This is a genomic window from Bacillus sp. EB106-04-02-XG92, from assembly GCF_058791995.1.
Genome location: NZ_JBYTEA010000003.1, coordinates 55,482 through 170,824 on the forward strand (window position 1 = coordinate 55,482; position 115,343 = coordinate 170,824).

General features: G+C 35.7%; 112 protein-coding genes, 11 pseudogenes and 1 riboswitch (1 of these 124 only partly in view). Of the genes and pseudogenes, 89 read left to right on the forward strand and 34 right to left on the reverse strand.

Annotated elements, in window-relative coordinates; translation table 11 throughout:
- Window positions 1–25: 25 nt before the first annotated feature.
- From AC3WVA_RS09165 to AC3WVA_RS09180, 4 genes and pseudogenes are all read right to left on the reverse strand, one after another.
- Window positions 26–331, reverse strand: coding sequence for a hypothetical protein (locus AC3WVA_RS09165; protein WP_098346297.1), 306 nt, complete (start codon window positions 329–331; stop codon window positions 26–28).
- Between the two features lie 284 nt (window positions 332–615).
- Window positions 616–1,746, reverse strand: a complete 1,131-nt coding sequence (locus AC3WVA_RS09170) for an RNA-guided endonuclease InsQ/TnpB family protein (RefSeq protein ID WP_098270374.1) — start codon at window positions 1,744–1,746, stop codon at window positions 616–618.
- A gap of 638 nt (window positions 1,747–2,384) precedes the next feature.
- Window positions 2,385–3,356 (reverse strand): zinc-dependent alcohol dehydrogenase family protein, encoded by a 972-nt coding sequence (locus AC3WVA_RS09175; protein WP_142341976.1) that lies wholly within the window; start codon window positions 3,354–3,356, stop codon window positions 2,385–2,387.
- Window positions 3,357–3,683: 327 nt separating this feature from the next.
- Window positions 3,684–3,868, reverse strand: a pseudogene (locus AC3WVA_RS09180) (hypothetical protein).
- Window positions 3,869–3,971: 103 nt separating this feature from the next.
- On the opposite strand from AC3WVA_RS09180, the gene AC3WVA_RS09185 reads away from it, so the two are divergent.
- The 4 genes from AC3WVA_RS09185 to AC3WVA_RS09200 all read left to right on the forward strand — a co-directional run bounded on the left by AC3WVA_RS09185 (window position 3,972) and on the right by AC3WVA_RS09200 (window position 6,923).
- Window positions 3,972–5,189 carry a sensor histidine kinase gene (locus tag AC3WVA_RS09185; RefSeq protein WP_098880688.1) on the forward strand — a complete coding sequence of 406 codons (1,218 nt, stop codon included), beginning with the start codon at window positions 3,972–3,974 and terminating at the stop codon, window positions 5,187–5,189.
- The gene (locus tag AC3WVA_RS09190; protein ID WP_000876838.1) at window positions 5,179–5,823 is read left to right on the forward strand and encodes a response regulator; all 645 of its coding nucleotides are present in this window, start codon (window positions 5,179–5,181) and stop codon (window positions 5,821–5,823) included. The genes AC3WVA_RS09185 and AC3WVA_RS09190 overlap by 11 nt, the downstream gene beginning before the upstream one ends.
- 159 nt (window positions 5,824–5,982) lie before the next feature.
- A complete protein-coding gene (locus tag AC3WVA_RS09195) occupies window positions 5,983–6,417 on the forward strand; it encodes a hypothetical protein (RefSeq protein ID WP_071758375.1) in 435 nt (144 codons plus the stop codon).
- A gap of 107 nt (window positions 6,418–6,524) precedes the next feature.
- The gene (locus AC3WVA_RS09200) at window positions 6,525–6,923 is read left to right on the forward strand and encodes a hypothetical protein (RefSeq protein WP_048526528.1); all 399 of its coding nucleotides are present in this window, start codon (window positions 6,525–6,527) and stop codon (window positions 6,921–6,923) included.
- Between the two features lie 65 nt (window positions 6,924–6,988).
- Here the strand turns inward: AC3WVA_RS09200 and AC3WVA_RS09205 are convergent, their stop codons facing one another.
- On the reverse strand, window positions 6,989–7,129 hold the full coding sequence (locus AC3WVA_RS09205; protein ID WP_000273536.1) for a YflJ family protein: 141 nt from the start codon (window positions 7,127–7,129) through the stop codon (window positions 6,989–6,991).
- 154 nt (window positions 7,130–7,283) lie between these two features.
- Here AC3WVA_RS09205 and AC3WVA_RS09210 point away from each other — a divergent pair, with 154 nt between their 5' ends.
- Window positions 7,284–7,646: a hypothetical protein gene (locus AC3WVA_RS09210; protein ID WP_000582777.1), complete on the forward strand. Its 363-nt coding sequence runs from the start codon at window positions 7,284–7,286 to the stop codon at window positions 7,644–7,646.
- 26 nt (window positions 7,647–7,672) lie between these two features.
- On the opposite strand, the gene AC3WVA_RS09215 is transcribed toward AC3WVA_RS09210, so the two are convergent.
- Complete coding sequence (locus tag AC3WVA_RS09215; RefSeq protein WP_001970593.1) at window positions 7,673–7,858, reverse strand: YhzD family protein; 186 nt, start codon at window positions 7,856–7,858, stop codon at window positions 7,673–7,675.
- A gap of 168 nt (window positions 7,859–8,026) precedes the next feature.
- On the opposite strand from AC3WVA_RS09215, the gene AC3WVA_RS09220 reads away from it, so the two are divergent.
- The 7 genes and pseudogenes from AC3WVA_RS09220 (at window position 8,027) to AC3WVA_RS09250 (ending at window position 15,096) form a co-directional block, all read left to right on the forward strand.
- The gene (locus tag AC3WVA_RS09220; RefSeq protein WP_429604497.1) at window positions 8,027–9,268 is read left to right on the forward strand and encodes a metallophosphoesterase family protein; all 1,242 of its coding nucleotides are present in this window, start codon (window positions 8,027–8,029) and stop codon (window positions 9,266–9,268) included.
- Entirely contained in the window at window positions 9,265–12,189 is a 2,925-nt protein-coding gene (locus tag AC3WVA_RS09225) for an ATP-binding protein (protein ID WP_098880686.1), read from the forward strand. The genes AC3WVA_RS09220 and AC3WVA_RS09225 overlap by 4 nt, the downstream gene beginning before the upstream one ends.
- A gap of 41 nt (window positions 12,190–12,230) precedes the next feature.
- Window positions 12,231–13,175 carry a 3'-5' exoribonuclease YhaM gene (gene yhaM, locus AC3WVA_RS09230; RefSeq protein WP_000726642.1) on the forward strand — a complete coding sequence of 315 codons (945 nt, stop codon included), beginning with the start codon at window positions 12,231–12,233 and terminating at the stop codon, window positions 13,173–13,175.
- Window positions 13,176–13,409: 234 nt separating this feature from the next.
- Window positions 13,410–13,718, forward strand: coding sequence for a hypothetical protein (locus AC3WVA_RS09235; RefSeq protein ID WP_000534161.1), 309 nt, complete (start codon window positions 13,410–13,412; stop codon window positions 13,716–13,718).
- 235 nt (window positions 13,719–13,953) lie between these two features.
- A pseudogene (locus tag AC3WVA_RS09240) lies at window positions 13,954–14,210 on the forward strand (hypothetical protein).
- 189 nt (window positions 14,211–14,399) lie between these two features.
- On the forward strand, window positions 14,400–14,783 hold the full coding sequence (locus AC3WVA_RS09245; RefSeq protein WP_098299287.1) for a UCP019853 family protein: 384 nt from the start codon (window positions 14,400–14,402) through the stop codon (window positions 14,781–14,783).
- 55 nt (window positions 14,784–14,838) lie between these two features.
- A complete protein-coding gene (locus AC3WVA_RS09250; RefSeq protein WP_087985658.1) occupies window positions 14,839–15,096 on the forward strand; it encodes a hypothetical protein in 258 nt (85 codons plus the stop codon).
- 44 nt (window positions 15,097–15,140) lie between these two features.
- Here the strand turns inward: AC3WVA_RS09250 and AC3WVA_RS09255 are convergent.
- A pseudogene (locus tag AC3WVA_RS09255) lies at window positions 15,141–15,257 on the reverse strand (N-acetylmuramoyl-L-alanine amidase C-terminal domain-containing protein); the annotation flags it as partial.
- A gap of 368 nt (window positions 15,258–15,625) precedes the next feature.
- Here AC3WVA_RS09255 and AC3WVA_RS09260 point away from each other — a divergent pair.
- From AC3WVA_RS09260 to glpD, 14 genes are all read left to right on the forward strand, one after another.
- Window positions 15,626–16,570, forward strand: a complete 945-nt coding sequence (locus AC3WVA_RS09260; RefSeq protein WP_097852846.1) for a ring-cleaving dioxygenase — start codon at window positions 15,626–15,628, stop codon at window positions 16,568–16,570.
- A 44-nt stretch (window positions 16,571–16,614) separates the two neighbouring features.
- Complete coding sequence (locus tag AC3WVA_RS09265) at window positions 16,615–17,592, forward strand: ring-cleaving dioxygenase (RefSeq protein ID WP_492321869.1); 978 nt, start codon at window positions 16,615–16,617, stop codon at window positions 17,590–17,592.
- Between the two features lie 256 nt (window positions 17,593–17,848).
- The gene (locus AC3WVA_RS09270; RefSeq protein WP_492321870.1) at window positions 17,849–18,937 is read left to right on the forward strand and encodes a response regulator aspartate phosphatase; all 1,089 of its coding nucleotides are present in this window, start codon (window positions 17,849–17,851) and stop codon (window positions 18,935–18,937) included.
- Window positions 18,937–19,170 (forward strand): hypothetical protein, encoded by a 234-nt coding sequence (locus tag AC3WVA_RS09275; RefSeq protein ID WP_195756805.1) that lies wholly within the window; start codon window positions 18,937–18,939, stop codon window positions 19,168–19,170. The genes AC3WVA_RS09270 and AC3WVA_RS09275 overlap by 1 nt, the downstream gene beginning before the upstream one ends.
- Window positions 19,171–19,409: 239 nt before the next feature.
- On the forward strand, window positions 19,410–20,282 hold the full coding sequence (locus AC3WVA_RS09280; protein ID WP_492321871.1) for an alpha/beta fold hydrolase: 873 nt from the start codon (window positions 19,410–19,412) through the stop codon (window positions 20,280–20,282).
- 228 nt (window positions 20,283–20,510) lie between these two features.
- The gene (locus tag AC3WVA_RS09285) at window positions 20,511–20,711 is read left to right on the forward strand and encodes a sporulation YhaL family protein (protein WP_000449227.1); all 201 of its coding nucleotides are present in this window, start codon (window positions 20,511–20,513) and stop codon (window positions 20,709–20,711) included.
- A gap of 173 nt (window positions 20,712–20,884) precedes the next feature.
- Complete coding sequence (locus AC3WVA_RS09290) at window positions 20,885–21,736, forward strand: DUF2935 domain-containing protein (RefSeq protein WP_000554487.1); 852 nt, start codon at window positions 20,885–20,887, stop codon at window positions 21,734–21,736.
- Window positions 21,737–22,028: 292 nt separating this feature from the next.
- Window positions 22,029–22,685: a DUF7018 domain-containing (lipo)protein gene (locus AC3WVA_RS09295; protein WP_341013780.1), complete on the forward strand. Its 657-nt coding sequence runs from the start codon at window positions 22,029–22,031 to the stop codon at window positions 22,683–22,685.
- 28 nt (window positions 22,686–22,713) lie between these two features.
- Complete coding sequence (locus AC3WVA_RS09300) at window positions 22,714–23,775, forward strand: DUF3994 domain-containing protein (RefSeq protein WP_098347352.1); 1,062 nt, start codon at window positions 22,714–22,716, stop codon at window positions 23,773–23,775.
- A gap of 455 nt (window positions 23,776–24,230) precedes the next feature.
- Window positions 24,231–24,680, forward strand: coding sequence for a helix-turn-helix domain-containing protein (locus AC3WVA_RS09305; protein WP_098347353.1), 450 nt, complete (start codon window positions 24,231–24,233; stop codon window positions 24,678–24,680).
- An 88-nt stretch (window positions 24,681–24,768) separates the two neighbouring features.
- Window positions 24,769–25,329 carry a glycerol uptake operon antiterminator GlpP gene (gene glpP / locus AC3WVA_RS09310; RefSeq protein WP_001970619.1) on the forward strand — a complete coding sequence of 187 codons (561 nt, stop codon included), beginning with the start codon at window positions 24,769–24,771 and terminating at the stop codon, window positions 25,327–25,329.
- 228 nt (window positions 25,330–25,557) lie between these two features.
- The gene (gene glpF, locus AC3WVA_RS09315) at window positions 25,558–26,379 is read left to right on the forward strand and encodes a glycerol uptake facilitator protein GlpF (protein ID WP_098347354.1); all 822 of its coding nucleotides are present in this window, start codon (window positions 25,558–25,560) and stop codon (window positions 26,377–26,379) included.
- A gap of 12 nt (window positions 26,380–26,391) precedes the next feature.
- Window positions 26,392–27,882 (forward strand): glycerol kinase GlpK, encoded by a 1,491-nt coding sequence (glpK, locus tag AC3WVA_RS09320; protein ID WP_098347355.1) that lies wholly within the window; start codon window positions 26,392–26,394, stop codon window positions 27,880–27,882.
- 133 nt (window positions 27,883–28,015) lie between these two features.
- Complete coding sequence (gene glpD, locus AC3WVA_RS09325) at window positions 28,016–29,698, forward strand: aerobic glycerol-3-phosphate dehydrogenase (protein ID WP_492321872.1); 1,683 nt, start codon at window positions 28,016–28,018, stop codon at window positions 29,696–29,698.
- Window positions 29,699–29,896: 198 nt separating this feature from the next.
- On the opposite strand, the gene AC3WVA_RS09330 is transcribed toward glpD, so the two are convergent.
- Window positions 29,897–30,061: a hypothetical protein gene (locus AC3WVA_RS09330; protein ID WP_000561154.1), complete on the reverse strand. Its 165-nt coding sequence runs from the start codon at window positions 30,059–30,061 to the stop codon at window positions 29,897–29,899.
- A gap of 476 nt (window positions 30,062–30,537) precedes the next feature.
- Window positions 30,538–30,984 (reverse strand): aminoacyl-tRNA deacylase, encoded by a 447-nt coding sequence (locus AC3WVA_RS09335; protein ID WP_046945949.1) that lies wholly within the window; start codon window positions 30,982–30,984, stop codon window positions 30,538–30,540.
- A 399-nt stretch (window positions 30,985–31,383) separates the two neighbouring features.
- Here AC3WVA_RS09335 and AC3WVA_RS09340 point away from each other — a divergent pair, with 399 nt between their 5' ends.
- From AC3WVA_RS09340 to AC3WVA_RS09350, 3 genes are read left to right on the forward strand one after another with little or no spacing between them, the layout of a single operon-like run.
- Window positions 31,384–31,917: a sigma-70 family RNA polymerase sigma factor gene (locus tag AC3WVA_RS09340; protein ID WP_492321873.1), complete on the forward strand. Its 534-nt coding sequence runs from the start codon at window positions 31,384–31,386 to the stop codon at window positions 31,915–31,917.
- Between the two features lie 4 nt (window positions 31,918–31,921).
- Complete coding sequence (locus AC3WVA_RS09345; RefSeq protein WP_492321874.1) at window positions 31,922–32,329, forward strand: PadR family transcriptional regulator; 408 nt, start codon at window positions 31,922–31,924, stop codon at window positions 32,327–32,329.
- Window positions 32,330–32,336: 7 nt separating this feature from the next.
- Window positions 32,337–33,602 (forward strand): FtsW/RodA/SpoVE family cell cycle protein, encoded by a 1,266-nt coding sequence (locus AC3WVA_RS09350; RefSeq protein WP_098520055.1) that lies wholly within the window; start codon window positions 32,337–32,339, stop codon window positions 33,600–33,602.
- A gap of 101 nt (window positions 33,603–33,703) precedes the next feature.
- Here AC3WVA_RS09350 and AC3WVA_RS09355 read toward each other — a convergent pair.
- Window positions 33,704–33,907, reverse strand: a pseudogene (locus AC3WVA_RS09355) (hypothetical protein); the annotation flags it as partial.
- Between the two features lie 90 nt (window positions 33,908–33,997).
- Here AC3WVA_RS09355 and AC3WVA_RS09360 point away from each other — a divergent pair.
- Window positions 33,998–34,880 (forward strand): annotated as a pseudogene (locus AC3WVA_RS09360) (Rpn family recombination-promoting nuclease/putative transposase).
- 97 nt (window positions 34,881–34,977) lie between these two features.
- Here the strand turns inward: AC3WVA_RS09360 and helD are convergent.
- Window positions 34,978–37,314, reverse strand: a complete 2,337-nt coding sequence (gene helD / locus AC3WVA_RS09365; RefSeq protein WP_492321875.1) for an RNA polymerase recycling motor HelD — start codon at window positions 37,312–37,314, stop codon at window positions 34,978–34,980.
- Window positions 37,315–37,758: 444 nt separating this feature from the next.
- Window positions 37,759–38,622, reverse strand: coding sequence for a peptidylprolyl isomerase PrsA (prsA, locus tag AC3WVA_RS09370; RefSeq protein WP_098347361.1), 864 nt, complete (start codon window positions 38,620–38,622; stop codon window positions 37,759–37,761).
- A 279-nt stretch (window positions 38,623–38,901) separates the two neighbouring features.
- Between prsA and AC3WVA_RS09375 the strand changes: the two genes are divergently transcribed.
- Window positions 38,902–39,015 (forward strand): hypothetical protein, encoded by a 114-nt coding sequence (locus AC3WVA_RS09375; RefSeq protein ID WP_002007073.1) that lies wholly within the window; start codon window positions 38,902–38,904, stop codon window positions 39,013–39,015.
- 30 nt (window positions 39,016–39,045) lie between these two features.
- Here AC3WVA_RS09375 and AC3WVA_RS09380 read toward each other — a convergent pair whose 3' ends face one another.
- Entirely contained in the window at window positions 39,046–39,240 is a 195-nt protein-coding gene (locus tag AC3WVA_RS09380) for a hypothetical protein (RefSeq protein WP_098880677.1), read from the reverse strand.
- A gap of 118 nt (window positions 39,241–39,358) precedes the next feature.
- On the opposite strand from AC3WVA_RS09380, the gene AC3WVA_RS09385 reads away from it, so the two are divergent.
- Window positions 39,359–39,694 carry a DUF1878 family protein gene (locus AC3WVA_RS09385; protein WP_000383646.1) on the forward strand — a complete coding sequence of 112 codons (336 nt, stop codon included), beginning with the start codon at window positions 39,359–39,361 and terminating at the stop codon, window positions 39,692–39,694.
- 5 nt (window positions 39,695–39,699) lie between these two features.
- Here the strand turns inward: AC3WVA_RS09385 and AC3WVA_RS09390 are convergent, their stop codons facing one another.
- The 3 genes from AC3WVA_RS09390 to AC3WVA_RS09400 all read right to left on the reverse strand — a co-directional run bounded on the left by AC3WVA_RS09390 (window position 39,700) and on the right by AC3WVA_RS09400 (window position 41,538).
- Entirely contained in the window at window positions 39,700–40,257 is a 558-nt protein-coding gene (locus AC3WVA_RS09390; RefSeq protein ID WP_000834918.1) for an HTH-type transcriptional regulator Hpr, read from the reverse strand.
- Window positions 40,258–40,555: 298 nt separating this feature from the next.
- A complete protein-coding gene (locus AC3WVA_RS09395; RefSeq protein ID WP_048526549.1) occupies window positions 40,556–40,918 on the reverse strand; it encodes a YtxH domain-containing protein in 363 nt (120 codons plus the stop codon).
- A gap of 185 nt (window positions 40,919–41,103) precedes the next feature.
- Window positions 41,104–41,538, reverse strand: coding sequence for an HIT family protein (locus AC3WVA_RS09400; RefSeq protein WP_001016840.1), 435 nt, complete (start codon window positions 41,536–41,538; stop codon window positions 41,104–41,106).
- 559 nt (window positions 41,539–42,097) lie between these two features.
- Here AC3WVA_RS09400 and ecsA point away from each other — a divergent pair.
- From ecsA to ecsC, 3 genes are read left to right on the forward strand one after another with little or no spacing between them, the layout of a single operon-like run.
- Window positions 42,098–42,841, forward strand: a complete 744-nt coding sequence (gene ecsA, locus AC3WVA_RS09405; RefSeq protein ID WP_001292603.1) for an ABC transporter ATP-binding protein EcsA — start codon at window positions 42,098–42,100, stop codon at window positions 42,839–42,841.
- Window positions 42,834–44,045: an ABC transporter permease EcsB gene (gene ecsB / locus AC3WVA_RS09410; protein WP_048526550.1), complete on the forward strand. Its 1,212-nt coding sequence runs from the start codon at window positions 42,834–42,836 to the stop codon at window positions 44,043–44,045. Before ecsA ends, ecsB begins: the two co-directional genes overlap by 8 nt.
- A 13-nt stretch (window positions 44,046–44,058) precedes the next feature.
- On the forward strand, window positions 44,059–44,763 hold the full coding sequence (ecsC, locus tag AC3WVA_RS09415) for an ecs operon protein EcsC (protein ID WP_098880676.1): 705 nt from the start codon (window positions 44,059–44,061) through the stop codon (window positions 44,761–44,763).
- A gap of 49 nt (window positions 44,764–44,812) precedes the next feature.
- On the opposite strand, the gene AC3WVA_RS09420 is transcribed toward ecsC, so the two are convergent.
- Complete coding sequence (locus AC3WVA_RS09420; protein WP_083588306.1) at window positions 44,813–44,956, reverse strand: YjcZ family sporulation protein; 144 nt, start codon at window positions 44,954–44,956, stop codon at window positions 44,813–44,815.
- Between the two features lie 151 nt (window positions 44,957–45,107).
- On the opposite strand from AC3WVA_RS09420, the gene AC3WVA_RS09425 reads away from it, so the two are divergent.
- The 5 genes and pseudogenes from AC3WVA_RS09425 to AC3WVA_RS09445 all read left to right on the forward strand — a co-directional run.
- The gene (locus AC3WVA_RS09425) at window positions 45,108–45,689 is read left to right on the forward strand and encodes a TetR/AcrR family transcriptional regulator (RefSeq protein WP_071758352.1); all 582 of its coding nucleotides are present in this window, start codon (window positions 45,108–45,110) and stop codon (window positions 45,687–45,689) included.
- A 2-nt stretch (window positions 45,690–45,691) separates the two neighbouring features.
- The gene (locus AC3WVA_RS09430; RefSeq protein ID WP_180235626.1) at window positions 45,692–45,862 is read left to right on the forward strand and encodes a hypothetical protein; all 171 of its coding nucleotides are present in this window, start codon (window positions 45,692–45,694) and stop codon (window positions 45,860–45,862) included.
- Window positions 45,863–45,945: 83 nt separating this feature from the next.
- Complete coding sequence (locus AC3WVA_RS09435) at window positions 45,946–46,422, forward strand: PH domain-containing protein (protein ID WP_063546728.1); 477 nt, start codon at window positions 45,946–45,948, stop codon at window positions 46,420–46,422.
- Window positions 46,415–47,854 carry a PH domain-containing protein gene (locus AC3WVA_RS09440; RefSeq protein ID WP_098347363.1) on the forward strand — a complete coding sequence of 480 codons (1,440 nt, stop codon included), beginning with the start codon at window positions 46,415–46,417 and terminating at the stop codon, window positions 47,852–47,854. Before AC3WVA_RS09435 ends, AC3WVA_RS09440 begins: the two co-directional genes overlap by 8 nt.
- Before the next feature lie 24 nt (window positions 47,855–47,878).
- Window positions 47,879–47,995, forward strand: a pseudogene (locus tag AC3WVA_RS09445) (CPCC family cysteine-rich protein); the annotation flags it as partial.
- A gap of 71 nt (window positions 47,996–48,066) precedes the next feature.
- Here the strand turns inward: AC3WVA_RS09445 and AC3WVA_RS09450 are convergent.
- On the reverse strand, window positions 48,067–48,450 hold the full coding sequence (locus tag AC3WVA_RS09450; protein WP_098520052.1) for a hypothetical protein: 384 nt from the start codon (window positions 48,448–48,450) through the stop codon (window positions 48,067–48,069).
- A gap of 331 nt (window positions 48,451–48,781) precedes the next feature.
- Here AC3WVA_RS09450 and AC3WVA_RS09455 point away from each other — a divergent pair, with 331 nt between their 5' ends.
- The 6 genes from AC3WVA_RS09455 to AC3WVA_RS09480 all read left to right on the forward strand — a co-directional run bounded on the left by AC3WVA_RS09455 (window position 48,782) and on the right by AC3WVA_RS09480 (window position 60,096).
- Window positions 48,782–49,318, forward strand: coding sequence for a TetR/AcrR family transcriptional regulator (locus tag AC3WVA_RS09455; protein ID WP_088314730.1), 537 nt, complete (start codon window positions 48,782–48,784; stop codon window positions 49,316–49,318).
- Between the two features lie 170 nt (window positions 49,319–49,488).
- Window positions 49,489–49,581, forward strand: a riboswitch (cyclic di-GMP riboswitch).
- A 59-nt stretch (window positions 49,582–49,640) separates the two neighbouring features.
- Window positions 49,641–55,814 carry a SpaA isopeptide-forming pilin-related protein gene (locus AC3WVA_RS09460; RefSeq protein WP_492321876.1) on the forward strand — a complete coding sequence of 2,058 codons (6,174 nt, stop codon included), beginning with the start codon at window positions 49,641–49,643 and terminating at the stop codon, window positions 55,812–55,814.
- A gap of 758 nt (window positions 55,815–56,572) precedes the next feature.
- Window positions 56,573–57,586 carry a hypothetical protein gene (locus AC3WVA_RS09465; RefSeq protein WP_492321877.1) on the forward strand — a complete coding sequence of 338 codons (1,014 nt, stop codon included), beginning with the start codon at window positions 56,573–56,575 and terminating at the stop codon, window positions 57,584–57,586.
- Between the two features lie 251 nt (window positions 57,587–57,837).
- Window positions 57,838–58,134, forward strand: a complete 297-nt coding sequence (locus AC3WVA_RS09470; protein WP_060489221.1) for a hypothetical protein — start codon at window positions 57,838–57,840, stop codon at window positions 58,132–58,134.
- A 74-nt stretch (window positions 58,135–58,208) separates the two neighbouring features.
- Window positions 58,209–58,685: a PH domain-containing protein gene (locus AC3WVA_RS09475; protein ID WP_144613376.1), complete on the forward strand. Its 477-nt coding sequence runs from the start codon at window positions 58,209–58,211 to the stop codon at window positions 58,683–58,685.
- Window positions 58,678–60,096, forward strand: a complete 1,419-nt coding sequence (locus AC3WVA_RS09480) for a PH domain-containing protein (RefSeq protein ID WP_492321878.1) — start codon at window positions 58,678–58,680, stop codon at window positions 60,094–60,096. Before AC3WVA_RS09475 ends, AC3WVA_RS09480 begins: the two co-directional genes overlap by 8 nt.
- A 222-nt stretch (window positions 60,097–60,318) precedes the next feature.
- On the opposite strand, the gene hmoB is transcribed toward AC3WVA_RS09480, so the two are convergent.
- Window positions 60,319–60,816 carry a heme-degrading monooxygenase HmoB gene (gene hmoB / locus AC3WVA_RS09485; RefSeq protein WP_098344801.1) on the reverse strand — a complete coding sequence of 166 codons (498 nt, stop codon included), beginning with the start codon at window positions 60,814–60,816 and terminating at the stop codon, window positions 60,319–60,321.
- A 128-nt stretch (window positions 60,817–60,944) separates the two neighbouring features.
- Here hmoB and AC3WVA_RS09490 point away from each other — a divergent pair, with 128 nt between their 5' ends.
- The 4 genes from AC3WVA_RS09490 to hemY all read left to right on the forward strand — a co-directional run bounded on the left by AC3WVA_RS09490 (window position 60,945) and on the right by hemY (window position 66,677).
- Window positions 60,945–63,062: a transglycosylase domain-containing protein gene (locus AC3WVA_RS09490; protein ID WP_098344800.1), complete on the forward strand. Its 2,118-nt coding sequence runs from the start codon at window positions 60,945–60,947 to the stop codon at window positions 63,060–63,062.
- Between the two features lie 177 nt (window positions 63,063–63,239).
- Window positions 63,240–64,286, forward strand: a complete 1,047-nt coding sequence (hemE, locus tag AC3WVA_RS09495; protein WP_000252614.1) for a uroporphyrinogen decarboxylase — start codon at window positions 63,240–63,242, stop codon at window positions 64,284–64,286.
- A 14-nt stretch (window positions 64,287–64,300) separates the two neighbouring features.
- Window positions 64,301–65,236: a ferrochelatase gene (hemH, locus tag AC3WVA_RS09500; protein ID WP_098344799.1), complete on the forward strand. Its 936-nt coding sequence runs from the start codon at window positions 64,301–64,303 to the stop codon at window positions 65,234–65,236.
- A 19-nt stretch (window positions 65,237–65,255) separates the two neighbouring features.
- Window positions 65,256–66,677: a protoporphyrinogen oxidase gene (gene hemY, locus AC3WVA_RS09505; protein ID WP_098880673.1), complete on the forward strand. Its 1,422-nt coding sequence runs from the start codon at window positions 65,256–65,258 to the stop codon at window positions 66,675–66,677.
- 39 nt (window positions 66,678–66,716) lie between these two features.
- On the opposite strand, the gene AC3WVA_RS09510 is transcribed toward hemY, so the two are convergent.
- Window positions 66,717–68,069: a DUF4026 domain-containing protein gene (locus AC3WVA_RS09510; protein WP_098521048.1), complete on the reverse strand. Its 1,353-nt coding sequence runs from the start codon at window positions 68,067–68,069 to the stop codon at window positions 66,717–66,719.
- A 239-nt stretch (window positions 68,070–68,308) separates the two neighbouring features.
- Between AC3WVA_RS09510 and AC3WVA_RS09515 the strand changes: the two genes are divergently transcribed.
- The 3 genes from AC3WVA_RS09515 (at window position 68,309) to AC3WVA_RS09525 (ending at window position 71,519) form a co-directional block, all read left to right on the forward strand.
- Window positions 68,309–70,675, forward strand: a complete 2,367-nt coding sequence (locus AC3WVA_RS09515; RefSeq protein ID WP_098344796.1) for a DUF6359 domain-containing protein — start codon at window positions 68,309–68,311, stop codon at window positions 70,673–70,675.
- Between the two features lie 113 nt (window positions 70,676–70,788).
- A complete protein-coding gene (locus AC3WVA_RS09520; RefSeq protein WP_429603876.1) occupies window positions 70,789–71,091 on the forward strand; it encodes a hypothetical protein in 303 nt (100 codons plus the stop codon).
- 128 nt (window positions 71,092–71,219) lie between these two features.
- Window positions 71,220–71,519, forward strand: a complete 300-nt coding sequence (locus AC3WVA_RS09525) for a hypothetical protein (protein WP_429603877.1) — start codon at window positions 71,220–71,222, stop codon at window positions 71,517–71,519.
- A gap of 87 nt (window positions 71,520–71,606) precedes the next feature.
- Here the strand turns inward: AC3WVA_RS09525 and AC3WVA_RS09530 are convergent, their stop codons facing one another.
- The gene (locus tag AC3WVA_RS09530; protein ID WP_098344794.1) at window positions 71,607–72,461 is read right to left on the reverse strand and encodes a hypothetical protein; all 855 of its coding nucleotides are present in this window, start codon (window positions 72,459–72,461) and stop codon (window positions 71,607–71,609) included.
- Between the two features lie 328 nt (window positions 72,462–72,789).
- Here AC3WVA_RS09530 and AC3WVA_RS09535 point away from each other — a divergent pair, with 328 nt between their 5' ends.
- From AC3WVA_RS09535 to AC3WVA_RS09555, 5 genes and pseudogenes are all read left to right on the forward strand, one after another.
- A complete protein-coding gene (locus AC3WVA_RS09535; protein WP_000963378.1) occupies window positions 72,790–73,362 on the forward strand; it encodes a TetR/AcrR family transcriptional regulator in 573 nt (190 codons plus the stop codon).
- Window positions 73,363–73,575: 213 nt separating this feature from the next.
- Window positions 73,576–76,389: a YhgE/Pip domain-containing protein gene (locus AC3WVA_RS09540; RefSeq protein ID WP_195756378.1), complete on the forward strand. Its 2,814-nt coding sequence runs from the start codon at window positions 73,576–73,578 to the stop codon at window positions 76,387–76,389.
- Window positions 76,390–76,490: 101 nt separating this feature from the next.
- Window positions 76,491–76,703, forward strand: a complete 213-nt coding sequence (locus tag AC3WVA_RS09545; protein WP_098344792.1) for a hypothetical protein — start codon at window positions 76,491–76,493, stop codon at window positions 76,701–76,703.
- Window positions 76,704–76,740: 37 nt separating this feature from the next.
- Window positions 76,741–77,046, forward strand: a pseudogene (locus AC3WVA_RS09550) (DUF2087 domain-containing protein).
- Between the two features lie 71 nt (window positions 77,047–77,117).
- Entirely contained in the window at window positions 77,118–77,627 is a 510-nt protein-coding gene (locus AC3WVA_RS09555; RefSeq protein ID WP_098344790.1) for a GNAT family N-acetyltransferase, read from the forward strand.
- 113 nt (window positions 77,628–77,740) lie between these two features.
- Here the strand turns inward: AC3WVA_RS09555 and AC3WVA_RS09560 are convergent, their stop codons facing one another.
- On the reverse strand, window positions 77,741–78,241 hold the full coding sequence (locus AC3WVA_RS09560; RefSeq protein WP_098344789.1) for a DinB family protein: 501 nt from the start codon (window positions 78,239–78,241) through the stop codon (window positions 77,741–77,743).
- A 92-nt stretch (window positions 78,242–78,333) separates the two neighbouring features.
- On the reverse strand, window positions 78,334–79,275 hold the full coding sequence (locus AC3WVA_RS09565) for a helix-turn-helix transcriptional regulator (RefSeq protein WP_001082272.1): 942 nt from the start codon (window positions 79,273–79,275) through the stop codon (window positions 78,334–78,336).
- Between the two features lie 197 nt (window positions 79,276–79,472).
- Between AC3WVA_RS09565 and AC3WVA_RS09570 the strand changes: the two genes are divergently transcribed.
- Entirely contained in the window at window positions 79,473–80,486 is a 1,014-nt protein-coding gene (locus AC3WVA_RS09570) for a LacI family DNA-binding transcriptional regulator (RefSeq protein ID WP_000103726.1), read from the forward strand.
- A gap of 39 nt (window positions 80,487–80,525) precedes the next feature.
- Here the strand turns inward: AC3WVA_RS09570 and yhfH are convergent, their stop codons facing one another.
- Window positions 80,526–80,654 (reverse strand): protein YhfH, encoded by a 129-nt coding sequence (gene yhfH, locus AC3WVA_RS09575; protein WP_000567010.1) that lies wholly within the window; start codon window positions 80,652–80,654, stop codon window positions 80,526–80,528.
- Window positions 80,655–80,834: 180 nt separating this feature from the next.
- Here yhfH and AC3WVA_RS09580 point away from each other — a divergent pair, with 180 nt between their 5' ends.
- The 6 genes from AC3WVA_RS09580 to AC3WVA_RS09605 all read left to right on the forward strand — a co-directional run bounded on the left by AC3WVA_RS09580 (window position 80,835) and on the right by AC3WVA_RS09605 (window position 85,574).
- Window positions 80,835–81,569 (forward strand): MBL fold metallo-hydrolase, encoded by a 735-nt coding sequence (locus AC3WVA_RS09580; protein WP_429603879.1) that lies wholly within the window; start codon window positions 80,835–80,837, stop codon window positions 81,567–81,569.
- 9 nt (window positions 81,570–81,578) lie between these two features.
- Window positions 81,579–82,568: a lipoate--protein ligase gene (gene lplA / locus AC3WVA_RS09585; protein WP_098521052.1), complete on the forward strand. Its 990-nt coding sequence runs from the start codon at window positions 81,579–81,581 to the stop codon at window positions 82,566–82,568.
- A gap of 252 nt (window positions 82,569–82,820) precedes the next feature.
- Window positions 82,821–83,249 (forward strand): hypothetical protein, encoded by a 429-nt coding sequence (locus AC3WVA_RS09590; protein ID WP_429603881.1) that lies wholly within the window; start codon window positions 82,821–82,823, stop codon window positions 83,247–83,249.
- A 161-nt stretch (window positions 83,250–83,410) separates the two neighbouring features.
- Window positions 83,411–84,943 carry a fatty acid--CoA ligase family protein gene (locus tag AC3WVA_RS09595; protein WP_429603883.1) on the forward strand — a complete coding sequence of 511 codons (1,533 nt, stop codon included), beginning with the start codon at window positions 83,411–83,413 and terminating at the stop codon, window positions 84,941–84,943.
- Window positions 84,944–85,055: 112 nt separating this feature from the next.
- Window positions 85,056–85,307, forward strand: a complete 252-nt coding sequence (locus AC3WVA_RS09600) for a hypothetical protein (protein WP_048526595.1) — start codon at window positions 85,056–85,058, stop codon at window positions 85,305–85,307.
- A 6-nt stretch (window positions 85,308–85,313) separates the two neighbouring features.
- Window positions 85,314–85,574 carry a hypothetical protein gene (locus AC3WVA_RS09605; RefSeq protein ID WP_098521055.1) on the forward strand — a complete coding sequence of 87 codons (261 nt, stop codon included), beginning with the start codon at window positions 85,314–85,316 and terminating at the stop codon, window positions 85,572–85,574.
- 153 nt (window positions 85,575–85,727) lie between these two features.
- Here the strand turns inward: AC3WVA_RS09605 and cytK2 are convergent, their stop codons facing one another.
- Window positions 85,728–86,738 (reverse strand): beta-channel forming cytolysin CytK2, encoded by a 1,011-nt coding sequence (cytK2, locus tag AC3WVA_RS09610; protein ID WP_195756375.1) that lies wholly within the window; start codon window positions 86,736–86,738, stop codon window positions 85,728–85,730.
- Between the two features lie 158 nt (window positions 86,739–86,896).
- On the reverse strand, window positions 86,897–87,442 hold the full coding sequence (locus AC3WVA_RS09615) for a TetR/AcrR family transcriptional regulator (protein ID WP_098521057.1): 546 nt from the start codon (window positions 87,440–87,442) through the stop codon (window positions 86,897–86,899).
- Window positions 87,443–87,610: 168 nt separating this feature from the next.
- Between AC3WVA_RS09615 and AC3WVA_RS09620 the strand changes: the two genes are divergently transcribed.
- On the forward strand, window positions 87,611–88,528 hold the full coding sequence (locus tag AC3WVA_RS09620) for an alpha/beta hydrolase (protein WP_098521058.1): 918 nt from the start codon (window positions 87,611–87,613) through the stop codon (window positions 88,526–88,528).
- Window positions 88,529–88,674: 146 nt separating this feature from the next.
- Window positions 88,675–89,781 (forward strand): metallophosphoesterase, encoded by a 1,107-nt coding sequence (locus tag AC3WVA_RS09625; RefSeq protein WP_492321879.1) that lies wholly within the window; start codon window positions 88,675–88,677, stop codon window positions 89,779–89,781.
- Window positions 89,782–89,814: 33 nt separating this feature from the next.
- Here the strand turns inward: AC3WVA_RS09625 and AC3WVA_RS09630 are convergent, their stop codons facing one another.
- Complete coding sequence (locus AC3WVA_RS09630) at window positions 89,815–90,183, reverse strand: DUF5412 family protein (RefSeq protein WP_098344780.1); 369 nt, start codon at window positions 90,181–90,183, stop codon at window positions 89,815–89,817.
- A 313-nt stretch (window positions 90,184–90,496) separates the two neighbouring features.
- Here AC3WVA_RS09630 and AC3WVA_RS09635 point away from each other — a divergent pair, with 313 nt between their 5' ends.
- Complete coding sequence (locus AC3WVA_RS09635; RefSeq protein ID WP_098521060.1) at window positions 90,497–91,474, forward strand: HD domain-containing protein; 978 nt, start codon at window positions 90,497–90,499, stop codon at window positions 91,472–91,474.
- A gap of 34 nt (window positions 91,475–91,508) precedes the next feature.
- Here the strand turns inward: AC3WVA_RS09635 and AC3WVA_RS09640 are convergent, their stop codons facing one another.
- A complete protein-coding gene (locus tag AC3WVA_RS09640; RefSeq protein WP_098521061.1) occupies window positions 91,509–92,627 on the reverse strand; it encodes an anti-sigma factor in 1,119 nt (372 codons plus the stop codon).
- A 5-nt stretch (window positions 92,628–92,632) separates the two neighbouring features.
- Entirely contained in the window at window positions 92,633–93,118 is a 486-nt protein-coding gene (locus AC3WVA_RS09645) for an RNA polymerase sigma factor (RefSeq protein ID WP_098521062.1), read from the reverse strand.
- A 137-nt stretch (window positions 93,119–93,255) separates the two neighbouring features.
- On the opposite strand from AC3WVA_RS09645, the gene AC3WVA_RS09650 reads away from it, so the two are divergent.
- The 3 genes from AC3WVA_RS09650 to AC3WVA_RS09660 all read left to right on the forward strand — a co-directional run bounded on the left by AC3WVA_RS09650 (window position 93,256) and on the right by AC3WVA_RS09660 (window position 94,916).
- Window positions 93,256–94,158, forward strand: a complete 903-nt coding sequence (locus tag AC3WVA_RS09650; protein ID WP_098521063.1) for an AraC family transcriptional regulator — start codon at window positions 93,256–93,258, stop codon at window positions 94,156–94,158.
- Between the two features lie 58 nt (window positions 94,159–94,216).
- Window positions 94,217–94,582 (forward strand): VOC family protein, encoded by a 366-nt coding sequence (locus tag AC3WVA_RS09655; RefSeq protein WP_098344777.1) that lies wholly within the window; start codon window positions 94,217–94,219, stop codon window positions 94,580–94,582.
- A 181-nt stretch (window positions 94,583–94,763) separates the two neighbouring features.
- The gene (locus tag AC3WVA_RS09660) at window positions 94,764–94,916 is read left to right on the forward strand and encodes a hypothetical protein (protein ID WP_000394952.1); all 153 of its coding nucleotides are present in this window, start codon (window positions 94,764–94,766) and stop codon (window positions 94,914–94,916) included.
- A 383-nt stretch (window positions 94,917–95,299) separates the two neighbouring features.
- Here the strand turns inward: AC3WVA_RS09660 and AC3WVA_RS09665 are convergent, their stop codons facing one another.
- Entirely contained in the window at window positions 95,300–97,042 is a 1,743-nt protein-coding gene (locus tag AC3WVA_RS09665) for a sensor histidine kinase (protein WP_098344776.1), read from the reverse strand.
- A gap of 9 nt (window positions 97,043–97,051) precedes the next feature.
- A complete protein-coding gene (locus AC3WVA_RS09670; protein WP_097908052.1) occupies window positions 97,052–97,756 on the reverse strand; it encodes a response regulator transcription factor in 705 nt (234 codons plus the stop codon).
- Window positions 97,757–97,890: 134 nt separating this feature from the next.
- On the opposite strand from AC3WVA_RS09670, the gene AC3WVA_RS09675 reads away from it, so the two are divergent.
- The 11 genes and pseudogenes from AC3WVA_RS09675 to aceA all read left to right on the forward strand — a co-directional run bounded on the left by AC3WVA_RS09675 (window position 97,891) and on the right by aceA (window position 109,064).
- Window positions 97,891–98,745, forward strand: coding sequence for a CPBP family intramembrane glutamic endopeptidase (locus AC3WVA_RS09675; RefSeq protein ID WP_098344775.1), 855 nt, complete (start codon window positions 97,891–97,893; stop codon window positions 98,743–98,745).
- 1 nt (window position 98,746) lies between these two features.
- Window positions 98,747–99,125 (forward strand): annotated as a pseudogene (locus AC3WVA_RS09680) (hypothetical protein).
- 147 nt (window positions 99,126–99,272) lie between these two features.
- Window positions 99,273–99,572 carry a hypothetical protein gene (locus AC3WVA_RS09685; RefSeq protein ID WP_001006046.1) on the forward strand — a complete coding sequence of 100 codons (300 nt, stop codon included), beginning with the start codon at window positions 99,273–99,275 and terminating at the stop codon, window positions 99,570–99,572.
- A gap of 249 nt (window positions 99,573–99,821) precedes the next feature.
- Window positions 99,822–101,090 (forward strand): M48 family metallopeptidase, encoded by a 1,269-nt coding sequence (locus AC3WVA_RS09690; RefSeq protein WP_142320934.1) that lies wholly within the window; start codon window positions 99,822–99,824, stop codon window positions 101,088–101,090.
- A 136-nt stretch (window positions 101,091–101,226) separates the two neighbouring features.
- Window positions 101,227–102,006: pseudogene (locus AC3WVA_RS09695) on the forward strand (MCP four helix bundle domain-containing protein); the annotation flags it as partial.
- A 156-nt stretch (window positions 102,007–102,162) separates the two neighbouring features.
- On the forward strand, window positions 102,163–102,954 hold the full coding sequence (locus AC3WVA_RS09700; protein WP_413229223.1) for a methyl-accepting chemotaxis protein: 792 nt from the start codon (window positions 102,163–102,165) through the stop codon (window positions 102,952–102,954).
- 213 nt (window positions 102,955–103,167) lie between these two features.
- Window positions 103,168–104,070, forward strand: coding sequence for a DMT family transporter (locus AC3WVA_RS09705; RefSeq protein WP_098344773.1), 903 nt, complete (start codon window positions 103,168–103,170; stop codon window positions 104,068–104,070).
- Between the two features lie 359 nt (window positions 104,071–104,429).
- Window positions 104,430–105,086, forward strand: coding sequence for an S-layer homology domain-containing protein (locus AC3WVA_RS09710; RefSeq protein WP_048526630.1), 657 nt, complete (start codon window positions 104,430–104,432; stop codon window positions 105,084–105,086).
- A gap of 126 nt (window positions 105,087–105,212) precedes the next feature.
- Window positions 105,213–105,981, forward strand: a pseudogene (locus AC3WVA_RS09715) (S-layer homology domain-containing protein).
- 192 nt (window positions 105,982–106,173) lie between these two features.
- Window positions 106,174–107,763 carry a malate synthase A gene (gene aceB, locus AC3WVA_RS09720; RefSeq protein ID WP_098880661.1) on the forward strand — a complete coding sequence of 530 codons (1,590 nt, stop codon included), beginning with the start codon at window positions 106,174–106,176 and terminating at the stop codon, window positions 107,761–107,763.
- Window positions 107,764–107,786: 23 nt separating this feature from the next.
- A complete protein-coding gene (gene aceA / locus AC3WVA_RS09725) occupies window positions 107,787–109,064 on the forward strand; it encodes an isocitrate lyase (RefSeq protein WP_064476845.1) in 1,278 nt (425 codons plus the stop codon).
- Window positions 109,065–109,156: 92 nt separating this feature from the next.
- On the opposite strand, the gene AC3WVA_RS09730 is transcribed toward aceA, so the two are convergent.
- Window positions 109,157–109,948 (reverse strand): phosphotransferase, encoded by a 792-nt coding sequence (locus AC3WVA_RS09730; RefSeq protein WP_098521067.1) that lies wholly within the window; start codon window positions 109,946–109,948, stop codon window positions 109,157–109,159.
- A gap of 365 nt (window positions 109,949–110,313) precedes the next feature.
- Between AC3WVA_RS09730 and cspA the strand changes: the two genes are divergently transcribed.
- On the forward strand, window positions 110,314–110,517 hold the full coding sequence (cspA, locus tag AC3WVA_RS09735) for an RNA chaperone/antiterminator CspA (protein ID WP_000301518.1): 204 nt from the start codon (window positions 110,314–110,316) through the stop codon (window positions 110,515–110,517).
- A gap of 116 nt (window positions 110,518–110,633) precedes the next feature.
- Window positions 110,634–110,801, forward strand: a pseudogene (locus AC3WVA_RS09740) (IS5/IS1182 family transposase); the annotation flags it as partial.
- A 128-nt stretch (window positions 110,802–110,929) separates the two neighbouring features.
- Here AC3WVA_RS09740 and AC3WVA_RS09745 read toward each other — a convergent pair.
- The gene (locus AC3WVA_RS09745; RefSeq protein WP_098344769.1) at window positions 110,930–111,130 is read right to left on the reverse strand and encodes a hypothetical protein; all 201 of its coding nucleotides are present in this window, start codon (window positions 111,128–111,130) and stop codon (window positions 110,930–110,932) included.
- Window positions 111,131–111,366: 236 nt separating this feature from the next.
- Window positions 111,367–111,552 (reverse strand): hypothetical protein, encoded by a 186-nt coding sequence (locus AC3WVA_RS09750; protein ID WP_098344768.1) that lies wholly within the window; start codon window positions 111,550–111,552, stop codon window positions 111,367–111,369.
- A gap of 284 nt (window positions 111,553–111,836) precedes the next feature.
- Here AC3WVA_RS09750 and AC3WVA_RS09755 point away from each other — a divergent pair, with 284 nt between their 5' ends.
- The 5 genes from AC3WVA_RS09755 to addB all read left to right on the forward strand — a co-directional run.
- Complete coding sequence (locus tag AC3WVA_RS09755) at window positions 111,837–112,418, forward strand: competence protein ComK (RefSeq protein ID WP_048526644.1); 582 nt, start codon at window positions 111,837–111,839, stop codon at window positions 112,416–112,418.
- 224 nt (window positions 112,419–112,642) lie between these two features.
- Complete coding sequence (locus tag AC3WVA_RS09760; protein ID WP_098344767.1) at window positions 112,643–113,239, forward strand: DUF4306 domain-containing protein; 597 nt, start codon at window positions 112,643–112,645, stop codon at window positions 113,237–113,239.
- Between the two features lie 278 nt (window positions 113,240–113,517).
- Entirely contained in the window at window positions 113,518–114,111 is a 594-nt protein-coding gene (locus tag AC3WVA_RS09765; protein WP_048526648.1) for a TVP38/TMEM64 family protein, read from the forward strand.
- 56 nt (window positions 114,112–114,167) lie between these two features.
- Window positions 114,168–114,731, forward strand: coding sequence for a signal peptidase I (gene lepB / locus AC3WVA_RS09770; protein WP_048526650.1), 564 nt, complete (start codon window positions 114,168–114,170; stop codon window positions 114,729–114,731).
- Between the two features lie 116 nt (window positions 114,732–114,847).
- A protein-coding gene (gene addB, locus AC3WVA_RS09775; protein WP_429603900.1) for a helicase-exonuclease AddAB subunit AddB crosses the window boundary here: on the forward strand, window positions 114,848–115,343 show its 5' end (the start). The gene runs 3,020 nt beyond the window's last position; 496 of the gene's 3,516 nt are visible here — the first part of the coding sequence; the start codon lies at window positions 114,848–114,850; its stop codon lies beyond the right edge, outside the window.

Below are 115,343 nucleotides of genomic sequence, written 5' to 3' on the forward strand. Positions count from 1 at the left end.
TACTGTCCCGTTTATTCTTTTTGGATTATGAGAAGTTGTTTCCTGTCTTACTATAAATTTCATAGGCGAAAAACCCCAATAAATAGCCGATTCCGGATCCTAAACTCACTGCAAGAAGTGAATAATCCGGGAAAAACATGCCGGAAATTAAACCGATTATACAGCCAATCAACATTCCTATAGGTATGAAACTGTCTAATAACAGTTGAGCTTTTTGAGATTTTTTCTTACCTAGTCTTCCTTCGTTATATTTATGTTTAAGTCTTTTAATTACAAAGACTACAATTCCTCCAACTATTACAATGGGTGCAAGTGCCGAAATGAACCACATGTTAGAAGCTCCTTTCACCTTTCGATACAATTCCACCAAATAATTACAATTTCAGACTACTAAACGTACTATCGAGTCTATTTAAAAGGTCAATCAAAAAGACTTCTTCCTTTGCATTTAATAACTCGTCAAAAACACTTTCCGATACGATAAACTTAACTAAATCTATACAATTCAATCAAATTTACACAAGTTAGTGCTTCATCGTGTTCTCGCAACCCCGAAGGGACGAGGGGTATAACACTCCACACGAGGCAGTATCGTTACCTCCTATTATCAAGCATTTATTTTACCCATCTTGATAAATTTATCGAAGCATTTACATCCCTATCATGATGGCTATTGCATGAAGCACAACACCAATCACGTATTTTTAAACTCCACTGTCCTTCTGGTTGAACTGAATGGTCGTATTTTACTCCGCAACATGAGCAAATCTTGCTTGAGGCAAACCATTTATCAGCTTTTACATACTCAATGCCGTACTTCTCGCACTTGTATGATAAACATTGAAAGAAGAAGTTTAATTTTTGAAATGAAAATGCTTTCGATAGTTTTTTGTTTTTTAACAGGTTTGAGATAGATAAGTCTTCCACAACAATCCTCATTGGTTTAGTTTTCACCAAGTTAGCTGTTGCTTGATGGATATGGTTATTTCGGATATTAATAATTTTCCTAGATAACCGCAGGTGCTCAGCTTTCGCTTTTTCATACCCGGCAGATTGAATTTTTACACCTTTTTTAAATCTCCTAGACATATCTCTTTGTGCTAACTTTTTCCTTTTCAAAAGTTTTTTAACCTTGGCATCTTTGTTTATATTTCGTTCTTTCATACCATTAGAAGCTACAAAAAGTTCTTTTAAACCAACATCCACACCAATCGACTCATTCGTTAGTTCTTGTGATTCAAAGTCTTCTTGGAATCCTATACTAATCCACCAGTGACGACCATCAAAGGTAACTCTTGGATTGGATGGTTTTTTATTTCTTGGTAGTTGTTGGCTTGTTTTCACTTCTCCAATAGACTGAATATGAACTACTTTCTTTCCTATAATCAGTCTTTCATAATTAGCATAAAATCCTTGGATTACATCTTTTTTGGATTTATAAGAAGTGTGAGAACCATTTTTGTACTTTTTGAACGAATTTTTTCTCGCCGTATCAAAATCTTTTGAAGCCTGTTTAGGAACTTGTGCATTAATGTCTTTTAACCACTCATATCTTTTTCGCTTCTTGATCTTTGTAAATCGTTTCTGTAAAGCTAACTGTGAAACAGATTTTCCAAATAGCTTATAGTATCTATCACTCATTCTTTTACAATAGTTATAAGCGAATCTTGCAGCACCAGCATGGTTTCTAAGCACTTTTTCTTGTTCAGGCGTTGGAATCAATCGAACTTTCTTCGCCAATATCATCAGAATGTAACTCCTTTAATGAAAGATTTGTTCTTCTGAATCGTAGCGTGTTCCACCAGCATTCTCCTGAGACTACTCGGATGTAAACCTGTTAATTCCGATACTTGACTAACTCGTAAAAATTTCATTATTATTCTTACCTCATTGAACCTAACATAGCACATACGTTCGATAGATTCAATGAGGTTTGATAGATTTAATTAAATGTATCTCGTTCAACTAAGGGCGCAATTCCTTAGCCAGTTCTCTTATGAACTTCTCCTGTTTTCACATGAGCGCAGACTATATGTTTATCTCTTTAGAGATAGAGGATTTTTCCACCACCATAGGCTTGTGGTGTACTCTCGTCAGTTATACGAGATAGTCGTTGAACGTTCATCTTATCTATTTTGACTTAGACGATTCGATGCGGAAGACCCATTGTTCTAGTGTTTAGGATTTAACCTTGCACGATCTGATTGATTTTTTCTGCTTTCGCGACATTCACGCTCGCTATTTCTAGCCACGTTGTAGTTCAATCAGCTTTAGGGATTGCCCGCAGTTAACCCTCACTACTAGCCAATCACTTGACTAGCAGGGCTTACTGATATATTTAATTAACTTTCGTTATAATTGGTTAAATAAATCGTAACAGTTAGTTACCCTTTCGTTTTCTCAGCAGACTGCACAACATCAACGGCCGCTTTCACATCCGCTAAGTCATACGTAGAATGTACTTTCATAAAGCATAATTGCTTATTTTCAACTAAGCGAATTAAATGACGAAACGTTTCTTGCCATTTATATGGTGACACTTCTTTATTCCAATGTCGTAAATGAAATATGTTCGCGTGCACTTTTGCTTTCGTGACAATCTCTGCCCAGTTTACTTGTATTCCTGATAGAAGACCGATCGTTAAAAAGTGCCCGTTTGGACGTAAGGAGAAAGCTAATGCATTTCCATCCGGTCCTCCGATAGAGTCAATCGCAGCATCCGCACCGAGCCCGTTCGTTAATTCCATAACGGTTTCATAAAGCGGGGCAGTGGAAGTATCAATTACATATGCAGCACCAAGGCGCAGTAATTCTTCTGTATGCTTATTATTTCTTGTAACAGCAATGAATCGGAAGTTTAAAATTTGTGATAACTGCGCGAATAGATGTCCAATAGCGGATCCGCAAGCGTTCACTAATAAAACGTCATTACGCTGTAAGTTTAACGTTTCTGTACAAGTAACCCACGCCGTAAGAGGATTAATATACATTTGTGCCGCTGTAAAATCATCAATGGAATCCGGAATAGGGACTACAAAATCAGCTGACGTCTTCACATACTCCTGCCAAGTACCTTCTCCGCGTAACGGTAAAACACGTTTACTGATAAGGTCTCTCGTAACGCCCGTACCAACATCTTCTACAATACCGACACCTTCATAACCAGGTATGTTAGGTAATGGGATTCTATGAGCGTACGCTCCTGTTATTGGAATTAAGTCAGATGGATTAATCGGCCTAACTAACATACGAACGAGAACTTCATTATCTTTTAATGGTTCTATATTTTTATATTCAACTTGTAATACGTCTTTTGGGTTGCCAAACTTGTGAAATTGAATTTGTTTTCCGTGCAAGATAAATGTGCCCCCTTAGTTTGATTGGGTTTATTATAGCATTTTTGGTTGGAGTGATTATTTCGTTATCAAAAAATAAAAGGGAACAGAAATTCGTCGTTTATCTATTTGATAAAATCGATTTCTCCTGAATACATAGTAATATAAGAAAAAGACGCCCTTGTGAGCGTCTTTTTCTAACTTGAGATAGATGCATTATTATTGTTCTACTAGGTTACATCGTTCTCGTATAAAGTTTTCTCACACAAATGATCTGTGTATCAATTTGTTTTTGATATACAGATCATTTGTATGATAATTATTATAGATAATTGCTGAATGATAACCTTACATGAATGCTTTTAAAAGTTCTTGAACTAATGGAATTACTCCACCTACAAATTTTAAAACTGCCATTGCGATTTCCATATGAGTGCCTCCTTTTTTAATGGTAAGCTGCAATAAATCTTTATACGCTTATTATAGTAAGCGCTTACAATAATATCAATGCATTTCGATATGCAATATTTCATATTTGTATTCTGTAATGGGGATGGGAAAAAGCCCCACTAATTAAAGTTTCACTTTATCAAAATGTAAGCTGCATCTTGTATAATATAATGGTGGAGGTCGAATATGAAAAAAATGAATTCAAATATAGACGTGGATACAAATGTATTGGAAGCGGTATTTATTCCAAGAAGGTTTATTGTTTTATGGATTACACTCGTATATATTGCTTCAATGCTTTTAGAATTTCGTAATAATATTCTCTCAATGGATAGTTTCTTCTTCACAATAATTATTGTTATTCATACTATCTTTCATTGGTATGCAAGTTCATTAAAGAATAGACAATTGTTGTATTTCTTTTTTGTACAACTCTTCATTGTGTTTCTTGCTGCATTTATTGTACCAAATGGTTCAATAGCAATTTTTGTTGGATTAACCCCTATTTTAATTGCCCAAAGTTTATATGTTTATAACAACATATTTAAAGTAATGGCGGTTTTTACTCTCATGTATGCCATATTTTGTACTGCGATTAGTATGAATTATGGTGTGAATAAAGTAGCCATTCTTATCTCTATGTTCCTTTTAGTACTAGCAATTATTATTCCTTTTTCTTATATTAATAAGCAGCAATATGATGCACGTAATCGTATACAGAGCTACATTCAAGAGTTAGAGTCTGCATATATGAGAGTAGAAGAATTGACATTAGCTAATGAAAGGCAGCGAATGGCAAGGGATTTACATGATACGTTAGCGCAAGGTGTAGCGAGCTTAATTATGCAATTGGAAGCAATAGACGCCCATATGCAAAAAGGGAATACAGGGCGATCTCAAGAGATTATGAAACAAACTATGATAAGAGCGAGACAAACTTTACATGACGCAAGGCTGGTTATTGATGATTTGCGTCATACTACTAATTCATTTAATAAAGCTGTAGAGGAAGAAGTTCAACGTTTTTCTGAGGCTACGTCTATACATGTGAGATTTACTATTCAAAGCCCCCCGCATATTTCAAGATTAGTAAAGGAACATTGTTTATATGTAATTAGTGAATGTTTAACGAATATCGCAAAACATTCGCAGGCAACAGATGTAAATTTGAAAGTTGAATATAGCGATAACCTTGAAAAACTTACTATTGAAGTTGAAGATAATGGAATTGGTTTTGACACTGGATATATCGGTAAGAATCCTGGACATTACGGCTTAATTGGCTTAAATGAGCGAGTTCGATTGATTAATGGAGAAATACATATATTGAGTGAAAAGATGAAGGGTACGAAAGTGTGTATTCAAGTACCTATCAATAATGAAGGAGATAGCAATGAAGTATAACGTATTAATTGTGGATGATCATTTCGTTGTAAGAGAGGGTCTGAAATTAATAATAGAAACGAGTGATTCATTTCAAATTATAGGTGAGGCTGCAAACGGAGAAGAAGCCCTTTCTTTCATAGAAAAAAAGAAACCTGATGTTATTTTAATGGACTTAAATATGCCTAAAATGAGTGGTTTAGAAACAATTGAGGCTTTAAATAAAAAACAAAATCATACGCCGATTATTATATTAACTACTTATAACGAAGATGAATTAATGTTAAAGGGAATTGAGCTAGGAGCAAAAGGATATTTGTTAAAAGATACGGATCGTGAGAATTTGTTTCGAACATTGGAAGCGGCTATTCGAGGTGAGATTTTACTACAACCCAATATTATGGAAAAAATAGTGAATTATAAAAGGAAAGAAGTATATGCTGATAAGGTTGAAGAAAATAACTTAACAGAAAAAGAATTGTTTGTGTTGAAAGCTATTGCGCGTGGAAATAAGAATAAAGAAATTGCATTCGATATGGGAATAGCTGAGCGAACAGTAAAAGCGTATTTAACAAATATATACAATAAATTAGGTGTTAATTCACGGTCAGAAGCAGTAGCTGTATCTATTGAAAGGAAGTTAATTCATTTTTAAAACATTATATATGCCCAATCGTACATTATAGGCTTGCCCTTTTGTACGATTTTTTTATTATTTTCTCATGTTATGCTTTAGAAAGCATGAGAGATTTAAGAACGCTCTAATTGCATTACACAGACGTTTTTAATGTGGGAAAGGAAGAAGAATAATTAAATGGCAACTTTGTTTTTAATTTCTGTAGTTATTTTCTTTATTTGGCTGCAAAGTAAACAAACAAAATTAAACTGGATACATATTATTACTTTTCTCATGATGATAGGGATTATTACTTATACGGCGCCGCAACCGATGACTAGAGATTTACAAGCAGAGTTATTGGCAGTTACGCTTTTTTCTTTCGCTATTGGTGTTTGGCAAGGTGGAGGAATTACAGTTTGTTATGAGGATGGAGTTTTATATATTACAAATGGAAAACAGTATTCCATTTCATGGATTCTTTTAATAATCGGCAACATAATTATTATTAACACATTTGAAGGTGGATTTACATTTAATGGATCGTGGATTATTTTGTGTAGCGTTGTCATTGCATCTGGGTTGAAAAACAGTATTCTATGCATTCTGTACAAATTAACAGTGCGAAATTGAATGGGAAAAGGACATTTTTTTATGTTGATATAGAAATTAATACTATAAGTTCATCAAAAGATTGTAGTCGATAAAAACGAGAAGGAAGAATGGGGGAGTTAGCGTAGATGTTTCTACCTATTACTACATTTGATAGGTTTATTTGGCTGGGGAATGTTGCTTCGTCTTCAGAAAAGATTAACAGGAATCTGGCGTTTTCGAGGGCTGAAGAAAGTAATGTTAATTTGTGTAAAAAGAAATGTATAGGTTCAATTAATAATATGCATCAAAAAATAACGATAGCTTCTGTGGAATATGGTCATAATTTTGTGTTGGGTCGTGCAGAACCTCATTCAACAATTGTCATAACAAGTGGTGATATGTATGTTGGAAGCGGACGGGTTAATAAGTATGGGGAATTTAAAGTATGTACGAATGATTATCTAGAAAGAAATTTAGTAATAGAGATTCAGTTAATAATGGATGGTTTTTATCAAGAGAGTATAACGGTAAAGATAGAACGTTAAGATAGGATTATTTCTTTTTTTCCACTATATAAAAAGGAAGCAACCGTAGTTGCTTCCTACATTAATTAAGCCGAAGCCTTCTTCATTCTCTCAAGTAAACTAGATAACACATGCGTACGATACGATTCTAGTTTTTTACCTTCATAAGTACGGATACCTAATTTTTTAAGTTCTTTTACATACCAACCTTTGCTTCCGAAATACATGTGATCGCTCCCCTTCAACTTTGTTTTTATTTGTTCTGATTGCATATGGAGGTACAGGTAATATAATGAAGGAAATGAATTTCGCTCGAAAATGGTTAACTTTGTTGCAAAAGACATATATACTAAAGATAGTATACAACGAGGTGGACAAGACGTGATTATAGAGAAGCACGAAATTCAAATTGACCAAATTACGAGCGGTAAAGTGAATATCTTTACTTTCTATAGAAATAGAAAGCAAATTGATGATCATTTTTTACGATTGCAAGAACCATCGCTTACAGCAAACTACTTCTTCCATTTTCATTTTGATGCAGAGAGCTTGCATCTACTACAGGAAGAGTTTCCAAGCGTATATCCGTACAACGGTAGTGAAACGATTCACGACTGGACGGAAAAGATGAAAGCAGAGTTGCAACATCAGATCCAAACAGGAAAATGGAATAAGCGCGTACGTATCGGTAATCGCATTCTAGATGTGGTGTTTACGTGGTGTGACGAAGATATAGTAGAGTGAAAAAGAAGCGGATGACGCTTCTTTTTTTAGCGCTGGAATAAAACAAGCTTACCTGCAGAAGATGTGCAGCGATGTGTTTTTTCATACAATCCTTTTTCATGTAAAATAGATTCACCTTTTGCTTTCGCTTCTTTTTCAGTTGCCGCCTCGAATGATTCGTCTAATGCTTTTGAACCATCTTTTTCAAAGACTGTTAGAACGTATACTCCCATGAAAATTCCCTCCAATAATAAAAATCAGAATCTTATAACTATTTTGGCATAAATCATTAGAATATGCAAAGAAATATATGACATTGCGTGTTAAAATAAAGGGGAAGTTTTATGGGTACTAGATTTACTATTCGTAGTAAAGTACGGAAAAAGAAAGGATCGTTATTTGTGAAACAAGTGAAGTTTATACATGCGGCTGATTTACATTTGGATAGTCCGTTTAAAGGGATGGAGATGAATGTACCGCAGTCTGTTTGGGAGAGAATGAAGCAGAGTACGTTTGAATCGTTCGAGCGTATTGTTGATAAAGCGATTCAAGAGCGCGTTGATTTCGTATTGCTAGCCGGGGATTTGTATGATGCGGAGACGAGAAGTTTGAGAGCGCAAGTGTTTGTGCGCGAGCAAATGAAGAGACTTTCGCAGTACGATATCCCTGTTTTTATTATTCACGGCAACCACGATCATTTAGGGGGAAGCTGGGCAGCAATTGAGTTTCCGGAAAATGTTCACGTGTTTACGGAGCCTTATGTAGAAGAGAAATCATTTTATAAAAATGGTGAGTTGTTAGCTTCTATTTACGGTTTTAGTTATTTGCAACAAGCGGTAACGGATAATATGACAGCGCAGTATACGAAAATGAGTGATGCGCCTTTTCATATTGGCATGCTTCACGGAAGTGTGGAAGGGGATGCAGAGCATAATCGCTATGCGCCGTTTCAAATTCGTGAGCTGAAAGAAAAGCAGTTTGATTATTGGGCTCTTGGCCATATACATAAACGTGAAATTTTATCAGAAGAGCCGTGCATTATTTATCCAGGTAATATACAAGGACGTCATCGTAAGGAAATGGGCGAGAAGGGTGCATACCTAATTGAACTTACGAAACAAGGATCGCACTGTTCATTTTTCCATACGGCGGATGTTGTGTGGGATGAGATAGAAGTGAGTATCGATGGACTTGAAACTGTTGATGAACTTATGACGAGCGTATCGAGTGCGATGAATGAATGCCGAAGAGAAGAGGAAGGGACGCTTTTAACCGTCGTATTTACAGGTCAGGGAACACTTTCTCCTTATTTACGTGACGAAAAACGTGTGGAAGAGGTTTTTCATATTTTAGCAGCGGGCGAAGAGCGAAAAGATTTCGTATATGCGATGAAGTGGAAAAATGAGACGGTTTCTTTTGCAGAAATCGAGCGTTTGAAAGAAGAAAATCATTTCGTCGGTAGTGTGCTAAAAGAGTTAGAAGCCTTCACTAATATGGACGGCGTATTGCGCACAATTTGGACATCTCCTGTAGCACGTAATAGTATTGAATCTTTTACAGAAGAAGAGAAGAAAGAGATTCAAAAGGAAGCGGAAAATATTATTTTAGAGCAATTATTCCAGCAAGAGAGGGATAAGAAATGAGAATGGAAAAACTCCATATTTATGGGTACGGAAAATTAGAAAATGTGGAAATGGATCTGTCAATGCTGACTGTTTTATATGGTGAAAATGAAGCGGGGAAATCGACAATTCGCTCATTTATGAAAAGTATTTTATTCGGTTTTCCGACGAGAGGACAGCGTCGTTATGAGCCGAAAGAAGGCGGCAAGTATGGCGGTGCGATCACTGTACAAACAGAGAAGTACGGCCGTTTGAAAATTGAACGATTGCCAAAGACGGCAGCTGGCGAGGTGACCGTTTATTTTGAAGACGGGAAGACAGGCGGCGAGGAGATTTTACACGATATATTAAGCGGAATGAATGAAAGTTTATTTGAATCGGTCTTTTCATTTGATATGCATGGTCTTCAAAATATTCATCAGCTCGGCGAAGCGGATATCGGTAATTATTTATTTTCAGCAAGCGCAGTCGGAAGTGATGCGTTATTGCAGCTAGATAAAAAGCTAGAAAAGGAAATGGATCAGCGCTTTAAACCAAGCGGGCGTAAACCTGAAATTAACGTGTCACTGCAAGAGATGAAAAAGCTGGAAGAGAAGATGAAAGAGTGGCAAGGGAAAATTGGCACGTATGAAAAGCAAGTGGAGCAGCTAAAAGAAAGTGAAGAGAAACTTGCTTCTGTTCGCGTGGAAAAAGAGAATGCAGAAAAGCGAAAGCAAGATTATGAAATATTAGCAGCACTTGAACCTCTCGTTATTGAAAAGCGTGCACACGAGAAAGTGTTACAAAACGAGAGCGGGCAATTTCCTGTAAACGGGATTGCGCGTTATGAAGCGATTAAGGCGAAGATGGAGCCGCTTCAATTACAAGTTGATTCCCTCCATAAGAAAATAGAGAATGTGCAATCGGAAATAGAATCGATTCAAATAGATGAAGATTTTTTACAAAAAGAAAGTTATGTAGAAGAACTTCGAATGCAGCACATGTCTTATGAAAATGCACGCCAAGAAATGCGTGATCTGACAGGAACAATTACGAATATAAAAGAAGAACTGGCAGAACTAGAGCAACAAATTGGTGCTACTTTTGAAAAAGAAACAGTCCTGTCGTTTGATATGAGTTTGGCAACGAAAGAGTTAATTACGCAAGCAGTACAAAAGGCGCGTGAATTAGAAACGCAAAAAGCACAGCTTGATGATCGTTTTAAAGTAGCGCAGGAGCAATTAGAAGAGCAAGAAGAGAATATAAGACAGATTAAGAAACAAATGTTAGCGGATGAAGAGCGAAGTGCATTAGCTGAGAAAGAGAAGTCGTTCCAAGATGCGGCGTTTATCGGTATGGGCGCAGAGAGAATGAAGCGCAAGTATGAGGAAAAAGCAGGAGCGGCTATGCAAAAGAAAAAGCAGTGGCAAAGAGTTTGTCTTCTGTTACTTCTTATTAACACAGGTATTTTATTCACAAGCTTATTTATAGACAATCGGCCGCTCTTATTTATTAGTGTCATCGTATTTGTAGGGATTGTTCTTGCCCTCGTTTTATATAAAGATCCGTCAAGTGGGTTACAAGAAGAGCTTCTTACTCTTCAGCAAAGTGCTGGCGGGAGACAAAGTGAAGAAGCGATGTCTGTGCGCTATGAGTTAGAAAAAGATGAAGAGATACGTAAACTATTTGAGCGCGAGTCGTATAAGTTGCAGCAAATGGAGCGAGCGTATGATAAAGTCGTTTCATCCTATGAGGAATGGGAGCGAGAAACGTTCCGCATTAGTGAACAAGTAAATGTATATAAAATGCGTTATACATTCCCTGAATTTTATACGTATGCACACATCTTACCGGCGTTTGAGCGTATGGAAAAGATGCAGCAATTATATCGTGAGTTAGAGAAACAAGGAGCTCGCAAATCTTCATTATATGAAATGATTTCGCATTTTGAACATAAACTAGAAACTGTTATCGGTAGTGCGGAGTATAGTAAGCTACACGAGGCGCAAAGTCGTATGCAAAATGAGAAAGAAAAACGCCAAACTTGTAAACAGCTAAAAGAGAAGCTTGCCGAATGGCAAGAAGAGTATGCGTTCATGCAAGAGCAATTGAAACAACTGTTAGTAGAACGAGATAGTTTATGGCATATCGCACATTCTACAGATGAAGAGATGTTTTTAGAAGCAGGTAAACTGGCGGAAAAACGTGAAGATGCTGAGAAGCAAGTAGGGCGTTTATTACCGCAAATTGATCTGTTAGAACAGCGTTTAACGAGCTTATCATTAGCTGAACATTATGAAGCTGACGGTTATGATGAAAAATTAAAGCAAGAAATGACAGTCATGCAAAAATGTCTTACAAAGGAAAAAGAACTGACAGAGCGTATTGCGAAACATCGTATGGAAATTGCGAATTTAGAAGAAGGAAGTACGTACGGTGATTTACTACACGAATGGGAAATGAAAAAAGCGCAAGTGCGTGAACAAGTGAAGAAGTGGGCTGCGTATGCGGCCGCGAAGACAGTGTTAACGAAAACGAAGCAATATTATCATGAAGTACATCTTCCTCGTATTTTACAAAAATCAGAAGAGTACTTTGTGTATTTAACAGGCGGACGATATAGTAAAATCTTTTCACCGTCAGAGGCAGAGCCGTTCATCGTTGAGCGTAACGACGGTATGCGTTTTTACAGTCATGAACTGAGCCAAGCGACAGCGGAGCAGTTATATTTATCGCTGAGATTTGCATTAGCGAAAACATTTGAGCATAATTATCCGTTCATTATTGATGATAGCTTCGTGCATTTTGATGCGGTAAGGACGAATCGTACAATTGAACTCATAAAGGAAATTGCGCAAGATAGACAAGTCATCTTCTTTACATGCCATGCGCATTTATTAACGTATTTTACAGAAAAACAGATTATAAAATTAACGCATAAGCGTAAAGAAAATGAGTTGTAGTGTGCTATACTAAAAGTAACTGATTTGGTGGAGGAATTCGAATGAAAAAGAAAATTGCAGAATATGAAGTTGGTGAACAAGTCGATGTTTTCTTGTTAATTAAAACAGCGACAAAAGGTATCGCAAGCAATGGAAAGCCGTTTTTAACAGTAATCTTACAAGATCCAAGTGGAGATATTGAAGCGAAGTTATGGGACGTATCACCAGAAGTTGAGAAACAATATGTAGCGGAAACAATCGTTAAAGTAGCTGGTGACATTCTAAACTACAAAGGACGTATTCAATTACGTGTGAAACAAATCCGTGTTGCAAATGAAAATGAAGTAACGGACATCTCAGACTTCGTAGAAAAAGCGCCAGTGAAAAAAGAAGATATGGTTGAGAAAATTACGCAATACATATTTGAAATGAGAAACCCGAACATTCAACGTCTAACAAGACATTTATTAAATAAGCATCAAAACGAATTTTTAGACTATCCTGCAGCGACAAAAAACCATCACGAGTTCGTATCTGGATTAGCGTATCACGTCGTATCGATGCTAGATTTAGCGAAAGCTATTTCAAATCTATACCCATCGTTAGATAAAGACTTACTATATGCGGGCGTTATTTTACACGACCTTGGTAAAGTAATCGAATTATCTGGCCCAATTTCTACGACGTATACGTTAGAAGGAAATTTACTAGGTCACATTTCGATTATGGTGAACGAAATTGGTAAAGCAGCAGATGAGCTGCAAATCGATGCAGAAGAAGTATTAATTCTTCAACACATCGTGCTTTCTCACCACGGAAAAGCAGAATGGGGTAGCCCGAAACCACCATTAGTAAAAGAAGCAGAAATTCTGCACTACATCGATAACTTAGATGCAAAAATGAACATGATGGACCGCGCATTAGGACGCACAAAACCAGGCGAATACACAGAGCGTGTCTTTGCGCTTGATAATCGTTCGTTCTATAAGCCGTCGTTCCATAATTAATAGTGTGAATTGAATGGCCTCATTAAGTGTTAAAAGCTTAGTGGGGCTGTTTTCTTTATTAAAAATGAAATAGTTAAAAAGAATCTTTGAAGGTATTTTTAAAGTTGGATATGCGACAGCTCATGCTAAAACGGTCCCTTGGAAAGCTCCTGATTCAGAGCCTTTCAACCCACTGGACGAACACTTTAAAATCCCTTTAGATAAAGTATTTGATTAATTAAGGAGTGAATTGAAATGGGAAGATACCCAACGATTACAATAATAAAAGAATTAGATAATAGCGAATATACGATTTATAGTTTTGGTCCTACTATTGAGATTTGCGAGCAATACCCAGAAATGTATGAAAGATGGCGTTTTAAAATTTTGAAAGATAAAATAAGCTTTGAAGAAGGCTATGTTTTACTTGATGATTTGCCTAAGGAAGATTTTCAATTATTTTACAAGTGCGCCTTTAAGATATATAAGCAAATTGATGAACATGGTGGAATGGAGAATATTAAAAATATTGATTTACCAAATCAAATTTCATTTATTATTTAAAAGATATAATGGGGTAACCTAACCATGAAATAAAAGGGGTGTTCTATCTGAAGACGCCCTTTTATTTTACTAGCAACCATTTTGCATATACTATTAATACATTTAGAGGACTTCCATATTGAATTTTTAAAAGAAGACTATGCATTCCTAATAATTTTAAAATAGAAATTAGGGGATCATTTTTCTCGAATAAATCCAAACATAAAATTCAGCATAAATAAGGAGGTCTTTACATATGGCAATATGTTTATTAATGAACAAAGAATTTGAAGATGAGGAAATAGTTGTATATCAATTTTATCCCTCAGAATATCCAGATAAAATCGGAAAAATGTATTTTCATAAAAAAGAGCAAATGTTTCATGAAATAGATCCAGTTCCGGTAAAATCAGCTGCAACAAGTGAACATTACTTTCATTGTGCATGTAGTAGACTAATGAAATGCATCAAGAGTGGTGGAAAATTTTGGAAGAAATGACATACGGAGTATAGCATAACAAACAAAGTTATAAAAAAAACTGCTCAAATAAAGAGTCGGTTTCTTTTTCATACTGTTACTAGGTTAATAGATTTATACATAGACTTCATTTACAGTAACATCTTTATCCTGCCAAGAAGAGTATTATTGAAACGTAGATTATTAATCTATAAACCTTGCTGATTAATAATTGGAGGAAAAATATGAAATACATGGCATATGTAGAAAAAATTGATGAGCTAATTGAAGAGGAAGTTACAATAAATATTAACGGTGTAGTGTTTACGGGATTCTCCACTGTTTGTCCATATAAAATTGAAGAAGGAAAAAATTATCCTGTTATTCTCGACATTACAGTTTTTGATGATATTGAAATAAATGAAGGAATAGATGGAGTGAAAAATTTAAAGAGAATTGATAATTCTTTCAAGTATCGTATTAGTGGAATGTTAAATCCTGAGTTTATTGATGCAGGGATTATTATTACAGACGAAGATGAAATATTCCCGGAACACAGTGAATACTTTAACAAGTATGTTGAAATTGAAGTTGATAGAATCAATATTGAATTTGTAAAAGAAGGCTAGTTATTTTCCACAACTCCAAACATGAAATTCAATATAAATAAAGGGGGCCTTATTTATGGCAATATGTTTATTAATGACTAAAGAATTTGAGAATGAAGAGATAGTTGTTTATCAATACTATCCTTCTGAATCACCCGCTAAAATAGGTAAGATGCACTATAATAAAAAGGAACGAATGTTTTATGACATAGAGCAAGCTCCAGTGGATTCCTTAAATATGAGAGAACATTATTTTAATTGTGCGTGTACTAGGATTGTGCGATGTCTTAGAAAGAACGAAGAATTTCCAGATAGCATGGCATATGAAGCATAATGAAACGAACATAAAAAAAGCCACCCAGCAGGAAGGATCTTATCTTACTTAACCTCATACCACCAACATCTACGATCAAGGTATCTTTTCATTCCATTAAGTTGCCCATCAGGTGTTTCATAGGGTGAGAAAGCTCCTGATTTGATGATGTTTTGTTTTGCTGATGGCGTTGCAACTTTAATCTAGATTGACGGTTCTTTTCTCCACGAATGTTTTTTATATTTACTAAACCATTCTCCAGTCCAAAATGTTATTCATTAAAAAAATATCTCGAATTTGAGATTTTTCTCTTGCTTTTTAATCACTTGAGTTGTAAAGTGATAGTAACGAAAGCGATTGAGTCATATGAAAAACATACACTCACTTGCTTTCGACTTACAAAACAAAGTAACTTATGCAGTAAAAACTAAGATGAATTTACAAAAACATAATTAAGAATAAATTGAAACACTAAAAACCATATTAGTTGTGGGAAATGTTATTTTTTTAGTTATCACTTGACTAGTAAAATGAAACGGAGGAATAAACAATGTATGAAATTAAAGGGCATCATCACATTTCAATGGTTACGAAAAATGCAAATGAAAATAATCGTTTTTATAAAAATGTGCTTGGCTTACGTCGTGTGAAAATGACAGTAAACCAAGATGATCCGTCCATGTATCACTTATTTTATGGAGATAAAACAGGAAGTCCAGGTACGGAACTATCATTTTTTGAAATTCCTTTAGTAGGAAAAACGTACCGTGGTACGAACGCAATTACGCGAATTGGATTACTCGTTCCGTCAGAACAAAGTTTACATTACTGGAAAGAACGATTTGAGAAATTTGGTGTGGAACATAGTGAAATAACAACTTATGCAAATCGTCCTGCTTTGCAATTTGAGGATGCGGAAGGTCTTCGTCTCGTACTACTCGTTTCAAACGGAGAAAAAGTGGAGCACTGGGAAACGTGGGAGAAATCAGAAGTTCCTGCACAGCATCAAATTCAAGGAATGGGTTCTGTGGAAATGACAGTTCGTAGACTTGATAAACTGGCGAGTACACTAACAGACATATTTGGTTATACAGAAGTTAGCCGAAGCGATGAAGAAGCGATTTTCCAGTCTATTAAAGGAGAAGCCTTTGGAGAAATCGTTGTGAAATATTTAGATGGTCCTACTGAAAAACCGGGCCGCGGTAGCATTCACCATTTAGCGATTCGTGTGAAAAACGATGCAGAGCTTGCTTACTGGGAAGAACAGGTAATAAAAAAAGGTTTCCATTCTTCAGGCATTATCGACCGTTTCTACTTTAAAAGCTTATACTTCCGCGAATCAAACGGAATCTTATTTGAAATTGCGACAGATGGACCAGGATTTACAGTTGATGGGGATGTAGAACATTTAGGAGAAAAACTTGATTTACCGCCGTTCTTAGAAGAAAAGCGAGCAGAAATTGAAGCGAAATTAGCACCTATTGAAGAGAAATAATAGAAGAAAAAATAAAACTTTAAAAACCACTGGAGGAATATAAAATGAACCAATTAAAAGGAATTCACCACGTTACAGCAATTACAAGTAGTGCAGAAAAGAACTATGAGTTTTTCACTCACGTTTTAGGAATGCGTTTAGTTAAAAAAACAGTAAACCAAGATGATATTCAAACGTACCATTTATTCTTCGCAGATGATAAAGGTAGTGCAGGAACAGATATGACATTCTTTGACTTCCCAGGTGTTCCAAAAGGAGTACACGGTACAAATGAAATTTCAAAAACTTCATTCCGAGTGCCAACTGATGCAGCATTAGCGTATTGGGTGAAACGTTTTGATCGTCTTGAAGTGGAACATATAGGTATTAAAGAGCAATTTGGTAAGAAAACTCTTTCGTTCGTTGACTTTGACGATCAACACTATCAATTAATCTCAGATGAATTAGATAATGGAATAGAATCAGGTACACCGTGGCAAAACGGACCAGTTCCATTAGAATATGCAATTACTGGTTTAGGCCCTGTATTCATCCGTATTGCAAACTTTAGTTTCTTCAAAGAAGTGTTAGAGAAAGTTCTATTATTTAAAGAGGTTGCGCAAGAAGGAGAATTCTATTTATTTGAAGTGAATAAAGGTGGAAACGGTGCTTCTGTCATTGTAGAACATAATACAGTTCTTCCTGAAGCACAACAAGGGTTTGGTACGGTGCACCATGCTGCATTCCGCGTAGAAGATCGTGCTGTATTAGAAGAATGGATTGAGAGAATCACTAGCGTTGGACTTCCGTCATCTGGATATGTAAATCGCCACTTCTTCGAGTCATTATATGCAAGAGTTGCACCACAAATTTTATTTGAATTCGCAACAGACGGCCCAGGGTTTATGGGAGATGAGCCATACGAAACACTTGGCGAAAAGTTATCATTACCTCCGTTCTTAGAGCCAAAACGTGAAGAAATCGAAAAATTAGTTCGTCCAATTGATACAGTGAGAAGTACGAAGGAATTTATGAAAGAGTAACAATAGAAATAGTAAGTAGGAGAGCAAGTAGTTTTAGCTGATCGCTGGAACTGCTTGTTTTTTTATTTGTTCTATGAAGTTTTCTGACAATTTTTTCTCAAGTTATCAAAAAGGAAAACTTTAGTATAATCAATTAAAATATTTAATCTTCTGATAATTATTTTTCAATACATAGAAAAGAGGTGGTAATATACAATTTGGATAATTGTATAAATATCCTAATTTTGTAAGTTTGAAGAGAAGGGGATGCGAGTGTATGGGAGCAGATGTAGTAACACGGGAGCAAATGAAACATTCTTTAGATGATTGGTATCGTGTAATGTTGCAGCAAAACATAGAGAAAGCCACGGAAATGAAAGAGGAGATTGATAGTAAGATTAGTGTGCTGGATGTGGATCAGGATGTATTGCTTTATCATGCGTTATTGAACTTTAGATATGATGCATTAGTTGATTGGATTGGGGTTAGAGAAGATAGTTTTGATAAAGTGGAATCTTTCGAAACTCCGGAAGAAGGCTTTTTAGCGTATTACTATCACTTTTTCAAAGGGTTTCATTGCACATTAATTTCAAATTATAACGAAGCGAAAGAACAGTATGAACAAGCGGAGAAGTTATTAAAATATATTGCAGATCCGATAGAACATGCGGAGTTTCATTATCGTTACGGATATCTTTATAATCAATCATATCAACAAATGTTGGCGATCGATCAAATAAAAAAAGCAAAAGCGGACTTTGTAAAACAACCAGGTTATGAAATTAATCTTGCGTTGTGCGAAAATATGTTAGGGCTGTGTTATATTGATTTACAACAATTTGAGTTCGCTGAAGAAACATTTAATATAGCATTGAATGTTTTCCAACAAGTTAATCATGAAAAATATGTATTAATGGTTAGAAATAATTTAGGTTTATTATACGCGAATCAAAATTTATCTGAGTTAGCTATCCGTCACTTATCAGAGGTAACAAAGAAATCTCCTAATCATTTTCGAGCACTATACTTGGAATCAGACGAATACCTAAAACTAAATGAATTAGAAAAAGCAGAGTCATTAATAAATAAGGGGTTACATATTTGTAATCAGTTAAAAAACCAAGAGTATCAATACCGATTCATGATTTTAAATAAAATGAATGCGACTACTGGTGAGTTTGAAAATGTTGTTTTAGATGCGATTTCTTATTTTGAAAAAGAAGAATTGTTTGATTGTATTCAGGAGTATACAGAACGCTTAGCAGATAAATTTTATTATGAAAACAATCATGAAAAATCTAGCAAATATTATCATATGAGTAAAGAAGCAAGAAAAAACCAAATGATAAAAGGAGCGTTAAAATAATGAAAAAAATTGTATTAACGGTAATGGGATTCGCATTTACTTTATCTCTAGGATTTCATGATTTTAATTCAGTTGCACTTAATAAAGGTGATGGTGGCGGAGCACCAGCAAGACCAGACTACGTTAACATTGGCGACACAGGCGGAGCGCCAGTAAAACCAGATTATACTAGAGGCGACACAGGCGGAGCACCAGCAGATAATAGAGGTGACGGCGGAGTAAGCCAACTATAATAACAAAGAAAAGGACTTCAACATGAAGTCCTTTTCTTTGTTATGAGGCCATGTAGATAAAACAATTGACTTACTTTAAATATGTAACTATAATAGTTACAGAATAACCATCACTAATAGCAGTGAGTAATATTTTTTTAATATAATTGTAACTATTGTAGTTACAATTAAAAATAATTATAAAACAACCAAATAATGTAAAAACTTTAAATAGCAACAAGAGAAAGGAGACGGGAATGTTGAAACGGTTTAAGTTTTATTTGATTAGCGGTATTGTGCTTGTTTTGCTTATCGTATGTAACTTCGTTGATAAGCCGATTGCGAAGGTTGGAGAAGTGAAAGATACTGTTATGATGAAGCTGCATACGAAAGAGAGTATGGCGCAAATTGATGGGCAGACGATTTATTTTAAGCAAATTGGCGAGGGGAAACCGCCTTTACTTATGCTTCACGGGTTTGGTGGTTCATCTGATGGATTTAGTGATATTTATCCGGAACTTGCACGAGACCACACGATTATAGCGGTTGATATTTTAGGGTTTGGCCGTTCTTCTAAGCCGGTTGATTTTCAGTATTCGTTTCCTGCGCAAGTGAATTTATATTATAAACTAATGAAGAAACTCGGATACGATCAATTTGCAGTACTTGGTCATTCGATGGGCGGAGAGATGTCCCTGAATCTAGCGTATTTATATCCGGATGCAGTTACGCATCTCGTTTTAGCGGATTCTACAGGGATCGAGTCTTTCCAGCAAAAAGAAAGTTATAAAATGCCGCCGCTATCAACCGATCTTCAAACGGTAACTGAGATTACGGATTATAATAAAAGTGCGGTGAAAAATAGTCGTGATGATAAGGGGCATTATGATCAGCTGACGAAAATGAGAGAGCGCCGCATCGCGATGGAAGCCGATAAAATCAAGGTTCCGACTTTAATTATATGGGGACGACATGATAAGAGCGTTTCTTGGAAAAATGGTGAACTGTATCATCAGCTATTTGCGAATAGTACGTTCCATATCATTGAAAAGGGATACCATGCACCGTTTCGTCAGGAACCAATCGAATTTATGAAATATGTACAAGTGTTCTTCGCGAAGAATCCGCAATAAAGTGAAACTTTAATCAGTAGGGGTTTTCTTCATCCCCCACTGATTATTAGTTGAACCAATCGGACTTTTATGGGCAGTTGATCCCCCACCTAAATTCTTTGCTTTCGCTAAATTTTGAGCTGGGGGTCTTACTGCCCATTAAAGCGGGATAAATTTTAAGCATAAATCCACCTCTTTCCTCATACAGTGAAACTAATAAGGCTTGTCTAAGGAAAGGAATGAAGTAGAGTGGAAACTTTACCATGGTGGGTGTATCTTGTAATTGTTGGAATCGTATTAAGTGGCTACATGGTTTTATATACTTCAAAAAAAGAGCAAGAGATGGATAATGAGTTTATTGAAAAAGAAGGCGAAGTGTATATGAAGCGCTTAGCAGAGGAACGCGAGAAACGTAATCAAGATAGTGATAAGGATTCTGTGTTGCTTTAATAGACATTTTGAAAGGCTACCACTTAGTAGAACTTTACATCTAGGTGGTAGTCTTTTTTCTTTTTGGGGAGCATGTATACGAAATTCATCATGAACTTTTATAAATGGTATTTATATATATTTCTACTCATAAGAATAGAACTAGCGGGGTATTTTACTGGGGGGGATTAACAATGCATAGGGATGAAACATCATTACATCCGGATACAGGTGTTACATCTGTAATGTTTGTTGAGCGTTCATTAAATGAAATTCGTTTTTGGTCTAGAATCATGAAGGAGCATTCTCTTTTTCTTCGCCTTGGGTTTAGATGCGAGGATACGCAACTAATTGAAGAGGCGAATCAATTTTATCGATTGTTTGAACATATTGAACAAATAGCGCATTCCTATACAAATGAAACAGATCCTGAGCAAATCAAAAGATTTAATGCAGAAGTACAACAAGCCGCAACGAATATTTGGGGATTTAAACGAAAAATTTTAGGATTAATTCTCACATGTAAATTGCCAGGACAAAATAACTTTCCATTGTTAGTTGATCATACGAGTAGGGAAGCTGATTATTTTAGAAAACGTTTAATGGAATTAAATGAAGGGAAATTAGATGCCCTTCCTGATGCTATTATTAAGGAAAATGTTTTCTTTTTACGGATTATGGCAGACCATGCTAAATTTATTGGTCACCTCCTTGATCCATCAGAAAGAAAGCTTGTAGATACAGCACGGAATTTTAGCAATGATTTTGATGCATTAATGTATCAAGCAATTGACTTAGAATCTATGAAGCCACAATCTCAAACAGTCCCTCTTTTAGATCAATTTTTAGATCAAAATCGTGTGTCGGTTGCATCTCTTCGGGATTTTAAGAAAACAGCACGTGATTTAATTGAGCAATGTAAAATAAAGAGTATCATCCATCCATTATTAGCAGACCATGTTTTCCGTGAAGCTGATAGATTTCTTGAAATCATTGATATGTATGATGTTCACCTTACCAATATTCAATCACAACCTAGATATTAGAAGATAAAGAAAGATACCATTTTATTTTCAGCTGAGAAGTTAACAATGTATTGTTAGCTTCTTTTCTTTGTGATTAAAAGTTCTTTTCGTTTAGTAAAGTTCCCTTTAAATATTACATAAATCCCTTTGACCAAATATGTAATTCTCTGTAAAATGATATATATGGAAAGATTATGAATATACAGGAAACCTATGAATGTTAGCTTCTAATAAATTATTCGGGGGAAATTTATTAGTTAAGTATATTAACTTGTTTGCACTATATTTTACAAATAAAGGGGTATTAGTAATCATGAAAGCAAAGAAATTAGTAAGTTTAGCGTTACCAGTTATGTTATTGAGTGGTTGTATTACAATTGAAACGGATGGTAAGAAAGCTGAACCGAAGAAAGAGGAAACGCAAAAGGTAGAGAAAGAGAGTAAGGCTGCTGAAAATGAGAGCAAGTCAACTGATAGCAAGAAAGAGGATAGTTTATCTGTAGCGAAAGGTGAAGGTACAAATAGTAGTTCATCAAGTAGTCAACAAGGTAATAATTCAACTGCTTCTAATTCTTCAACTGGTAAGGTAACGGGTTCAGATGTTGAAAGGTACAAGGCAGATATTATAAACAGTGCTACTCAAATTGAAGATACGATGAAATTAATTGAAGGAATAGCAGATTCAGATGTAAAGTCATACAAACAAAAGAAAAGTGAAGTACAACTGAGTTTAGGTGGAGCAAAGGCAACTGCAACGAAACTGAAGAATCTACAAGCGCCTCCTGAATTACAGGGAGAACAAGCGAAGATAAAGCAATCAATGGAACTGTATGCGGATTGTTTCCAACTTCTCTTTGATGCATTAGACCAAGAAGATGAGAGTAAAATGCATCAATCATTAAGTAAAGCACAAGAAGGCTCAAAACTGTTTGAAGAAGCAGCGAAGAGCATCGGTAGCAAAACCAACTAAGAATAAATGACTTAAAGGGGTATGAGGTATGAAAGTAAAAAAACTAATAGCTGCTGCAGTTCCAGTTGCTATATTATTAAGTGGTTGTGTTACAGTAAAAGATTCGGCAAATAAAGAAGAAACAAGTAAATCTAAGGCTGCTGAAACGAAAGAAAAATCAACGAATTCGAAAGAAGAAAGTAAAGATGTTCAAAAGGTTCGAGTTTTAGATGAAGATTATGCACAATATTTATTAGATATTGAACAGGATATGTTAAGACGATTTGATTACTATGATGCCTCTGTAAAAGATTTGAGAAATGGAAGTAAATCAAAAGCTGAGGTATTAGATAGTATTAAAGACATCTATAAAGTATTTGATAAGATAGAGAAGATTTACGCACCGCCAAAACATAAAGAAGACCAAAAAGAGATTGAAAGAGCGACAGGTAAACTAAGAGAAACATTCGGTGAAATAGAGAAGTTATTCAACGATAAAGGCTTCAGCTTAGAGACTGATAAGGAAATCTTAAATAAAGCAAATACAAAACTAGAGGAAGCAAAACGTATTTGGAAACCTACATTCGACAAGTTAAGATCCGAAATAAAAGGTGATACAGCCACAGAAAAATCAACTAGTACAACAAGTACTTCTACACCGACAAACCCAACTACTGGTAGTCAGGCTCAAACAGATAAAAGCCAAGCTAAAACGGGAATATTTGCAGGTACAGCTGGTACAAGTGAAGAGTTAGGAATTAGTTATGGAAACATGGAGAAGAACATCAAAGATGGTACTGAAATTATTGGTAATTGGGGTATTGATTACGGTAGTGGTATAAAAACTACGTTAGTACTAAAAGGTGATAAAACATTTGAGTCCTATGCGAATGGTTCTTATCCGAATAAAGATAACTACTTAACAGGAACATATGCGGTAGATGTTCCGTCATTCCAGTTATCTTTAAAAGTAACAAAGGCAGTTAAAGACGGTCAAGAAGTAAAGTTAACAAATGATAGTATGATGTATAAATTACAAAACTATGATGGAAACACATTACAAATTTATCATATGGACGATAACGTTCATATTCGTTATGCGAGACAATAAATAATTGGTAAAAAACTCTGTAATAAATTTTACAGGGTTTTTTGTTCGTTCTAATTGTATTTCTTCGTTAATTTCTCTGGCGCTATTCAGGTTAGTATAAGTTGAGAAATCAACAAAACGATTTGAAGGATAAGGATTCGGTTTTATTATAATTAGAGCAGAGTGGATAACGTATCGTTATCCACTTTTTTATTTCCTGAAATATATCGAACACAACTTGAAATATATCAACGATTCGATATGAGATATCGACTTACCGACACAAAACGACAATGTTAAGAAGTACAATTATTGTTCGGGAAATTATTATAGAAGAAAAATATATGAAATCGAAACACTACATAGCCCCATGACAACCTGTAACGTACAAGTTGCACCACCTACGCAACGACAACTCGCTTTACTCTTCACCAGTTATTTGCCCATACTAGACGTAGAGAGGTGATAAACACAGTATGATTTTTAGTGAACGCTTAAAACAAGAACGAGAAAAACGAAATTGGTCGCAACATGATTTGGCTGAAAAAATTCATGTAAGTAGGCAATCTGTTTCGAAGTGGGAGACGGGAAAGAACTATCCGAGCATTGAAATTATTATTCATTTAAGCGATCTGTTCGGTATTACGATTGATGAGTTGCTAAGGAATGATGAAGAGTTGACGCAGAAAGTTATTGAAGATAGTAAACAGTTAGCACATCCAAAATGGAAGGTGTTTTTCGATAGTCTCTTTATGATGGGCGTATTTTTATTTCTTACAAAAATCGTTGTATGGATGCTAAATAAGTTTGCAGGAGCGAGCATTACACTTGTAGCGGATGCACCGTATGTAATGAACTTTTTACCTCTCATCTTAATGGTCATAGGTGGTATAGGATCTGATAATTTAAAGAAAATATATAGATAGAAGAAAGAATTTCCCCACACTAGCTGTTCTTTCCACTCAAATTGTGTACTATAAAGGATAGGATGACATAAAGAAGGGGACATTTAGAATGGAATTTCATGAACAGAAGATTTTGCCAGCAGTGAGGCAAATTAAAGATTTAGAAAAGCTACTACATAGTTCGTATGAGTATATCGTTATTTTGGATATTCATGTCGGTCAATTGAAGAGTGTCGTGTCACTTGCGAAGCAATATTGTAAAAAGGTGTTTTTACATGTTGATTTGATCCATGGATTACAAAGTGACGGGCATGCGACGGAGTATTTATGCCAAGAGTTTAGACCGTACGGGTTACTTTCAACAAAGGCGAGCGTTATTATGAAGGCGAAGCAAAAGGGCGTTGTGGCAATTCAGCGTATCTTTTTAATCGATTCTAGTGCAATGGAGAAGAGTTGCAACCTGTTAGAAAAGACGAAGCCGGATTATATTGAGGTGCTTCCAGGGGCAATGACGGACATTATCGCTGAAGTGAAAGAGCGCACTGGTGTACCGATTTTGGCGGGTGGTTTTATTCGTACAGTTGATGATGTGGAGAAAGCGTTACATGCTGGTGCGACAGCAATTACGACATCAAAACGCGAACTATGGAAACATTACCAAAAAAAGTGACGAAAATGTGAAAAAATTCTGTTGACACCGCTTTCATGAAAGGTTAACATTATAGACAAGTTAATAAACGTGACGGAGAAAAGTAGAGATCCACATTTCATTGTTTCTATATAAATTTATATAGAAGCGTGCAAAGCTGTGGGTCTTTTTCTTTTGACAAAAACGAATGGCCATTCATTTTACCTCTATCACATTTGGAAGCGTTTAAATTGATTGTGGAGGGATACTATGTCAGCATTTTTAGGAGAGTTAGTAGGGACTGCATTGTTAATCTTACTTGGTGGCGGCGTTTGTGCTGGTGTAAGTTTAAAGAAATCGTTTGCGAAAGATTCTGGTTGGATTGTCATTACAATGGGCTGGGGCTTAGCAGTAGCGGTTGCAGCGTACGCAGTTGGATCAATTAGTGGGGCACATTTGAATCCGGCTTTAACGATAGGACTAGCATTTAAGGGAGCGTTCCCATGGAGTGACGTACCAGGTTATATCGCAGCACAAATGATTGGGGCAATTATCGGGGCAGTTCTCGTATATTTACATTACTTACCACACTGGAAAGAAACAGAAGATCCAGGAACAAAATTAGGTGTATTTGCAACAGGTCCAGCAATTCCGAACACATTTGCAAACCTTTTAAGTGAAATGATTGGAACATTCGTTTTAGTATTTGGTATATTAGCAATTGGAGCAAATAAATTTGCAGATGGATTAAATCCATTTATCGTAGGTTTCTTAATTGTAAGTATTGGTTTATCATTAGGTGGAACGACAGGATACGCAATCAACCCGGCTCGTGATTTAGGTCCGCGTATCGCGCACTTCTTCCTTCCGATTGCAGGAAAAGGCGGTTCAAACTGGAAGTATGCATGGATTCCAGTAGTTGGTCCAATTTTAGGTGGATCACTTGCAGGATTATTCCATCAAGTTGTATTTGAAGGAAAACAAAATGCAGCACTTATTTATGTAATTATTGCAACTGTGATTGTACTAGCAATCTCTTATATGACAAGTAAAAAAAGTGAAAACAACACAAATAGTAGAAAAGTAGCATAGGGGGAAACCGATATGAAAAAATATATTCTTTCTTTAGACCAAGGAACAACTAGCTCACGCGCAATTCTTTTCAATAAAAAAGGTGAAATTGTTCATTCGGCTCAAAAAGAGTTTACACAACATTTTCCAAAGCCAGGTTGGGTAGAGCATAGTGCGCAAGAAATTTGGGGATCTATTTTAGCAGTTATCGCAACTTGCTTAAGCGAAGCGGATGTGAAACCAGAACAAATCGCTGGTATCGGTATTACGAACCAACGTGAAACGGCGGTTGTATGGGATAAAACAACAGGCAAACCAATTTATAATGCAATCGTATGGCAATCTCGTCAAACAGCTGAAATTTGTGATGAGTTAAAAGAAAAAGGATATAGCGAAATGGTTCGCGAAAAAACAGGTCTTTTAATTGATGCATACTTCTCTGGTACGAAAGTAAAATGGATTTTAGATAACGTTGAAGGTGCAAGAGAAAAAGCAGAAAACGGCGATCTATTATTCGGAACAATTGATACGTGGCTTGTATGGAAACTATCTGGTGGTAAAGCGCACGTAACAGATTATTCAAATGCATCACGTACATTAATGTTTAACATTCACGACTTACAGTGGGATGATGAGCTTCTAGATATGTTAACAGTGCCAAAGAGCATGCTTCCAGAAGTACGTCCATCATCTGAAATTTATGGCGAAACAATTGACTATCACTTCTTCGGTCAAAATGTACCGATTGCAGGTGTAGCTGGTGACCAACAAGCAGCGTTATTTGGACAAGCTTGCTTCGGTGAAGGTATGGCGAAAAATACATACGGAACTGGTTGCTTCATGTTAATGAACACAGGTGAAAAAGCAGTAGCTTCTGAGCATGGCCTATTAACAACAATTGCATGGGGAATAGATGGTAAAGTAAATTACGCATTAGAAGGAAGTATTTTCGTAGCAGGTTCTGCAATTCAATGGTTACGTGACGGAATGCGCATGTTTAAAGATGCAAGTGAGAGTGAAGTATATGCTTCTCGCGTTGAATCAACTGAAGGTGTATACGTTGTACCAGCATTCGTAGGTTTAGGTACACCGTACTGGGATAGTGAAGTACGCGGGGCTATGTTTGGCGTAACACGCGGTACGACGAAAGAGCATTTCATTCGTGCAACACTAGAATCTTTAGCTTACCAAACGAAAGACGTATTATGCGCAATGGAAGCAGATTCAGGTATTGAACTAAAAACGTTACGCGTTGATGGCGGAGCTGTTAAAAATAACTTCTTAATGAAGTTCCAAAGTGATATTTTAGATGTTCCTGTAGAGCGTCCAGTAATCAACGAAACGACAGCTTTAGGTGCAGCGTACTTAGCAGGTCTTGCGGTTGGATATTGGAAAAACCAAGATGAAATTAAAGAACAGTGGCATATGGACAAACGCTTTGAACCAACGATGGAAGCGGCAACAAGCGAAGAGTTATATGCTGGATGGAAAAAAGCAATTGAAGCAACAAAAGCTTTCAAATAATCATAAACAGTGTTATAATGGTGACAAGTTAATAATTCGGTAGGAGATTTGGAGAGACCACAACACGCTATAGAGGCGAAATCTATAGCGGAGTTTGTGGTCTCTTTTTTCGTTATCAAAGGGAGGAATTACCATGAAATTTTCAAGTAAACAACGTAAAGACGTATTAAACGGAGTAAATAAACAAGAATTAGATGTGATCGTAATTGGTGGAGGTATTACTGGTTCTGGTATTGCATTAGATGGAGCAACACGCGGGTTATCAACAATTGTGTTTGAAATGCAGGACTTTGCAGCAGGTACATCAAGTCGTTCAACGAAGCTTGTACACGGTGGTCTACGTTATTTAAAACAACTTGAAGTGAAAATGGTAGCAGAGGTAGGGAAAGAGCGTGCGATCGTATATGAGAACGGTCCCCATGTAACAACACCAGAGTGGATGTTACTTCCGTTCCATACAGGCGGTACGTTCGGATCATTCAGTACATCAATTGGTCTTCGTGTATACGACTTCTTAGCAGGTGTAAAACGAAGCGAGCGTAGAAAAATGTTTAACCGTGAAGAAACATTAAACAAAGAGCCTCTTGTAAAACAAGAAGGATTAAAAGGCGGCGGTTACTACGTAGAATATCGTACAGACGATGCGCGTCTTACAATTGAAGTAATGAAAGAAGCAATTGAACACGGTGCAAAAGCTGTTAACTACGCAAAAGTAGATAGTTTCTTATATAAAGATGGAAAAGTATGTGGTGTACGTGTAATCGATTTACTAGACGGTGAAGTATACGAGGTTTACGGTAAGAAAATTGTAAACGCAGCTGGTCCTTGGGTAGATACACTTCGTGAAAAAGATAACTCGAAAAAAGGAAAAGTACTTCAGTTATCAAAAGGTGTTCATTTAGTAATTGATCAAAAACGTTTCCCATTAGGTCAAGCGATTTACTTCGATACACCAGATAAACGTATGGTGTTCGCGATTCCTCGCGGCGGAAAAACTTATGTAGGTACAACAGATACGTTCTACGATAAAGACGCAGCTGTACCACAAATGACAACAGAAGATCGCACATACATCATTAATGCGATTAACTACATGTTCCCAAGCGTAAAAATTACAGAAAAAGACATCGAGTCAAGCTGGGCTGGTGTTCGTCCGTTGATTTACGAAGAAGGTAAGAGTGCATCTGAAATTTCTCGTAAAGACGAAATTTGGACTTCTGAATCTGGTTTAATTACAATCGCAGGTGGTAAATTAACAGGATACCGCAAAATGGCTGAAATGGTAGTAGACTACGTAACGAACTTACTACAAAAAGAAGGGCATAGTGCATATCCGAAGAGCGATACGAAACATATGCCAATCTCTGGTGGACATGTAAGTGGTTCACACGGATTCCCAGCATTCGTTGCGAAAAAAGCAGAAGAAGGTACGAAATCTGGTTTAACGAAAGCACAAGCAGAAGAATTCGCGAAATTCTACGGTTCTAACGTAGACGTACTATTCGACTTAGCGAAAAAACATAAAGAAGAAGCGAAAGAATACAACATGCCGCTAGACGTTCTAATCCCGCTTGTATACGCAATGGATTACGAAATGACAGCGAAACCAGTTGACTTCTTCGTACGCCGCAGAGGCGCTGTATTCTTCAATATCCACTGGGTATACGAGTGGAAAGAAGCAGTAATCAACTACATGGCTGCGAAACTAGGCTGGAGCAAAGAAGAACAAATGAAATACACAGCTGAATTAGAAAAAGCATTAACAGACGCTGTTATTCCTGTAGACCAACAAGAGCAAGCAGCTGCGTTAGCGTAAAATAGAGAAACACCTGAAGGAGTGCCCTTTAGGTGTTTTTTATCTTGACTAAAAATAAATAAAATGTGTTACAATGATGGTAGAGTATATAGTATGAATTTTGCATAAAATAAAGAAGACAGAAGCCTGAGAAACTTCTGCCTTTGTAACCTAACTTGCTATTGTGGTGGTAGTAGGTGCGGTTATAAGACAATTACATTAACGTTTTAGCCGAGAACCGCCCTTACCTTTTCCACGAAGCAGGGTGGTTCTCGCTTTTTTGTATACAGAAATTAGCCATGGACCGACGTATCTTCTACCGATGACAACGCCAGCTCCGGTTAGGATACCATACACTAATTTAATGACAAACATCGCGATCATATTATCACCTCCCCCTTTTTTCAAAATGGAAGAGATGATTGCCACACCTACTAGTTATAGCTTATTAAGTTACATTTCAATTGTATTATGTTTTAAAATAGGGAACAAGACAAATGAATACGGATATGAGGTGTATCATGAAAAAATTAATTACTTATGATCCTAAAATCTAGATGGTATATCTGTATGTAATTCCGTTCACTTCAGAAATTGAGGTTGAATAGACTGAAGAGTTAGCAGAAAATCCAAAACTAAATGTAGATATTGTAAAATGACAATAAAGTTATTTAATTTAAAAGCCCAAACAAGTATAACCCCATTCTAAATTTAGGACGGGGTTAAAAATATAGTTGTTTAATCTTGATGTAAGATACTTTACTACACTAAAAAAATATAACAATAAAGTGGTTTGGAAATTTAGGTTTTATTCAAAAAATGGCACCCGTTTGTTAAACAAGAAAATGTAGTATTCCCTATTAATCGAAAGTTGCGATCACTTGATTTAATTCATTTAAGGCCTGTGGTTCAAGTTTTAAAGTAAATGTTGATTGACCAGTACCTCCGTAAATATAATCATAATGGAAAAGTCGTTTGTCTATCACACAAGGTAAATCAAGACCTACCATACGAACACTTCCTACCTGAAAGCCTGTAACTTTTTGAACTTCCTCTGGAGATGCTAATTTCACTTTACTACAACCTAAAATATTAGCTATTTTCTCAAAATTAATTTTACTACGGCTTCCAGATACAATTAACCCAAAGAAGCCTTTATCGGTTTTTAGTATCATCGTTGGAGCTGTTTGCCCAACTTCAATCCCAAAATACTCTGAGCCCTCTTGTCTTGAGTGTATCGGTTTTTCGTGTTGAATTATTGCATATGTATAGTTGCTTTTCTCTAAAATTTCTTGCAATTCCTCCATAAGAAACACCTCCAACATTAATTTTAACATAGAAAATTGCGGTAATATTTAAAAGGCGAACTATTAAATTAAATGAGTTCTCTTTTTAATTTAGCGGAGGATACACCCTGCTCAAAGAAAATTACCTAGAAGCTTTTGGATGATGAATTTGATAAAAACATTTATGAAGATCCAGAACTACTAGAGCACTACGATAAAACCCTTATCACAAACTGAAAGAGCGCCTTGGGAGAGAGGCGCTCTTTAGGTGAATGTATTGTAACGACTATTCGGTTTATTATATGTAAGTAGCTGGAAAGTGTTTTATAAAAAAACGTGATTGCCATCTGTATTTTTTTATAAATTTATAAAACTTTTCCATACAGTGCGTCGTCTAATATATGGGAAGGAGGAAATGATGTGGATGAATTAACGGTAGAAGCGTTTGAAATAGAGGATAAGGAACTCCTTATCGATGAAATTATGAACAAGTATGGGCAAGAAGTCCTGCAACTTGTGTATTCATATGTAAACAATAAAGAGGTTGCTGAGGATGTAACGCAAGATATATTTGTGAAATGTTATAAATCTCTTCATACATACAAAGGGAAGTCGAATGTGAAAACGTGGTTATGGAGAATTGCGATTAATCAATGTAAGGACTATATAAAAAGTTGGTATAAAAAAAAGGTCGTCGTGACAGAGGATGAATCTGCTTATATAGGGGTTCAAAATGATAGTGTCGAACAAACTGTTATGCAAAATGCGGAGGACCGTGAGCTCGCGTCTGCGGTAATGAATTTACCAATAAAATATCGAGAGGTCATTTATCTATTTTATTATGAAGAATTATCAATTAAAGAGATTGCTATTGTAATAGACGTGAAGGAAAATACGATAAAAACGAGACTGAAAAAAGCGAAGGAGCTTTTGAAGAAAGGATTGGAGGAATAATCAAATGGAAGATCGATTAAAAGGCCTGCGAAAATCAATGGAAAATACAACGTTTAAACATTTGAGTTTTTCTGATCAACATCGAAAGCGGGTACGCGAAAAAATCAATGCATCACATGAAAAGGAAGAGGACATCTCTTTAGCGATTTTACAGCTCCTCAGTAATGAAAAAACAGGGTACGAATTGTCGCGGCTACTACGAGGGAGAGGGATTCGGAAATTCGAAGGAAATGAAGGGTTTTTATATACCGTATTACATCGCCTAGAGCAGAACCGTTTTATTCAATCGAGCTGGGATCATGCAGGGGCGAAATATTATCAATTAAATGATAAAGGAAGAAAGATGCTGCGAAAGGCAGAAAAAAATGCTACGAAGGTACAATTTATACTAAAAGGCTTAGTACAGGAGTGAGGCGAAATTGAATAAAAAAGGGGAGCGTTTTGTAAGTGAAGTTACGAATCATATTAAATCAAAAGAAGCGAAAGATTTTGTAGCAACTGAACTAGATTTTCACTTAAAACAGGCGAAGAACACGTGGATAGAAAAAGGTTTAATTGAGGAAATTGCTGAAAATAAAGCTGTGGAACAAATGGGAAGTCCGAGTAAACTAGGGCGGGAACTTAATAAACTTCATAAGCCAAAGGTGGATTGGTTCTTACTTATTTTATTAGTGGCTGCTATGGGGTTAGGGTTTTTACCAGTTTTAGTTTTTGGATATACGAATGATGTAATAATGAATAAGGTGATATTTGTTATTCTGGGTGTTATAACAGCGATTGGGATGATGTTACTTGATTATCGGAAATTAGAGAGAATGGGATGGTTGTTTTACACAATTGGAGTAGTTGTCTTGTTAATTCTATACTGTTTTCCAAACGCTTCAATGATTGGAGAACCGTTAATAAAAATTGGTCCAATTGCAGTTGACTGTTTAATGGCAGTTCCTTTCTTTTTTCTAGCTTGGGCTTCTTTTTTCAATAATAATAGGTTAAAAGTTATACATCTTGTGGTTTTATATTTATTTTCTTTGTATTTATTTTTAATTGTATCCACCCTTTCGTCAATTTTCATCTATATTACGATGGTATTCGTTATGCTTTGGTGGAGTAAGTTAGGAAAGAAAACGGCGTTGATTATTACGGTTGTACCTATTTGTTTATTTATTATCAAGGTATTCGTATCATGGTCTTCAGGATACCACTTAGATAGATTTTTAGGGTATATAAATCCAGAGAGTGATGCACGTGGCGCAGGGTTTATGTATATACGTTTAAAAGAGAAAATGTCGTCAGCGGGTTGGTTTGGGACATATGGGGATGTAAAGTCCATCCCTAATCCAGATACTGATTTTGTATTTGCAAGTTTGACTTACTATTATGGGTATTGGCTTGCGTTAATTCTTGTCTTCGTTCTTTCTCTTTTTGTAGCAAGATTAATAGCTATATCTTATAAAATAAATGATCGGTATGGTAAATTGCTGCTCGTTGGTGGAGTGACTCTTTTTGTATTCCAGTTCATTTATAATGTTGGAATGATACTAGGATTATTGCCGCATGCTGCTATATCCTTACCTTTTATTAGTTACGGATTAACGCCAACTGTATTTCATGCGCTTATAATGGGGATTGTGCTGAGTGTATATAGACGTAAAGATATTTCATTTAGAATGAGAAAAACACCTTGATACTTATATAAGTTGTATATAAAAGAATGCATTATTATGATCAAGTACAAACGTAAATAGATAGTAGAAGAGGGTTATGAGAAATAACCCTCTTTTCGTGTTTAAATAAGTGCGCTCACCTTAATAGAAGTACATAATTCAGAACGAGATATCGATTCAGCTAGTTGTTGTAAATAAGTGTATTCTTCTTCATCTTTTTTGGAAGTGTCAGGATCTAATGAAGGTGAGGATAGAAGTACGTCAATCGTAAGAATGTCTGCATCGTGAGAAGTGATGTGATAACCTGCAAATACAGGGCGTTTAATGAAATTTAAGTAAGTGCGTGTTTGCATGCGTATCACTATTTTATGTACAATAAAAGAAAAGCCTCTTATGAGATGGGGAGAGAAAATTTCATGTCCAGCCAACAATTAGTGAATTTACGCATTGATTTTGCTTTTAAACAATTATTTGGCACAAGTGGATGAAGATATTTTAATTGCTTTTTTAAATGCGATGTTACAGGATTCTTTAGAATCACCCATTGTTTCGTTACAATTTGCAGATCCACATTTACACAGGGAACATGAAGAAGATAAGCTATCTATCTTAGATATTTCAGCTACATTAGACACAGGAACAAAAGTCAATGTAGAAATACAACTCAATAATAATCATGATATGATGAAACGCAGTTTATATTATTGGGGAAGGCTATACACAGCTCAACTTCAAAAGGGAATGCCATACAGCTCTCTTCATAAAACAATTACAATCAATTTGTTAAATTTCGTTATGTTTCCTGAATACGAGGCATTCCATACAACAGGAGTTTTATGGAATCGACAACAACATAAAATATTGAGTAGTGATATCGAAGTTCACATCGTAGAGATTTCGAAACTTATGCAACAGTGGCGGAATGAATAAGTAAATCCTTGGGAAGATTTGTTTGTTCGTTGGTTATTATTACTTCCGGCAAACGAGGATGAACGACTAACCCAAACATTGGAGGACATTGCGATGAACCAAGATCCGATTTTACAAAAAGCGATGAATAAATGGGAGCGTATGAGTCAAGATTCTTCTTTCCGACAAGCATATGAGGCAAGAGAGAAAGCTTTGATGGATGAAGCCGCAAAGCTCGCTCATGCTCGTAATGAAGGAAAGAAAGAGGGAATTGAAGAAGGTAAGATTCAATTAATTCGTGGAATGCATAAAAATGGAATGCCAATCGAAGATATTGCAAAGTTTACAAATTTACGTTTAGAAGAAATACGAAGCATTTTACAAGTCTAAATGATAAAAAGAACACCTCCATTGAATTTGCATACTTAGTATGCGAATTCGGGAGGTGTTTTAATATGTGTCCCGTTTTCGGGGTTCACTTCCATCATCAAGGTGTTTTCATTATAAGCTCAAAACTCTCCGAATCAGCCCCAAGTATAAAAGGACTAACTTCGCCAACGCTATAAAGTTGCAGTTCATGCATTGCGCGCGTACAAGCAGTGTAGAACAATCTACGAACGCTCTCGTCGCTGTACACATCTTTAGAAGCATCGTAAATAATAACAGCATCAAATTCGATACCTTTCGCTAAGTAAGCAGGGATCACGACGATGCCTTGCTCATACTCGGCTGAGTTACTTTTCACAAGTTTAATATTGTCGATATGACGAAGTGCTTCGTAGGCAGCGGCGCTTTCAGCTGCAGATTTACATATAATTGCGATCGTATTGTGTTGCTCTTTTTGTAGTTCCGCCACTTTGGCAGTAATGTGTTCGTGCAGTTCGTTGGCATTCGATACTTTCGTCACTGTAGGTTTCTCACCATCACGTTCAAAGGCGTGAATGTTCTTGCCCTCCGGTACGAGAGTGCGTGTAAATTCAATGATTGGTTTTGTTGAGCGATAGCTACGAGTTAAGTTGATGCCATTTGTTTCGTCTGGTCCGTATAAGCTAGTAAGTGTGTTGAAATTCACTGCTTCACTCGCATGAGCAAATATCGCTTGGTTAAAGTCTCCGAGTACAGTCATTCTTGCAGCAGGGAAGAGACGTTTTAAAAACTCAAATTGAAACGGTGAATAATCTTGTGCTTCGTCTACGAGTACGTGTTTAATCGATCTATTCGTTTGGAAGCCTTCGATTAACTCTTTTAAAAGTAAAAATGGCGTGGCATCCTCGTAATATAGCTTTCCTTCATCGAGCATGTTTACTGTTAATGAGCAAATGTCATCCCATTCTTTCTGCTTTTCTCCAGTAACCCATGATGCATCTGTGAAGAGCTGTTTATATATGCCTGTGAAATTAATGAAACGTAATGTTTGAACGCCTTTACGAAGTGGCTTCAATTTTTTACGGACAATCATACGTCCGAGTACTTTCGTTTCTTTCTCAAAATCATGGAAGGAGTTGTCGTCAAACTCGCCTTTTTTCTGTAAATATTTATAAGCCTTTTGATATTCATCTTTACTCAGTAATTCAATTTCCTCTTCTACCCAAGGCTTTTTTAGTTCTGTTTTTTCAATTTCATCTATTTGTTTATTTAGCCAATCCGTTAACTTTTCAATCCGATTATGGAAGCGAAGGGAGGAGTCGGTATTGTAAAATTGCTCTGTAATTTCTTTAGCAGAAACAATTAACTTTCCTCTAAACTTCATTCCTCTAAATAGCATGCCTGAAGATTCAAGGGATTGTCTGTACGCTCTAATCATTTCGAAAAATTGAGTAGATGCTTTAAAGCGAATGCTCGCATTTCTCGTTTTACAGATAGGGCTATTCGTTTCAGTTAACATATATTCTAATTGTTCATAAGGATCTTCAACATCAAATGACTTACTTAATCTATGGTTTAAATATTCTTGGAATGTCACTTGCTGCATATTTTCTTCGCCGAGTTCAGGTAGTACGTTAGAAACGTAGCTATTGAACATAGAGTTAGGGGAGAAGAGAATAATTTGATCCGCTTTTAGCCATTCGCGATATTTATATAGTAAGTAGGCGATTCGTTGCAATGCAGCTGACGTTTTACCACTACCAGCAGCTCCTTGCACGATAAGGAGTCGGCCTTCATCGTGACGAATAATTTCATTTTGCTCGCGCTGAATCGTAGCAACGATACTTTGCATATGTTTATTCGTGCCTTTTCCGAGCGCTTGTTGCAAGATTTCGTCACCAATTGTAAGGCTCGTATCGAACATAGAATCAATCTCGCCATTTTGAATAATATATTGTAATTTTTTCTCCACATTACCGTGGATTACGCCGCCTGGTGTACTGTATTCAGCAGGTCCTGGTGGATAATCGTAGTACACACTCGAAATAGGTGCGCGCCAGTCATATATAAGAAAGTTTTCGCCGCTTGCATCAGTAAGTGTAGCGACGCCGATATAAATTTGATCCGCAGTAGATTCTCCTTCTTCTTTGAAATCAATTCGTCCAAAGTAAGGTGCTTTATGCATACGTCTTAATGCGGCAAGTCGATTAAAGGTGTGCTTATGGGTAATTTGTGTGACAGCTAGTGACTGAGCTTGTTGTCTCAAGTTGATAACTGTTTCAAGATAATCATCGAAAGTATCAGTATTCACTTTCACGTCATCCCAAAAGTGTTTACGAATATTGATTACTTCTGCCCGGCGTCTGCCAGTTTCGTTTTCCAGTTTATCAATTTGCTGCGTAATCGTTTCGATTACGGTATCCAATCGTTTTTGCTCTTGATCAAGTTTTTTGTTCATACGGTAGCACTCCTTTAAAAGTGAAAAATAGAAGTTGACTGAAGATGTGTTTTGGTGTACAATTAAGATACGGATAAATACGTTCTTTGTATTTTAGAAAACGTGTTTCTGTACTAATTTAACATAGTTTTTTCATTTAATCAATGATAATAAGATAAACCTTGGTTCCATGTTACGTGGATCAAGGTTTTCTTGTGTTTGTAGAGGGAGACACGCTTGTTGTCGTTTTTTGTCGGTAAGTCGATATATTTTGAAAATCGCTGATATAATCGAAATTGCGCCGATATATTTCGAAAATCGCCGATATAATTGGAGTTACGGTCGATATATTTGAAAAATCGCCGATATAATTTATTCGGAGGACCAACTATATAATTTCATTTCTACCGAGAGAAGAGGGTATACAAAAAAGCTCAGGCCGAAGCCCAAGCTTTTTTCAATTCATTATTTCTTTTCGTCTTTCTTAGCGTCAGCTTTTTTCTCTTCGAAAAGATCTTTTAAATCTTTATCGTCAACTTTTACGTCAGCTTTTTTGATTTCTTTCATCATAAGTTCATTCATGAATTCGCCGTCTTGTGCTTTCTTCTGAACGATTTCTTTTTTGATGTCAGCTTTAGATTGTTCGAATGATTTTTCTGGTTCTTTAATGTCTGTTACTTTAATGATGTGGTAACCGAATTGTGATTTCACAGGCTCGCTTACTTCATCTTTTTTCAGTTTATAAGCAGCATCTTCGAATTCTTTAACCATTTTACCAGCGCCGAAGAATCCTAAGTCTCCACCTTTTTCTTTTGAACCAGTATCTTCAGAGTATTGTTTTGCTAACTCTTCGAAAGATTTACCTTGTCCAAGTTCTTCTTTAACTTTTTTAGCAGTTGCTTCATCTTTTACAAGAATGTGGCTTGCTTTAATTTCAGGCTTGTAGTTATCTTTTAATTCTTTATCAGTGATTGTTTTCTCGATAGCTTTTTCTTGAGCTAATTGAGCACGCACACCAGTTTTTAAAGTTTCTTCTTTAATACCTTGTTGTTTTAATAGTGTATCGAATTGATCACCGTATTGTTTTTTCATTTCATCGTACTTTTTGTCTACTTCTTTGTCTTCAACTTTGTAGTTTTTAATAAGTACTTTTTCCATAACCATGTTGTTTAGTACTTGTTTACCAGCTTGTGTCTTCATTTGCTCGTAGAATTCGTCTTTTGTAATGTCACCAGCTTTAGATGTAACGATTTTGTCTGATGATGATGTTCCACATGCTGATAATGCGATTACACTTGTTGCGGCTAAGGCAAGCATAGCTTTCTTCATTCGATAAACACTCCTACTATTATGTATTTTTAATTTATCCTACCCAATGAATTTTAGTTCATAAGAGCCCGATTAAGTCTCACTGATACTTTTGCTTTGTATATTGGTAAAGCGCGCTTAACAGGGCTTACCGAGGCTTTAGGATAAAGTTAAGATGCGTGTCATTTATTTCATAGTATAAGCAATATGTACAAAATTTAATATATCATATTTCGACTCGATTTCATATTGATAAAGAAAAATTAACCAGTGTGTGTCAGATTTTGAAGGTGTTCCATATTGGGCGCATGCCGCATATACAGAAAAGAGGAGGGGATGGGGATGAATTCTCAACTTATTTTATTACTTGTACTGTTTATTTTATTGGTTATAGTAGGTATAATTTGCTTATAGAGGAAAAAAGTGAGGAAGGGGCTTCCTTCCTCACTTTCCATGAAATATAATTTCTATATAACTAGAAATTAATAAAATTGTTATACATACATTAATAACCCGAAAGACACCGGGTTGGCGGCTCGCAGCTATTTGTTTTCGTTCACACAGTGTATGTGTCATGAAATTCGTGTAAAATATAACAAGAAGTGCGAATGTGACAAAAACAACTGTTATAAGTGTCATGAGGCGAGACCTCCTTTTGGCTAAAATACATATACTTTATATATTGTATCATACGATATTTTGTTCGTGTTATAAAATTCAGAAATAGAAGACTTTGTGTTAGAAAGAGAGGGAGAAAATGGACGTTGTTAGAAGATTAGAACAAGCTGAATACTACGTAGACCTACTATTTAAAATGATTGATGAAGAAAAGTGTCCATTTTATTCTTTGATCATAAAGAAAAAAGCTCGTAAAAAAGATATTGAACGTATACTACATCTTTGTGAAATACTGAACGAGCAATATGTAGTGGAGAAGGCAGAAGGGCTTCTTTTGTTCGATGCGCTGTTAGATCAATTTGAAAAAGCGCTTCCACATCAGCTCGAAGTACACGAAACTGCGGAAGCGCTAGCAAAACAAGGTTTATTTAAGCCGCTTATGAATGAATTCTTAAGCATGATTGCGAAAAAATAAATAGATTACTTCTTAACTAACTTCTGATCGGATTCCGTAAAGTTCTCTTCAATATCTTCTAATGATTTCTCAAAAATATCGATGAAGTCTTGTCCGTAAATGTTACGCAAGATAGCAATCAGTTCGATATTTTCTGGGAACTTCCCATAAAAATTACGAAGTGCAAGAGCCCCATTAAACACTGAATTATTTTCAGGATCATACTCCTCCATTAAGCGAAGTAGTAATTCTTCCCCTTTGTCTGTAATCTCAATGTACGTATTTCGTTTGTCATCTTCTTTTTTCGAGAATACAAGATAGCCGCGTTCCTCCAGCTTTTTCGAGAAGTTAAACGCCGTTGATACGTGCATAACTCCAAACTTAGCAATCTCAGAAATAGAAGCCCCTTTTAAATGATAAGCGATTGTTAAAATATGATGCTCATTAATATTTAAATCATAAGGCTTAATCCACATCTGCCAATCTTTCTCTACACATTTCCATAACGCTTTCGATAATTGAGCAATGCGTTGGCTGAAAATCATCGCTTCTTTTACCGAGTAATCTTTTTCTCCACTTTTCATTTACTCACCCACTTTAACATTCTTTTTCATTACTATCTATTATGCCAGTAAAATAAAAATTAATAAAGTCTTTTTGTGAGAATTGTGAAAATTTTTTGGAAAAATGACATTCTATACAAATCATGCATAACTATGGAAGCGTTTTATGAGTCGCGAAGACATGCGTTGTCCATACATGTTAAGTGATAACATATATTGTAAATGCATAAAAACACGGCATATCTGTGTGATATGCCGTGTTAAGGTCAATTTATATAAAAAATATTTGTTATATGCAAAAAACTAAGCAGGAATTTGTTTACGCTTTTTCTGGAACAGCTTCTTGTAGTTTCTCAATTGATTTTTGAATGTCCAAAATTTCTTGCTCAATATGTCGTTTGTTTTGAGAAATATCTTGCTTCCAATTCGAAATCGTATCGTGCATATCGTCTTTTAATTCTTGAAACACTTCTTTACCTTCTGAAGCAGTTTCAACAATTTGGCGTTTTAATAATTTTGTATCAGCTGTAATATCAGCTAAAGTCTTTTTAATATCATTTCCTTTTTCTTTTAACTTGCCGCGCATAGCTTTGCCAGAAGAAGGAGTAGAGAAAAGAACGGCTATTCCAGCAACTGCTCCGCCGCAAATGACACCTGTAATAAAGGATTTAGCTTTTGACATAAAAGGAGACCTCCTTATTTTTTGTTCGTATTCATGATGTGAAAAAATATGCATATCTTTAAGACAAGGGAAAGAAAAGTGTGCGGTGCACATTCCCTAGCATCTTGAGTGAAGAAACAAGCCGTGCAATATTTAATCACTATAGGAAAGTGGCTTGTTATGTATTACTTCTTATTATAGTGTCACTATTTCACACTATTTGCAATTGTACTTGCGATGTTTTGTAAATTTTCCATTGTGTATTCATTTTGATGTGATTTCCAAACAGCACCGAAACCATCGTTTTCACCGTAGCGTGGAATTAAATGAAGGTGGAAGTGGAACACAGTTTGTCCAGCTTTTTCACCGTTATTGTTAAGTAGGTTAAAGCCAACTGGATTAAACTCTGCTTTAATCGCATTTGCGATTTTCGGAACGACAGAAAAAATGTGTGATGCGATTTCTGGCGTTAACGCAAAAATGTCTTGTTTGTGAACTTTTGGAATAACAAGGGTATGTCCTTTTGTTACTTGACTAATATCTAAAAATGCAAGCACATGTTCATCTTCGTATACTTTTGAGCAAGGGATTTGCCCGTCAATAATTTTACAAAAAATACAATTGTCCGCTGTATGATTCATTGATCTCATCCTTTCAAGTAGCCTTAGCCGTATTTTACCATAATTACATAAGAGAACAAACACGAAAAACAGGAAGCTGACTCAGCTTCCTGTTTTCTGAAGAGGGATTGAAAAAGCATTATCGTAATTTACGTTTCGCAGACACCTCATTTATTTAAGAAATGCACGGTAAATCGGCTAAAGTTTCTGCCGCAGACACCCCATTTTCAAGTGAAATGAATTGCAATCTTTATAAAGGGAAATTGTTTATTTTTTAAAACAGTATATGCTCTTTCGGAGACACCCCGTTTCTAAAATGAAACAAATAATCTGGTTATGTGTAAATTTCTTTGTCCAACATGGACACCCCATTTCATGATGACTTCACTATGTTGTTGTACTCATCAATAGGTGGTTGCTTTTTCAATGTGTTCCTTCTTCACTAATTATGATGTCCGCTTTCATAAAAATATATGCGAACAAATTTAAATTTTTTTTGAACGCATCGATACTATGTAGTACAGCGTAATTTTTGGTAAGATGGATATAGAACGAATATAAATGAAGAAAGTGGTGTCGTATGAGCGAGTTATTGCGTGTAGAAAATGTTACAGGAGGATATACGAAACGACCTGTACTGAAAGATGTTTCGTTCTCTGTTAATAAAGGTGAACTTGTCGGCTTAATCGGTTTAAATGGAGCGGGTAAAAGTACGACGATTAAACATATTATCGGTTTAATGGAACCGAAAAAAGGAACTGTCACAATTAATGGGAAAACAATTCGTGACGATATGACAGCGTACCGTTCTAGTTTTTCGTTCATCCCAGAAACACCAGTATTATATGATGAGCTAACGCTAGAAGAACATTTGAAGTTAACAGCGATGGCGTACGGTGTCGATGAAAAACAATATGAAGAACGTGTAGGACAACTATTACAAGAATTTCGCATGAAAAATCGTTTAAAATGGTTTCCGTCTCATTTCTCAAAAGGGATGAAACAAAAAGTAATGATTATGAGTGCTTTTTTAGTGGAGCCATCTCTTTACATTGTGGACGAACCTTTCGTTGGGCTTGATCCGTTAGCAATCCAATCACTCCTTCAAATGATGGATCAAATGAAAAAGAGCGGCGCGGGCATTTTAATGAGTACACATATTTTAGCGACGGCAGAGCGTTATTGTGATTCGTTCATTATTTTGCATCAAGGTGAAGTAAGAGCGAAGGGAACATTATCTGAACTGCAATCACAGTTTAATATGCCTGGTGCAACGTTAGATGATATTTATATTGCATTAACGAAGGAAGAAGATTATGAATAGCACAGCATTATGGAAAGAACGATTTCGTCACTTTCTAAAAGAAGTTCGTACATATAGTAAATACGTATTTAATGACCATTTAAAATTTATTTTCGTATTCATCATCGGCGCAGGAGCGTACTATTACCAGCAATGGTTACAAACGTTAACACCTTCGTTTCCAGCGGCGCTCGTTATGGCCGTGTTGCTTGGACTTGTATTAACGGCCGGATCCATTCAAACGTTATTAAAAGAAGCGGATCTTGTTTATTTACTGCCAGTTGAACAAAAGTTAAAACCATACTTCACAAAGGCATTTCTTTTTACGTTTATGATTCAGTTATACATAATCGCAATCGTAGCGGCAGCGCTTGCCCCGTTATACTTCCAGCAAATGAAGCAAACAGGAGCGGCTTACATATGGATTGTACTCGCGTTTGTCATTGTAAAGGCGTGGAACTTATTCGTCGCGTGGGAAAAGTCATTTTTAACAGACCAAAATATACAAAGAGCTGATTGGTTCATTCGTTTTATTTTAAACGGCTTATTTGTGTACTTCCTTGTAGAGCGTACTTCCGTTATGTTTATTGGCGGAATCGTCCTTCTCATGGTGTTATACCTCGTAGTACTGCATCAAATGGTGAAGGGAAAGCCGCTAAACTGGGAGTATTTAATTTCTGAAGAAGGTAAGAAGATGATGCTGTTGTATCGCATCGCGAATATGTTCGTTGATGTACCAGCATTAAAAGAAAGAGTAGCACGGAGAAAATGGCTCGATTTCATTCTCTCGATGATTGGTGAAAAGCGTACCTATTTATACTTATATACGAGAACGTTTCTACGATCTGGTAACTATTTCGGTTTATATGTGCGTCTGCTTGCTCTTGGCGGAATTATTCTTTACTTCATTCCGTTTTTATATGGACGATTTATTGTAAGCTTTATCTTCCTATATTTAATCGGTTATCAGTTATTAACTTTATGGAAGCATCACCGCATGAAGATTTGGCTTGATTTGTATCCAGTCGGGGGAGAAGAGAAGAAGAAAGATTTTCTTACTTTATTAAATGCAATTCTTCTTACTGGCAGCGTTGTATTTACAGTTATATTTGCCCTTGCGACGAAAGATTTCATGATGACGGGAATTTTATTAGTCGTAAGCATAATATTTAGTATCGGTTTCGTTTATCAATACGGGGCGAAACGTATTGAGCGTTTAAATTGAAGGGAATGAACCTATGATTACATACGAAGAGAAGGTTATAAAAGAATTGGAGCAGTGGAAAGCTACATTCATGAAAGATTCTTCTATGATGACACGGTTCTCAAAGAAAGTGCAGACGAAAGTACAACAGCTTATTCCGGCGAAAGTGCAAAAAGTATTAACGGAAACGATTCGGATGATGGTGCAAACGATTAGTGCTGGATCAAACTTTATAAAGCCGAAATTAAAAGAGACGAACTGGTCATTGCAAAGGCGAGACGACGAAGTACGTAAAAAAATGGATGAGTACAAAAAAATAGCAGCAGCAGAAGGAGCAGGGACGGGAGCAGGCGGTATTCTCCTTGGCCTTGCTGACTTTCCGCTTTTACTTGGCATTAAAATTAAATTTTTATTTGATGCAGCAACGTTGTACGGATTTGATACGAGCGACAAAGAAGAGCGCCTTTTTATCCTTCACGTTTTCCAGCTCGCCTTTTCAAGTGACGACCACCGAAAAGAAATATGGAAAGCAATCGAAACGTGGGATACAGAAGAAGAAAATCATATGGACTGGGAAAAGTTCCAAACAGAGTACCGAGACTATATCGATTTAGCTAAAATGCTTCAGCTCGTACCAATAATCGGTGCCCCAGTCGGCGCCTATGCGAACTATCAACTACTGCAAAGACTCGGAGAAGTGACGATGAATTGTTATCGTATGCGACTACTAGACTACTAAATAGAAATTAAAAAGAAAGCATCCTAAATGTGTGATTTAGGATGCTTCTTTAGAAGTTAAAGCCGATATAACTAACTCCGGCAATAATCAATACGACGAAGAGTACAACGATGAATGGAAATCCACTCTTACCATCTTGTCCGGCTTCACCGCCGCCAGTGCCACCACTACCACCTTTACCGCCAAGTCCCATAGGAATATCCTCCTTATTGTTATATGTTGCTTTTACTTTATACTTTCTGCGTTTACCAATAAATCCCTTCTTAAGCACTAACTTGCAAATCATTTCGTGTTATTTTATAATTTACTTACCGACCGGTAAGTAAAAATAAGTGAGGTACAGTATGACAAAGAATTTACAAACATCGCAAAACATTGTCGAGGCATCATTTAAACTCATGGCAGAGCACGGCATTGAGAAGATGAGCCTTTCCATGATTGCGAAAGAGGTAGGTATTTCAAAACCGGCTATTTATTATCATTTTTCTTCTAAAGAAGCGTTAGTCGATTTTTTATTTGAAGAAATTTTTTCTGGGTATCATTTCGTGAGTTATTTCAATAAAGAACAATATACGAAAGAAAATTTTGCAGAAAAGTTAATTTCAGATGGTTTACATATGCTTTCTGAGTATGAAGGCCAAGAAGGAATATTACGCGTTATAAATGAATTCATCGTAACTGCATCGCGAAATGAAAAGTATCAGAAACGCTTATTTGAAATACAAGAAGATTTCTTAAATGGTTTCCACGATTTATTGAAGAAAGGTGTGGAACTTGACGTTGTGTCACAACAGACAACGGAAGAAAATGCTCATACGTTAGCGCTCGTGATCGATAATATGAGTAATTACATGTTAATGGGATTCGAGTTAAAGTATAAAGAAATTTGGATTCGAAATGTGAAAAACGTTATGAAGGAGGAATAGAAGTGAAAATGCAAAAAAACTGGTGGCTCGGTTTTCTTGGATTCATTGGGATTTATAAAATTCCAGGTATGATAGAGGCTTTTCAAACGGATGGAAGTTGGATAAAACTAATAGGTTTCATTTGGTTACTTTGGTTCGGATATTTTATTCCGGAGAAAAAAGAGGATAAATAATAAAATTTCAATTTTATGTAAAGTTATGTAAAATATAGATTGAGAGTATTCGTATATTAGATTACTAGATTTGGAGTGGTTACATGGATCCATTGAAAAATGAAATCCACCCTGACATGGTCAAGGTGTGGAAAGTTCGGGCTGTAATGGAAGAAGGAATCGGTATTCTCGTCATTTTAGCTTACCTTTTCCTCATGATAAAGTTTGATTGGTGGGCGTGGATTTTGTATGTGATGATTGGGCTAACAGTTGTGTTCGCACCGTTTTCGTACTTCTTATTCCCGAAACTACGTCAACGTTATTACAGTTATCAATTAAATGAAGAAGAGCTTGAAATTCAGCACGGTCTTTTCGTCGTAAAGCGCGTATTAGTACCGATGATTCGTGTACAGCACGTTACGATTGAACAGGGTCCGATTATGAGAAAATATGGATTAGCAGAATTGCACATTTCAACAGCGGCAACTTCCCACAGCATCCCAGGTTTAACGATGTATGAAGCAGAAATGTTGAAAACAAAAATCGCAGAATTAGCGAAAGTGAGTGATGAGGATGTATAAGAGGCAGCATCCAATCACGATGTTATTAGAATTAAAAATAACAGACTTTATCCCACTCATTATTTTCATGTTTAGCTTAAACGGAAAATTTCCGTTTTGGTATTTAATTCCCGCTGCATTCGGTTTACTCACCGTCTTTTCAGCATTTGAAAAATGGTATTACACAACATACTGGGTTGAAAATAACGTATTACATGTAAAACAAGGGCTCTTTGTGAAGAAGGAGAGCTACTTAAATAAAGAACGTGTGCAAACGATTAATACAAGTTCTAACGTGTTATATCAAATGCTTGGCTTAAAGAAAATTCAAATTGAAACAGCTGGTGGAGGCGACGATGCAGAAGTTAGCTTAGCTGGTATTACAGTAGAAGAAGCAAAAGAGCTTATTGCCATGCTAAATGAGCCAACTTCAGAAGTGAAAGTAGAAGAAACATCAGAAGAGGTAGTAGAAAAAGAAATCATTACAGAAGAAAAACAAGCGACAGAATATAAATTAACTTGGAAAGAAATTTTACTAGCGTCTGTTACATCTGGTCAGTTTGGACTATTATTCTCATTAATCTTTTTCGTGTATCATCAAGTAGATGAGTACATTCCGAAATGGATAGAGAATGGCGTCAAGTCGTATGTAATGGAACATGATATATATGGCTTGATTTTCATGGTAGCCATTTTGATTGTCCTTTCGTGGATTATATCGACAATCGGTTATGCGCTAAAACATGGAGATTTCACGGTGAATCGAAGGAATGACGAAGTCCGCATTTCGCAAGGATTACTTGAGAAAAAAGAACTCGTCCTAAAATTGCACCGTATTCAAGGTATTACGATAAAAGAAAGTATTTTACGTCAGCCATTCGGTTATTGCGTTGTACAAGTAGAGGTGATTCAAAGTAAAGGACTGGGTGACGAGAAAGAAAAAGTTACACTGCATCCTATCATTCGAAAAGATCGCGTACAACAGTTACTCGCACATTTACAATTACCATACGAACTGAATACAAACATTATTTCATTACCAAAATCGGCATTGCGTCGTTACTTAATTGATAGTTTTATATTCTTCGCAATGCTAGCAATCCCGCTTATTGGAATAAGTATATACTCTGAAAAGCACTTCATCATGTGGGCATTAATTCCACTCGCGATTCTCATCTTTACACTTGGATACGCAACATTTAAAACAAATGGTTACAGTGTAAACGGAGAGCAAATTACGCTTGTATATCGCAGCGTCGGCAAATATACAGGGCTTGTTAGAAGAAGGCACGTCCAATCAATGGAAAAAACACAATCATACTTCCAGCGCCGTGCAAATTTATGTACGTATAAATTCTCTAACGCATCATCGGATTATAAATTAGAGCATACGCGAGTAGAAGATGCGGAGAGAATGCAGGGTTGGTATAAGAAGGAATTAAGTGAGGATTAAATAGAATGGCTCGTCTTTTGCGGAAGACAAGCACAGAAAAACTTCATTGCATTTGGTGCTTGCGAGGAATGTTTAGTGAAATCAGTTAGAAAGCCGACTAGTGAAGGTATGAAGGATGCTAGTTGGAAGCAAGTTTGTTAAATAGATTTAAATAAAAATGTTATTACTCGATGTAACAGGAGTAATAACATTTTTTTGTAGTGAATAAAGAATTAACGCCGTCTGACAAGATAAAACAGTACAGATGATACAGTAATAGGAAGGCCAGTATCCAGAAAAGCTTCTAAAGTAAAGGATAGAAAATCTCTGTTGTTAAACCACATAAAGAATAAATGATTGTAGGAAATACCTAACACTATAAATAAAGGAATCCCGATTTTTAATTCGTGACTTCCTTTTATTTTTCTATAACAAAATTCACCTAATAAACAACCGATAAGAACAGGAATGCTTCCAAGAATTGAAAACATAATAATAGATATCCAAATCGGTCCCCATGAATCCGCATAATTTGGAGTTTGTGCATACTGTAAAACATTCACAGTGATGGAGAAAACTAGTAAGCATATTAAATAACTAATAGAAAATTTTTTCAACGGAATCATCCTTATAAAATTTCACTTTATTTTTATGAAAATATAAACCTCTTTAAATTATAGATTAGATATATAAGGATAATCAATTTGTATGCATTTCGTGTTTATGGATATATTTTCAATGAATATAAAAGTATAGATGTATAGTCAACTTTGAGCATTTAATGTTATCATATTGAATGATATGGAAATTTTTAATAGAAGAAGCAACGAATAATTCAAAGGCGATGAGGCTTTTGTTGTATAAAGAAAATATTTATTATTACTCAGCAATATTAAAAATAAGATACGTATTTATATAAATTTAGTAGAAATGGGGTTTTAAAAAGGAATGAGTATAAGTATAACACGGCAAAAGATTTTAGCAGCCGCTTCTCAAATTGTGCAATGTAAAGGGGTTGCTAAGTTAACCTTAGAAGCAGTAGCAAAAGAGGCGGGGATAAGTAAAGGTGGATTGTTGTATCACTATTCAACTAAAGAAGCTTTAATAGAGGGGATGATACTCAAAGGGACGGAGGAGTATCAAGACGCTATCTATAATAAAGCAGCAGAAGACTTAGAGAAGAAAGGAAAATGGGTACGTTCTTTTGTAGAGGAAAGATTAAGTAATGAGAGAAGAGTAGAAGAGCTAGGTAGTAGTATGATGGCAGCATTAATGTTAAAACCTGAATTACTTGAACCGTTACAAAAATCATTTCAGCAACTGCAACATAAAATAGAAAATGATGAGATAGATTCGGTTTGTGCCACAATTATTCGATTAGCAGCAGATGGATTATGGTATTCGGAATATTTAGGGGTTGGAAGACTAAGCCCTGAATTAAGAGAAAAAGTGATTCAAGCTCTTATTAGTAATTCATATAAATAGGATATACAAACTATATAATTTAAAATAATTCACCATTGCTTATTTAATGAAATGGTGAATTATTTTTTTTGTTAGAAAAATAGAACAATTTATAAAGTGTTGAATTATAACCGTCCAGACGGTATAGTAATATTTGGTTTAAGAGGAAAATGAAACAAAAAAAGAATAAAAGATATTTTTAGCACACTATTCGAAAGGATAGGCCGCAAAGCTTAGAGTCTACGGTAATACATATTGGTTACTAAGATCGTCTGGTTGCACATTTTTGATGCAACCGGACGGTCTTTTTTTGTTATATAAATATAAAAAATAGGAGGAAATTATGCAAATGAAAAGTAATAAAAGGCATATTTCAATGGTTTCATTAGTTTTTCTAGTATTATTTTCAGTGCTAAATGTGTGGGCTCCAGTGATTCAAGCCGCTGTGATGAAAAGTCCAGTGGACGAAATTAATATTTCCCGTACTGATGGCACGACATCTGAACCGTATCAAGCCTCAGATGGCATGAAAGTAGAAGTGAAGTGGTCAGCTAAAGAAAAAATAAAAAGTGGAGATCAATTCACAATTGATATGCCAAAAGAGTTTCGAAAAGACCTTATGAATATGAGTTTTCCTTTAAAAGATGCTGAAGGAAAAACAGTTGGTACATGTGAGATGAAAAAGGGTCTATTAACGTGTACTATGGGTGATTACGTAGAAGGAAAGAATAACATTAAAGGTTCTTTATTCGTAGAATTCTACTTTGGTCTAGAAGCATATGATGGTGTTAAAGAAATTCCATTAGAATTTAACGTTGATGGTCAAATCGTCAATAAAGAAGTAAATGTAAGTAATACGACAGAGAGACCGAAGCCACAGCCCAATACAGATAATTTATTGAAATGGGGTTCTTATAATCAAGAAGATCCGTCCATTGCTGATTGGCTTGTATATGTAAATGCAACTGGAACAGAAATGCAAGATCTTAAATTAACAGATACATTAGGACCTGGGCATGAGTTAATTACAGACAGCGTAGTATTAGAAGAGGCTGTATTTGAAGATGGTTATGCACCAACAAATATTAAGCCAGCAGATTTATCTAACATTAAAATAAATGCAACAAAGGCTGGATTTACAATTGAATTTCCAGACAGTTCAAAAGGTTATATTTTAAGATATAAAACAAAGATTACTAATCCTGCTGCAAAGCCGCATAAAAATACTGTGAAATTAGAAGGTAAAAATATTAAAACTGAAGAAAAAGTAGGACAAGTATTCGTAAGTGGTGGAGGGGGAACCGGTTCAGGTGACGATAATCCACCTAGTATTGAAAAAAATATAGTTGATGAGAATGGCAAGCTTGTAGAGAATGAGCAGTTAATACAAATGGATCAAGCTATTCAATACCAAGTTGGTACACATATACCGAAAGATCCGCTTAATTATACGTCAATGGTAATTAGTGATGATTTAGAAGATGTTTTAGAAGTATTAGAGGCAAAAGTGTATGATCAAAATGGCCAAGATATTACTTCTAAAGGAACGTTAAATATAGATAAACAAAGAAGTGAAGTAACATTTACGTTTGGTGAGAATTTTGACTATAAGTCATATGAAGACCAGGTAATTAACCTTAACATTAAGGCGAAAATTAAAGCTAATGCAGACTTATCTTCTTACGTGGATAAGAAGATTCCTAATAAGGCAGAATTACATTTTGATGATAAAACATTAACATCGAAAGAAGTAACTGTTACGCCGCCTGAAGCTCCAAAAGAAGGTACAGTGTCGATTCATAAAATAGATGCTGAGAATTCGAACAAAGGGTTAAAAGGTGCCGAATTTGAAGTTCGAAATAGTGCAAATGAAGTTGTTGCAAAACTGAAAACGGACGAAAAAGGTTTTTCAGTACCTCAAACTTTAGCTCCTGGGACGTATAAAGTTTATGAAATAGTAGCACCAGAAGGATATCAAAAATTAAAAGAACCAGTAGAGGTTACACTTCAAGCTGGAGAAACAAAAACAATTGAAATTAAAAATACTATACAAAAGGGTCAAATTGAATTAAAGAAAATTGATTCAGAAAATGGTGAAAAGCCATTAGCAAATGCAGAGTTTGACATAGTAAAAGACGGTGTAGTAGTCGAACATATTGTTACAGATAAAGATGGTAAGGCAATTTCTAAACCGTTAGCACTAGGAAAATATATTTTAAAAGAAACGAAAGCTCCTGAAGGATACCAATTAAAAGAAAAAGAGTTCGAAGTAAATATAACAGGGGACGGCATATTCCCAATAACAGTAGAAAATGCAATGGTAGACAAAGGTAATGTAGAAATTACAAAAGTGGACAAAGAAAGCGGTGCAGTATTAGCGGGTGTCGAATTTGAAGTCCAAGATGAGAAAGATGGAGTAGTAAGAAAAGTAGTAACAGATAAAGATGGAAAAGCAAACGTTTCAGATCTATCAGTAGGAAAGTACAAATTAGTAGAGACGAAAAGCTTACCAGGTTATAAAAAGCTCACAGAACCAGTATCGTTCGAAATCAAAAAAGGTATGACAAAAGTTTTATCATTGAAAGTAGAGAACGAACTGTTAGATAAAGGTTCAGTAGAAATTACAAAAGTAGATAAAGATAGTCAAAAAGTATTAGAAGGCGTAGTCTTCGAAGTGCAAGATGAAAACGGTAAAGTAGTAACAGAAGTAAAAACAGACAAAGATGGTAAAGCAAAAATCTCTGATTTATCAATAGGAAAATACAAATTAGTAGAGACGAAAAGCTTACCAGGTTACAAAAAGCTAACAGATCCAGTATCATTTGAAATTAAAAAAGGTATGACGACAGTCTTATCATTGAAAGTAGAGAATGAGCAGTTAGATAAAGGCTCAGTAGAAATTACAAAAGTAGATAAAGACAGTCAAAAAGCATTAAAAGGCGTAATCTTTGAAGTGCAAGATGAAGCTGGAACGGTAGTAAAGGAAGTAAAAACAGATAAAGAGGGTAAAGCAAAAATCTCAGATCTATCAGTAGGAAAGTACAAATTAGTAGAGAAAGAAAGTTTACCAGGCTATAAAAAATTAACAGATCCAGTATCGTTTGAAATTACAAAAGGCATGACCGAGATTTTATCATTAAAAATAGAAAATGAAATGGTAGATACGGGAAATATAGAGATAACAAAGATAGATAAAGATAATAAAGCACCGTTAGCGGGAGTAACATTCATCGTCCAAGATGAAAAGGGTAATGAAGTTACAAAAGTAACGACAGATAAAGCTGGAAAAGCAAATGTTTCAGATTTACCTGTAGGAAAGTATGACTTAGTAGAGGTAGAAAGTTTACCTGGTTATAAAAAGCTAGAAAAACCAATATCATTTGAAATTAAAAAAGGCATGACCGAAGTCCTATCATTAAAAGTAGAAAATGAAATGGTGGATACAGGGAATGTCGAGATAACAAAAATAGATAAAGATAGTAAAGCACCATTAGAAAATGTTGTATTTGAAGTACGTGATTCAAAAGGAAAAGTAGTTGCAAAAGTAAAAACGGATAAAGAAGGAAAAGCAAATGTTTCAGATTTATCCATTGGGAAGTATGAGTTGGTGGAAGTAGAGACACCAGCGGGATACAAACCACTTGAAAAACCAATTTCATTCGAAATTGAAAAGGGTAGAATAACAGCACTACAATTAACTGTCGAAAATGAATTAGTGGATACAGGAAATGTAGAAATTACAAAAGTAGACAAAGAAAATAAAGATGTTTTAGCTGATGCAGTATTTGAGATTCAAGATGAAGCAGGACAAGTAGTCGCTAAAATAACGACGGATAAAAAAGGACAGGCACAAGTTACTAATTTATCAGTTGGCACATACAAATTAGTAGAAGTAAAAGCACCAAAAGGATATAAACAATTAGTAGATCCGATTACTTTCCAAATTGAAAAAGGTATGACGAAATCTTTTGTTTTAACAGTAGAAAATGAAATGTTAGACAAGGGTAACATAGAAATTACAAAAGTAGATAAAGACAGTCAAAAAGCATTAGCAGGTGTAGTCTTTGAAGTGCAAGATGAGCAGGGAAAAGTGGTAACCGAAGTAACGACAGATAAAGAAGGAAAAGTGAAAGTCTCAGACTTATCTGTAGGAAAGTACAAATTAGTAGAAAAAGCAGGCTTACCAGGTTACAAACAATTAACAGAACCAGTATCGTTTGAAATCAAAAAAGGTATGACGAAAGTTTTATCATTGAAAGTAGAGAACGAGCTGTTAGATAAAGGTTCAGTAGAGATTACAAAAGTGGACAAAGAAAATGGCGCAGTATTAGCGGGCGTAACATTCGAAGTGCAAGACGAAAAAGATAAAGTAGTAACGAAAGTAACGACAGATAAAGAAGGAAAAGCAAACGTTTCAGATTTATCAGTAGGGAAATATAAGCTAGTAGAGGTAGAAAGCTTACCAGGATATAAAAAACTAGCAAAACCAGTATCGTTTGAAATTAAAAAAGGTATGACAGAAGTTTTATCACTAAAAGTAGAGAACGAATTAGTAGATAAAGGTTCAGTAGAAATTACAAAAGTAGATAAAGACAGTCAGAAAGCATTAGAAGGCGTAGTCTTTGAAATCCAAGATGAAGCAGGAAAAGTAGTAACGAAAGTAAAAACAGATAAAGAAGGAAAAGCGAAAATTTCAGATCTATCTGTAGGAAGTTACAAACTAGTAGAAGTAGAGAATTTACCAGGCTACAAAAAACTAACAGAGCCAGTATCATTCGAAATCAAAAAAGGTATGACAGAGGTTTTATCACTAAAAGTAGAAAATGAACAGTTAGATAAAGGTTCAGTAGAAATTACAAAAGTAGATAAAGACAGTCAAAAAGCATTAGCAGGTGTAGTCTTCGAAGTGCAAGATGAGCAGGGAAAAGTGGTAACCGAAGTAACGACAGATAAAGAAGGAAAAGTGAAAGTCTCAGACTTATCTGTAGGAAAGTACAAATTAGTAGAAAAAGCAGGCTTACCAGGTTACAAACAATTAACAGAACCAGTATCGTTTGAAATCAAAAAAGGTATGACGAAAGTTTTATCATTGAAAGTAGAGAACGAGCTGTTAGATAAAGGTTCAGTAGAAATTACAAAAGTAGATAAAGACAGTCAGAAAGCATTAGAAGGCGTAGTCTTTGAAGTGCAGGATGAAAAAGGAAAAGTAGTAACGAAAGTAACTACAGATAAAGAAGGGAAAGCGAAAGTTTCAGATCTATCAGTAGGAAAATACAAATTAGTAGAAACGGAAAGCTTACCAGGTTACAAAAAACTAACAGAATCAGTATCATTCGAAATCAAAAAAGGTATGACAGAAGTCTTATCACTAAAAGTAGAGAATGAACAGTTAGATAAAGGTTCAGTAGAAATTACAAAAGTAGATAAAGACAGTGAGAAAGCATTAGAAGGCGTAGTCTTTGAAGTGCAAGATGAAAAAGGAAAAGTAGTAACGAAAGTGACAACAGATAAAGAAGGAAAAGCAAACATTTCAGACCTATCTGTAGGGAGTTACAAATTAGTAGAAGTAGAAAATTTACCAGGCTACAAAAAACTAACAGAGCCAGTATCATTCGAAATCAAAAAAGGTATGACAGAAGTTTTATCACTAAAAGTAGAGAACGAATTAGTAGATAAAGGTTCAGTAGAAATTACAAAAGTAGATAAAGATAGTCAGAAAGCATTAGCAGGCGTAGTTTTTGAAGTGCAAGATGAAGCAGGCAAAGTAGTAACAAAAGTAAAAACTGATAAAGAAGGAAAAGCAAACATTTCAGATCTATCTGTAGGAAGTTACAAATTAGTAGAAGTAGAGAATTTACCAGGCTACAAAAAACTAACAGAACCAGTACCATTCGAAATCAAAAAAGGTATGATAGAAGTTTTATCACTGAAAGTAGAGAATGAGCAGTTAGATAAAGGTTCAGTAGAAATTACAAAAATGGCTGCTGAAAGTAAGAATGTATTATCAGGGGCAGTCTTTGAAGTGCAAGATGAAAAAGGCAAAGTAGTAACGAAAGTAACAACAGATAAAGAAGGAAAAGCGAAAGTCTCAGATTTATCTGTAGGTCACTACACACTTGTAGAAGTAGAAGCACCAAAGGGTTATGAAAAATTAACTAATCCAATTCCATTTGAAATTACAAAAGGAATGATAAGTCCAGTTCAATTACAAGTATTAAACAAATTGACTTCTTTAGCACCACCAGGTCCAGAAAAACCAGAAACAACGGATCCAGAAAAACCAGAAACAACGGATCCAGAAAAACCAGAAACAACGGATCCAGAAAAACCAGAAACAACGAATCCAGAAAAACCAGAAACAACGGATCCAGAGAAACCAGGAACAACGAATCCAGAGAAACCTGAAAAAGAATTACCGAAAACAGGACAGAAAATGCCTGTGGAACCATATATGGGAGCACTTCTTATCATGATGAGTTTTGGATTGCTCGTATTAGGTAGAAAACAGCAGAGATAATAAAAATGAAAAGGTATCCTCCAAGTATTGGAGGATACCTTTTTTATTTGGCATGAAAAAACATTTAGCAAAAGAACTCGATGCAAATAGAAACAAAAAGGAAGAAAAAAATCGTCCTATTTTCTTAAGATGGTTATATCAAAAATAACATATATTGAATGTGAAAATAAAAGGTTAAAGGTCTTCGTAATGTTTGGGTGAAAAAAGAGTTATCTATGTAATTAATTTGAGTACTTTAAGAAAGAGGGCTTTTTCCTAAAGTGTTCAAAGGATGATAGTCCAATAGCAGGTGGGAGATGAAACTCGTTTTAGCACTGTATTAACACCTTGAAATATAGATAGGGGAAAATAATGTAAAAAAAACTATTGTATATTTAAAAATCTTATGTTACATTTGTGTTACAGAAAAGTTACAAACGGTAACTTATGTTACGGTTTGTTTTCTTTTGTTTTTATTTATGTTACGAAAGTATGTAAAGCTAAAAAAATAGCAACCTAAAAATAGTTTTTCTATGTGTATAAGAGTGTGTGTAGTAAAGAGCCTGGTGAGAGCTTTACGCACATTATTAAAATTCCTTTCTGTCTTTAAAAGAAGAAGAAAACCAACTACCAACTATTTAGGAGTTTTAAGTAATGATAGTAAATGAAATGTACTTCCTTTCCCACACACAAAGTACATCTTTATTTTCAGTCTAATTACTACACAGACTTTTATACATATGCTGTTATCGTTTTAGGGATATATAGGAGGAGAAAAAATGAAAAAGTTATTAATGGTAATTGGACTTACGTTTTTAATGTTAGCTGGGTGTAGTAATGGAAATTTTGACAAAGCAATGGATGAAGGGAAGACCGCGTTAACGAATAAAGAATATAAAAATGCATTATCATCATTTGAAAAAGCGCTAGATGAGAAAAAAGACGATTCAGATGCAAAGATGCTTGTAGAACAAACGAAAGTAATGATTGAAGCAGTGAAGTTAAAAGAAGAAACAAAGATAGAAGAATCAATCAAGTCATTTGAAAAAGTAGAGAACATGAAGAATGGAAATGCTACGCTTGTAAAACAGGCAAAGGAAGAACGCACAGCATTACTAGCCATCATAGAGCAAAACAAGAAGTATAGTGAGCAACTGACGAAAAGTGAAGAGTTAATAAGTAAGAAAAATTATGCAGAAGCGAAAGAGATCTTAAATAAGCTAGTTGCAGAAACAAAAGATAACAAAAACCTTGAAGAATATAATAAAAAAGCGGTAGGGTTAGTTACTAAAATGAATGAAGAAGAAAAAACTGCACAGAATGAAGCTGCGAAGGCACAAAAAACAAATGTAGTAACGAATCAAAAGGTAGCAACAGAAAAGACTCAAAAAACTGAGGCAGAAAAAAATCAAAAGGTAGCAGCAGAAAAGAACGAAAAAACTGAGGTAGAAAAAAATCAAAAGGCAGTAACAGAAAAGAACGGCAAAACTGAGGCAGAAAAAAATCAGAAGGTAGTAACAGAAAAGAACGGCAAAACTGAGACAGAAAAGAATCAAAAAGTAGAGACAGGAAAGACTCAAGATGCATTTACTTTTGAGAAAGCGAAAGCATATATTAAAAATGAATATAAAGAAGACTATGATTACACGCTAGAAAATACGCAAGTAGAGAATGGAAAGAAATATTATCAAATAAGAGTGCATACGACATATAAAATAGAAGGTGCAGGTGGACCAGGATTTACTGGTGTATTTAAAGTATTCGAAGATGGTACAATCGTTGAAATGCACTAAATTGATGGAAAAGGTATCCTCAAAGTATATGAGGGTACCTTTTTTTACATAAAAAAAGGCATCTAGCAAAAGTACTAGATGCAAATAAAAACACAAGGGAAAATAAATATCTTCCCGTTTCCCGTAAGTAATTATATCAAAAAATTTATAAAAAACTAGCTTTATTTTTTATATCTTTGATGTGTAAAGCTATGAAAGTATAAGATTACACTGTTTTCATAGTGTTTTATTGAAAAAAAGGAGCTGTGTATATGATTAATTTTAAACCAGAAAATTTAAACCAACTATTAAAAGTAATGCTAATTAGTGCGAATAAGTCGTATGATGCAATTAAAGATTATGAATTTACGGGAGAAGAAGTAGTATTCCGTGTAGACTTCGAATATATTGACGTTTCTTTAATGATTGTAGATATGTTAGGAAGATCAGCTTCTAAATTCACCATTTTGCCATATGCTCGTCCGAATACGAATGAAATAGATTACATTCAGTTTCAAGTGTATGCGATTAATGAAGGGAATTTTAAAGAAATGATGGATACGATGTGAAAAACTATAATTTTACAAATATGTATATACCAACTAATATATAATTAATACATTCATATAATTGGAGTGATGAGATGCAGCCATTAGAAAGGGAAATTCATTCTAATATGCTGAAAGTGTGGAGGGTTCACGCTTTAATTGGGGCGGCAGTTATACTAGCAGTCGTAATTGCATATTTCTTTTTTATGATCAATTTTAATTGGTGGGGCTGGTTGTTTGGCTTGTTAGTAACAGGCGCTATTACATTTATCCCGCTTGATTATTTTGTGTTTCCAAATTTACGTCAACGTTATTATAGTTACAGATTAAATGAAGAAGAGATTGAGATACAAAAGGGAATGTTCGTTGTGAAACGCGTACTCATTCCGATGATGCGTGTGCAGCACGTAACGATTGAACAAGGACCGATTATGAGAAAGTATAATTTAGCAGAATTACATATTTCCACAGCAGCAACTTCTCATAGTATTCCAGGTTTAACAAAAGAAGAAGCAGAGCAGCTGAAAAGACAAATTGGGGAACTTGCGAAAGTGAGTGATGAGGATGTATAAGAGGCAACATCCGATCACGATATTGTTAGGTATTCGAATTGCGACTTTCTTGCCTTTTATTTTTCTTGTTTTATTTAAATCAGATGGCCAAGTAAAACCCTGGTATTTCTTTCATCTCGTTCTCTTGGGCATATTATTCATTATGGCAATTTTCTCAGCGATAAAATGGTATTTCAAAGTGTACTGGGTTGAAAATAATATTTTACATATTAAACACGGTGTGTTCGTTAAGAAGGAAAGTTACTTAAATAAAGAACGTGTGCAAAATATTAGTACGTCTTCTAACATCATTTATCAAGTGCTCGGACTGACGAAACTAAACATAGAAGTAGCCGGCGGCGGTACTGAGCCGGAAGTGATGTTAGCTGGCATTAGAGAAAGTGAAGCGAAGGAATTGATTTCTTTATTACATAAAGAGAGAAGTGTTGTGACTGAAGAAGAGCCCGCCACGGCAGAAAATAAGCCAATTTATCAGTTAACAGCGAAAGAAATTTTATTCGCCTCTATTACATCTGGTAGATTCGGATTAGTGTTTTCTGGATTACTTCTTATTTACACAGAGTTTAATCAATTTCTGCCAGAGTGGCTCATCAATAAAGTAGAAGCGTATGTGATGGATAACGGTGTATATGAATTAATCGTTATGGCCGCGATTTTAATGGTGATTTCGTGGATCATTTCAACAGCTGGTTATGCGTTAAAATATGCGAACTTTAAAATAGAGCGAAAAGCAAATGAAATTCGCATCGTACAAGGGTTATTTGATAAGAAAGAGTTCGTTTTAAAATTACACCGCATTCAAGCGATTACTGTGAAAGAGGGAATTCTCCGTCAGCCTTTCGGTTATTGCTCTGTCGAAGTGGAGGTCATTCAAAGTATAGAAGCAGCTGGAAATGAAGTGATGTTACATCCTTTTATGAAAAAGAAAGATGTCCAGCAGTTACTTACATATTTACAGTTACCGTATGAAACGGAAGAGGAAATCGTTCATTTACCGAAGGCTGCATTACGCCGTTACGTAATAATGGGCTGGATTACAAGTGCGGTGCTCGCGCTGCCGATCGTCGGTGCGAGTATATATTTCAAACAAAATAATGTGTTATTCACGTTAATACCACTATTCATCATATTTACGTTACTCTCATACGCCCGGTATAAAAGTGGTGGATATATGATACGAGACAATCAGTTAGTCATGGTGCACCGAGGAATCGCGAAATATACGGGGATCATGCGAAGAAGGCATGTTCAAGCAGTAGGATACAGTCAGTCGCATTTTCAAAAGAAAGACGAGCTATGTACAGCTGTCGTATCAGTAGCGGGGCATGTATATAAAGTGAAGCATATGCGAAAAGAAGACGCGATTCGTATATATAATTGGTATAAAGAAAAAGGAAACACCGGTGCGTGAGGGTGTTTCCTTTTTTGTGTCGTGATTTGTCGATAAGTCGATATATCTGAAAAATCGCTGATATATTTCGAGTTGCGCCGATATATTTCAAAAATCGCTGATATATTTCGAGTTGCGCCGATATATCTGAAAAATCGCCGATATATTTCGAGTTGCGCCGATATATTCGAAAAATCGCTGATATTAATTTCATGTACCGACAACTCCGAACTACAAAACCCCTTAAACTAACACATCAAAAGTAGTCACAAATGACGGACGAGAGAAAATACTTTTTTGCTGTTCTGCATGTGGATGAGCTGGAGCTTGTCCTTCTGCTTGCGTGGGGCGTTTTTTATGAGCGTTTTCGAATGAACGTGATTCTGTCCAGTCTTTAAAGTTTTGCTCCGTTTCCCACATCGTTAAGATGACGTATGTATCGTTACTTAATGGGCGTAGAACGCGGATCGCTTGAAACCCTGGTTCGTTTTCAATAAGGCCTGCGCGGTTTTTGAATCGGTTTTCAAATACTGGGCGACCTTCGTCTGTTACAGAAATGTTGTTACAAACGATATAGCCAGGTTGTCCTTTAAATTCGCCAACAGCTTCTAGTACGTCATACTGAAGAGAGCCTTCTACAGATTCTTCTGTATTTTCTTTATAAAACATATCTTTTTCATTATTTTTTGCAGTAAAGTGTGCTTGTTCTAGAGGTGTTTCGTATGAAATAATAGCCTTCATTTTAATGCCCCCTTTAATTATTTGTTTCTATTATATCAACTCTCTTAAAAAACTTCGAAGATTATATACATAAAGATACTTCTTTTTCAAATAATAAATGTACCATCATTTGGAAAGAAGGCCGGTGTATGAAGAAAGTAAAATGGACTTTATTAGGTGGGTTAGCAACACTACTATTAGCGATTGTCCTTTATAAACTTATTGTGTTAGCTGGTGGCTATATGATGGATGAAAAGCAACTTGTTTTCCACTCTTCATCACGTATCGTTGACCAGAAAGGGAAAGAAATTACGAAATTATATGTAGAAAATAGAGACCTCGTACCAATCGAGCAAATTCCGAAATACGTGCAGCAGGCGTTTGTTGCGGTAGAGGATTCTCGTTTTTATGAGCATCAAGGAATTGATTATCCGTCTATATTCCGTGCTCTTTATAAAGATACGTTAGCTGGAGATAAGGTTGAAGGCGGTAGTACGATTACGCAGCAACTTGCTAAAAATGTCTTTTTAACTCGTGAAAAAACAGTTACGCGTAAATTGAAGGAAGTCGCAATTTCTCTTCAATTAGAGCAAAAATATACGAAGCAACAAATTCTTGAAATGTATATGAATCATATTTATTTTGGCCATGGTGCTTACGGTATTCAAGCAGCAGCAAAGTTGTATTTTAATAAAAATGTAGAAGATTTAACAGTAGAAGAGGGCGCAATGCTTGCAGGTCTTCCGAAGTCGCCAAACGGATATTCACCGTATTTCTCACCAGAGAAAAGTAAAGAGCGCCGTGACCTCGTATTGTCACTTATGCATAAACAAGGCTATTTGACTGCCGAAGATAGTGTACGTTATCAAGGGAAGACAATTGCTTTATATAAAAACTTAGACGAGAATGAACTCGCATATATGCCGTATATTGATATGGTTATAGATGAAGCAGCTCGTTTATACGGATTGTCTCATCAAGAAGTACTTCGCGGAGGATATACGTTTGTCGTACCAATGGATGAAAAAATTCAAAAGGTAGCGTATAACCAGTTTCAAGATGCAAGGAATTTCCCTGGTAAAGAAGAGGGGGCGCAAGGTGCTTTTTTATTAATGGATAATCGTACGGGCGGAATTAAAGCGGCGATTGGCGGAAGAAAGTACGTCCCGAGGGGCTTTAATCGTGTTTTCGCAAAAAGACAACCTGGTTCTGTGCTAAAACCACTTATCGTCTATGCACCAGCACTCGAAACGAAAAAGTATAATCCGTATTCTTTATTAAAGAATGAAAGAACTTCTTTTGAAGGTTATGAACCCCGCAATTACAATCGTCAATATACGAAAGAAATGACGATGTACGATGCAATTTTAGAATCAGCAAACGTACCGGCAGTTTCTTTATTAAATGAATTAGGGGTTGAAGAAGGCAAGCAATATTTAGAGAAAGGTAATGTTCATATTGCTGATGCTGGTTTAAGTACAGCACTCGGCGGATTGAAAAATGGTGTTTCAACATTTGATCTTGTGAAAATGTATCGTGCGTTTTTAGCAAATGGTGATATTATTGAGCCGCACGTTATTGACAAAGTGTTAAATAGACACGGCGCAGTCATTGGAGAATCGCCAAAAGTAGAAACGAAAATTTTCTCGAAACAAACGGCTTGGTATATGACGAAAATGTTAGAAGGAGTTGTGAAAGAAGGGACGGCGAAAGCCGGTGTATATAATGGGGCGTTAGCTGGGAAAACAGGTACAACTTCACTACCAAATGACGATAATGGAGCGAGAGATATGTGGTTCGTTGGCTATACACCAAATTTAGTAGGCGCTGTTTGGATTGGTTATGACCGTACGGATCAAGAGCATCAGCTGCAAGGAGAAAGTGCATCAGCAACGAAATTATTTAAGAAAATTTTAACGAAGGCAAATGTAGAACCGAAAGAGCAGTTTATGAAACCAGAAGGTGTGGAAACAATCGGTGCTCCGATTCGTCTGCGCAAAATTGAAGATGTGAAAATGAAATTAGCGTTTAGCCCTTTTGGTTTATTTAAAGCGAAATTAAGCTGGACACCACTTCCTGATGATAGGATTATGTATCGTATTTATAGAGTTGAAAATGGAGTCCATACGCATGTAGCCACTGTAAATGGTACCGGAGAATATGAAGAAAAGTTCGTTAACATCTTTTCAAAACCGAGCTTTTACGTTGTACCATATAACAAACAAACGAATCGCGAGGGAGAAAAGTCAAAAGTAGCTAAACCATAGTTTTTCTCTGTGTTATAATAAGAATGTTGTGAAAATAGTAAGCGTTTTTAAGAATGTTTGTGTCAATTTAATGAACAACGTACATAATATTATGCATTTTGTTTTTACAAGCTGTATAGTAAAAAAAGATAAATATCGAACGTATTCGAAGCATTGGTAAGGAAGGGAGCAAGGGTCTTGGTAAGAACTATAAATGAGACATTTTTAAAAGCATGTAGGGGGGAACGTACTGATTATGTACCAGCATGGTATATGCGTCAGGCAGGTCGTTCGCAGCCGGAATATAGAAAGATAAAAGAAAAGTATTCTTTATTTGAAATTACACACAATCCAGAGTTGTGTGCTTACGTGACAAAGTTGCCAGTTGATCAATATAACGTAGACGCAGCAATTCTTTATAAAGATATTATGTCACCACTACCTGCAATTGGTGTGGATGTAGAAATTAAATCGGGTATTGGCCCAGTTATTGATAATCCAATCCGTTCTTTACAAGACGTTGAAAAACTAGGGGAAATCAATCCAGAAGATGACGTACCGTACATATTAGATACGATTCGTTTATTAACGACTGAAATGTTAGACGTACCGTTAATCGGTTTTTCAGGAGCTCCATTTACATTAGCGAGCTATATGATTGAAGGCGGTCCATCTCGTAACTACCATAATACGAAAGCGTTCATGTATGCAGAGCCGAAAGCTTGGTTCGCATTAATGGATAAGCTAGCAGATATGGTTATTACATATTTAAAAGCGCAAATTAACGCAGGAGCAAAAGCAGTTCAAATTTTCGATTCTTGGGTTGGAACAGTAAATGTAGCGGATTACCGCGTATTTATTAAACCAGCAATGGAGCGTATTTTTGCAGAAGTTCGTACGATGGGTGTTCCAATGATTATGCACGGCGTAGGAGCTGCGCATTTAGTAAATGAATGGCACGACTTACCTCTTGATGTAGTAGGATTAGATTGGCGCTTACCGATTGAAGAGGCACGCGCACGCGGCGTTCATAAGGCGGTACAAGGTAATATGGATCCTTCATTCTTACTTGCGCCATGGTCTGTTATTGAAGAACATGTAAAAGGTATTTTAGATCAAGGGATGAAACAGCCAGGTTATATCTTTAACTTAGGACACGGTGTATTCCCAGAAGTAAATCCAGATACATTAAAACGTTTAACTACATTTATTCATGAATACTCTAAAGGGCAGTTAGCGAAGTAAAGGAGCATTGCTGTATGAAAAAGAAAATTGGTTTGCTTGTAATGGCATACGGAACGCCATATAAAGAAGAAGATATTGAACGTTACTATACACATATTCGTAGAGGAAGAAAGCCAAGTCCTGAAATGCTAGAAGATTTAACAGAGCGTTACCGTGCAATTGGTGGTATTTCTCCTTTAGCTACTATTACATTAGAGCAAGCTAAAAAGTTAGAGAAGCGTTTAAATGAAGTACAAGATGAAGTAGAGTACCATATGTATCTTGGCTTAAAACATATTGAACCGTTCATTGAAGATGCAGTGAAAGAAATGCATAACGACGGTATACAAGATGCAATCGCACTTGTTCTTGCTCCGCACTATTCTACGTTTAGCGTAAAATCATACGTTGGACGAGCACAAGAAGAAGCTGAGAAACTTGGAAACTTAACAATTCACGGCATTGATAGCTGGTATAAAGAACCGAAATTCATCCAGTACTGGGTTGATGCAGTGAAAGGTATATATAACGGTATGTCAGAAGCAGAACGTGAAAAAGCAGTATTAATCGTATCTGCACATAGCTTACCAGAAAAAATCATCGCACTTGGCGATCCATATCCAGATCAATTAAATGAAACGGCTGACTATATTGCAAGAGGTGCTGAAGTAGCAAACTATGCAGTAGGTTGGCAAAGTGCAGGAAATACACCAGATCCTTGGATTGGTCCAGATGTACAAGATTTAACGAGAGAATTAAATGAAAAGTACGGTTACACTTCATTTGTATACGCACCAGTTGGATTTGTTGCGGAACATTTAGAAGTTTTATATGACAACGACTTTGAGTGTAAAGTTGTAACAGATGAAATTGGCGCGAAATATTATCGTCCAGAAATGCCAAATGCATCGGACGCATTTATTGATTGTTTAACAGACGTTGTATTAAAGCAAAAAGAATCTGTAATGTAAGAAGAAAGGGGGAGCCTGCTTGAGGAAAAAAGTTGTAGTCATCGGCGGTGGCATCACAGGATTAACAACGATGTATAATTTACAAAAAGATATTCGTGACAAAAACTTGCCGATCGATACATTACTGATAGAAGCATCAGGTAAACTTGGCGGGAAAATTCAAACCGTTCAAAAAGATGGATTTACAATTGAACGAGGACCGGACTCTTTCTTAGCACGAAAAGAAAGTGCAGCTACATTAGCGAAAGAATTAGGTCTTGGCGATGAACTTGTAAATAATAAGGCCGGTCAATCATTTATCCTCGTAAACAATCGGTTACATAAAATGCCGATCGGATCAATGATGGGAATTCCAACGCAAATTACGCCGTTTCTATTTTCCGGGCTATTCTCCCCAATTGGTAAACTAAGAGCTGGTTTTGATCTATTAATGCCAAGATCAAAGCCAGTATCTGACCAATCACTCGGGCATTTTTTCAGACATCGCCTAGGCAACGAAGTGGTTGAAAATTTAATCGAACCATTACTATCGGGTATTTATGCAGGGGATATTGATGAAATGAGCTTAATGTCAACATTCCCGCAAATGTATCAAATCGAGCAGAAACATCGCAGTATTTCACTCGGCATGCGTACGCTTGCTCCGAAAGAAGAGACATCTGAACCGAAAAAAGGAATCTTCCAAACAGTGAAAACAGGTTTAGAATCTATCGTAGAATCTCTCGAAATGAAGATGCATGAAGGTACGATAATAAAAGGTACTCGTATTGAAAAAATTGCAAAACTCGGTGATGGTTATACGATTACTCTTAGTAACGGAAAAGAAATAGAAGCAGACGCAGTCGTAGTGGCAACATCGCATAAAGTATTGCCATCTATGTTTGCGCAGTACAAGCAGTTTCGTTTCTTCCGCAACATCCCGTCCACATCAGTCGCGAATGTAGCAATGGCTTTCCCGAAATCAGCCATTCAGCGCGATATTGATGGCACAGGGTTTGTCGTATCTCGAAATAGTGATTACACAATTACAGCATGTACGTGGACACATAAAAAATGGCCACATACAGCGCCAGAAGGAAAAATGCTACTTCGTTGTTACGTTGGACGCCCTGGTGATGAAGCAGTTGTAGAACAAACAGAAGAGGAACTTGTTAGGCTTGTACTAGAAGACTTACGAAAGACGATGGATATTACAGAGAATCCAGAGTTTACAGTCGTAAGCCGCTGGAAAGAAGCAATGCCCCAATATACAGTAGGCCATAACGAGCGAATGAAGAAATTCACAACATTTATGGAGAAAGAGTTGCCAGGTATATACTTGGCAGGTAGTTCTTACGCTGGTTCTGGTCTTCCGGACTGTATTGATCAAGGTGAGAAAGCGGCAAAGCGTGTGCTAGCTCATTTGAAGAAAGTAATGGATACGGAATTAATCGCACAATAAAGTGAAACGCCTTCAATCACATTGAAGGCGTTTTGTTACTTATTCACCAATAAACATATATAAGTTATTTGGCTTTATAACGGCATCTCCTGCATAAATAACCCATTCTGTTAAGTTATCAAAATCTAAATGATAACTATTTCCTTCACTCATATCTTGTATAAAATATGGTTCGTTAATGAGTATTCCTTGAATGAAGTCTTCCGTAATGTTTTGCATTTCAAACCACATATGTTCACTTTTTCCCTCTTCGTAGGAGACACCAAATTTAGCAAGGAAACGAAAATCTTCATTTGATTGTTCAATGTGAAAAATGTTGCTGAAATACCCGAAAGTATTCTTCGCGTTGTACGCCATACGAGCTGTTTCGCTATTTGTTTTATAGAACATAAGTCCTGTAGCTTCTTCGTGTTCTTTGAAAAAGCTTTCGATATATTCTTCTGAAGTATTAAATTGGAATAAGAGAACGGATGGAGATTGATGGTATTCATCTCGATCATCCATACCGCCTAAGAATGTATTTTGCGCATCTATTGGTTGTAGTTTCACTTCTTCATCCTCGATTGAAGAAAATTGATCCATACTCGTTTTACGCCCAATATAAGATAATCCTTTCTCCCACGGAACAGCTACTGTATGTATCGAACCTTGTTGACTATGTGCGATAACGATAGGTTCATTCATAGGGACTTGTCCATTCTCAACGGCATTATTCGCAAATGTTTGAAAGAGGTCACCAATGCCATAGTAGGAAGAAATGCGATTTGGAATAATTAATTCTATTTCTGTTACGCCCGCTCTTAAAAGGCCGTGTGTATGAAACCAATATTGCGTAGGCTCGCCTTCTTTATCGTCTTCATAAACGGAATGAATAACGTATAAGTCAGGAATGTCAGGTAATAATTCATTTTCAACGTGATATTCAATATAGCTTCTAGATATCACTTTCATTGCGGCACTTGAATCAATCACAAATAACAAATCTGGGGCGAGGTTCCATAAAAACTGTAACTGCTGGAAAAAGCAGTCCAGCACATCACCAACAAATAGCGTACGAGTGAAAATTTCAGTGCCATAAGCAGCATCTTCAAAGTGACGATCTACGATTGTAGCATCTTGTCTATTGTACATTTTATATTCTTCTGGGTCATTCGCCTCATCAATATGCAGCTCATACGGTATGACTGTTTCATCCATATGTAACTCAACAATAAGGCTTGTCTCATCACTATAAACAATTTTTAATTCATCAACTTTAGTAGAGATAGTTTCTAGCCGTTGTTTTAACTGCTCAATTGTAATTCTAGTAGGTATAACGGCAATCATATCTGAAAAATGACGTTCTAATGTTCCATTCATAGCTGCGCGGTATGTTTCTGTTTGCACTTCCATCCAATCACTCCTATTCAAATGAATCCATTTTACATGCCAATAAACTTTCGATATTTTCTGTTTTCTCTCTAACATTATAGAGTGTATTCATAGAAGGTGTAAAATAATTATTTTGTATTGTAGTTTGAAAGCTTGTAAATTAAATAAATTTTTTGTAAAACTTGTCGAAATATCATTCTATATAACGAATCATTTGATATGATAGAAATGCTGAGAAAATATGAAATAGGGAGAGGGAAATGACTGTGAAGAAATTGCTAAGTGTCTTTTTATCATTCATACTATTGCTTTCATTTACTGGAACTTTAGTACAAGCAGAAGAAACTACTTCTATGTCAGTAGAAAAAGCAATTCAAGTATTTAAGCAACAAGGGAAAACGAAGGGAATAGTGGAAGGATATATCGTTGGATATACGCAAAGTCCTTCTAAATACACGAAAGATCCGGCTAAGTTTGATGATACAAACGTAGCAATCGCGGATTCGCCAAATGAAACGAATCCAGACAAAATCATGCCTGTTCAGTTGCCAAAAGGCGATGTGAGAGCGGCAGTAAACGTGAAAGATCATCCTGAAAATATCGGGAAGAAAGTTAGTTTAACAGGGACGCTTGAATTATATTTTAGTAGCCCAGGTTTAAAATCGGTAACAGCTCATAAGTTTCAAGGAGAAGGACAAAACCGTGTTAGCGATGTAGTAGCTTCGCCTAGTGGCGGAGAAGTTGCGAAGGGTACAGCGGTAACATTAACGACGAATACAGAAGGAGCAACAATCTACTATACGTTAGATGGCTCTAACCCTACAAATAAAAGTGTTCGTTATAACGGACAAATTGTAGTGAATGAAAATAGTGTGATTAAAGCAATCGCAGAGAAAGAAGGGCTTACTTCTTCAGCGATTTCAACATTTTCATTTACTATCGTAAACAATGAACAGGTTCGTATTCATGATATTCAAGGAAAATCACATATTTCTCCTTACAACGGGAAGAAAGTCTACAATGTGGAAGGCGTTGTAACAGCGCTTGATAAAAATGGTTTTTATATAGAAGATAATCAGCCAGATAATGATCCAGCTACTTCAGAAGGTATGTATGTGTACAAAAAGGATGCGAATGTAGCAGTAGGAGATCTTATTCAAGTTGATGGAGTAGTAGAAGAATATGTTGGACCTGGATATGCAGAAAGGTTTGACACAGACTTAACGACGACTGAAATTAAAGCGAGCCGCGTTGCTGTAATCGCAAACGATCAGACTTTACCAGCACCGATTGTCCTTGGAGAAAACGGTGTGAAAATTCCTGATCAAATTATTGATAATGATGCATTCGGTTTATTTGATCCAAACGAAGATGCAATCGACTTTTATGAAAGTATAGAAGGTATGCGCGTTACGATGCCAACGCCAAAAATTATTGCGCCTCAGAAAAACGGGAATTTATATGTAACAGTGAAAAATGGCGGAGATAAAGTCGTAACGAAATATGGCACACCTGTATTAGATGAAAATCAATTAAACCCAGAACGTCTTTCTGTCAAAGTGCCTCGTGATTATGTAGCAAAAGTAGGAGATACTTTCACTGGAGATATAACAGGGGTAGTCGGATATGATTACGGTTCGTTCCGTATTTCGCCAATAACGGAATTACCATCTGTAGTAGACGGTGGATTTAAGCAAGTAGGCGCAAATATTCAGCCTCGTCTTGATAAGTTAACAGTTGCTACATATAACATTGAAAACTTCTCGGCGAATAAAAAAGAAACAACAGATGAAAAAGTAAAAGCGTTAGCGTATTCTATTAAATACAATTTAAAAATGCCAGATATTATCGGTGTAGAGGAAATGCAAGATAACAATGGATCAATTAATGATGGTACAACAGATGCTTTATTAAGCGCAAAACGTATCATTGATGCAGTGCTAGAAATTCGCGGGCCAAAGTACGAGTATGTAGAAATTGCGCCGCATAATAATCTAGACGGAGGAGCACCAGGAGCGAATATTCGCGTCGGTTTCTTCTACAACCCATCACGCGTGAAATTAGTAGCAGTACCGAAGTTACTTGATAAAAATGTCGTTCGCATTGGAGACGAAAACCCATTATTTGAAAGTACACGTAAACCACTTGCGGCAGAATTTACATTCCAAGGACAAAACGTTGTTGTCGTTGCAAATCACTTAAACTCAAAAATAGGAGATGCAACGCCATTTGGAAAAGTGCAGCCGCTCGTATTAAAGAGTGAAGAAAAACGAGTTCAATTAGCACAAGAAGTAAACAATTTCGTACAAGGTATTCAGAAAAAGAATACGAATGCACCAGTTGTTGTGTTAGGGGATATGAACGATTTTGAGTTCGCTAAACCATTAAAAACATTAGAAGGAACAATCTTAAAAAATATGTTAAACACAGTGCCGAAAGAGAACCGCTACACGTACATTCATGAAGGAAATGCACAAGTGTTAGATCATATTTTAGTAACAAACAACATCGCACCATACACAATTGTAGATCCAGTACACTTAAACTCAAACATTATGAAAGAGCATGGACGTGTAAGTGACCACGACCCAGTACTTGCTCAAATTGATTTGAAGAAAGCTTCTTAAATAGTTGTAAAAAACGCTTAGAAATATACTAAGCGTTTTTTACATTATTAGGGATTTTTTATGGTAAAATAGATTGAATATTCACTTTTTTTCACACTGGGAGGTGTAGACATATGGTAGCCCAACTAAATGGGAAATTTATGAATCAACTAGCGATTTTTTTTAGCATGCTTATAATAATTAAGTTTCTAGTTGATGTAACAGGTCTTACGCAATCGCTAGGTATGTATTATTCAGGCATGCTAAGCAACAACATCGCTTATACAGTATTCGGTCTATCAGTGATTTTTACTATATTGGGCATTAAAAAGGAATTAAGTAAATATGCAATTATTTCACTATGCTTGGCGATAGGGATTCAAATTTTATATGCAGTAGTTTTTGTTGTTTTATGGATGTTGGCAGGGACACCGTAAATTTTATAAATAGAAAAGCCTGCATTTACTAAGGTTTTTCTATTTTTTATTAAGTAAAATTATATCCAATCTATTTTATAAAATTCATGGCAAAACCAATCGAATATTTCGTCTTTAGGGAGGCGACGATGCAAGTACAAACAAATGGAAAATTAATAAATCAGCTTGCAATTTTTTTTAGTACGATCGTCATGCTACAATTTGTAGCTGATGTAACAGGAATTACTCAAAGTTTAGACGTTACATATAACTTAATACATACAGCCTTGTCCTATGTAACGTTTAGTTTGGCAGTCATTTTTACTTTAATAGGTGCAAGGAGAGAATTAAGTAAATATGCAATTATTTCATTATGTTTAGTTGTAGGTATTAAAGCGGTTTACTTTGCGGTAGTCGTTATTTTATGGGGATTGGCAGGTACGCCGTAAAGGGGAGGGTGATTATATGAGTAATAATAATAGGAGCGTAATCCCCTAAACTAACTTAGGGAATTACGCTCTTATTCGTTCAATCATTTAGTCTGAAATTGCTTGAAACGATTTCCTACACCGTTCTCTTTTTTGCAGTCTTCTTCTATATTTTTTTCTATCCCGCTTTACTCCCTGTATATACAGAAGTAAGCTAACGAAAAGGAAGAAAGCACATTGCATCAATAAAATATATGGTGACATGCCTTGCAATGGTTGTTTCGGATCATATAAATGAATAGGGGCTCCGCCTATTGAAGGAAGTATTGTATTTAGCAGGACGTACGGAATGGAGGCAACTGCAAATGGAAAGAGAATCGCCATATAGTCTTTTTGTGACCATACAGATGCAGCAAGTCCTAAAAGGGCCATTAAACCTGCAAATAAAAAATTAATTCCGATATATACAGTAATGTAAGTGAGAGGCGCATCTAAATATAGGTTTGCGAACATTCCATCATCATTTATGATGCCTGAACCAGCCGTAGGTGTTCCGTCTGGAATAGTTAATTTGCAAAATAATAACGATAAAATGAATGGAAGCGTATAAAGAAATCCTCCGCAAAAAAACGTAACGATATATTTCGCTACTGAATAAGGAAATATAGAAATCCCCTTACTCACAAATGGTTTAAAACCATCTGACTTATCCGAATTGTAACTTGTACTAAAGGGGAAACTTGCAATAACTGGCATTAATAATAAATAAACATCCATTTCATTGTCGCGAAATCCAATCCATTTTAAATCTGTTGATATAGGGCCATTCGCTGCGTCTCCTAAATAACGAATGACATAATAATAGTGATAAATACAAATAAGAACGAATCCACTAAGCATCATAATTAAAGAAATACGACTACAAAAAGCTTGCTTTATATTTAAACGAAGCGCACGCATCATGACTGAAAAAGCCTCCACTATTTTGATAAACTTGTCTATTTTCTATATTACTATTAAATGTAAAGATTTTCTTGGTTTTTTTTATTTGATTATTTGAAAAAAGGGAAATTTGTTGTCGTTAAGTAAGGTTTAATTGTACATCTTAAGAACATCTTTTCTTTTTTGCTTTTCTTCTGATACACTATGACAGTATTATATAACTTGACTGGAATTTTTTTTTACTGGAAATAATAAAAAAGAGAACTTGTATACAATGTAAGCGTGTGGTAATATCAAAGATGTACTAATTGACTATATTATCCAATTGGTCATTTTTGGAGGTGACGATGTGGCAATAGATCGAAAACGTTCTATTATTGAAGCTGCAACAAAGTCTTTTTCAGCGTTCGGTTATAAAGCGACAACGATGGATCAAGTAGCGAAATTAGCGAATGTAGGAAAAGGAACGATTTATACTTTTTTCAAAAATAAAGAAGAGCTATTTGGTGAAATTATTTCTAATTTAATTACAGAAATGAAGCAAGTTGCAGAAAATGCAATTCGTTCAGATGTTTCATTTTTTGAAAATGTACATAGAGCATTATATAGCATATTAGAATTCAGAAAAGAACATCAGCTCATGATTAAATTAATTCAAGAAGAGCGCGATATGGGAACGAAAGAAGTACAAGAAGTGATGCAACAAGTAGATGTGGAAATCGTTTCTGTCATTCAATCGTATTTAAAGATTGCGATTGAAAAAGGTGAAATTAGCAAATGTGATCCAGAAATTACAGCATTTATTATGCTTCGCTTATACGTATCGCTTATTTTTGATTGGGAAAAAAATCATGAACCGCTAGAAAAAGAGAAAATCGCAGAATTATTTGAACTTTATTTATTAAAAGGATTGTCAAACTAAGATAATCCTTTTATTATTATAAAAAGTGACCAATTGAACAAAGTGGTCATACATTTATTTTAGGAGGGATAATAGAAATATTCATTTCATAGTAAGGAACAGTTGCATAGTATAAATTCAGGGATAAGGCATATGTATGAATAGGTATAGCCTTTTTATTTGGGAGCAAATGACCATATGAACAATTTGGTCATTCAGAAAGGGGTAGAAATGATGAAATGGAATCAGTTACTTCGTAAAGAGTTTACTGAAATTATAAAAAGCAAAAAAATATTAATTCCGATTATCGCGGTTTTATTCGTACCAATTTTATATGCAGGTATGTTTTTATGGGCCTTTTGGGATCCGTATAAACAGTTAGATGATTTACCAGTGGCGGTAGTCAATTTAGATAAAGGTGCAGTATTTGATGGGAAACCAATTGAGGTCGGAAAAGGGCTTGTTGATAATTTAAAAGATAATACAAGTTTTAAATGGGAATTTGTAAGTGAAAAAGAAGCGAAAAAAGGAATGGAAGGCAGAAAGTATTACATGTTAGTACGCATTCCAGATGACTTCTCAAGTAACGCTACAACATTATTAAAAGATGAACCAAAACCATTAAACTTAGAATATATTCCAAACGAAAGCTTAAACTTCTTATCTTCACAAATTGGTGGAACAGCCATTGAAAAAATTAAAGGTGAAGTATCAAGTACGTTAACGAAAACATATGCAGAGAAAATGTTTGATTCCATTCAAGACGTCTCAAAAGGATTAGCAGATGGGGCGGAAGGAGCGAATAAACTACACGACGGATCAAGTGAGCTGCATGATGGTTCAAGTAAAGTGACGGATGGCCTTCATACACTTCAAGGGAAGTCTGGGGAGATGAAGGATGGTGTAGGGAAATTAGCAGATGGATCTAATAAATTAGTAGATGGGTCAGGCAAAGTAACAAATGGTTTAAATACGCTAAATAGCAAAACCGGTGAAATGCAGATAGGTATCGGGAAATTAGTAGACGGATCTGGAAAAGTAACGAACGGTTTAAATACGTTAAATAGTAAAACCGGTGAGATGCAGATAGGTATCGGAAAATTAATAGATGGCTCTGGAAAAGTAACAGATGGTTTAAATACGTTAAATAGCAAAACGGGTGAAATGCAAAAAGGAATTGGTGAATTACATGATGGATCTGAGAAAGTGACCGGTGGTTTGAACACATTAGTAAGTAAATCCGGTCAATTACAAACAGGAACAACTGATCTATCAAATGGCATGGAACAACTGGTTGGGGGACAAAGACAATTAGAGGAAGCCTCTCAAAAAATTGAAAAAGGTTTACAAGATTTAAATAGTAAAGTGAAAAGTTCTGCTGAAGCTTTAGAGAAAATGCAGTCAAAAGGCCCTTCTATATTGAATACAGTAAATGAGAAAATAGATGGAGCTGGGACGAATGTAAATCAGTTAAATGAACTTACGCAATCAACAGCAGGAGATGCAAAAAATGCAGCGCAAGATGTAGCGAATTTACAAAAGCAAATTGAAAATTTACCGAAAGAATATCAAGAGCAGTTACAACCATTCGTAACAAGTGCTGTAAAAAGTACAGCGACAGTTCAGCAGAAAGCTATTGGAGTGGCAGGTGGAACAAATAAATTAAATGAAGAAGTAAAACAATTAAAAGGTGAAATAAATCAAAAAACAGGTGATGGGCAAAGCAAACTACCGAATCCAGCAGAATTAAAATCTTTAACTGTTGGTATTGATCAATTATCCAGTGCACAAAAAGGGTTTGTTGAAAAATTTCAAGGGTTTGGTGCGAAGTTAAATACTGCTAAAGAAGGCGCAAATAAATTTAAAAACGAATCTGGTCAACTAATTGATGCCATAAATCAATTAGCAGATGGCTCTGGAAAAGTAACAGGTGGTTTAGGTGCATTATCTGCAGGGGCAAATCAAATGGCAGGTGGTGTAAATCAATTAGCAAATGGCTCAAGCCAAGTAACAGGTGGTTTAGGAACATTATCTGCAGGAGCAAACCAAATGGCAGGTGGCGTAAATCAATTAGCAAATGGCTCAAGCCAAGTAACAGGTGGTTTAGGAACATTATCTGTAGGAGCAAACCAAATGGCAGGTGGCGTAAATCAATTAGCAGATGGCTCAAATCAAGTAACAACGGGCCTAGGTACTCTAAATGGTGGCCTAAATAAAATGTCAACTGGCTCAACCCAGCTAATCGAAGGCGTAAATAAACTAGCAGACGGATCAGGAAAAGTAACAGATGGCCTCGTAAAAGTAAACGATGGTTCCGGTGAACTTGCTGAGAAACTTGGCGAAGGAGCAGAGAAAACTGGTGAAGTGAAAGGAACAGATAAAACGTACGATATGTTTGCAAGTCCTGTAAAAGTGAAGACAGAGAAAATGGCGGAAGTTCCTAACTATGGAACAGGATTTACACCGTACTTCTTATCACTCGGTTTATTTGTTGGGGCATTACTATTATCAATCGTATATCCATTACGTGATACAGTTGGCGTTCCGAAATCAGGATTTAGTTGGTTTATTAGTAAGTTCGGCGTGTTACTATCAGTCGGTATTATTCAAGCGATAGTAGCAGATGTGATATTGCTATTCGGATTAGGTGTAGAAGTACAAAGTATTCCGTATTTCATACTCTTTAGCATCGTTACAAGTTTAGCGTTTATCGCATTAATTCAATGTTTAGTAACAGCATTTGGTGATGCAGGGCGTTTCATCGCCATCATCACATTAATTATTCAGCTTACAACAAGTGCTGGAACATTCCCATTAGAATTGATTCCGAAGTTTTTACAGCCATTCAATGCTTGGTTGCCGATGACATACTCTGTATCTGGATTGAAGGCAGTCGTATCAAGCGGAGACTTTAACTTCATGTGGCAAAACATAGGGATACTCATGATTTTCATCGTTGCATTATCACTTGGAACAATCGTTTCATTAACTTGGATGCACAAACGACAATTTAGAAATATTGCTGAAAATCAATCAGTTGAAGCGTAGAAAAAAGCACCTTTTCGGTGCTTTTTTATTTTAATGTGAGGCTAAACAAAAAGACAGGAATTGCAGCCATTTGAACAGAAGTATAGTACATAGGAGTTGATATGATGAAAGGAAATCTTACTTACTATTTGATCTTAAATCCGCTAATCATCTTTCTTGTTTACGCCCTTTCACCTATCTTGTTTCATAAAGAAAAATATATAAATATGAAAGATGCACTAGGAATACTTGCAGTTTACTATGTGCTAATTAGCGGGTATTACCTTATGGATGTTATAAGTAAAAGAATGAAGAAAAATAGTAAGGACAAATAAAAAATCAGTACATAAAAAAACGGTGGAGGACAACAAAATGACCGAAAATGAAATGAAATTCAGAGATACGACGATTCGTAACTTTTTCGATAAAGAGGATCGCCTAAAATCGATTCCAGGTCAAAAGAAGAAAAAACTAGTATTGTTAGAGCATTTAATTAGCAAATTAAATGCTGAAAATTAATATACGGAAAAAGAAATGAATACATTCATAAAACAGTATCACGATGATTTTTGTACGATTAGACGCGAGTTTATTGTACACGGATTTATGGATCGAGAGGATAATATGTACCATATAAACGGGAGAGAAGTGTGGACGAAGTGGGAGGAGTTAAAATAATGAATTAGAGGGGAATCCTTACGTTATCTATCCTTCTTTGTAGTTTTTAGAAAAAGGTATGAGGTGATTCAGTGATACGATTAGCAAAAGAGATTGATGCAGAATCCATTATGAATATTAGAAAAGAAATTATATTATCGGAAACTACTACAAAGTTTTTTATAGTATCTCCAAATAATGTACCAAATGATATGAATGCAGAAAGAGAAAAGATAAGGAAAAGTAATGAGAAAGGTAATCTTTACATAGTTTATGAAGTGGATAAAAAAGTGGTTGGCTTTTTAATTTTCAATCGATATGAATTAGAACGCTTAAGACATGCAGGCACAATGGGAATGGGAATTAAAGAGGCGTACTGTAATCAAGGTATTGGTACAAAACTAATTGAATTCCTTATTAGCTGGGCTAAAGGGCAGGAAGGTTTAGAGAAAATTTGTTTAGGTGTAGTTTCTATTAATGATAGGGCGATTAGAGTATACAAACGTATGGGATTTGTAGAAGAAGGAAGACAAAGAAAGCAAATAAAGTATGAAGATGGATCATATGGAGATGATGTATTGATGGGGTTTTATATTAAATGAAATCAAGGAGTTTTCTATTGATAGAAAGTGGGATTTTATGAGTAATTGTATAGTCGGTGCATATTTTAGTAAAAAGACTGCCAATATTGGCAGTCTTTTTTTAGCGGAGGCGCTTAGCAAACCTTAAGTTCCAATCGTTCTTTCTGACGAAGATGATGTGCAAAATGCATAGAAATAAGCTGGAACCATTCTGCTGCATGTAAGTAACCAAGCCCAGGGTGCTTTACTTTACAATCACTTGGAATAGAAGAAAGTGTTGGCTCAATGTCTTTAACAGCTGTAATTAATTCTAGAATACGTTTTTGTATTTCTTCTTTATTAGAGGGATTTTCAGGTGTATATCCAGGATGATTTGGTACTTTGATTTGTATATTTGGAAAAGCACCAAGTTCATATACTTTTTCACCCATATCCGTTTTCTTGTTTGTTGCTGATGGTGTTTCAGTTTTACATTTCGCAATGGCATCTAACTGCATATATGTAGAGGCAATTAAATGATTATACATTTGACCAAGAGACCATTCTTCGCTAGACGGCTTCGTCCTAAATTGTTCTATAGAGTACTTTTCTAATTCCTCTATGTAGTACGTTGCTAACTCTTCAAATTTCTTCATATCACTAACTCCTTTTTATGAAAATGTATTTGTTACTACCTACTATAAAGAAGTAATGCTGACAACATTATGTCAGTAGTGAAATGCAAAAATTAAAGTTGTAACATTTTCTTTGCTTCATCACGGATTTTTTCAGATAGAACGTTTGGCTCAAGTACTTGCACTTGGCTTCCCCAGCTCAATACCCATTGAAACACTTCATCTATGTTTCTTGATTTCAAAAAGACGTGAAAACCATCATTTCTATGTTCGTATGAATCTATAAAGAAGTATCGTGATTCAATAATTTTATGTGCAATATGGGATGGGAATAATAAATGAATCATCACAGTACGGTTGCTTTCAGGCTGATATTCTTGCAAAGAAAAGTCTTCGGGTTTTATAAAGAATTCTTGTTCTTGTTGTAGTCCATCCATTCGATCTAAACGGAAATTACGTATTTGTTTTCGAAGTAAACAATGGGCAACGATGTACCAAATTCCTGAAATATTGACTAAGCCGTAAGGATGAACGGTCCGTTTTATTTTTGTAGTTTCTCTCGGTTTCAGATAAGAAAAAGAGATAGCCTGTTCTTTTTGAATAGCTTCTTGCAATAGGAGAATTTGATTTTCCAGCTTTTCTTGTTCAGATTGCTGATGTGAAAATATAGGAGAAAGGAAACGAAAAGTTCCTCGTAATTCCTGGGCTTTCTTTTGTTGGTCAGCAGGGAGAACAATTTCAAGTTTCTCTTTTGCTGATCGTGCATGTACAGAAAAAGAAGAAGTGAAAGTTTTCTCGATATAATCACCGCCTAATAAAAGAGTAACAGCCTCTTCAGGCGTAAGTTGAATGGGTGGTAAGAAATAACCATCCATTAATGAGTAGCCGTGGCCGGGCATGGCGAAAAGTGGGACGCCAGATTCACTAAGTGCATCCATGTCTCGATAAATCGTTCTTATACTTGTCTCAAATTTTTCCGCTAAGCTTTGTGCTGTAACAGTTTGTCTTCTTTGTAATTCAATTAATATAGCTAATAAACGATCCGTCCGATTCATGAAATATCTCCTTTTATTTTTAATAAATATGCCTTCTGTAAACTTCTAAAACTAATATAAATTTCCTTCCCATTAACATACTTTTCCCTATGTATAATATTAATATAGTAAAATCATAACAACCCATGTTGCAGTTTCCAATAATATACTATATAATCAGTTTAAGAAAACGTTTTCATGCAAAGGGGGAGAATTTCGTGTCGACTATAGAGGACGTGGCGAAATTAGCGGGGTTATCAAGGACAACGGTTTCTAGGGTGATTAATAATCATCCATATGTTTCAGATGAGAAGAAAAAAAGGGTTCAATTAGCAATGAAGCATTTAGGCTTCGTTCCTAATTCTGCGGCGAGAAGGCTTCGTAAACAAAAGACGGAAACAATTGCGGTGCTAGTTCCAAGGATTACAAATCCTTTCTTCAGTAGATTTATCGAAGCAATCGAGATTGCTGCTTCTGAACATAAATATAAACTGATTATTTGTCAAACAAGATATTTACCGGAAAAAGAGATGGAGTATTTACAATTATTATCTACGAAACAAGTAGATGGGATTATTCTATGTTCACTAGAAAATCCGTGGGAAGATGTAGAGCCATACTTACAGCACGGTCCAATCGTGTTATGTAATGAATATATTGAAGAAGCAAATGTTCCGACAGTGAAGTTTGATCATGCGCAAGGAGCATACATAGCTGCTAAGCATGTGTTAGAACAAGGATATCGTAATCTTATTTTTTGCCGTGGAAACGAAACCAAAGTTGTTAGTCAACAGCGAAAAATGGGCTTTTTACGTGCCATAACGGAGAAGAGCCGCCAAGTAGAAGCGATCGATTTTCTTGAAAACGCTTTCTCTTGGGAGGACGGAAAGCGCATATTCCATGAAGTATTAAAGGACAAAAAAAATCCTACCGCGATTTTGGCAGGAGGCGATGAAGTAGCAGCTGGAATTATTTCAGAGGCGAAACGCCATGACTGGAGCATTCCAGATGATCTCGCTGTTATCGGTTTTGATAATCAAATTTTATCACAGATTACAGAGCCAGGTATTACGACAATTGAACAGCCAATCGATGAGATGGCCCGAAAAGTTGTCGACCTGATGATGGATAAAATCCATACGAAAAATTATCGAAAAAAAGAATTGTATGAGTTTGAACTGGAGCTCTTGGTGAAAGGTTCAACGATGAAGGATACGATGTTATTAGCCTAGTAGACTATGTCTGCTAGGTTTTTTTCTGTTCACAAACTACTATTCTTCGTGAACGCAATCGTCACATTTGTTATGGTATGCTTCGTGCTGCTCATCAATTTCTTTCCCGCAATGTGCACAAGTTTTCGTCGGTAAATTTCTGAAGAACTCCATTGGTTGATCGATCATGTCAATCCCTCCATTTCCATTTCTTACTATCATTGTATTAGTACAAAAAATAAAAGTCAACAACTGTTTTATAACAAAATTGAAAATTAATGAAAAAGTTTAGGAAATGGATTATAGTTAACAATGTAGAATGTAAGTGAAACATGCATTCCTACTCGGTTTTAGAAAGGATGGATACATATGAAAATGACTGTTGTCGGCTTTTGGGGCGGCTTTCCAGAAGCGGGAGAAGCAACGTCGGGGTATTTGTTTGAACACGATGGTTTTCGTTTACTTGTAGACTGTGGTAGTGGTGTACTAGCACAGCTTCAAAAATATATAACACCATCTGATATAGATGCAGTTGTACTTTCGCACTATCATCACGATCATGTTGCAGACATTGGGGTATTGCAATATGCGAGATTAATTACGAGTGCGACAAAAGGGCAACTACCGGAATTACCAATATACGGTCATACGTTTGACGAGAATGGATTCCATTCTTTAACGCATGAACCGCATACGAAAGGAATCGCGTACAATCCAGAAGAAACACTTCAAGTTGGACCGTTCTCGATTTCATTCTTAAAAACTGTTCATCCTGTTACATGCTTTGCGATGCGTATTACAGCTGGTAGTGACGCTGTAGTATATAGCGCGGATTCCAGTTATATTCCTGAATTTATTCCATTCACAAAAGATGCTGATCTTTTCATTTGTGAGTGTAATATGTATGCACATCAAGAAGCGGCAAAAGCAGGGCATATGAATAGTACAGAAGTGGCAAGTATTGCGAAGGATGCAAATGTAAAAGAACTTCTATTAACGCACTTACCGCATACAGGCAACCAATCTGATTTAGTAACAGAAGCAAAACAAATTTTCAGTGGCCATATTTCGCTAGCGCATAGTGGCTACGTATGGAACTCATGAGGTGATACGATGTTATTTATTGATAATAAAGGGATTACAGATCCTAGAATAAACTTAGCAATCGAAGAATATTGTGTGAAGAATTTAGATATTAACGAAACATATTTACTGTTCTACATTAATGAACCTTCGATTATCATTGGTAAAAACCAAAACACAGTAGAAGAAATTAATGCGGATTACGTAAAAGAAAAAGGGATTCATGTCGTTCGTCGTCTATCAGGCGGAGGCGCAGTATATCACGATTTAGGAAACTTAAACTTCAGCTTTATTACGAAAGATGATGGAGACAGTTTCAGCAATTTCAAAAAATTCACAGAGCCTGTAACGAAAGCACTTGGTAAATTAGGTGTAAATGCAGAACTAAGTGGTCGTAACGACATTTTAGCTGAAGGCAGAAAAATTTCAGGTAATGCGCAGTTCTCAACGAAAGGTCGTATGTTCAGTCACGGTACGTTACTATTTGACTCTGAAATCGATCACGTCGTATCAGCGTTAAAAGTAAAAATGGATAAAATTCAATCAAAAGGTATTAAATCAATCCGTAGCCGCGTTGCGAACATTACAGAGTTCCTAAACGAAAAAATGACGACAGAAGAGTTTAGACAACTTCTTCTAGAAACAATTTTCGAAGGAGAAACAGAAATTCCAACGTACGAATTAACAGAAGAGGATTGGAAAGCAATTCATAAACTTTCTGAAGAGCGCTACCAAAATTGGGACTGGAACTACGGAAAATCTCCGAAGTTCAACTTACAACATTCACACCGCTTCCCAGTTGGACAAGTTGACGTTCGTCTTGAAGTGAAAAAAGGGACAGTAACAGAATGTAAAATTTACGGTGATTTCTTCGGTTCATTAGATGTGCATGACATTGAAGAGCGTCTAACAGGTGTACAATTTGATAAAGATGCATTCACTGCAGCTTTAGAAGGCGTAGATATTAAACGCTACTTCGGCAATATTACAACAGAAGATTTCTTACATTTATTCTTCTAAAAATAAGGGAGGCTGCCGTAATGGACAGCCTCTTTTTTTGCGTAAATTATCGCGTTTTGTCGGTAAGTCGATATATTAGAAAAATCGCTGATATATTTCGAGTTGCGGTCGATATATTTGGAAAATCGCTGATATAAATTGAGTTGCGCTGATATATCTGAAAAATCGCCGATATAATTTTATATACCATAAAATCACAGGACATTTGCCTCACATAAAGGAGTATATATATTCAAAAGGAGGCGGATTGAAATGAAGAGGGTAATGTACGTTGTATTACTACTCAGTTTCGTTATCGGAATGACAGCTTGTAACGATGAAACGTCCTCAAGTCGCACACTTTTATCTATTGGAAAGCCAGCGAAAGATAATGTTATATATTTTACGCATACAGATAACAGACGAAAGATAGCTGATATACAAACTATGTTTCAAAATAAGAAATGGAAAAGAAATGAAACGTTTAGTACGGTGAATAAAACACCAGATCTTGTCTTTTCGATAGATCAGGACAATACCGGGTTACCGACGTTATATGTTACATTGTTTTTTCATGAAGATGGAGCGGACGTTCTTAACTTGTACGGGGAGTATACGAGCTTAAATAAAGAAGAACTTGCAATGCTGAAAGAAAAGATGAATGCATATTATCCTGAAATGATTTTACCACTCATTTCATAGTGTGCTAACAAATAAAATTCCCTTATCCTTCCAAAGTAAACGAAGAGGAGGTGAGCTGTGTATATGCAGTTAATGGAATAACACTTGCCACTTCAATTTTCTTTTAATATAATTAATTTAGAATTTTTAAATATTCTAAATTTTATAAAGGTGGGGTTTATGTGAATCTCGTTCAATCTTTGGCTGAAACGGCGAAAAAGAAGGGGGATAAACCGGCTTATATATTTATGGATCAGTCGGTCTCGTATGACCAATTAAACAAAATGGTCACAAGGTTTTCTAGCAATTTAGCAGCAATGGGCATTGGAAAAGGGGACAATGTCGCATTAGTTGTTGGAAACTCACCACATTTTTTGGTCGGTTTATATGGAACAATGAAAGCTGGAGCAACTGTTATTCCAGTTAATCCAATTTATACAGCAGACGAAATGCATTACATTTTACAAAATGGAGATGTAAAAACAATCATCGTACTCGACGTCCTTCTACCTGTTATACAATCTCTTACAACAAGACTTCCTTCACTTGAAAACATCATCATATGCGAAACCTCATCAGATTTTAATCATACAGAAACCAAAAAAATGAAAACGTTTACCAGAATGATAGGGGCTGGAGATGTAACTTACGAAGGCCCAGAGCTAGATGAAGAAGATGTAGCGGTTATTCTATACACTTCAGGTACAACTGGAAAACCGAAAGGCGCTATGTTAACACATAAAAATTTATATAGTAATGCGAGCGATGTTGCTTCGTATTTACAATATACGGCTGATGACCGCGTCGTTGCAGCACTGCCGATGTTCCATGTATTTTGTTTAACAGTGGCGGTCAATGCACCGATTGTGAACGGAGCGACTATTTTAATGTTACCAAAATTTAGTCCGAAAGAAGTATTCCGTATTTGTCGCACGTACGAACCAACGATTTTTGCTGGTGTACCGACGATGTACAATTATTTATATTTATTTGAAGAAGCAAGCGCAGAAGATGTGAAGACGCTTCGCCTTTGTATTTCAGGTGGTGCATCCATGCCTGTTGCTCTTCTGCAAAACTTTGAAAAACGTTTTGACGTTATCGTTTCAGAAGGATATGGTTTATCAGAAGCATCACCAGTAACTTGTTTTAACCCGCTCGATCGTCCGCGTAAACCAGGGTCGATCGGTACAAATATTTGGCATGTAGAAAATAAAATTGTGAACGAACTTGGGGAAGAAGTACCTGTTGGTGCAGTCGGTGAATTAATTGTTCGCGGTCCTAACGTTATGAAAGGATACTATAACGCACCAGAAGATACAGCAGCGACATTAAAAGAAGGCTGGCTGTATACAGGAGACTTAGCGAAAAGGGATGAAGAAGGTTACTTCTATATCGTTGATCGCAAAAAAGATATCGTCCTAGTTGGTGGTTATAACGTATACCCTCGTGAAGTAGAGGAAGTATTGTACACACACGAATCTGTAGCAGAAGTTGTCGTAATTGGCGTTCCTGATGAAAACTTAGGAGAAGCAGTGCGAGCTTACGTCGTTTTGAAACAAGCTAACGTAACAGAAGAGGAACTTATGCATTATTGCACGTTACATTTAGCGAAATATAAAGTACCAAAGAGTATCGAGTTTTTAACAGAATTACCAAAGAATACGACAGGTAAACTGTTAAGAAGAGCTTTGAGAGAAAAAGCGATGCAAGTATAAAAGTAGGGGCAACCATCTTTATGAAGATGGTTGCCTTTGTACTTTTTAGAATTGGTTAAGCTATAACCCCATATATTTAAAGCGTAATATGACTAATAAGGAGGAGATATAAGTGGAGCAGAAGGAATTACGTTTGCGGCGAGTTCAATACCTTATTTGTGACATTATGGATGAAATGAATTCTGAAAGTGAAAAGAAAAACTTAGAAATACTGCAGCAAGTCATTGATCATCTTTCAGGTGCGATAGGTGATTTAGTTGATCCATCAAGCTCGTATTCTATCGATTATTTAGAACGGAAAGTTCATACGGCACATTATTTACTTTTTAAAAATGAGCGGAAGGCGTATTTGTGCAGGAAATGATATTTTTTGTATTTAGTTGATAATTATTATCAATTTGTTGGTTGTGTTGCGTATATTCATATAAAAGTAGCTGATACATATGATGTTATTTTTAAAACTTATAAAGAGCAAACAAATGAAAATATAAAACTACTAAAAATGTGCTGCTTAAAAAATTATTGGGGTGCGAAGTATGTTAATAGTTTAATTCAAGAAAATATTTCAGTTGGAGCAGATAAGGGCTGGGTTCCAGGTGAAGAGGTAAGCCGCGCGGAAGCAGTACAATAACATAATATATTTTATCAGTAGATATTCATTCGGGGGATAAGGATGATTGTGTTACGAAAAAATGAATATTGTATATTTTTACCTAAAAGAAATGAAAAGTTTGTTGTTCACATAAAAAACCGAACCACCATCTAAATGGCGGTTCGGTTTTCTTTATTTTTTCTCAACTAATTTCTTATTCTTCCAATCTAATGTGAATGATTTATTAAATGTTTTTTGATCAACGTCTTTTACGTTGTTTCCAACCCAGTTTGCAGTTCCGAATGTGAAGCCTGGACGAAGTTGGTAGTCGTCGGCGTGTTTTGTATAAGCGACTTGTAAGTTAGATTGGTCTGTATTTTTTTCAGAGATGACAACAGCAATCATACCAGGTGAGAAACCGCTATTTGTTAGTGCTGGAAGTTGATTCATCGGTATTAAATTACCTTTTGCATCAGATTCATATAGGTATGTGCGAGAGTACATGAACAGTTGGTTTCCGTATAAAGAATGGTAGGAATCACGTGTGTAGATACCCCAGTTTTGGTTGTTATACCCGTTAAAGAATACGTTCCATTTTACGTTTTTATTTGTTTGGTCAATTAAGTTTGTTTTATAACTTGTTTGTTTATAGCTTACAGAGTCAGACCAAGTGATTTGACCAGTTGCGCCAGCTTCAGCGCTAGGCCCATTTGGCGTTGCAGAAGCTTTAACAGAACCGCCAAGTTGATATGATACACTAGATGTTACAGTCGTTTCTTCTACAGCATTTGTAGGGGCTACGTTAAAGAAACGAGCGCTGTTATCTTGAAGGTTAAATGCAATATCATACTGTGAAGGATAGCGTAATGTTGCACTAGCGCCAGGGATTGGATAGTTATCAATAGGCGCACTACTTATAGTAGGGTTTGCTTTTAGAAAACTACCAGTTGTATTAATAACAGCAATCTGTTTATCAGCGCTTGGATCATCAATAAAAGTTACCTTTAAAGACATTGTCATATTATCAGTTTGATTATTATTAAATGTATTATAGCTTGTATGTGTTTTTGCATTTTGCCCGATATCTGTTACAACTTGTGATGTCGTTTGAGCGTAAGCAGCCGGTGTTGAAAGGGTTAAAGCGATACTAGCAAAAACAGTGGATAATGCTAAGCATTTTAAATATGTTTTAGAACGTTTCATGCAATCACTACCTTTTATTTTTTTGTCGATATATGTCGTATTTCGTTTATATCGTAACATGAAAATAAAACGGAAGGGATGCATATGCAGAATTGCATAGTTGAGTTTTGGATAATGAAATTTTAGAATCCTTATCAAGAGAATCGCTGCTGTATTGTTTATATATTCCTCTTCATCAACTCCCCAACTTGCATCGCAACGTACTCAACATCATTATCAATCTCATCCAACACGTAAGATTCCAAAATGCCCATGACAGCTGTTCCTAAAAATTTTAAAACGATGTGTGTATCAATGTTTTTATTTACTGACGTATTTGTGTTTAGTTTTTTCTCTAGTTCACCCATGATGAACGTTAGGAACTTTTTCTGAAATGATAATGTGCTGTTGCTTTTAAATAAAGCTGCGAAAAATGGTTTGTGTTCTTTGAAGTATTCAAACCATATGACAGTTCCTTCTATATAGCCTTTTGTTTGTTTTATATCGCATATTTCTCTTAATTGATTTAAATGGTCGTCCACAATTTTATCTAATAAATTGTATTTATCTAGGTAGTGTAGGTAGAAAGTTTTTCTTCCGATGTTCGCTTTTTCTGTAATGTTTTTTACTGTAATTTCATCAAAGCCATCTTCAATTAACATTTCGATAAATGCGGATTGAATGGCGTTTTGTGATTTTATAATTCTTCTATCGATTTTCTCCATATGGTGTTCCTCCGTTATTGATGCACATATTTCGTTATGTGTGTATTATCACCCAAATGCGTAAATGTGGTCATTGAAACAAGTGGTTGCTCGCTTTATTATAAATATACACGTGAGTATTAACTCTCACAAGTGTAAAATGAAAATAAAGTAAGGGTGGTTTTATATATGGCAGTTACGAAGAGAAATGTACGTTTTTATGCAAGAGGATTACGAGTTGCAGGTATTTTAAATATTCCTGTAGGTGCTGAGGAAAAGAAACAAAATGCAGCGATTGTTTGTGTGCATCCAGGTAGTAGCTGTAAAGATCAAACGGCAGGATTATATGCAGAGAAATTAGCAGAACAAGGCTATGTAACGCTTGCGTTTGATGCATCGTATCAAGGTGAAAGTGAAGGGACACCGAGATATATGGAAGAACCAGCTGCGCGCGTTGAAGATATTCGCTCAGCGGTAGATTATTTGACTACTCTTTCTTATATAGATGAAGAACGTATCGGTGTGTTAGGCGTTTGTGCGGGCGGTGGTTATGCGGTAAATGCCGCAATGACAGAGCGCCGTATTAAAGCAGTTGGCACAGTTGTTGGTGCAAATATCGGCCGATTAAATCGTGAAGCGGACCCGATTGGGGTGTTAGAGGCGATTGGTAAACAACGTACTGCTGAAGCACGCGGAGCAGAGGCAATGATTACGAACTGGATTCCTAAAAATGAGGAGGAATTAAAGGCGGCAGGTATGACCGATATAGATATTGTAGAAGCAGTTGAGTATTATACAACACCGCGTGGGCAAAGTGTTAACTCTCCAAATAAGTTAAACTTTACGAGCATGGGATCGGTAATTGGTTTTGATGCGTTCCATTTAGCAGATATATTATTAACACAGCCGTTACAAATTATTGTTGGCAGCAAGCAAGGCGCATTCGGTTCTTATAAAGATGGTCATGAGCTGTATAAGAAAGCAGCTTCAGAGAAAAAAGATTTACTTGTTGTGGAAGGTGCGAGTCATTACGATTTATATGACCAACCAGAACCAGTAAAAATTGCAGTTGAAAAATTAACAAGTTTCTATAACGAAAATCTGTAAAAGTAATTTTGTTTTGAATTGCACCTCTAATTGTTAGGTTTGCATCTAGCAGTTAGAGGTTTTTATTGTGAAGATTGCTGTGCTTAATATTTACGTTAAACGTGCATAACAAGATATAATAGAAGAAATTAAGAAGGAGGCTGACTGTGAAAAATCTTCGTTATTTCAATATATTTACTATGTTAATTGTATACACATTACTCATGTTTTACATCGGCTGGAACGGTTGGATTTGGCTTCATGCGGTGTTTGGCTGGGAATCTTGGGGATATTACGCTTTCGTAGTCGGTTTTATTTCATATGCGTACATTCTCGTGCAAGTGTTTAAGTTCTTGCCATTTCTACGAACGATAGGTTCAATTTGGTTTGCTGTCATACAATATGCGCTTATGCTGTTGCCGTTAGCAAATATTACGGTCTTTCTTTTACAGTTTTCAGTGGAGAAAGAAGCGGCAATTATTTGGACAGGAACGGCCGTGTTACTTGCGTTTATCTTTATTTTTGCATATGGAGTATTCAACGCATATAGCCCAGTATTTAGAAAGTACGAGGTGCACATACCGAAAAAAGTAGAGGGACGTAAAAGCTTACGCATTGCGATGGCTTCTGATATGCATTTCGGTAAATTATCTGGCGTTTCGCATTTAAAAAGACTTGTCCGTCATGTAAATGAGATGGAGCCTGATATTATTTTACTGCCAGGAGATATTATCGATGATCATCCAGGTGTGTTCATTCAAAAAAATATGGGACCAATTATGAAACAAATGAAAGCTCCACTAGGCGTATATGGTGTGTTAGGAAACCACGAATATTACGGACGAGCAGTTCCTGAATTTTTACAAGAGATGGACAAGATTGATATTCGTATTCTGTTAGATGAAGTGATTACAATTGAAGATCAATTTTACCTCGTCGGAAGAAGAGATAAAACAGAGCGAGATCGTCAAAGCTTTGAAAATCTAATGAGTACGGTAGATAAATCTATGCCAGTTATTGCAATGGATCATCAACCATTCGAGTTGAAACAAGCAGCGGAGGCGGGTGTTGATTTACTATTATCAGGTCACACGCACCGCGGACAAATGGCGCCGAATCATATCGTAACGAGAAGAATGTACGAATTAGACTGGGGATACGCACAAAAAGGTGCATTCCACGCGATTGTTTCTTCTGGTTTCGGATTCTGGGGACCGCCATTAAGACTGGGAAGTAGATCTGAGATTGTGCAGGTGGAAGTTACGTTTGAATAGAGGGATAAAGAGAAAAGGGCTGACTGATAAATGTCAGTCCTTTTCTCTTTCATTTTTTCTAAAATCATACGTGTCCGTCTCTACATGTAATTTATGATTATTAATCATTACTGTATGATCGTCTAACCATTGTACAGTTGCATCTTCTTCACGATAATTCCAGTATATATTTTTCGTGTTCATAAATTTTTTATTATTTGCTATAAGCTCTCCTCTTATAGCAAAACTAGTCGTTGCGCCGCCATTATGTCTGTATATATGTAAAGTATACGTTTTATCTGGCGAGTGTATGGATTGAATCTTTTCACCGCCTGAAACCCCAGATAAAGTGAAGAATTTCCAATATCCTAAACTAATGAATACAATAATGATGAATAGAATGGTGAAGAAAATCTTTTTCATGTTTCCCCTCTTTCCCTTAACGGCCATACTTGTATTAAATCAAAGAAGAATGAAACTGGCAATATTATCCTTTTCATCGCCGGAATATGTACGTTTCTATTTATAGCGTCCTGTTCACGATTTGGAATGAAAGTCCCCATATTTTTCAATAAAAAAAGGCTCCATATAAGGAGCACTTAATAAAAACAAATGAATTAAAAGAAATAACAGACATGTATAACATTATTATATTTGAATTTAATATTTATATTGATGTCGATTTCATAAAAAAGGTACGATTAAAAGACGCTGCTGAAATAAAGGGGGATTATAAGTGGTTATATCAGATGTGCTATACGGTGAGTTTGAAGTGGATCAAGTGTTAGAAGAATTAATTGTAAGTAAGTCTGTGCAAAGACTAAAAGGTATTCATCAAAATGGTGCAAGCTACTTAATAAATGAGAAATGGAATGTAACGCGCTTTGATCATTCAGTTGGTGTTATGTTGTTAGTGAAAAAACTAGGTGGTTCAGTAGAAGAACAAATTGCAGGTTTACTGCATGACGTATCACATACTGCTTTTTCCCACGTGATTGATTATGTTTTTCATAATGAGGGTGAAAGTTATCATGAAGAGATATTTAGTTCTGTTGTGAAAAACTCAGAAATTCCAGCGATTCTTTCAAAGTATGGTTATAACTATGAAGATATTTTGTTAGATGATTCAAAATGGATGTTACTCGAAAGGTCAGCACCAGAATTATGCGCAGACAGAGTGGATTATACGTTACGAGATATGTATACATATGGGTATGTTTCTTTAGAAGAAGTTCACAGTTTTTTAGAGGATGTCATTGCAGTAGATGGGAAAATGGTTCTGCAAAGTATCGAAATGGCAGAGTGGTTTACAAAGACGTATTATAAAGAAGTAATCGATTTCTTTATGAAACCAATCAATATTTACGGAAACGATATGTTAGCTAAGACGTTAAAATTAGCTCTTCATAAAACGGTTATTCATGCAGATGATTTTCTTCTTGAAGATGATCAGCTTATTTCTAAATTGCAGCAATGTACTGATTCAGAAGTACATGCTTTATTAAGAAAAGTTCATCCGAATGTAAACGTAAAAGAAAATAGAAACGATTATGATTTGTATCAGAAAAATAAAGTCCGACTCATTGATCCTCCATTACTTCGTGAAGGTGAAGTTGTTTCATCGTCTGTTGTGTCGGAAAAAATAAGACAGATGAGCGAGGTCGCTTATGAAAAAGCGGTGAGAGGGATGTATGTGAAAGTGATTTCAGATTAAAAAGGAGAGCATATCTTTGCTCTCCTTTTCCTCATTAATAATCAAACCAATTCCAAACCTCAATATCCCCAAGAGTCACATAACGAACGTGCGACGAGTTTTGTAATTTTAATAATTCTTTCGACGGGCCAGTAATGACCATGCCGTATACTTTAACGCCGTTATCTTTTACATACTGATAGCGCTTATCTAAGTTCAGGTCTTTTTCACGAGTCCGAGTAGCTTCACTCACAGTTTTTTTATGTTCAGAAAGAATGCGCATCATTTCGATTACTTGATCTTCTTTTGTCTTCGGTTGTTCGGCTTCACTATCAGGAAGATCTATATGTTCTCGAAATCCGATAACCTCTCCGCTATGCAAGATAAAATCGTCTTCATTTATTCTTTCTTGTCCTGTTTCTAAAGCGTACCATAAAGGAGTTGGCGGCATTTCTTGTGCTTCAAATGCACTATATAGAATGGATTCTACTTCTTGTAAAGTGTAAGCTTTATCGAAAGATATTGCTACTTCTGCAACGGTCCCCTCATGTATCTTTCCAAGTGTATCCCAAACTTTTTTAGATGATTCTTTCAAAGAAGCTTCTTCCTTGATTTTTGGATGAACAAAGGAAAGTTTTTTTAAATAGGGTTTATTTTCCCAAGATGGATTTGTGGCAGTTACAGATGATAAGAAACTACGCGTTGTTACTGTACCAATCGGAAATTCTTTTTTGCCGACCGTTTTATATAAATTCATTTCATTTTCTGTACGGAAGAAGGGTTTAACCTTCGTACTTCCTCCAGCGTAACGGCTATTTGGCATTGTTGCTTCTAGTGCGAGTGCTGGAATCTCATCTACTTCATTTAATTTTTTCATATTATAGAAGTAAAAAGAAGATGAAAAATGACCAACAAAATAGATTGCTATACAAACAGCAAGGACAAAACTAACGGTTTGCCAACGCTGTTTCCATTTTATTTTCCAAAACGGGAGTTTCAAATTTTGTGGTGGTAGTCTTTTCTTTATTGATTCACTCTTCGAAAGCAACGCATCTAAGTAAGCTTCACATTCTTCACATGTCTCAATATGATTTTCTAACAGTTCTTGTTCATCATGCGTGAGCGTTCCGTTTTCGTACTTCTCCCATAGTTTTTTAAATGCTGTACAACCCATCTGTATCACTCCTTTATGTTTTTCGTTTCTTTTCGTCCCCTGTGTAATTCAATTTTCACTTTTGCTAATGAGAGACCAGTCATTTCTGCTATTTCTTTATAAGAGAATCCGTAGTAATCTCGTAGTAACAGAATATTTCGTCTTTCGGGCGGAAGAGAAGATAAACTGTCTAACCAACTAGCAATCTCATGTTTTATAAAATAAGAGTGCTCTGTACTTGGCACGTTTGGTAAATGGAATTCTTTAACTGTCGTTGTTTTATATCTTTTTTCTTTTCGATACCAATCGATAAAGGCGTTGTAGGCAATCGTAAATAACCATGGCCTAATTTCTTCTCCTTTATAATAGTCAATATGGATGAGCATTCGGTAAAACGTTTCTTGCATGAGATCTTCCGCATAGTGGGAATCTCCGGTTAGGGAGAGAAGATAGCGAAATAAATCTTGCATATGCTCGGAGTAAATGTCTTCTAATGATTGTTTGCGTTTCACTACATTTCCCTCCCTTCATACATAACAACGAAATACATATAAAAAAGTTACAATTTTTTATGGAATTATAGTAAAAAACGTCAAGAATTGGATAGGATTCTCTTTTATCATAATACATATAAGGCGGGTGAACAGAGATGGAAAGCTATGAAACACAAATTCAAAGGTCAATTGATTATATTGAGGAAGATGTAATGGAAAAACAGACGCTGCATAATTTAGCGCGTATTGCAGGTTTTTCTGAGTCGCATTTTCATCGTGTATTTCAGGCGTTAGTAGGTGATACAGTAATGGAGTATGTTCGAAAGAGGAGGTTAGCCCGGGCAGCTTATCAACTTTCTCATACGGATGAAAAAGTTATTGATATCGCATTTGAGCATGGCTTTCAATCTCACGAAACGTTCACGAGAGCCTTTAAAAAATTATTTCAAATGACACCGAGTGAATATCGAAAACAAGAAATTGAAACGCCAATGTATCACAGCGTGAATGTAAAGCAAAGAAAATTAAATCCGTATTTAGGAGGCATACAAATGGAATATCGTATTGTAAATAAACCAGAATTTTTAATGGCAGGTTATGAACTGAAGACGACAAGTAAAGAAGGGAAAAACCATCAAGACATCCCAGCATTTTGGCAAGAATATTTACAGAAAGATCTTGGAACGACAATTCCGAATCGTAAAGATACGAGCCAATGGGTAGAGCTTGGATTATGTACTGATTTTAATTTAGAAACGGGCGACTTCACTTATATTATCGGAATGGAAGTTACAGGGTTTGAAAATGTACCAAATGAAATTGTGAAGCGTACTTTCCCAGCAGCGACATATGCTGTATTTACAACGCCGAAAGTTCCTCATGAAGAAATGGTATCGTCTATTCATCAAACGTGGAATGCAGTATTCTCAGAATGGTTCCCGCATTCAGGATACGAACATTGCGGCGTTAATGAATTTGAACTATACGATGAGCGTTCCCATGCAGATAAAAGCGAGTTCGCTCAAATTGAACTTTGGATACCGGTGAAGAAAAAATGATAGATTGAGAGCGAGTCATTGAGAAATGGTTCGCTTTTTTATAAAGGGGGATTGGGGAATGTTCAAAAAATTAGAATGTGTCTCTATACATACGAAGGATATAGAAAGATCAGTTTCTTTTTATAAAGAAATGGGAATGAAGCAAAACTGGATTATAGAAAGAGAATTAGAAGAAGGGGTTATTTGGACGTTAATAGGATTGAAGTTTCCAGATGAGAAAAGTTCGGAGTTAGTAATAAGTAATCATCCGGATATTCATTTTATGGAAGTCGAAGTATTAGTAGAAGATGTGCAACAAACGTATGATAGTTTAAAAGATAATAAAGATGTTAAATGGATTCGCGAACCATTTCCAACAGAATCAGGACATGTTGCGGTAATGGAAGCGCCTGATGAGAATGTGTTTGTGTTAGTAGGGAAATAGCTGAAATATGGAGTGACCTTTCATAGTAAGTTGTGAAAGGTTATTTTTACGAGTGGATTGTTAAATTTGTATTGCCTCATCTGCAATACATTTAAAAATGATAAAATAAAGTAGCAATTAAATATTGTAGGTGGAAGGTTATGCCCTTTCTTCATTTTGTGGAGAAAGGAGGTGTAATCGTATGGAGTTTCTTTTGCAAATTTTGTTGGAAATCACAAAAACTATAGCTAGAGAAGGTATAGTTATGGGATTTAAGAAATTAACGACAAAAAAGCGCAAAAAGAAGACCACCCGTCTGCCTGCGAAGCGTGGGAAGTCTTCTAAGCGCAAATAAGCTTTAGTTGCAACCTTCCACCTTGCGGTAATTAGTTGCAGTGACGGGGTGTTGGAAGCACCTCGTCTACTTCATTTTATGCAAAACTTAGTTAGTTTATACTTCTATTTATAGTATAACAGTTTAGAAATGTATTTGTTAATAGTTTTATTTTTACTTTGTATAGTAGGGGAAGTAGACTGGTATTGTTGGTTTTTGTCGACAAGTCGATATCTCTTGAAAATCGCCGATATAATTTGAGTTGCGACGATATATTTAGAAAATCGCCGATATAATTTCATTTACCGCTGAACTATCGCAATAAGCAAGAATAAAAGGCGAGTAACATGATTTCATTTACCGAAGAACTTCCCCATAAGAAAAGACGCCACATAGCGCCTTTTCTACGAATGAAACGGGAACACAAGTGTAATGGTCGTTCCTTTTCCTAGTTCGCTATCGATCGAAATCGTTCCGTTATGAGCATGAACTAGCTGTTTCGTAATAGCGAGACCAAGTCCCGTTCCGATGTTGCTTTCTTCTGTATTTGTTCCTCTATAATACCGCTCAAAGAGAAGCTCTTTCGTTTTATCATCCATTCCTTTGCCGTTATCTGAAATAGAGAGTGTAAATGAATTTTCATTTTGTGAAAGTTTTACGATAACGTTTGTCGTTTCATTATTATGTTTTACAGCGTTTACGAGTAAGTTTTCGATAATACGCTGGAACCATTTTTCTTCAATGAAATATTGAATTTTATTTGAGCTTGGTACGAATTCAATATTTTGATTTTGAAGTGTTGGATTATTAATGAATTGTAATAATACTTTTTGGACGAATTGATTCATTTCAATGTTTACGTGCTGCGCAGGAAGACTGTTATTTTTTAATTGATACGTTAAGCTTAAGTCATCAATTAATGTCGTCATATATTGCGATTTCTCTTTCATAACGCTGCCGAATTGTTGAATGTCACGATCAGTCCAGTTGTACTGCTTTGATTCTAGTAATAATGCGTATCCATATATAGAGCTAAGTGGTGTTTTTAAATCATGTGTAAGCCCAGTAATCCATTCCTCACGTGTTTGTTGCAATATTTGCCTCATCCCATCATTTTTTTTGAGTGTAATAGAAAGGTGCTCTAGTGAATTTGTTACATCACTAAATAAGCGAAATGACCATTTTTCTTTACCAGATCGCCGGAACCTGACAGGTTTCCCTTTTTTATTAACGGGCTCTTCATACTTTCCGCCAGCTATGTTTTTAAGCCAGCGCATCGCATGTAATAACGGTTTTCCAAATTTATTACCGTACCAAATAGAAAGAATGACTAAATAAACAAATACGATAAGAAGGATTAATCCGCATCCGATTAGAAACTTTTTAGCAAATACATCGTCTATTTCATCATCTGGATAGTAGTACTCATTTTTGGCAGTTACAACGAGAAGATGATTGCTATTTGTGTCGTAAAAGCTAGACGTGTTTTCTTTATGATTCCACGGTTCCTTTTCGCTAAGAGCAGCTTGTATGACAGAAAACGGTTTTTTCTTTCCATCTGGATAGGAGAATACTTCTTCGCCCCCACTATTAAAAATTTGAAGAGTAGCCTTTTCTTTAGAAAGTAACTGTTTTTCTTCTTCTGTTAATGCGAATGAATCTGTAGATACAGAAGGGTGCTCTTTCTGTATCGTTTTCAGTAATACATTGCTTTTTAACATACCGCCGTAAATAACAAGTACGTTTTTTTCTTCTAATTCAATTTCCCAATATGTAAATGTATAAGGACTTTCTATGTGATTCTGTATATACGAGAATAAAGATGTTTTCGTATAAGATGTCGGTACGTCATTTGGCGTATTAAAGTGATAGAGAACTTTTCCGTTTTCCTCTACAACTTGAATCCAATCATTTTTCTCTTTAATTAAGTCTTTTACTTCAGCTTTTAACGAAATATCGCCATCTTCTGAAGAAATGTATCTTGCAATCATAAAATTTTCAGCATCTGGAATGTTCGGTTCGTATGAAGTACTCGTAACAAGAAAAATTAAATACGTGAATGCAGCTACTACAGCAATCAGTAATGTAACTAAAACAAATACGTGTTGCATGATAAACTGGATAATAAGTCGTTTATTAAAGTTCATATCGTCACCCTACTTTGTAATGAACTTATAGCCAAGCCCGCGAACGGTTTTTATATATTCTGGTTTACTTGGGTCTTGTTCAATTTTTTCACGTAGTTTTCGAATGTGGACCATAACGGTATTATCATCGCCATTATAGGCAGGTGCTCCCCAAACTTTCTCGTATATTTCTTCTTTCGAAAATACATAGTTTGGATTCTCGCAAAAGAAGAGTAATAGCTGAAATAGCTGGGCGGAACATTCGACAACATGTCCATTTACTGTAAGCTCTGCGGAATATCGATCAATTTCAAATCTGCCAAATGAACTGGATTGTGCTTTTTGTTCGTGTGGTACTGCTTGTTTCATATGTCTACGGAGTTGTGCTTTCATACGAGCTACTACTTCAAGTGGATTAAATGGCTTCGTAATATAATCATCTGCACCGTGTGAAAATCCAGATATTTTATCTAAATCAGATGTTTTAGCTGTGAGGAAGAAGATAGGGCAATCTGTTTTCTGGCGAATGATGGGACAAATATCAAAACCAGATTGTCCAGGAAGCATGACATCTAAAATAATTAAATCGTAATCGTTTTGCTCGGTGAGAGATAAAGCTATTTCAGCCGATGTTGCAGTTGTAATATGAGAAAAACCTTCTTTTTCAAGAATGGTAGTTAGTAATTGTAAAATTGCTGTTTCATCATCAACGAGCAAAATATTTGCTTCATACATAAAAATCCCTCCTAATTTCCTCGAATATCATATCATCTTTCGGTAACTTATGGAATTTTTAAGGAAATTTTAAGGTTTTCTTTCTCAAAAAATTAAGAATCAAATGATATGATAAAAGTAACATAGGGGAGGAGATGAGTGTGAATCCGTTTCAAACGATGCGAGCTAGATATTTTTTAATTGTATTTGCACTATTAACTTTAGTTGCAAGGGTCAGTAATGAATTGATAGAAAATACATTTCATATGCAAAATTCTACTTTTATAAATATTCTTATATTCTATATCCTTCCGATTACATGGATTTTTTTTGAGTACAGAAAACACCGTGTTTCCTTTTCATTATTTATTAATAAAAATGAAACGTTTAACCTGGTGCAAGTTTTATACATTGCACTTATGTTAGCCGTGTTTAGTTATGGATATCTTATTTTGTACATGTATAGCTTTGCTTGGATTACACCGGAATTTATTATGAACGCGTTACGTGAACCGATTATAGATAGCACAGGGGGATTTGTATATCAGTTTATTATGGTCGTATTCATCGCACCAATTATTGGTGAATTTGTATTTCGGGGATTTTTACTGCAACGTTTTGCTGCAAAATGGGGAACGAGTATAGCGATTATTGTTGTAGCGATATTATTTGCATTGTTACACGTTGATTTCCTAGGTGCAGTTGTATTTAGCGTTGTACTATCGATCGTATATATTCGTACAAATAGCTTACTCATGCCAATTGCGATTCATATGTTAAACAATGCATTTGTAATCGGTGCTTCTTTTCTAATAAATAAAGAAGAGATAATGAGTTTTGCAGATTTCTCAAATTATACGACATTCTTTCCAGGACTTATTATTTTTATGACGGGATTAAACTTAGTACTCATTTTCTTATTTGTTAACCGCAAATATTGGAATAAAGAAATGCCGGCTATATATGTAGAGCAAGAAAAAAGCTTTTCAGATGTAGTGGGGAGTAAATGAGATGAAGAAGACGATTGAAAAAATATTAAAGGACATTATAGATGCTACGTCTATTACAGATATGTGTGATAAAAGCGTTTGTTGTAGTAGATACGAGTGTATTTCCAGAGTATTACTTATTTTCTAGTACTCATGTAAAAGAAAATATTATTTCTCTTCTTATTGTGTTAGGGGCTTTACTAATATTTGGTCTAATTGTAGAAGAAATGATGAAGCGCATCTTCAGAAAAAATGAAGAGAAGTATATGTGGGTTCATAACGTATTCGAGAAAGTAACGGGGGCTTTCCTTTTGTTTTACCCCACTTTAATGGGCAGTAAGACCCCCAACTCAAAATTCAGCGAAAGCAAAGAATTTAGGTGGGGGTCGGGCTGCCCATAAAAGTCCGATTAGTGAGGGCTAATAATCAGTGGGGATGAAGAAAACCCCCACTGATTAAAGTTTCACTTTATAGTATGAAAACAATCATTTACTTTATAGCTTTGAAACATCATTAATTCTAAATTTGAAAGGGATGTATAAAATTATATGAATGAAACAATATCATCAAATAAGTTTTTTTATTTGATTTTGCTTAGTATTGTGCTGATAACGACAGTCAATGTTATTCTTCGCTGGGAGGAAGCTTATTTCTTTATGTATTTAGCACTCCATTTGTTAGGGATTTTATGTATAAGCGGCGGAATAGTTGCTGAAAAAAAGAGTGAAGAAAGCGTTAATTATATGTGTGTGACCGGTCTTATTTTACTATTAGCAGTACAAGGTATTATGAAATATAGTTCTTTTTCTTTACAAGATTTTAGTTTATTAGTGGATGTACTTCCTTAAGGAGACACGTACTAGTTTTAGTCGTATTTTTTATACGCTATGTAAAAGGCGCTAGTTTATAAGTGCGTTTCTTATCCAAAATTATGAACCGAAGAAAGTGTCTAAAGGTAGGTAAAACTCTTCTATTTGTAGAAGAGTTTTTTTATATAAATAGAAGGCTCGCGAGCAATTCGCATAATAAGCTTGTTCTAATTTAGCATGTACGAACTTACAATAATAATAGACAGGCAGCATAGAGGAGGGAATAGCGTGAGGAAGGTTATTGGGTGGTCGCTTTTTTTGTACGTGGGGTTTGCGTTGCTTATATATTGGTATTTATTTGGATGGAATCATGAACTTATTCCGGACATGTATAAAGGAACGAGTGCAGATCCAGAAACGTTTATGAATGCAAGAGAGCTTACGCTAAGCCAAGATTATTCGCGCGTGAAAAATTTACTGTACTTTTTAGCGACGCCTCTAGAATGGATCATATTATTATTTGTACTTGTTCTCGGTGTTTCAAGAAAGTTTGAGAAATGGTCGAAGGAAACGACGAAAATAAGTGTCCTGCAAGTAGCGATTTATTTCTTTTATTTATCACTACTCACAACAGTTCTTGCCTTGCCGATGCAATGGATTAGCCGAAAGGTATCCGTTGATTACGGCATTTCAACGCAAAGTACACAAAGCTGGATAAAAGATCATGTTATCGGTTTTTGGGAAAGTTATGCGACGATGTTAATTGTCGTTGCCGTTCTGTTATGGCTTATCCGTAAATTCCCGAAGAGATGGTGGCTAGCAGGGTGGGCGCTCTCTGTACCATTTACAATCTTTTTAACATTTATACAGCCTGTCGTTATTGATCCACTTTATAACGACTTTTCGACGCTGAAAAATAAAGAATTAGAAACGAAAATTTTAGCGATAGCAGACAAAGCGGACATTCCTGCTAAACACGTGTATGAAGTAAATATGTCAGAGAAAACGAATGCGTTAAATGCATATGTAACAGGAATTGGCCCTAACGCTCGTATTGTAATGTGGGATACAACGCTTAAGCAATTAAAAGATAAAGAGATTTTATTTATAATGGCCCATGAAATGGGACATTATGTTATGAAACATATATATTGGGGCGTTGCGAGTTATATGTTGCTATCGTTTATAGGGATGTACCTCATTAGTCGTATTATCAATATGTGTATTCGAAAATGGGGAGATACGCTGCAAATTTCAAAAGCAGCATGTTTTTCAATTTTACCTTTATTTTTCTTAATTTCTTCTGTACTCTCTTTTGCATCACAGCCAGCAACAAACTATGTTTCTCGTATAGAAGAACGAGCGGCAGATCAATATGCTTTACACATGACGAAGGACGGGAAATCTGGTGTAAAAACGTTTCAATATTTATCAAAAACGAGTTTAAGCCAAGTAAATCCTCCTGCGTTAGTAAAGTTTTTCTTATACACACATCCACCAATTTTCGAAAGAATTCATACGTTTGAACAATATGAGAAACAAAGCAAAAAGAAGTAGCTATTATGCTACTTCTTTTTTTATATAGATATAAGTTCAATATTGGGAATATTTATCATTGCTTTTTATTGTGATTTTGTAAATAATAAGCTATAAAATTTTAAAAATCTATATATAAAGGAATAAAGGTGGAAATATGTATTTTTTACAAAATTTAAAAGTGAAATATAAATTATTATCGCTTATCTCATTAGCAATTTTAGGTATGGTAATTATGAGCTGTGTAGCAATTAATTCTATTAATAAGATTAAGCACGATACAGAGGTTGTAGTAGATGATTATCAATATTCTGCAATTTTATTAGAAGGAATGCTTCGTACACAAAATTCACTAGAATATAACTTATTAGAATTAATTACGGCATCACAAAATGAAGGGATAAATAAAGAGGGGATAATTGATAATATCGAAAAGGATCTTAAAAAATATGATTCTTTATTAAAAGAATATGATGATGGCTTTAATTTAAGTAAGCAAGAGGATGAACTGTTTCAGAAGATGAAGAAATCTTTGCCAAGTTATATAGATACATATAAAAAATTGTTTGAAAAGGCGAAGGCAACAAACGAGCCACAAATGGTAAACGAATTTCAGAAGGAATTAAAACCGAAGGGAATAGAGTTAGCTAGTTATGCAGTGGATCTAGAATCGTATGTTTCAAACTTAGCTGATCAAGTATTTAAAGATTCTCAAAAAATGATAGATCGGTCCGTTATTACTTTTATCGTTCTTGTAGTAGTTACTACAATCGTTATATGTATAGTAAGTTATATTATTAGCAGGCTTATAGTTGCTCCTTTACAAACGGTTAGTCGTATGATGGAAAGAGCAAAAGAAGGGGATTTAACTGTACACGGTGAGTATAATGCTAAGGATGAATTAGGTGTATTAGTAAGTGATTTTAATGAAATGATTACAGGGTTAAGAACAAATATGAAAGAAGTAGAGAATAATATTCAGCTTTTATTCCAACATGCAGATGGAGTGGTATCTGCATCAGAAGTATCTAGCAGTGCGGCTAAGAAAATAACGATGGATATTGAAGAAGTTGCAAATGGTGCAGAGAGCCAAATGCAAGCAATGGAACAAACTGCGGGTGCGATGGAAGAGTTGACACAAGGAATGCAGAGTATAGTGAATACATCATCATCTGTAAATGAATTGTCTGCTCAGTCGGCATTAGACGCAGAGAGTGGTAATAAGTTAATGAAACAAATGATTCAACAGATGGATATAATCCAAAATTCAGTACATAGCGGTGTTAAACAGGTAGAGACTATGAAAGAACAATCAGAAGAAATTGTCGAAATCATTGATGTTATGCAAGCTATTGCCTCTCAGATTAACTTATTAGCATTAAATGCCGCAATTGAGGCTGCCCGTGCTGGGGAAAGTGGTAGAGGGTTTGCAATTGTGGCAGATGAAGTGCGGAAATTAGCGGAACAATCTGGTAATTCTGCAAAACAAATTGAGAAGCTTATTACTCAAGTTATGGGAACAACGAACCATACGGTACATATGATGGGGAAAGTAGATAATGAGGTACAGGCAGGTACACAAGTAGTAATGCATACGGAAAAAGTATTTGGAAAAATTACAGAAAAAGTACAGCAAGTATCGGAGCAAATTCAAACGGTATCTATGTCTACAGATGAAATTGCAGCGAGTAGTGAAGAGATTTCGGCTTCTGCAGAAGACATGGCTCAAATTTCCCAAAGATCATCTGACCGAACTGATAGGGTAAAAGAGTCTATTCAACAGCAAGAAAAATCTGTTCAAGAGATCTCGGTTTCAATTGAACAGATGCATAATGCAGCAGGAGGATTAAAACAAATAGTTGCCCAATTTAAACTTCAAAAGTAGTAGTATATTTAAGTTTTAATATAGAGAAATTCCTCTCAATGAATAAAAAGATCATCCTATGTAAAAAAGGATGATTTTTTTTATGGAAATTTTGTGCAGCTATCACTTAATATATTCTAATTTTTTACAATTTTCCGATTCTAATATATAATAATACGTAATGTTTTGGATATTTTTCATTTGTAACAGATAGTTTATAGGAGGAGAGAAAGGGTGTTCAATAAAAAATCAATGCCGGCTATAAAAATGATCCTTTCGATGTCTATTTTCGGATCAATTGGATTTTTTTCTACTCAAACAGGTTTACCGTCTTTTGAATTAGTATTCGTTCGTTGCATTTGTGCGACTCTATTTTTAGCATTATGTTGGCTCGTAACAGGACAGTATAAAAGTGAGAAATGGAATAAAAAAGAAGTAATGCAAATATTAGCATGCGGTGTATTTCTCGTTTTTAACTGGGTATTTCTATTTAAAGCGTTTGAAGTTATGTCGATTACAATTGCAATTTCAGTTTACCATCTTGCACCCATTATCGTATTAATGATTGGTAGTATTGTATTTAAAGAGAGACTTACAGTATTTGCGGTTATGTCCATTGTCATTTGTTTTATCGGTACAGTTTTAGTCGCTGGAGTAGACGGTAGTATGTCGTTAGAGAAATTAATGTCATCTGGAATGGTATGGGCACTTCTTGCAGCCTTATTTTATGCTTTTACCACTTTATTAGGAAAAGGAATTCAGCATACGAGCGCATATGCGATGACATTTTTACAAACGTTTTTAGGTATATTTTTATTACTACCATTCGTAGACTTTGGAAAGTTTCAAGGGTTAACAGAGATGAACTGGATGATGATCACAGCAACAGGACTTATACATACGGGATTTGTATATTACTTATTTTTTGACAGTTTAAGAGGTTTATCGACGAGATTAATTTCGGTATTAGTGTTTTTAGATCCTGCGGTTGCAATATTATTAGACACAGTCTTTACCGGCTTTAGACCGACTAGTATGCAAGTAGTAGGGATTGTTCTTATATTTGTAGGAATGGCATTTACTTTTCGCAAGGGAACAGGAAATGAATTATCGATGAAGGAAAGTGCTACTTTATAATTCGGATCAAACGATATTGAAAAGACGCAAATATATAATATTTGCGTCTTTTTGTGTCAATAAAGTGAAATTTAAAAATGTAAAGGAGTTCACAAAGAGATTGTAGAATTTTTAATATATAGCACCTTAGATGTGACAGCTTCCTTTTTGAAATAAGAAAGAAGGAGGTATAAAGCAGAAAGGTAGTCGAAATGTTTCTTCTAGAAGATGTGCATTTTATCTTACATTCACCAACAAATTAATACTCCTGAAATAATGAAGTTCATTTTATTTGAAGATACTTCATATGTAGTATGGATAACTTTGTGTGATCTATTATATTTCTATTTAACATAAAATAGAAATAGGGAGAGAGGACAATGAAGAAAAAAATATTGGGTGTAATGATGATTGCGACAATGGTAGGCGGTATATTTGCAGGAACGAATGTGGCGCCTGTAAAAGCGGAAGAATATCCGGAAATGATCGTATTTGATGATGTTCCATACGGATTTTGGGCATATGATGCTATTTTAGATTTAGCTTATAATAAAATAATAGTTGGATACGGAAACGGAAAGTATGGTGTTGGAGACCTTACAACACGTGAACAAGTGGCTGGAGTTATTTACAAAACACTTGAAATGAAAGACGAAGGGGCAATAGCGAATCCATACAAAGATATTTCCGGCAGTTCAACTGATTTCCAAAAGGAAATTTTAGCGTTAACAAAACGTGGCGTTTTTAAAGGTGATGCAAACGGAAACTTTAGACCGAAAGCACCAATTACTCGAGCTGAAATGGCAGTAGTAATTCAAAAGGCATATACTTTTGAAGCAAAACAAAAGCATACATTTAAAGATGTACCAAAAGGACATTGGGCAGAAGAGGCAATTAGTGCACTGAAATCTAATCAAGTTGTGACAGGGACTGGAAAAGGGATGTATGAATTAAATCGCCCTGTACCGAGAGAACAATATGCTCAGTTTATAAACAATGCGATTATTAATTATCATTTGAAAGAGGATTGGAAATAGAGTAAAACAAAAAACACAAATAAATTATTTGTGTTTTTTGTTTGTGTAATGGAGAATTATTATTCATATTTATGTATTTTTATTTTTGTACATGAGCTTTATAATCAACCCCATAAAAAAGACACGATGTGTAATATGATTCATAAAAACGTCACGAAATGTGTCGGAAAATCTATTGTCACTATACCATTTGTTATGTATATTTTGAAAAATATATACATATTGGGGAGATAATTTGATGAGCAAAAAATTATTAAAAACAGCTACGGCATTAACAATTATGGGTGGGGTGTTGTTCTCAGCAGAGAGTAACAATGTAAAAGCAGAAAGTGCACCGCTACAAAATACAAATCCAATTGTATTTAAAGATGTACCAAAAGGACATTGGTCAGAAGAGGCAATTCATAATTTAGCGGAAAGCGAAATTATTTTTGGATATGGAAATGGGATATTCGGTTTTGGAGATGACGTTACACGTGAGCAAGTTGCAGCTTTAATTTATCGTGTATTTGATATAGAAGAACAAGATGAATATGAAAACCCATATGGGGATATCGATGAAAACTCAACAAACTTTATTGAAGAGATATTAGCTTTAACGGAACTAGAAATTTTTATGGGAGACGAGCATGGAAACTTTAGACCGAAAGCAACGTTAACTCGTGCGGAAATGGCGCAAGTTCTTACGAATGCTTTTGATTTACAAGCAAAGGGATCTCATACGTTTAATGATGTTTCAGCAAATTCATGGGCAACAAATGCAATTAGTGCAATTCAAACAAATGGTATTACGGCGGGAATCGGAGATAATAAATTTGGTCCGTCTATGAAAGTGAAAAGAGAACAGTATGCACAGTTTTTATATAAAGCAATGCTGCACAATCCTGAACAGTAATAAAGTAATACAAAAAAGACCGTTGTTATATAACAATGGTCTTTTTTGTATGAAGTAAAGCGCGAAAGAAACGCATTTTGAAAAAAAAAGAAATGAATTTTCAAAAAAAACTTCCTTTTCTGAAGATTTGTTATATAATATAAAACATAAAATCAAATCTGTTATAAAACAGTTTAAGAAGGGGATGCTAATATGTCGACGCAAACTTCACGGGTTACATTGCCCGGAGAAATGTTACCCGCGTACAACGAAATATTGACACCTGAGGCGCTTAGTTTTTTAAAGAAACTACATGAAAATTTCAATGAGCGCCGCATAGAACTTTTACAAAAGCGTGCGGAGAAACAAAAGAGAATTGATGCAGGAGAGTTTCCGAAGTTTTTAGAAGAAACAAAGAACATACGTGAAGCGGATTGGACAATTGCCAAGTTGCCAAAAGATTTAGAGGATCGCCGCGTAGAGATTACTGGGCCAGTAGATAGAAAGATGGTTATTAATGCTTTGAATTCAGGAGCACATCTTTTTATGGCGGATTTTGAAGATTCGAATTCACCAACTTGGGAGAATGCGATTGAAGGTCAAATAAACTTACGAGATGCTGTGCAGGGAACGATTTCACATAAAAATGAAAACGGGAAAGAATATCGTTTAAATCGTAAAACAGCTGTATTAATTGTGCGTCCAAGAGGCTGGCATTTAGAAGAAAAACATATGCAAGTTGAAGGGAAGAATATGTCTGGTAGCTTAGTAGATTTCGGACTTTATTTTTTCCATAATGCGAAAGCTCTTCTAGCAAAAGGAAGCGGTCCATACTTTTACTTACCGAAAATGGAAAGCCATTTAGAAGCAAGGTTATGGAATGACGTTTTCGTATTTGCTCAAAAATATATCGGTATTCCAAACGGAACGATTAAAGCAACGGTATTACTGGAAACGATTCACGCTTCATTTGAAATGGATGAAATTTTGTATGAGCTTAAAGATCATTCTGCCGGATTAAATTGCGGAAGATGGGATTATATTTTCAGTTTTCTAAAGAGTTTTCGTAACCATAATGAATTTTTACTTCCAGATAGAGCGCAAGTCACGATGACCGCGCCGTTTATGCGCGCGTATTCTTTGAAAGTCATTCAAACGTGTCACCGCCGTAATGCACCAGCTATTGGAGGAATGGCAGCACAAATTCCGATTAAAAATAATCCAGAAGCGAATGAAGCAGCTTTTGAAAAAGTGCGTGCAGATAAAGAGCGCGAAGCTTTAGATGGTCATGATGGGACTTGGGTTGCCCACCCGGGACTTGTACCAGTCGCGATGGAAGTATTTAATCACATTATGAAAACACCGAATCAAATTTTTAGAAAACGTGAAGAAATACATGTTACAGAAAAGGATTTATTAGAAATACCAATGGGAACGATTACAGAAGAGGGACTTCGCCTCAATATTAGCGTAGGCATTCAATATATCGCATCTTGGTTAAGCGGGCGGGGAGCAGCGCCAATTTATAACTTAATGGAAGATGCGGCAACAGCGGAAATTTCTAGAGCACAAGTATGGCAATGGATTCGCCATGAAGGTGGAAAGCTAAATGACGGCCGTAATATTACGCTCGAATTGATGGAAGAGTTAAAAGAAGAAGAATTAGCAAAAATAGAAACAGGGATTGGTAAAGAAGCCTTTAAGAAAGGGAGATTCCAAGAGGCGACAACGTTGTTTACAAATCTCGTTCGGAATGATGAATTCGTACCATTTTTAACATTACCGGGTTATGAAATTTTATAAAAAATGAAAAGGGGATGGAACAAATGAAAAACGAAAGAATCGAGAAATTACAAGAGAGCTGGGAACTAGATACGCGTTGGAAAGGAATCACACGTCCATATTCAGCAGAAGATGTAATTCGCCTGCGCGGGTCAATTGATATTGAACATACGTTAGCACGCCGCGGTGCTGAAAAGCTTTGGTCATCGCTTCATACGGAAGATTACATTAACGCACTTGGCGCATTAACAGGAAACCAAGCGATGCAACAAGTAAAAGCTGGACTAAAAGCAATTTATTTAAGTGGATGGCAAGTAGCAGCTGATGCGAACCTTTCTGGACATATGTATCCAGACCAAAGTTTATATCCAGCGAATAGCGTACCTGCTGTAGTAAAACGAATTAATCAAACACTTCAACGTGCGGATCAAATTCAGCACATGGAAGGAAGCGGTGATACAGATTATTTCGTGCCGATTGTAGCTGATGCAGAAGCTGGATTTGGCGGACAATTAAACGTATTTGAACTAATGAAAGGTATGATTGAAGCAGGTGCATCAGGTGTACACTTTGAAGATCAATTATCTTCAGAGAAAAAATGCGGGCATTTAGGAGGAAAAGTATTACTACCGACGCAAACAGCGGTACGTAATTTAATTTCGGCACGTCTTGCGGCAGATGTAATGGGAGTGCCGACAATTATCGTTGCAAGAACAGATGCGGATGCAGCAGATTTAATTACGAGCGATATCGATCCAGTTGATAAAGCGTTTATTACAGGAGAAAGAACTCCAGAAGGATTTTACCGTACGAAAGCAGGTCTTGATCAAGCAATTGCACGTGGTTTAGCATACGCTCCTTACGCAGACCTCGTTTGGTGCGAGACGTCTGAACCAAATTTAGAAGATGCAAAACGATTTGCAGACGCAATTCATAAAGAACATCCAGGGAAATTGCTTGCATACAACTGTTCACCTTCATTCAACTGGAAACAAAAACTAGATGAGAAAACAATTGCAAGCTTCCAAAAAGAAATTGCATCTTACGGTTATAAGTTCCAGTTCGTAACACTAGCTGGGTTCCACTCATTAAACTACGGCATGTTTGAATTAGCACGCGGCTATAAAGAGCGCGGCATGGCAGCGTACTCTGAACTACAACAAGCAGAATTCGCAGCAGAAAAACACGGCTACTCTGCAACTCGTCATCAACGCGAAGTAGGAACAGGCTATTTTGATGAAGTAGCACAAGTTATTACAGGCGGTACTTCATCAACGACAGCATTAAAAGGATCTACAGAAGAAGCACAGTTTACAAAATAAAAGGAAGGGGCCCCTTTTTGAAGGGTGCCCCTTATTATTTTTCACACGATTCGACAAAGGATATCGACTTACCGACAAAAAAGACAATAGGATTAAATCCACTCAGCTCCATGATTACGAATAAACTCTATATCTTTCTCGTAATGCTCTAAATGCCCCTCATCAATCATTCTTTGGAAATTCACATCGCCTTCTTGTGCTTTTCTTTTCATATATGTACATAACGCTTCTAATCGTAGTAAAACCATTCCTAAGTAATCTTCGTCCATATTTTTCCCGTAGGACTGAACAAACAATTTCACTCTTTCTTTTATACGATCAGCATGTTGTGCCGATTCATAATGAACTGCCTCGCCTGTTTCTGTATAATATACTCTGCTTAAAGGAACACAAGTATAAAGCGTATAAGCGATATCCCAAATTCTCGGACCAGGAGCAGCAACATCGAAATCAATAATGCCTACTGGTTTTTCATTATTAAAAATAATATTATATATAGCAAAATCGTTATGGCATACAACCTCAATATTATTTGGAGTACGATCCATCGGTTTCCATTCATTTAATAACGGAAAATCACTTACCGCATCATGATAAAGGCGAAGCATCTTTGCTATTTCTTTTAAAACATCATTAGATCGCATATATTCTTTTAACGGATAATTCCCGGCTTCTCCTTCAACAAAAGATAAAATCTCTCTATCTTTTTCATCTACACCTAAAAACTTTGGAGCGTGCTGAAATCCTTTCTTTTCTAAATGTTGTAATAGCTTATGAACCTTTGTACTGCCAGGCTTTAATTCTCGCCGAACAGTATTTTCAGAACGATGTACATTTGAGACGTTTCCCCCTGTAAGCTTTTCTTCGTTTGTGTAGTTTGACATATAATCCCCTCCAATATAATTATATTGTAACACCTCAGAACAAGGGATGTAATCGCATTCAAATGATGTATATGTTCATTCTATAGTGAATTCAGCATGTGTTAAAATCAAATATTTACGAATGTACAATCAATTTAATTTGTCAGTTATTTTCAAAAAAGATTGTACATTTTATTTTAATGTGCTATGATAATGTCAGTTGAATAGTTAAATTAAGCAATCCATATGTTATCAAGTGCCGAAAACGAACGAGAAAAAGTATGTGAGAACTAGTTTATGTTTCGTATTTGATAATGTGTGGATTCTTTTTTTAGATAGGAAAACTAAAAAAATTAAAATTTGTATTTTCTTAGGAGGAAATAATTATGGCAGTAACAGGACAAGTAAAATGGTTTAACAACGAAAAAGGATTCGGTTTCATCGAAGTTCCAGGCGAAAACGACGTATTCGTACACTTCTCTGCAATCGAAACTGACGGTTTCAAATCTTTAGAAGAAGGTCAAAAAGTTAGCTTCGAAATCGAAGACGGTAACCGTGGACCTCAAGCTAAAAACGTAATCAAACTATAATTTTATAGTTGATGATAGAAAAAAGGATGGCTGCTGCCATCCTTTTTTTATGTTGTGGAGCAAGTCTTTCCATCTCTTTTTTTATGTCAAAATTGATGGAAAAGAAGAGATTTCTTATGATGGAGGTAGTCGAAAATCATCGGGGTGAACGCGTATCAGTTTCTATAGAAGAATTAGTTCTGCAGGATCATTTTCTACGTACGATTGAAGTAACAATTCGTTTTCATTTCATTGAAGAAAAATTACGTCCTTATAACTGTGAAAATAATGGTCGTCCTTTTATCATGCGCATTAACGGGCAGTTGCTTTCTCCTCTCAAAATTCGGCGGGAGACCAACTGTCTGTTAACGCCCAATTGTTGAGGACCGATTAAAGTTTCACTTTATTTGTTCTTAATTTTTTTCTTTACAATTTATTGTTTATTTGTTGTTCTGTCTACATCCGAAATGGGTAAATCTGCGCCATATAGGCTTTGAGTAACCTCTTTTTTGTTAGAATTTTGTTCGTCTTGAGATGACGTTTCTAACATTTGTTCTTGCTCTTTACTAGGGGTATTCAGAGCATCTGATGGGACGCTATTAATCTGTTGTCTTAATAGACTTTTTTTCTCCATATTATACAGCTCCTTTTTGGAATTAGATAAAAAACTAATGTAATCATAAATAATTACTTACATATTTTGTGTTTTGAAATGGAATTTTATACAAAACTTATATTGCAGATTTAACGAATTAAAAAGTTGCTAGTGATGTATAAAGTTGAAGTTCTTAATAAAAAATAAAATAGATACAAGGACACTCGGAAGAAAATACGAAGAAGAGTAAAAGGCTTTCCAAAATGGAAGGCCTTTTACTCTTCTTTTTCAAGTTTTTTCTTCGCGCGTTTCTTACATTCAGAGCATTTCGATTTACGAAAAGGCTTTGCGAAGAATAGTAGAATGAAAAATAAGCCGAAAATAATACTAGCTGAGTTTTTTACGATCACAATGCTGCTATTTTTCATTTGAATCGTTGGTTGCATTTCTTTTTCTTCCATAGTGAACCTCCATATATTGGATTTTTATTTTAATTATAGCAAAGTTAATTGTCGTAATGATGCGAAATGAGTAAGTAGTTGTAAATATTTATAGGTAGTATAAATACATTTTGTATAGGTTTTTTATTTTGTAATCACTATATTGTTATTTTTTAATTTAAGAGATATTTGACAAATGATAAAGTATTGTAAAAAAGCGGAGTTTGTAAACCATTTCCTTTTCATAGATGCTAAAATTATATGTGCAGCTGCTAATATAAATGGTAAAAAGGAGACAGTAGAATATGGAAAGTAAAGTAGAACGCTATGTCGAAAACTATGTGGTAAATAAAAATACAATGGCCTTACTTCCAGTTATTCTAAGTGAGAAAAAAATTGTTACACGAGTTGTTGAGATGGAAGATTCTTTTTTCGTATTTCAAAAGCCTCTAGATATTATAGAAAGAAGTTGCCGGAAGCATGGCTCTAGTTTCTTAGGCAGAAAAGAAGGAACGAAAGAGTTAACTCATATTACACATAAAGCACCCATTGCGATTAGTCCGGCAGATCAACTTTATTTTTTCCCTACTTATTCTTACTCTAGAAAAGAGTGCGCTTGGTTGTCTCATTTTTATATTGAAAGTAATAAAGAGTCAAAAGATGGAAATGTCATTGTTAGATTTATAAATGGCTTTGCTGTGAAATTAGAAATATCAAAAAGTAGTTTTGAAAATCAACAAAATCGTACAGCGAAATTGCGTACTGAATATGAAGATCGTAGAAAAAAACAAGGAAATCCTTGTTTTAAAGAGATTGATCAAAGGGATGAATCGACATTAAGACCAGCTTATGAGAAAGTATATTTTGTTAAAGAAGAGGATGCGTGAGAGGAAAAAGGATGGGGGAACTCATCCTTTTTGATTTTATTATATATCCCGTCACGCTGTAAGCTTCATAAATAAAATTTTTGTTCTTTAGTAGTTTGAAATGGGGTAAAATTACATTATAAGTGTAATTTTACCCCATATGTTTATCGCACTGTTAATATGCATCATTTTACATGAGTGGCATACATGATATTGCTTACCGTATTGTATAAAAAGGAGATGGTATGTTGAAAAGGACTATGTTATTTTGGGCGCAATATATTCTTGTTTTGCCTATATTATTGCTTACCTTTATGTTTACTGGTTTTGTTGGTAGTCAGTTAATGATAGGGGCTGACAAAAAACATTTTATTTTTACGCCTCAAAATGCAACAGAATATAGTCAAATTAGTGAGATTGATAAATTACTATTTTCTTTTTCCATTCAACCAGTTGTCACCATAGTATTTCTTCTATCGATCGTGTACATACTGACACTTCTTGTTTTTCAAATTATTGAATGCAAGAAGCAAAGAAAGATATTGCACAGTTTGCAATATATGATTCTTATACCAATTTTTATTTACTTATGGTTAGGGATAACACAATTTTCTGCAGTTAGTTTAACTTGGATAGAGAATTGGAAAGATTATCTTATATTTACTCCTGCAACTATAACGAATGAGCAAGATATATATATGGTTGATAAGTTTCTATACAAATTTCGAATGTTACCTATTCGGAGTACAGTATTAATACTATCTTTTATATATTTGTTAATACTTATTGTGATTGACAGTATACGTTTGCTAAAAAAATTGCTTGTAAGAAATAGCCAATAGAAAAAATGAACAGCTGCTACTTATTTTCTCATAAGAATAATTATTACTTTCTGTATTTTTATAATAACCATTAAGTGATAATCTGGGTACGTTGTCTAAATTAACTTCATATCCTGTCGAATATTGATAGATTATCATAGCATAATAATGAAGGAATTCTCATGAAAGATATGGAAACTTAATAATTACATCTCCATATGTCGTATCTACCATTTCCTCTTTCATATAAGCAATGATACAGTAGAGGTAGTACTTAGAGTAAAGGGGTAAAGTGTAGAATGGATTTTCAGACAATCAAAGAATATTTTTCACCAGAAAATATGGATCATATTGTTGAAAGTTATAAAGCGTTCGGACCACTGCTTGGTATTGGTTTACCGATGATAGAAGCGTTGATTCCGGCATTGCCACTTATCGTATTTGTATTGGCGAATGCTGTTGCATTTGGATTTTGGCTCGGTTTTCTTTATTCTTGGCTTGGATCAGTAATAGGTGCCTTACTTGTCTTTTTCATTATCCGCCATTTTGGCCGAAGTCGTTTCTTTTCTTTTGTAAATAAGCATGAGAGAGTACGGAAGGCAATGGGATGGATTGAAAGAAAAGGATTCGCACCGATTTTCGTCATATTTTGTTTTCCGTTTACACCGTCTGCGCTTATAAACGTTGTTGCTGGTTTATCACGCATTAGTGTAAAACAGTTTGGTCTTGCGCTCGCGTTCGGAAAGCTTGTGATGATTTTTATTTTAACGTATATCGGCCATGATTTAATGTCATTTATTCATAATCCGGTGAAATCAGTTATTGTAGCAATTGGTATTTTTATTTTATGGTATGTCGGTAAGAAAATCGAAGTAAAATTAGAACTACATTAAGAATAGTCTTCTTTGTAAAGGAAAGCTTCATTATTAAAGGATAAGGGGAGAAGTGGATGAAGAAAACTTTGAAAAAAGAAGGCATAGAGTGGATACGAACAATTTTAATTGGTGTATTATTAGCTGTATTTTTTCGAACGTTTTTCTTTTCGACGTACGTTGTAGAGGGGAAGTCAATGATGCCGACATTGCAAGATGGCAATATGCTCGTTGTAAATAAGGTGAGTTATCAAGTGGGAGACTTGAATAGGTTTGATGTTGTTGTGTTTCATGCGAATAAAAAAGAGGACTACGTAAAAAGAATTATCGGTTTACCTGGAGATCAAATTGAATATAAGCATGATAAACTATATATAAACGGACAATTCGTGGATGAACCTTATTTAGAGAAATATAAGAAAGAGATAAATGGACGACAACTAACAGGTGACTTTACGCTAGAAGAGTTAACGAAGGAAAAAACGGTGCCACCTGGATATATTTTTGTAGTGGGTGATAACCGCCTCGGGAGCTGGGATAGTAGACACTTTGGATTTGTAAAAGCTGATACAGTTGTCGGTAAAGTTGATTTACGATATTGGCCAATTCAAGAGGTGCAAACGAATTTTTCAAAAGGTTGATATAATAGATAGAAGTATAGAAAAAGGCAAACTACTCTGTTTGTCTTTTTTCGTGTCCTATAATACAATTATAGTAGCAAACTAACGTTCGTTATGTAAGTGAAAGGTGGGGTTACATGTCACTTCGATTTGTAATTGGTAGAGCGGGAAGTGGAAAAAGTACACTTTGTTTACACGAAGTGCAAGAAGAGTTAAAGCAGCGTCCAAGAGGGGAAACAATATTATATCTTGTGCCAGAACAGATGACATTCCAAACGCAGCAGGCATTAATTAGTAGTGAGGATGTAAGAGGTTCTATTCGGGCACAAGTTTTTAGTTTTTCACGATTAGCGTGGAAGGTGCTGCAAGAAGTTGGCGGAGCGAGTCGTCTTCACATTGATGAAGCGGGCGTACATATGTTACTTCGTAAAATTGTAGAATCTCGTAAAGATGGATTATCGGTGTTCCAAAAAGCAGCGGAGCAAAACGGTTTTTTTGAACATCTTGGTAGTATGATTGCGGAGTTTAAACGTTACAACGTGACGCCATCTAACGTATATGAAATGTGGCAACAATTAGATGCGCATAGTAGCAGTGCCGAACAAAAGCTATTAGCGAATAAAGTGTATGATT

Bases quoted from the DNA above. Each gene is read 5' to 3' on its own strand.
- AC3WVA_RS09165 (WP_098346297.1), bottom strand. From the start codon at position 331: ATGTGGTTCATTTCGGCACTTGCACCCATTGTAATAGTTGGAGGAATT.
- AC3WVA_RS09170 (WP_098270374.1), bottom strand. From the start codon at position 1,746: ATGATATTGGCGAAGAAAGTTCGATTGATTCCAACGCCTGAACAAGAA.
- AC3WVA_RS09185 (WP_098880688.1), top strand. From the start codon at position 3,972: ATGAAAAAAATGAATTCAAATATAGACGTGGATACAAATGTATTGGAA.
- AC3WVA_RS09190 (WP_000876838.1), top strand. From the start codon at position 5,179: ATGAAGTATAACGTATTAATTGTGGATGATCATTTCGTTGTAAGAGAG.
- AC3WVA_RS09195 (WP_071758375.1), top strand. From the start codon at position 5,983: ATGGCAACTTTGTTTTTAATTTCTGTAGTTATTTTCTTTATTTGGCTG.
- AC3WVA_RS09200 (WP_048526528.1), top strand. From the start codon at position 6,525: ATGTTTCTACCTATTACTACATTTGATAGGTTTATTTGGCTGGGGAAT.
- AC3WVA_RS09205 (WP_000273536.1), bottom strand. From the start codon at position 7,129: ATGTATTTCGGAAGCAAAGGTTGGTATGTAAAAGAACTTAAAAAATTA.
- AC3WVA_RS09215 (WP_001970593.1), bottom strand. From the start codon at position 7,858: ATGGGAGTATACGTTCTAACAGTCTTTGAAAAAGATGGTTCAAAAGCA.
- AC3WVA_RS09225 (WP_098880686.1), top strand. From the start codon at position 9,265: ATGAGAATGGAAAAACTCCATATTTATGGGTACGGAAAATTAGAAAAT.
- yhaM (WP_000726642.1), top strand. From the start codon at position 12,231: ATGAAAAAGAAAATTGCAGAATATGAAGTTGGTGAACAAGTCGATGTT.
- AC3WVA_RS09235 (WP_000534161.1), top strand. From the start codon at position 13,410: ATGGGAAGATACCCAACGATTACAATAATAAAAGAATTAGATAATAGC.
- AC3WVA_RS09245 (WP_098299287.1), top strand. From the start codon at position 14,400: ATGAAATACATGGCATATGTAGAAAAAATTGATGAGCTAATTGAAGAG.
- AC3WVA_RS09250 (WP_087985658.1), top strand. From the start codon at position 14,839: ATGGCAATATGTTTATTAATGACTAAAGAATTTGAGAATGAAGAGATA.
- AC3WVA_RS09260 (WP_097852846.1), top strand. From the start codon at position 15,626: ATGTATGAAATTAAAGGGCATCATCACATTTCAATGGTTACGAAAAAT.
- AC3WVA_RS09265 (WP_492321869.1), top strand. From the start codon at position 16,615: ATGAACCAATTAAAAGGAATTCACCACGTTACAGCAATTACAAGTAGT.
- AC3WVA_RS09270 (WP_492321870.1), top strand. From the start codon at position 17,849: ATGGGAGCAGATGTAGTAACACGGGAGCAAATGAAACATTCTTTAGAT.
- AC3WVA_RS09275 (WP_195756805.1), top strand. From the start codon at position 18,937: ATGAAAAAAATTGTATTAACGGTAATGGGATTCGCATTTACTTTATCT.
- AC3WVA_RS09290 (WP_000554487.1), top strand. From the start codon at position 20,885: ATGCATAGGGATGAAACATCATTACATCCGGATACAGGTGTTACATCT.
- AC3WVA_RS09295 (WP_341013780.1), top strand. From the start codon at position 22,029: ATGAAAGCAAAGAAATTAGTAAGTTTAGCGTTACCAGTTATGTTATTG.
- AC3WVA_RS09300 (WP_098347352.1), top strand. From the start codon at position 22,714: ATGAAAGTAAAAAAACTAATAGCTGCTGCAGTTCCAGTTGCTATATTA.
- AC3WVA_RS09305 (WP_098347353.1), top strand. From the start codon at position 24,231: ATGATTTTTAGTGAACGCTTAAAACAAGAACGAGAAAAACGAAATTGG.
- glpP (WP_001970619.1), top strand. From the start codon at position 24,769: ATGGAATTTCATGAACAGAAGATTTTGCCAGCAGTGAGGCAAATTAAA.
- glpF (WP_098347354.1), top strand. From the start codon at position 25,558: ATGTCAGCATTTTTAGGAGAGTTAGTAGGGACTGCATTGTTAATCTTA.
- glpK (WP_098347355.1), top strand. From the start codon at position 26,392: ATGAAAAAATATATTCTTTCTTTAGACCAAGGAACAACTAGCTCACGC.
- glpD (WP_492321872.1), top strand. From the start codon at position 28,016: ATGAAATTTTCAAGTAAACAACGTAAAGACGTATTAAACGGAGTAAAT.
- AC3WVA_RS09330 (WP_000561154.1), bottom strand. From the start codon at position 30,061: ATGATCGCGATGTTTGTCATTAAATTAGTGTATGGTATCCTAACCGGA.
- AC3WVA_RS09335 (WP_046945949.1), bottom strand. From the start codon at position 30,984: ATGGAGGAATTGCAAGAAATTTTAGAGAAAAGCAACTATACATATGCA.
- AC3WVA_RS09345 (WP_492321874.1), top strand. From the start codon at position 31,922: ATGGAAGATCGATTAAAAGGCCTGCGAAAATCAATGGAAAATACAACG.
- helD (WP_492321875.1), bottom strand. From the start codon at position 37,314: ATGAACAAAAAACTTGATCAAGAGCAAAAACGATTGGATACCGTAATC.
- prsA (WP_098347361.1), bottom strand. From the start codon at position 38,622: ATGAAGAAAGCTATGCTTGCCTTAGCCGCAACAAGTGTAATCGCATTA.
- AC3WVA_RS09380 (WP_098880677.1), bottom strand. From the start codon at position 39,240: ATGACACTTATAACAGTTGTTTTTGTCACATTCGCACTTCTTGTTATA.
- AC3WVA_RS09385 (WP_000383646.1), top strand. From the start codon at position 39,359: ATGGACGTTGTTAGAAGATTAGAACAAGCTGAATACTACGTAGACCTA.
- AC3WVA_RS09390 (WP_000834918.1), bottom strand. From the start codon at position 40,257: ATGAAAAGTGGAGAAAAAGATTACTCGGTAAAAGAAGCGATGATTTTC.
- AC3WVA_RS09395 (WP_048526549.1), bottom strand. From the start codon at position 40,918: ATGTCAAAAGCTAAATCCTTTATTACAGGTGTCATTTGCGGCGGAGCA.
- AC3WVA_RS09400 (WP_001016840.1), bottom strand. From the start codon at position 41,538: ATGAATCATACAGCGGACAATTGTATTTTTTGTAAAATTATTGACGGG.
- ecsA (WP_001292603.1), top strand. From the start codon at position 42,098: ATGAGCGAGTTATTGCGTGTAGAAAATGTTACAGGAGGATATACGAAA.
- ecsB (WP_048526550.1), top strand. From the start codon at position 42,834: ATGAATAGCACAGCATTATGGAAAGAACGATTTCGTCACTTTCTAAAA.
- ecsC (WP_098880676.1), top strand. From the start codon at position 44,059: ATGATTACATACGAAGAGAAGGTTATAAAAGAATTGGAGCAGTGGAAA.
- AC3WVA_RS09420 (WP_083588306.1), bottom strand. From the start codon at position 44,956: ATGGGACTTGGCGGTAAAGGTGGTAGTGGTGGCACTGGCGGCGGTGAA.
- AC3WVA_RS09425 (WP_071758352.1), top strand. From the start codon at position 45,108: ATGACAAAGAATTTACAAACATCGCAAAACATTGTCGAGGCATCATTT.
- AC3WVA_RS09435 (WP_063546728.1), top strand. From the start codon at position 45,946: ATGGATCCATTGAAAAATGAAATCCACCCTGACATGGTCAAGGTGTGG.
- AC3WVA_RS09440 (WP_098347363.1), top strand. From the start codon at position 46,415: ATGTATAAGAGGCAGCATCCAATCACGATGTTATTAGAATTAAAAATA.
- AC3WVA_RS09455 (WP_088314730.1), top strand. From the start codon at position 48,782: ATGAGTATAAGTATAACACGGCAAAAGATTTTAGCAGCCGCTTCTCAA.
- AC3WVA_RS09460 (WP_492321876.1), top strand. From the start codon at position 49,641: ATGCAAATGAAAAGTAATAAAAGGCATATTTCAATGGTTTCATTAGTT.
- AC3WVA_RS09465 (WP_492321877.1), top strand. From the start codon at position 56,573: ATGAAAAAGTTATTAATGGTAATTGGACTTACGTTTTTAATGTTAGCT.
- AC3WVA_RS09470 (WP_060489221.1), top strand. From the start codon at position 57,838: ATGATTAATTTTAAACCAGAAAATTTAAACCAACTATTAAAAGTAATG.
- AC3WVA_RS09475 (WP_144613376.1), top strand. From the start codon at position 58,209: ATGCAGCCATTAGAAAGGGAAATTCATTCTAATATGCTGAAAGTGTGG.
- AC3WVA_RS09480 (WP_492321878.1), top strand. From the start codon at position 58,678: ATGTATAAGAGGCAACATCCGATCACGATATTGTTAGGTATTCGAATT.
- hmoB (WP_098344801.1), bottom strand. From the start codon at position 60,816: ATGAAGGCTATTATTTCATACGAAACACCTCTAGAACAAGCACACTTT.
- AC3WVA_RS09490 (WP_098344800.1), top strand. From the start codon at position 60,945: ATGAAGAAAGTAAAATGGACTTTATTAGGTGGGTTAGCAACACTACTA.
- hemH (WP_098344799.1), top strand. From the start codon at position 64,301: ATGAAAAAGAAAATTGGTTTGCTTGTAATGGCATACGGAACGCCATAT.
- AC3WVA_RS09510 (WP_098521048.1), bottom strand. From the start codon at position 68,069: ATGGAAGTGCAAACAGAAACATACCGCGCAGCTATGAATGGAACATTA.
- AC3WVA_RS09515 (WP_098344796.1), top strand. From the start codon at position 68,309: ATGACTGTGAAGAAATTGCTAAGTGTCTTTTTATCATTCATACTATTG.
- AC3WVA_RS09520 (WP_429603876.1), top strand. From the start codon at position 70,789: ATGGTAGCCCAACTAAATGGGAAATTTATGAATCAACTAGCGATTTTT.
- AC3WVA_RS09525 (WP_429603877.1), top strand. From the start codon at position 71,220: ATGCAAGTACAAACAAATGGAAAATTAATAAATCAGCTTGCAATTTTT.
- AC3WVA_RS09530 (WP_098344794.1), bottom strand. From the start codon at position 72,461: ATGATGCGTGCGCTTCGTTTAAATATAAAGCAAGCTTTTTGTAGTCGT.
- AC3WVA_RS09540 (WP_195756378.1), top strand. From the start codon at position 73,576: ATGAAATGGAATCAGTTACTTCGTAAAGAGTTTACTGAAATTATAAAA.
- AC3WVA_RS09545 (WP_098344792.1), top strand. From the start codon at position 76,491: ATGATGAAAGGAAATCTTACTTACTATTTGATCTTAAATCCGCTAATC.
- AC3WVA_RS09560 (WP_098344789.1), bottom strand. From the start codon at position 78,241: ATGAAGAAATTTGAAGAGTTAGCAACGTACTACATAGAGGAATTAGAA.
- AC3WVA_RS09565 (WP_001082272.1), bottom strand. From the start codon at position 79,275: ATGAATCGGACGGATCGTTTATTAGCTATATTAATTGAATTACAAAGA.
- yhfH (WP_000567010.1), bottom strand. From the start codon at position 80,654: ATGATCGATCAACCAATGGAGTTCTTCAGAAATTTACCGACGAAAACT.
- AC3WVA_RS09580 (WP_429603879.1), top strand. From the start codon at position 80,835: ATGAAAATGACTGTTGTCGGCTTTTGGGGCGGCTTTCCAGAAGCGGGA.
- lplA (WP_098521052.1), top strand. From the start codon at position 81,579: ATGTTATTTATTGATAATAAAGGGATTACAGATCCTAGAATAAACTTA.
- AC3WVA_RS09590 (WP_429603881.1), top strand. From the start codon at position 82,821: ATGAAGAGGGTAATGTACGTTGTATTACTACTCAGTTTCGTTATCGGA.
- cytK2 (WP_195756375.1), bottom strand. From the start codon at position 86,738: ATGAAACGTTCTAAAACATATTTAAAATGCTTAGCATTATCCACTGTT.
- AC3WVA_RS09615 (WP_098521057.1), bottom strand. From the start codon at position 87,442: ATGGAGAAAATCGATAGAAGAATTATAAAATCACAAAACGCCATTCAA.
- AC3WVA_RS09620 (WP_098521058.1), top strand. From the start codon at position 87,611: ATGGCAGTTACGAAGAGAAATGTACGTTTTTATGCAAGAGGATTACGA.
- AC3WVA_RS09630 (WP_098344780.1), bottom strand. From the start codon at position 90,183: ATGAAAAAGATTTTCTTCACCATTCTATTCATCATTATTGTATTCATT.
- AC3WVA_RS09640 (WP_098521061.1), bottom strand. From the start codon at position 92,627: ATGGGTTGTACAGCATTTAAAAAACTATGGGAGAAGTACGAAAACGGA.
- AC3WVA_RS09650 (WP_098521063.1), top strand. From the start codon at position 93,256: ATGGAAAGCTATGAAACACAAATTCAAAGGTCAATTGATTATATTGAG.
- AC3WVA_RS09655 (WP_098344777.1), top strand. From the start codon at position 94,217: ATGTTCAAAAAATTAGAATGTGTCTCTATACATACGAAGGATATAGAA.
- AC3WVA_RS09660 (WP_000394952.1), top strand. From the start codon at position 94,764: ATGGAGTTTCTTTTGCAAATTTTGTTGGAAATCACAAAAACTATAGCT.
- AC3WVA_RS09665 (WP_098344776.1), bottom strand. From the start codon at position 97,042: ATGAACTTTAATAAACGACTTATTATCCAGTTTATCATGCAACACGTA.
- AC3WVA_RS09670 (WP_097908052.1), bottom strand. From the start codon at position 97,756: ATGTATGAAGCAAATATTTTGCTCGTTGATGATGAAACAGCAATTTTA.
- AC3WVA_RS09675 (WP_098344775.1), top strand. From the start codon at position 97,891: ATGAGTGTGAATCCGTTTCAAACGATGCGAGCTAGATATTTTTTAATT.
- AC3WVA_RS09685 (WP_001006046.1), top strand. From the start codon at position 99,273: ATGAATGAAACAATATCATCAAATAAGTTTTTTTATTTGATTTTGCTT.
- AC3WVA_RS09700 (WP_413229223.1), top strand. From the start codon at position 102,163: ATGCAAGCAATGGAACAAACTGCGGGTGCGATGGAAGAGTTGACACAA.
- AC3WVA_RS09710 (WP_048526630.1), top strand. From the start codon at position 104,430: ATGAAGAAAAAAATATTGGGTGTAATGATGATTGCGACAATGGTAGGC.
- aceB (WP_098880661.1), top strand. From the start codon at position 106,174: ATGTCGACGCAAACTTCACGGGTTACATTGCCCGGAGAAATGTTACCC.
- aceA (WP_064476845.1), top strand. From the start codon at position 107,787: ATGAAAAACGAAAGAATCGAGAAATTACAAGAGAGCTGGGAACTAGAT.
- AC3WVA_RS09730 (WP_098521067.1), bottom strand. From the start codon at position 109,948: ATGTCAAACTACACAAACGAAGAAAAGCTTACAGGGGGAAACGTCTCA.
- cspA (WP_000301518.1), top strand. From the start codon at position 110,314: ATGGCAGTAACAGGACAAGTAAAATGGTTTAACAACGAAAAAGGATTC.
- AC3WVA_RS09745 (WP_098344769.1), bottom strand. From the start codon at position 111,130: ATGGAGAAAAAAAGTCTATTAAGACAACAGATTAATAGCGTCCCATCA.
- AC3WVA_RS09750 (WP_098344768.1), bottom strand. From the start codon at position 111,552: ATGGAAGAAAAAGAAATGCAACCAACGATTCAAATGAAAAATAGCAGC.
- AC3WVA_RS09755 (WP_048526644.1), top strand. From the start codon at position 111,837: ATGGAAAGTAAAGTAGAACGCTATGTCGAAAACTATGTGGTAAATAAA.
- AC3WVA_RS09760 (WP_098344767.1), top strand. From the start codon at position 112,643: ATGTTGAAAAGGACTATGTTATTTTGGGCGCAATATATTCTTGTTTTG.
- AC3WVA_RS09765 (WP_048526648.1), top strand. From the start codon at position 113,518: ATGGATTTTCAGACAATCAAAGAATATTTTTCACCAGAAAATATGGAT.
- lepB (WP_048526650.1), top strand. From the start codon at position 114,168: ATGAAGAAAACTTTGAAAAAAGAAGGCATAGAGTGGATACGAACAATT.